This window comes from Streptomyces violaceus, from assembly GCF_036014075.1.
GTDB lineage: Bacteria > Actinomycetota > Actinomycetes > Streptomycetales > Streptomycetaceae > Streptomyces > Streptomyces violaceus.
Genome location: NZ_CP107911.1, coordinates 5,410,668 through 5,526,010 on the forward strand (window position 1 = coordinate 5,410,668; position 115,343 = coordinate 5,526,010).

Annotated in this window: 82 protein-coding genes, 3 rRNA genes, 1 other RNA gene and 1 pseudogene (2 of these 87 cut by a window edge); 56 read left to right on the plus strand and 31 right to left on the minus strand. The window is 70.8% G+C overall.

Features of this window, described 5'->3' with window-relative positions; translation table 11 throughout:
• A protein-coding gene (locus tag OG542_RS24520; protein ID WP_328413685.1) for a glycosyltransferase crosses the window boundary here: on the plus strand, window positions 1-474 show its 3' portion. The gene continues 3,228 nt to the left of window position 1, outside the view; only the last 474 of its 3,702 coding nucleotides appear in the window; the start codon falls outside the window, past its left edge; its stop codon occupies window positions 472-474.
• Window positions 471-1,997 carry a DUF5719 family protein gene (locus tag OG542_RS24525; protein ID WP_328413686.1) on the plus strand — a complete coding sequence of 509 codons (1,527 nt, stop codon included), beginning with the start codon at window positions 471-473 and terminating at the stop codon, window positions 1,995-1,997. The genes OG542_RS24520 and OG542_RS24525 overlap by 4 nt, the downstream gene beginning before the upstream one ends.
• Before the next feature lie 142 nt (window positions 1,998-2,139).
• Here OG542_RS24525 and OG542_RS24530 read toward each other — a convergent pair whose 3' ends face one another.
• Window positions 2,140-2,595: a metallopeptidase family protein gene (locus OG542_RS24530; RefSeq protein WP_184598282.1), complete on the minus strand. Its 456-nt coding sequence runs from the start codon at window positions 2,593-2,595 to the stop codon at window positions 2,140-2,142.
• Window positions 2,596-2,889: 294 nt separating this feature from the next.
• Between OG542_RS24530 and OG542_RS24535 the strand changes: the two genes are divergently transcribed.
• The 7 genes from OG542_RS24535 (at window position 2,890) to OG542_RS24565 (ending at window position 10,416) form a co-directional block, all read left to right on the plus strand.
• Window positions 2,890-3,312 (plus strand): DUF3499 domain-containing protein, encoded by a 423-nt coding sequence (locus tag OG542_RS24535; protein WP_184598283.1) that lies wholly within the window; start codon window positions 2,890-2,892, stop codon window positions 3,310-3,312.
• 120 nt (window positions 3,313-3,432) lie between these two features.
• Window positions 3,433-5,049: an L-lactate permease gene (locus tag OG542_RS24540; protein ID WP_328413687.1), complete on the plus strand. Its 1,617-nt coding sequence runs from the start codon at window positions 3,433-3,435 to the stop codon at window positions 5,047-5,049.
• A gap of 104 nt (window positions 5,050-5,153) precedes the next feature.
• The gene (locus OG542_RS24545; RefSeq protein ID WP_328413688.1) at window positions 5,154-6,518 is read left to right on the plus strand and encodes a phosphomannomutase/phosphoglucomutase; all 1,365 of its coding nucleotides are present in this window, start codon (window positions 5,154-5,156) and stop codon (window positions 6,516-6,518) included.
• Window positions 6,519-6,619: 101 nt separating this feature from the next.
• Window positions 6,620-6,790, plus strand: coding sequence for a Trm112 family protein (locus OG542_RS24550; protein WP_184598287.1), 171 nt, complete (start codon window positions 6,620-6,622; stop codon window positions 6,788-6,790).
• A gap of 131 nt (window positions 6,791-6,921) precedes the next feature.
• Window positions 6,922-8,049 carry an SIS domain-containing protein gene (locus OG542_RS24555; protein ID WP_328413689.1) on the plus strand — a complete coding sequence of 376 codons (1,128 nt, stop codon included), beginning with the start codon at window positions 6,922-6,924 and terminating at the stop codon, window positions 8,047-8,049.
• Window positions 8,050-8,139: 90 nt separating this feature from the next.
• A complete protein-coding gene (manA, locus tag OG542_RS24560; protein ID WP_328413690.1) occupies window positions 8,140-9,291 on the plus strand; it encodes a mannose-6-phosphate isomerase, class I in 1,152 nt (383 codons plus the stop codon).
• A 144-nt stretch (window positions 9,292-9,435) separates the two neighbouring features.
• Window positions 9,436-10,416 carry a cation diffusion facilitator family transporter gene (locus OG542_RS24565; RefSeq protein ID WP_328413691.1) on the plus strand — a complete coding sequence of 327 codons (981 nt, stop codon included), beginning with the start codon at window positions 9,436-9,438 and terminating at the stop codon, window positions 10,414-10,416.
• Window positions 10,417-10,522: 106 nt separating this feature from the next.
• Here the strand turns inward: OG542_RS24565 and OG542_RS24570 are convergent, their stop codons facing one another.
• Entirely contained in the window at window positions 10,523-12,676 is a 2,154-nt protein-coding gene (locus tag OG542_RS24570) for a fructose-specific PTS transporter subunit EIIC (RefSeq protein WP_328413692.1), read from the minus strand.
• Between the two features lie 557 nt (window positions 12,677-13,233).
• Between OG542_RS24570 and ahcY the strand changes: the two genes are divergently transcribed.
• Both ahcY and OG542_RS24580 read left to right on the plus strand, forming a co-directional pair.
• A complete protein-coding gene (gene ahcY / locus OG542_RS24575) occupies window positions 13,234-14,691 on the plus strand; it encodes an adenosylhomocysteinase (RefSeq protein WP_311126023.1) in 1,458 nt (485 codons plus the stop codon).
• A 117-nt stretch (window positions 14,692-14,808) separates the two neighbouring features.
• Window positions 14,809-15,423, plus strand: a complete 615-nt coding sequence (locus OG542_RS24580; protein ID WP_193480083.1) for a hypothetical protein — start codon at window positions 14,809-14,811, stop codon at window positions 15,421-15,423.
• Window positions 15,424-15,460: 37 nt separating this feature from the next.
• Here OG542_RS24580 and OG542_RS24585 read toward each other — a convergent pair whose 3' ends face one another.
• Entirely contained in the window at window positions 15,461-16,423 is a 963-nt protein-coding gene (locus OG542_RS24585; protein ID WP_328413693.1) for an RDD family protein, read from the minus strand.
• Between the two features lie 128 nt (window positions 16,424-16,551).
• On the opposite strand from OG542_RS24585, the gene OG542_RS24590 reads away from it, so the two are divergent.
• The 4 genes from OG542_RS24590 to rrf all read left to right on the plus strand — a co-directional run bounded on the left by OG542_RS24590 (window position 16,552) and on the right by rrf (window position 23,299).
• Window positions 16,552-17,559, plus strand: coding sequence for a stage II sporulation protein M (locus OG542_RS24590; protein ID WP_261683691.1), 1,008 nt, complete (start codon window positions 16,552-16,554; stop codon window positions 17,557-17,559).
• Window positions 17,560-18,133: 574 nt separating this feature from the next.
• Window positions 18,134-19,659, plus strand: a 16S ribosomal RNA gene (locus tag OG542_RS24595).
• Window positions 19,660-19,969: 310 nt separating this feature from the next.
• A 23S ribosomal RNA gene (locus OG542_RS24600) occupies window positions 19,970-23,091 on the plus strand.
• A 91-nt stretch (window positions 23,092-23,182) separates the two neighbouring features.
• Window positions 23,183-23,299: ribosomal RNA gene (gene rrf / locus OG542_RS24605) — 5S ribosomal RNA — on the plus strand.
• Together the 16S, 23S and 5S rRNA genes form the textbook arrangement of a ribosomal RNA operon.
• Before the next feature lie 74 nt (window positions 23,300-23,373).
• On the opposite strand, the gene OG542_RS24610 is transcribed toward rrf, so the two are convergent.
• The 5 genes from OG542_RS24610 to OG542_RS24630 are packed head-to-tail and all read right to left on the minus strand — an operon-like array spanning window position 23,374 to window position 29,023.
• On the minus strand, window positions 23,374-24,684 hold the full coding sequence (locus tag OG542_RS24610; RefSeq protein ID WP_328413694.1) for a DUF58 domain-containing protein: 1,311 nt from the start codon (window positions 24,682-24,684) through the stop codon (window positions 23,374-23,376).
• Complete coding sequence (locus tag OG542_RS24615; RefSeq protein WP_184593493.1) at window positions 24,684-25,673, minus strand: AAA family ATPase; 990 nt, start codon at window positions 25,671-25,673, stop codon at window positions 24,684-24,686. Before OG542_RS24615 ends, OG542_RS24610 begins: the two co-directional genes overlap by 1 nt.
• The gene (locus tag OG542_RS24620) at window positions 25,673-26,869 is read right to left on the minus strand and encodes a DUF4350 domain-containing protein (protein WP_328413695.1); all 1,197 of its coding nucleotides are present in this window, start codon (window positions 26,867-26,869) and stop codon (window positions 25,673-25,675) included. Before OG542_RS24620 ends, OG542_RS24615 begins: the two co-directional genes overlap by 1 nt.
• On the minus strand, window positions 26,866-27,633 hold the full coding sequence (locus OG542_RS24625; RefSeq protein WP_311126017.1) for a DUF4129 domain-containing protein: 768 nt from the start codon (window positions 27,631-27,633) through the stop codon (window positions 26,866-26,868). Before OG542_RS24625 ends, OG542_RS24620 begins: the two co-directional genes overlap by 4 nt.
• Before the next feature lie 4 nt (window positions 27,634-27,637).
• Window positions 27,638-29,023: a glycerophosphoryl diester phosphodiesterase membrane domain-containing protein gene (locus OG542_RS24630; protein WP_328413696.1), complete on the minus strand. Its 1,386-nt coding sequence runs from the start codon at window positions 29,021-29,023 to the stop codon at window positions 27,638-27,640.
• A gap of 140 nt (window positions 29,024-29,163) precedes the next feature.
• Here OG542_RS24630 and mtnA point away from each other — a divergent pair, with 140 nt between their 5' ends.
• The 7 genes from mtnA (at window position 29,164) to OG542_RS24665 (ending at window position 38,318) form a co-directional block, all read left to right on the plus strand.
• Window positions 29,164-30,315 (plus strand): S-methyl-5-thioribose-1-phosphate isomerase, encoded by a 1,152-nt coding sequence (gene mtnA, locus OG542_RS24635; RefSeq protein WP_328413697.1) that lies wholly within the window; start codon window positions 29,164-29,166, stop codon window positions 30,313-30,315.
• Window positions 30,316-30,516: 201 nt separating this feature from the next.
• Window positions 30,517-31,206 (plus strand): two-component system response regulator MtrA, encoded by a 690-nt coding sequence (mtrA, locus tag OG542_RS24640; RefSeq protein WP_009188938.1) that lies wholly within the window; start codon window positions 30,517-30,519, stop codon window positions 31,204-31,206.
• 1 nt (window position 31,207) lies between these two features.
• Entirely contained in the window at window positions 31,208-33,484 is a 2,277-nt protein-coding gene (gene mtrB / locus OG542_RS24645) for an MtrAB system histidine kinase MtrB (RefSeq protein ID WP_328413698.1), read from the plus strand.
• Complete coding sequence (locus OG542_RS24650; protein ID WP_328413699.1) at window positions 33,474-35,306, plus strand: LpqB family beta-propeller domain-containing protein; 1,833 nt, start codon at window positions 33,474-33,476, stop codon at window positions 35,304-35,306. The genes mtrB and OG542_RS24650 overlap by 11 nt, the downstream gene beginning before the upstream one ends.
• 145 nt (window positions 35,307-35,451) lie before the next feature.
• Complete coding sequence (locus OG542_RS24655; RefSeq protein ID WP_328413700.1) at window positions 35,452-36,351, plus strand: ComF family protein; 900 nt, start codon at window positions 35,452-35,454, stop codon at window positions 36,349-36,351.
• 313 nt (window positions 36,352-36,664) lie between these two features.
• Window positions 36,665-37,360, plus strand: a complete 696-nt coding sequence (hpf, locus tag OG542_RS24660; protein WP_184593374.1) for a ribosome hibernation-promoting factor, HPF/YfiA family — start codon at window positions 36,665-36,667, stop codon at window positions 37,358-37,360.
• A gap of 205 nt (window positions 37,361-37,565) precedes the next feature.
• Window positions 37,566-38,318 carry a response regulator gene (locus OG542_RS24665; protein WP_261683530.1) on the plus strand — a complete coding sequence of 251 codons (753 nt, stop codon included), beginning with the start codon at window positions 37,566-37,568 and terminating at the stop codon, window positions 38,316-38,318.
• An 11-nt stretch (window positions 38,319-38,329) separates the two neighbouring features.
• On the opposite strand, the gene OG542_RS24670 is transcribed toward OG542_RS24665, so the two are convergent.
• Both OG542_RS24670 and OG542_RS24675 read right to left on the minus strand, forming a co-directional pair.
• Window positions 38,330-39,502, minus strand: coding sequence for a winged helix-turn-helix domain-containing protein (locus tag OG542_RS24670; RefSeq protein ID WP_311126011.1), 1,173 nt, complete (start codon window positions 39,500-39,502; stop codon window positions 38,330-38,332).
• A gap of 227 nt (window positions 39,503-39,729) precedes the next feature.
• Window positions 39,730-40,299 (minus strand): GNAT family N-acetyltransferase, encoded by a 570-nt coding sequence (locus tag OG542_RS24675; RefSeq protein WP_328413701.1) that lies wholly within the window; start codon window positions 40,297-40,299, stop codon window positions 39,730-39,732.
• 277 nt (window positions 40,300-40,576) lie between these two features.
• Here OG542_RS24675 and secA point away from each other — a divergent pair, with 277 nt between their 5' ends.
• Window positions 40,577-43,423, plus strand: a complete 2,847-nt coding sequence (gene secA / locus OG542_RS24680; RefSeq protein WP_311126009.1) for a preprotein translocase subunit SecA — start codon at window positions 40,577-40,579, stop codon at window positions 43,421-43,423.
• A 110-nt stretch (window positions 43,424-43,533) separates the two neighbouring features.
• On the opposite strand, the gene OG542_RS24685 is transcribed toward secA, so the two are convergent.
• Window positions 43,534-44,226: an Rv3235 family protein gene (locus OG542_RS24685; RefSeq protein ID WP_328413702.1), complete on the minus strand. Its 693-nt coding sequence runs from the start codon at window positions 44,224-44,226 to the stop codon at window positions 43,534-43,536.
• 313 nt (window positions 44,227-44,539) lie between these two features.
• On the opposite strand from OG542_RS24685, the gene OG542_RS24690 reads away from it, so the two are divergent.
• The 3 genes from OG542_RS24690 (at window position 44,540) to OG542_RS24700 (ending at window position 51,540) form a co-directional block, all read left to right on the plus strand.
• A complete protein-coding gene (locus OG542_RS24690; protein ID WP_328413703.1) occupies window positions 44,540-45,055 on the plus strand; it encodes a DUF6912 family protein in 516 nt (171 codons plus the stop codon).
• A gap of 71 nt (window positions 45,056-45,126) precedes the next feature.
• The gene (locus OG542_RS24695; protein WP_328413704.1) at window positions 45,127-45,792 is read left to right on the plus strand and encodes an HAD family hydrolase; all 666 of its coding nucleotides are present in this window, start codon (window positions 45,127-45,129) and stop codon (window positions 45,790-45,792) included.
• Between the two features lie 786 nt (window positions 45,793-46,578).
• Window positions 46,579-51,540 carry an NAD-glutamate dehydrogenase gene (locus OG542_RS24700; protein WP_328413705.1) on the plus strand — a complete coding sequence of 1,654 codons (4,962 nt, stop codon included), beginning with the start codon at window positions 46,579-46,581 and terminating at the stop codon, window positions 51,538-51,540.
• Window positions 51,541-51,808: 268 nt separating this feature from the next.
• Here OG542_RS24700 and OG542_RS24705 read toward each other — a convergent pair whose 3' ends face one another.
• The 4 genes from OG542_RS24705 to OG542_RS24720 all read right to left on the minus strand — a co-directional run bounded on the left by OG542_RS24705 (window position 51,809) and on the right by OG542_RS24720 (window position 57,465).
• Window positions 51,809-53,455, minus strand: coding sequence for a glycosyltransferase family 2 protein (locus tag OG542_RS24705; RefSeq protein ID WP_328413706.1), 1,647 nt, complete (start codon window positions 53,453-53,455; stop codon window positions 51,809-51,811).
• Window positions 53,452-55,647, minus strand: a complete 2,196-nt coding sequence (locus OG542_RS24710; RefSeq protein ID WP_328413707.1) for a CDP-glycerol glycerophosphotransferase family protein — start codon at window positions 55,645-55,647, stop codon at window positions 53,452-53,454. The genes OG542_RS24705 and OG542_RS24710 overlap by 4 nt, the downstream gene beginning before the upstream one ends.
• 80 nt (window positions 55,648-55,727) lie before the next feature.
• Window positions 55,728-56,552, minus strand: a complete 825-nt coding sequence (locus OG542_RS24715; RefSeq protein ID WP_328413708.1) for an ABC transporter ATP-binding protein — start codon at window positions 56,550-56,552, stop codon at window positions 55,728-55,730.
• Window positions 56,545-57,465, minus strand: a complete 921-nt coding sequence (locus OG542_RS24720) for an ABC transporter permease (RefSeq protein ID WP_328413709.1) — start codon at window positions 57,463-57,465, stop codon at window positions 56,545-56,547. The genes OG542_RS24715 and OG542_RS24720 overlap by 8 nt, the downstream gene beginning before the upstream one ends.
• A 185-nt stretch (window positions 57,466-57,650) precedes the next feature.
• Here OG542_RS24720 and OG542_RS24725 point away from each other — a divergent pair, with 185 nt between their 5' ends.
• Window positions 57,651-58,286, plus strand: a complete 636-nt coding sequence (locus OG542_RS24725) for a TetR/AcrR family transcriptional regulator (RefSeq protein ID WP_311126000.1) — start codon at window positions 57,651-57,653, stop codon at window positions 58,284-58,286.
• Between the two features lie 27 nt (window positions 58,287-58,313).
• On the opposite strand, the gene galE is transcribed toward OG542_RS24725, so the two are convergent.
• From galE to OG542_RS24740, 3 genes are all read right to left on the minus strand, one after another.
• A complete protein-coding gene (gene galE, locus OG542_RS24730; RefSeq protein ID WP_328413710.1) occupies window positions 58,314-59,294 on the minus strand; it encodes a UDP-glucose 4-epimerase GalE in 981 nt (326 codons plus the stop codon).
• 57 nt (window positions 59,295-59,351) lie between these two features.
• Entirely contained in the window at window positions 59,352-60,968 is a 1,617-nt protein-coding gene (locus OG542_RS24735; protein WP_328413711.1) for a glycosyltransferase family 2 protein, read from the minus strand.
• A 112-nt stretch (window positions 60,969-61,080) separates the two neighbouring features.
• Window positions 61,081-61,557: a MarR family winged helix-turn-helix transcriptional regulator gene (locus OG542_RS24740; protein WP_328413712.1), complete on the minus strand. Its 477-nt coding sequence runs from the start codon at window positions 61,555-61,557 to the stop codon at window positions 61,081-61,083.
• A gap of 122 nt (window positions 61,558-61,679) precedes the next feature.
• Between OG542_RS24740 and OG542_RS24745 the strand changes: the two genes are divergently transcribed.
• Window positions 61,680-62,093, plus strand: coding sequence for an organic hydroperoxide resistance protein (locus OG542_RS24745; protein ID WP_189724003.1), 414 nt, complete (start codon window positions 61,680-61,682; stop codon window positions 62,091-62,093).
• 11 nt (window positions 62,094-62,104) lie between these two features.
• Here the strand turns inward: OG542_RS24745 and OG542_RS24750 are convergent, their stop codons facing one another.
• The 9 genes from OG542_RS24750 to OG542_RS24790 form a co-directional block, all read right to left on the minus strand.
• Window positions 62,105-63,664, minus strand: coding sequence for a hypothetical protein (locus OG542_RS24750; protein ID WP_328413713.1), 1,560 nt, complete (start codon window positions 63,662-63,664; stop codon window positions 62,105-62,107).
• 79 nt (window positions 63,665-63,743) lie between these two features.
• A complete protein-coding gene (locus OG542_RS24755; RefSeq protein ID WP_328413714.1) occupies window positions 63,744-65,549 on the minus strand; it encodes a hypothetical protein in 1,806 nt (601 codons plus the stop codon).
• Window positions 65,546-67,786: a bifunctional glycosyltransferase/CDP-glycerol:glycerophosphate glycerophosphotransferase gene (locus tag OG542_RS24760; protein ID WP_328413715.1), complete on the minus strand. Its 2,241-nt coding sequence runs from the start codon at window positions 67,784-67,786 to the stop codon at window positions 65,546-65,548. The genes OG542_RS24755 and OG542_RS24760 overlap by 4 nt, the downstream gene beginning before the upstream one ends.
• Before the next feature lie 8 nt (window positions 67,787-67,794).
• The gene (locus tag OG542_RS24765; protein WP_328413716.1) at window positions 67,795-69,993 is read right to left on the minus strand and encodes a bifunctional glycosyltransferase/CDP-glycerol:glycerophosphate glycerophosphotransferase; all 2,199 of its coding nucleotides are present in this window, start codon (window positions 69,991-69,993) and stop codon (window positions 67,795-67,797) included.
• Between the two features lie 171 nt (window positions 69,994-70,164).
• Complete coding sequence (locus OG542_RS24770; protein ID WP_328413717.1) at window positions 70,165-72,426, minus strand: bifunctional glycosyltransferase/CDP-glycerol:glycerophosphate glycerophosphotransferase; 2,262 nt, start codon at window positions 72,424-72,426, stop codon at window positions 70,165-70,167.
• Window positions 72,427-72,568: 142 nt separating this feature from the next.
• The gene (locus tag OG542_RS24775) at window positions 72,569-73,429 is read right to left on the minus strand and encodes a carbohydrate ABC transporter permease (RefSeq protein WP_193478391.1); all 861 of its coding nucleotides are present in this window, start codon (window positions 73,427-73,429) and stop codon (window positions 72,569-72,571) included.
• On the minus strand, window positions 73,426-74,772 hold the full coding sequence (locus tag OG542_RS24780; protein ID WP_328413718.1) for a carbohydrate ABC transporter permease: 1,347 nt from the start codon (window positions 74,770-74,772) through the stop codon (window positions 73,426-73,428). The genes OG542_RS24775 and OG542_RS24780 overlap by 4 nt, the downstream gene beginning before the upstream one ends.
• Before the next feature lie 4 nt (window positions 74,773-74,776).
• The gene (locus tag OG542_RS24785) at window positions 74,777-76,189 is read right to left on the minus strand and encodes an ABC transporter substrate-binding protein (protein ID WP_311125991.1); all 1,413 of its coding nucleotides are present in this window, start codon (window positions 76,187-76,189) and stop codon (window positions 74,777-74,779) included.
• 199 nt (window positions 76,190-76,388) lie between these two features.
• Entirely contained in the window at window positions 76,389-80,402 is a 4,014-nt protein-coding gene (locus tag OG542_RS24790) for an FtsK/SpoIIIE domain-containing protein (protein WP_328413719.1), read from the minus strand.
• 364 nt (window positions 80,403-80,766) lie between these two features.
• Between OG542_RS24790 and OG542_RS24795 the strand changes: the two genes are divergently transcribed.
• The 4 genes from OG542_RS24795 (at window position 80,767) to OG542_RS24810 (ending at window position 85,943) form a co-directional block, all read left to right on the plus strand.
• Window positions 80,767-82,458, plus strand: a complete 1,692-nt coding sequence (locus tag OG542_RS24795; protein ID WP_328413720.1) for a serine/threonine-protein kinase — start codon at window positions 80,767-80,769, stop codon at window positions 82,456-82,458.
• Window positions 82,459-82,580: 122 nt separating this feature from the next.
• Complete coding sequence (locus OG542_RS24800; RefSeq protein WP_328413721.1) at window positions 82,581-83,828, plus strand: serine/threonine-protein kinase; 1,248 nt, start codon at window positions 82,581-82,583, stop codon at window positions 83,826-83,828.
• A 100-nt stretch (window positions 83,829-83,928) separates the two neighbouring features.
• Entirely contained in the window at window positions 83,929-85,035 is a 1,107-nt protein-coding gene (gene prfB, locus OG542_RS24805; RefSeq protein WP_193478387.1) for a peptide chain release factor 2, read from the plus strand.
• Window positions 85,036-85,322: 287 nt separating this feature from the next.
• Entirely contained in the window at window positions 85,323-85,943 is a 621-nt protein-coding gene (locus tag OG542_RS24810) for a hypothetical protein (RefSeq protein ID WP_328413722.1), read from the plus strand.
• 95 nt (window positions 85,944-86,038) lie between these two features.
• Here OG542_RS24810 and OG542_RS24815 read toward each other — a convergent pair whose 3' ends face one another.
• Window positions 86,039-86,230 (minus strand): hypothetical protein, encoded by a 192-nt coding sequence (locus tag OG542_RS24815; RefSeq protein WP_261683029.1) that lies wholly within the window; start codon window positions 86,228-86,230, stop codon window positions 86,039-86,041.
• 325 nt (window positions 86,231-86,555) lie between these two features.
• On the opposite strand from OG542_RS24815, the gene ftsE reads away from it, so the two are divergent.
• From ftsE to ssrA, 5 genes are all read left to right on the plus strand, one after another.
• A complete protein-coding gene (gene ftsE, locus OG542_RS24820) occupies window positions 86,556-87,245 on the plus strand; it encodes a cell division ATP-binding protein FtsE (protein WP_193478384.1) in 690 nt (229 codons plus the stop codon).
• A gap of 39 nt (window positions 87,246-87,284) precedes the next feature.
• Window positions 87,285-88,202 (plus strand): permease-like cell division protein FtsX, encoded by a 918-nt coding sequence (ftsX, locus tag OG542_RS24825; protein ID WP_193478383.1) that lies wholly within the window; start codon window positions 87,285-87,287, stop codon window positions 88,200-88,202.
• A gap of 68 nt (window positions 88,203-88,270) precedes the next feature.
• The gene (locus OG542_RS24830; protein ID WP_328413723.1) at window positions 88,271-89,440 is read left to right on the plus strand and encodes a S41 family peptidase; all 1,170 of its coding nucleotides are present in this window, start codon (window positions 88,271-88,273) and stop codon (window positions 89,438-89,440) included.
• Window positions 89,441-89,486: 46 nt separating this feature from the next.
• Entirely contained in the window at window positions 89,487-89,966 is a 480-nt protein-coding gene (smpB, locus tag OG542_RS24835) for an SsrA-binding protein SmpB (RefSeq protein ID WP_193478381.1), read from the plus strand.
• Between the two features lie 123 nt (window positions 89,967-90,089).
• Window positions 90,090-90,493: a transfer-messenger RNA gene (ssrA, locus tag OG542_RS24840) on the plus strand.
• Window positions 90,494-90,680: 187 nt separating this feature from the next.
• Here the strand turns inward: ssrA and OG542_RS24845 are convergent.
• Window positions 90,681-90,893 (minus strand): annotated as a pseudogene (locus OG542_RS24845) (hypothetical protein); the annotation flags it as partial.
• Window positions 90,894-90,969: 76 nt separating this feature from the next.
• Complete coding sequence (locus OG542_RS24850; protein WP_328413724.1) at window positions 90,970-92,178, minus strand: MFS transporter; 1,209 nt, start codon at window positions 92,176-92,178, stop codon at window positions 90,970-90,972.
• A 211-nt stretch (window positions 92,179-92,389) separates the two neighbouring features.
• Here OG542_RS24850 and OG542_RS24855 point away from each other — a divergent pair, with 211 nt between their 5' ends.
• From OG542_RS24855 to OG542_RS24925, 15 genes are all read left to right on the plus strand, one after another.
• Window positions 92,390-92,635: a hypothetical protein gene (locus OG542_RS24855; protein WP_086604464.1), complete on the plus strand. Its 246-nt coding sequence runs from the start codon at window positions 92,390-92,392 to the stop codon at window positions 92,633-92,635.
• Between the two features lie 12 nt (window positions 92,636-92,647).
• Window positions 92,648-93,481 (plus strand): hypothetical protein, encoded by an 834-nt coding sequence (locus OG542_RS24860; protein ID WP_328413725.1) that lies wholly within the window; start codon window positions 92,648-92,650, stop codon window positions 93,479-93,481.
• A 57-nt stretch (window positions 93,482-93,538) separates the two neighbouring features.
• Complete coding sequence (locus tag OG542_RS24865; protein WP_328413726.1) at window positions 93,539-94,561, plus strand: LysR family transcriptional regulator; 1,023 nt, start codon at window positions 93,539-93,541, stop codon at window positions 94,559-94,561.
• Window positions 94,562-94,721: 160 nt separating this feature from the next.
• Window positions 94,722-95,717, plus strand: a complete 996-nt coding sequence (locus OG542_RS24870; protein ID WP_328413727.1) for a hypothetical protein — start codon at window positions 94,722-94,724, stop codon at window positions 95,715-95,717.
• Window positions 95,718-95,917: 200 nt separating this feature from the next.
• On the plus strand, window positions 95,918-98,110 hold the full coding sequence (locus tag OG542_RS24875) for a bifunctional polysaccharide deacetylase/glycosyltransferase family 2 protein (protein ID WP_311125980.1): 2,193 nt from the start codon (window positions 95,918-95,920) through the stop codon (window positions 98,108-98,110).
• The gene (locus OG542_RS24880; protein WP_408057788.1) at window positions 98,107-99,318 is read left to right on the plus strand and encodes an acyltransferase family protein; all 1,212 of its coding nucleotides are present in this window, start codon (window positions 98,107-98,109) and stop codon (window positions 99,316-99,318) included. The genes OG542_RS24875 and OG542_RS24880 overlap by 4 nt, the downstream gene beginning before the upstream one ends.
• Before the next feature lie 94 nt (window positions 99,319-99,412).
• Entirely contained in the window at window positions 99,413-100,411 is a 999-nt protein-coding gene (locus OG542_RS24885) for a hypothetical protein (protein WP_328413728.1), read from the plus strand.
• A 153-nt stretch (window positions 100,412-100,564) separates the two neighbouring features.
• Window positions 100,565-101,950 (plus strand): nitrate/nitrite transporter, encoded by a 1,386-nt coding sequence (locus tag OG542_RS24890; protein ID WP_311125977.1) that lies wholly within the window; start codon window positions 100,565-100,567, stop codon window positions 101,948-101,950.
• A 116-nt stretch (window positions 101,951-102,066) separates the two neighbouring features.
• The gene (locus OG542_RS24895; protein WP_328418087.1) at window positions 102,067-103,218 is read left to right on the plus strand and encodes a uroporphyrinogen-III synthase; all 1,152 of its coding nucleotides are present in this window, start codon (window positions 102,067-102,069) and stop codon (window positions 103,216-103,218) included.
• A gap of 720 nt (window positions 103,219-103,938) precedes the next feature.
• Entirely contained in the window at window positions 103,939-104,532 is a 594-nt protein-coding gene (locus tag OG542_RS24900) for a CGNR zinc finger domain-containing protein (protein WP_311125976.1), read from the plus strand.
• Window positions 104,533-104,905: 373 nt separating this feature from the next.
• Window positions 104,906-105,427, plus strand: coding sequence for a sigma-70 family RNA polymerase sigma factor (locus OG542_RS24905; protein WP_010039908.1), 522 nt, complete (start codon window positions 104,906-104,908; stop codon window positions 105,425-105,427).
• Window positions 105,427-106,254 (plus strand): anti-sigma factor family protein, encoded by an 828-nt coding sequence (locus OG542_RS24910; protein ID WP_308429176.1) that lies wholly within the window; start codon window positions 105,427-105,429, stop codon window positions 106,252-106,254. The genes OG542_RS24905 and OG542_RS24910 overlap by 1 nt, the downstream gene beginning before the upstream one ends.
• 60 nt (window positions 106,255-106,314) lie before the next feature.
• On the plus strand, window positions 106,315-108,603 hold the full coding sequence (locus OG542_RS24915; protein WP_311125975.1) for a HelD family protein: 2,289 nt from the start codon (window positions 106,315-106,317) through the stop codon (window positions 108,601-108,603).
• Window positions 108,604-108,970: 367 nt separating this feature from the next.
• Entirely contained in the window at window positions 108,971-110,389 is a 1,419-nt protein-coding gene (locus OG542_RS24920) for an NAD-dependent malic enzyme (protein ID WP_193478369.1), read from the plus strand.
• A gap of 290 nt (window positions 110,390-110,679) precedes the next feature.
• Window positions 110,680-110,961 carry an HU family DNA-binding protein gene (locus tag OG542_RS24925; protein WP_003950507.1) on the plus strand — a complete coding sequence of 94 codons (282 nt, stop codon included), beginning with the start codon at window positions 110,680-110,682 and terminating at the stop codon, window positions 110,959-110,961.
• A 101-nt stretch (window positions 110,962-111,062) separates the two neighbouring features.
• Here the strand turns inward: OG542_RS24925 and murA are convergent, their stop codons facing one another.
• Window positions 111,063-112,403 (minus strand): UDP-N-acetylglucosamine 1-carboxyvinyltransferase, encoded by a 1,341-nt coding sequence (murA, locus tag OG542_RS24930; RefSeq protein ID WP_261683152.1) that lies wholly within the window; start codon window positions 112,401-112,403, stop codon window positions 111,063-111,065.
• A gap of 252 nt (window positions 112,404-112,655) precedes the next feature.
• Between murA and OG542_RS24935 the strand changes: the two genes are divergently transcribed.
• The 4 genes from OG542_RS24935 to OG542_RS24950 form a co-directional block, all read left to right on the plus strand.
• A complete protein-coding gene (locus OG542_RS24935; protein ID WP_193478367.1) occupies window positions 112,656-113,228 on the plus strand; it encodes a YqgE/AlgH family protein in 573 nt (190 codons plus the stop codon).
• 29 nt (window positions 113,229-113,257) lie between these two features.
• Window positions 113,258-113,539, plus strand: coding sequence for a DUF3039 domain-containing protein (locus tag OG542_RS24940; protein WP_010039914.1), 282 nt, complete (start codon window positions 113,258-113,260; stop codon window positions 113,537-113,539).
• A 212-nt stretch (window positions 113,540-113,751) separates the two neighbouring features.
• Complete coding sequence (locus OG542_RS24945) at window positions 113,752-115,050, plus strand: extracellular solute-binding protein (RefSeq protein WP_328413729.1); 1,299 nt, start codon at window positions 113,752-113,754, stop codon at window positions 115,048-115,050.
• Between the two features lie 5 nt (window positions 115,051-115,055).
• Window positions 115,056-115,343 carry the start of a carbohydrate ABC transporter permease gene (locus OG542_RS24950; RefSeq protein ID WP_328413730.1) on the plus strand. Its footprint extends 753 nt past the window's final position, so 288 of the gene's 1,041 nt are visible here — the first part of the coding sequence; the start codon lies at window positions 115,056-115,058; the stop codon falls past the right edge of the window.

The window sequence follows — 115,343 nt, forward strand, 5'->3', positions numbered from 1 at the left end:
GAGGAGCCGGTCGTCCCGGCCCAGGCGGTCGCCGGTGAGGGCCGCCGCGCCCGCCGCCTGCGCGCCCAGGCCGAGGCCGAGACCGAAGGAGCGCCCGGGCCCGGGGAGTTCCCGCCCCCACAGCCCGAGCAGCCGCCGACGGCAGTACCGCAGCAACAGAACCACGGACAGTGGGACGCGGCGGGCTACCCGGGCGGCGAGTACGCGGGCTACGGCGACCAGTACCAGGCCACCCCGTACCCGGCGGACGCGTACGGCGGGCAGTACCAGGCGGATCCGTACCAGGGCGGCCAGTACGACCCGTACGCGTACGGCGGCTCGCCCCAGGCGCCGTCGTACGACCAAGCCGGCTACGACCAGGCGGGCTACGACCAGGCCCACACCCAGAACTACGGCACGCCGTACGACCCGGCGCAAGAGCAGCACCACCCCCACGGCACGGGCAGTGAGCGTCCCGACGGGAGCCAGCAGTGAACCGCACCACCCTGTCCCTGATCGCCGGCGTGACCGCGCTCGCCGCCGTCACCGGATTCGCCGCGCTGTCCGCCCCGGACGCCCCGGGCGCGGACGCCACCGCCAAGGCGGCCGCCCAACTGCCCGTGGAGCGCACGAGCCTGCTGTGCCCGGCGCCCAGCACGTCCGACCTCGCCGAGACGTCCTACACGTCCTTCACGCCCGTCACGAGGGGCACGGAAAGCGGCGGCAAGGCCGAACTCCAGGCAGCGGCCGAGGCGTCGGCGGACGGCTCGGAGCCGGGCGGCGACAAGGGCAAGGACGACGGGAAGTCCGGCGAGGACAAGACCGGGAAGCCCGTGCTCACTCCCAAGGAGCCCGGCAAGCCGGTCACCGGGGACAGCTCGGGTTCCGACGCGCCCGCGCTCGTCGGGACCGCCGACGGCAGGTTCGCGCCCGGCTGGACCGTCCAGCAGACCACGGAGGTCGCCGCGGGCACCGGACGCGGCCTTCAGGGCGTCAACTGCGCGGCTCCGGACACGAGTTTCTGGTTCCCGGGCGCCAGCACGGCGGCCGACCGCACCGACTACGTCCACCTGACGAACCCCGACGACTCGGCCGCCGTGGTCGACGTCGAGCTCTACGGCAAGGACGGCTCCCTCCAGTCCCCGGTGGGGGAGGGCATCACCCTCCAGCCGCACTCCAGCGAGCCGGTCCTGCTGTCCACGCTCACGGACGAGGAGCAGACCAACCTCACCGTGCACGTCAACGTCCGCAGCGGACGCGTCGGCGCTTCCGTGCAGGCCCTGGACGACAAGCTCGGCGGCGACTGGCTGGCCGCGTCCACGGACCCCTCGGGCAGCCTGGTCCTGCCCGGCATCCCCAAGGACGCCACCTCCGTGCGCCTGGTCGCCTTCACCCCCGGCGACGCCGACGCGGACCTGAAGGTGCGCCTCGCCTCCCCCTCCGGGCTGATCACCCCGGCCGGACACGAGACCGTGCACGTCAAGGGCGGCATGACGACCGCCGTCGACCTCGGCGACGTCACACGCGGCGAGGCCGGCTCCCTGGTGCTGACGCCGACGGACCAGTCCGTGCCGGTCGTGGCGGCCCTGCGGGTCGCACGGGGCAAGGGCGACAAGCAGGAGACGGCGTTCATCCCGGCCACCCGCCCCGTCGGCACGCGCGCGACGTCCGCGGACAACAGCGCCAAGGGCAGCACCCTGTCCCTGACCGCCCCCGGCCGTGCCGCCACGGTCAAGGTCACCGCCTCGGCGGGCAGCGAGGGCGGCACCCCGGTGTCGAAGACGTACACGATCAAGGCCGGCACGACCCAGGACATCGAGTCCCCGGCCCCCGGCGGCCTGAAGGGCACGTACGCGCTCACGGTCGAGCCGGTCTCCGGCGGCCCGGTCTACGGCGCCCGCACCCTGTCGGCGAACGAGAGCGGTGTCCCCGCCTTCACCGTGCAGACCCTCCCCGACGACCGGGGGACGGTGGCGGTACCGGAGGCGGACGAGGACCTGTCGGTCCTGCAGAAGTAAACAGGCGCACTTCCCAGCCCGTCCGGCGTTTGAGGGACGAGGCCGTTCAGGCCGACGGGGGGCTGGGGCGCAGCCCCAGGGACATCAGCCCCCACCGCCCACGGGTGAACGGCCTGACCGCCGGAGGCTTGCGTGCGTCGTCTCAGCCCTGCTCCTCGCCGTACCGCGGATCCACCGTCTCCGGTGTCAGCCCCAGCAGCTCGGCGACCTGCTCGACGACGACCTCGTGCACCAGCGCCGCCCGCTCATCGCGCCCCTTGGTACGGATCTCGACCGGCCGCCGGTAGACCACCACGCGCGCGGGGCGACCCTCGCGCGCGCTGATCGTGCCGCCGAGCGGAACCGCCTCGTCGTTCCAGGCCTCGCCGGGCCCGTCGAGCCGGGGTACCTCCAGGACCAGGAAATCGATGTCGGCGAGCTGCGGCCACCGCCGCTCCAGACGCTCCACGGAGTCCTGCACCAGATCCGCGAACGCCTCCGCGCGGCTCGCGGCGAGCGGCACCTGCGGTGGTGCGATCGGGCCGCGCATGCCCCGGCCGTGGCGATCACGACGGCGGGGCCCGGGGGCGGCGGCACGGGGCGTTACGGGCTTGTCCATCACTGCTGAAGGGTAGTCCCCGCCAGGCGCGTGTGCCCGGCACCGCGCGGCGCCACGGACGGCTTCCGGCCGACCCGCGCGGCATGTCGTTACATGACCATTCCAGCCAAGGTTGGGCTTGATTCCGTATCCCGCCGAGACCGGTGACGTCACGGCAATTGAGGATTTTGTGACGACTCTTGACCGCTTGCAGGCTCGTCCGACACCGCGGCCGACGGTGTCCGGGCAGGTCAGCCGGGTGTGCCGGCAGGGGCGTGTGTGGCGTTTCACAACGCGACACGGTGGAGTGACCTGATGGAGAGTCGTCGCGGCCCGCTCAAGAGTGCGGTACCGTCCAACATCGTGAGCCCTGTACGTCGCTGTTCGCGCACCGCCTGCGGCCGTCCCGCCGTCGCGACGCTGACGTACGTCTACGCCGACTCGACCGCGGTCCTCGGCCCGCTCGCCACCTACGCCGAACCCCACTGCTACGACCTGTGCGCCGAGCACTCCGAGCGCCTCACCGCCCCGCGTGGCTGGGAGGTCGTCCGGCTCCTCGACGGCTCGGCCCCGGCCCGCCCCAGCGGCGACGACCTGGAAGCCCTTGCCAACGCCGTGCGAGAGGCGGCCCGCCCCCAGGAGCGGGCGGCCGGGGCCGGTGGCGGAGGGCGTACGGCCGACCCGATGGAGGTCGCGCGGCGGGGTCATCTGCGGGTCCTGCGATCCCCCGACAACTGAGCGCCCCGTCCGGCTGCTGTCTCGCGCACACCCATTGACGCGAGCTTGGCGCGGACATGACCATTCCGTTTGAGGACGCGAGAAATCGCTTTCGCATGACGGAAACCGGGGAGGCGCCCGTTGTACGTCCAGGAACTGGAACCCGTCGCCGGCTCACTGGGCGTGTCCGCCCTCGTGGCCGCCCTGCCCCTCGTGATCGTCCTGGTCCTGCTCGGCGGCGTCCGCCTGAAGGCGCACCTGGCAGGCCTGACCGGCCTCCTCGCCGCCGTGCTCGTCGCCTGGCTCGCATACGGCATGCCCCTCGGCCAGACCCTCTCCAGCGCCGCCCAGGGAGCCGTCTTCGGCCTCTTCCCCATCCTGTGGATCGTCGTCAACGCCCTGTGGGTGTACCGGATGACCGTCCGCACCCGGCACTTCGACATCCTGCGCCGGTCCTTCGGGCGGCTGTCCGACGACCCGCGCATCCAGGCGCTCGTCATCGCCTTCTGCTTCGGGGCGCTGCTGGAGGCACTCGCCGGCTTCGGGGCGCCCGTCGCGATCAGCGCGGTCATGCTGGTCGCCCTCGGCTTCGAACCGGTGCGCGCCGCCGTCGTCGCCCTGGTCGCCAACACCGCGCCCGTGGCCTTCGGCGCGATGGGCACCCCGGTCGTCACCCTCGCCCAGGTCACCGGACTGCCGCTGGACTCCGTGGCGTCCGTGGTGGGCCGTCAGACGCCATTGCTGGCCCTCGTGGTGCCCCTGGTGCTGGTCTGGCTCGTGGACGGCCGGCGCGGGCTGCGCGAGACCTGGGTGCCCGCCCTGGCATGCGGAGTCGCCTTCGCCGTCGCCCAGTTCGCCGCCTCCAACTACGTCTCCGCCCAACTCGCCGACATCGGCGCCGCCCTGGCCGGCGCGGGCGCCCTGGTCGCCGTACCGCACGCGCGCGTGCCCGCCGCCGAGTCCGTACGCGCCTCCGTGCTGACCGGCGCCCGCAGCGAGGAACTCGACGAGGAGGACCCGCCCCGCGAGATCCTGCGCGCCTACGCCCCCTATGCGCTGATCGTCGTGATCTTCTCCGTCGCGCAGATCCCGGCCCTCAAGGACTGGCTGGCCAGGACCACCCAGACCTACGACTGGCCCCTCCTGAACGTGGCGGGGCCGGACGGCGACCCGGTCAGCGGCAATGTCTTCACCTGGCCGATCGTGTCGACCGGCGGCACGCTGGTGCTCCTCGCCGGCGTCTGCACGGCCGCCGTCATCGGGGTGCACGCGCGCGTGGCGGTCAGGGAATGGCTCGCGACCGTCCACGAGCTGCGCTTCGCGATCCTTACGGTGACCTCCGTACTGGCGCTCGCCTATGTCATGAACCTCTCCGGCCAGGCGGCGACGATCGGCCACTTCGTCGCGGCGGCCGGAGCCGGACTGGCCTTCCTCTCACCCGTCCTCGGCTGGTTCGGAGTCGCCGTGACCGGATCCGACACCTCGGCCAACGCCCTCTTCGGCGCCCTCCAGGTCACCGCCGCCCGCGAGTCGGGACTCTCCCCCGACCTGCTGGCCGCCGCCAACAGCTCCGGCGGTGTCCTCGGCAAGATGATCTCCCCCCAGAACCTCACCATCGCCTGCGCGGCCGTCGGACTCGCGGGCCGGGAGGGCGACTTGCTGCGCAAGGTACTGCCGTGGAGCCTGGGCCTGCTGCTGGTCATGTGCCTGATCGTGGTCGGCCAGAGCACACCGGTCCTGGGCTGGATGCTGCCTTGACCTGAGAGGACGCCCGGGCGCCCGTTCGGCGTCCGCCCAGCGCGCTGTCAGCGGGCGGGGGTAGTTTGTGCCGACCGACGGTACTTTTTTCAGGAAGGTTGGCCGTGGCTGCTGATCTGTCGCAGGTCGTGAAGGCGTACGACGTACGCGGGGTCGTCCCGGACCAGTGGGACGAGTCCCTGGCCGAGCTCTTCGGGGCGGCCTTCGTCCGGGTCACCGGTGCGAGCGCCATCGCGACCGGGCACGACATGCGGCCCTCCTCGCCGGGCCTGTCGCGTGCCTTCGCGCGCGGGGGCGCCGCGCAGGGCGCCGACGTGACGGAGATCGGCCTGTGCTCGACGGACCAGCTGTACTACGCCTCGGGCGCGCTGAACCTGCCGGGCGCCATGTTCACCGCCTCCCACAACCCGGCGCAGTACAACGGCATCAAGATGTGCCGCGCGGGCGCCGCCCCGGTCGGCCAGGACACCGGCCTCGCGGAGATCCGCGAACTCGTCGAGGGCTGGAGCGAGTCGGGCGCCCCGGAGCCGGCCGCGAAGACGGGAACGATCACCGGCCGCGACACGTTGTCGGACTACGCGGCGCACCTGCTCTCGCTGGTGGACCTGGCCTCCGTCCGCCCCCTGAAGGCCGTCGTCGACGCGGGCAACGGCATGGGCGGCCACACGGTCCCCGAGGTCTTCGCCGGCCTGCCGGTGACCCTTGTCCCGATGTACTTCGAGCTCGACGGCACCTTCCCCAACCACGAGGCCAACCCCCTCGACCCGGCCAACCTCGTCGACCTGCAGAAGCGCGTCCGTGAGGAGGGCGCGGACCTGGGCCTCGCCTTCGACGGCGACGCCGACCGCTGCTTCGTCGTCGACGAGCGCGGCGAGCCGGTCTCCCCCTCCGCGATCACCGCGCTGGTCGCCTCCCGCGAACTGGCCAGGCACGGCGGCAAGGGCACGATCATCCACAACCTGATCACGTCCTGGTCGGTCCCCGAGGTCGTCGAGGAGAACGGCGGCACTCCGGTCCGCACCCGTGTGGGCCATTCCTTCATCAAGGCGGAGATGGCCCGGTCGGGCGCGATCTTCGGCGGCGAGCACTCCGCGCACTACTACTTCCGCGACTTCTGGAACGCCGACACGGGCATGCTGGCCGCCCTCCACGTCCTGGCAGCCCTGGGCGGCCAGGCAGGGCCCCTCTCCGCACTCGTGTCCCAGTACGACCGCTACGCCGGCTCCGGCGAGATCAACTCCACGGTCACCGACCAGGCGGCCCGCCTCGCCGCGATCCGCTCCGCGTACGAGACCCGCGAGGGCATCGAACTGGACGAGCTCGACGGCCTCACGGTCTCCTCCGCCGACTGGTGGTTCAACGTCCGCCCCTCCAACACGGAGCCGCTGCTGCGCCTGAACGCGGAGGCGAGGGACCCGGAGACGATGGCCAGGGTGAGGGACGAGGCTCTGGCGATCATCAGGGGCTGACAGGACCGCCGGATCAGCTTCCTGTCCCTCCGCCCCACCTTCACCGGCGGTACCCTGACCAGGCACATCCGCACCACCCCGACCCCTGGAAGAGAAGCCATATGCCGCTCGAATCCGGCCTCCTGGACATCCTCGCCTGCCCGGCCTGTCACGCCCCGCTCAAGGAGCAGGACACCGAACTGATCTGCACCGACCAGAGCTGCGCCCTGGCCTACCCCGTCCGCGACGGCATCCCCGTCCTCCTGGTCGACGAGGCCCGCCGCCCCGCCTAGGACACGCGGGCGGACACACCCGCGTGAGCCCCGGTGCACATAGCTCCCGGTACAGCGGGCACCGAGGCAGGACGACACCCCTATAACGGGCCCCGGTATAACGGACCCCGGCGATCGGAGGCTGCCACCCCATGCTCGACGAATCGCTGCTCGACTCCCCTGAGCGCCTCGCGGAGGCCGACCACCGCAACCTGCTCCGCGGCGCCGCGGAAGCCGGCGCGCGCCTCCGCACGGCCGCCCGCCACGCCGCCGAGGCAGGCGTCAACGACCTCAAGCCCGACGGCCGCCCCCGCGCCGTCCTCATCGCCGGCCCGGGCGCCGCCGCCACCCACGCAGCCGACTTCCTCGGCACACTCGCCGGCGCCGGCAGCCCGGTCACCCGCCTGGCCCCCACCGGCGTCGCCCCCGCCGCGGGCGCCCTGCGCTGGGAACTGCCCGGCTGGGTCGGCTCCGTGGACCTCCTCCTGATCACCACCCCGGACGGGACCGAACCCGGCCTGTCCCTCCTCGCCGAGCAGGCCTACCGCCGTGGCTGCACCGTCGTCGCCGTAGCCCCCGGCAGGTCCCCGCTCGCCGACGCCGTAAACGGCTCGCACGGCCTGTTCGTCCCCATGGCGACCGCCCCGTACGACCAGGACGAGCCCTTCGCCGCGTCCGCCCCCGGCGTCCTGTGGGCCCTGCTCACCCCGCTCCTCGCGCTCCTGGACCGTGCCGGAGTGCTCACCGCCCCGCCGGACGCCCTCGGCAAGGTCGCCGACCGCCTCGACCGCATCGCGGAACGCTGCGGCCCCGCCATCGCGACCTACAGCAACGCCGCCAAGACCCTGGCCGCCGAACTCGCCGACGCGCTTCCCGTCGTCTGGACCGAGGGCATCTCGGCCGGACCGGCGGGCCGCCGTTTCGCCGCCGCCCTCGCCGAGCTGTCCGGCACCCCCGCGGTCGTCGCCGAACTCCCCGAGGCCCTCGCCGCACACAGCGCCCTGCTCGCGGGCCCGCTGGCCGCCAGCGCCGACCCCGACGACTTCTTCCGCGACCGCGTCGAGGAAGCCCCCGCCCTCCACGCGCGCGTGGTGCTGCTCCGCGACCGCCCCATCGGCGGCCTCACCGCCGCCCCCGGCGCCCGCGACCTGGCCCTCAGCCACGACACCCCGATCAGCGAACTGGAACCGGAGGCGGGCGACGAGCTGGAGACCCTCGCGGAACTGATCGCCATCACGGATTTCGCCGCCGTTTACCTGGCGCTCGCTTCGAGGGCCTGATCATGCCCGGGACACCCTGACGCCCACGCGGCAGCCGCCCGGGAGCAGCAGGCGTACGTACGCACTCACAGGACACGCGGAGAGATCCCCATGGACCGCCTCGACAACACCATCCGCCCCTACGCCTGGGGTTCCCCGACCGCCATCCCGAACCTGCTCGGCGTCGAACCGACCAACGAGCCGCAGGCGGAGATGTGGATGGGGGCCCACCCGGGCGCACCCTCGCGCACCGACAGGGGCACGCTCGTCGAGGTCGTCGACGCCGACCCCGAGAAGGAACTCGGACCGGCCGCCGTCGCCAGGTTCGGCCCCCGCCTGCCCTTCCTCCTCAAGATCCTCGCCGCCGGAGCCCCGCTCTCCCTCCAGGTCCACCCCGACCTGACGCAGGCGGAGGAGGGCTACGCGGACGAGGAACGCCGCGGTATCCCCGTGGACGCCCCGCACCGCAACTACAAGGACGCCAACCACAAGCCCGAACTGATCTGCGCACTCACCGAGTTCGACGGCCTGTGCGGCTTCCGCGACCCGCTCGAGGCCGCCGGCCTGCTCGACGACCTCGGCGTCGACTCCCTCAAGCCGTACGTCGACCTGCTGCACGCCCACCCCGAGGACGCGGCCCTGCGCGAGGTCCTCACTGCGATCCTCACGGCGGACCCCGAGGAGATGGCCCGGACCGTCGCGGAAGCGGCCGCCGCCTGCGACCGGCTCGGCGGGGCCTACGCCCCCTACGCCGACATCGCCCACCACTACCCGGGCGACCCCGGCGTCATCGCCGCGATGCTGCTCAACCACGTGCGGCTCCAGCCCGGCGAGGCCCTCTACCTCGGCGCCGGCGTCCCGCACGCCTACCTCCAGGGCCTCGGCGTGGAGATCATGGCCAACTCCGACAACGTCCTGCGCTGCGGCCTCACCCCCAAGCATGTCGACGTCCCCGAACTCCTGCGTATCGTCCACTTCCGCGCCGGCGATCCCGGCGTCCTGCGCCCCGAGGCCTCCCCGGACGGCGAGGAGGTCTACGAGACCCCGATCGACGAGTTCCGCCTCTCCCGCTACGTCCTGCCCGAGGCCGGCACCACCCACGACCTCACCCGCCCGGCCCCGCAGATCCTGCTCTGCACGGCGGGCTCCGTCCGGGCGGGCGAGCACGACCTAACCCCGGGCCGGTCCGTCTTCGTCCCGGCCGGCGAAAAGGCCGAAGTGTCCGGAACCGGCACGCTCTTCCGGGCCACGGTCATCGCCTGATCTCCTCACGACGGTGACCTGGCGCGCTCCTGCCGGAGCGGGCTGCAACAATGGCCCACCGTCAAGCACGGGCAAAGTCGCGGGCGGCGCAGCAAGGCGAGCGTCCGGGCCCTGGAACGGCGTACGAAGGGACAACGCGAACATATGAGCGCGTCAGGCGGCACCAAGGCGATCGTGGCGGCACTGGCCGCCAACCTCGCGATCGCGGTAGCGAAGTTCGTGGCGTTCCTCTTCAGCGGCTCGTCCTCGATGCTCGCCGAGTCCGTGCACTCGCTCGCCGACTCCGGCAACCAGGCACTTCTCCTCCTCGGCGGCAAGAAGGCGAAGCGCGAGGCCACCCCGCAGCACCCCTTCGGCTACGGCCGCGAGCGCTACATCTACGCCTTCCTCGTCTCGATCGTCCTCTTCTCGGTCGGCGGCATGTTCGCCCTCTACGAGGGCTACGAGAAGATCAAGCACCCGCACGAGCTGACGAACTGGTACTGGCCGGTCGGCGTCCTGGTCTTCGCGATCATCGCCGAGACCTTCTCCTTCCGCACGGCCATCAAGGAGTCCAACGTCCTGCGGGGCAAGCGTTCCTGGAAGGAGTTCGTCCGCCACGCCAAGGCCCCCGAGCTGCCGGTCGTCCTCCTGGAGGACCTCGGCGCCCTCGTCGGCCTGATCCTCGCGCTCGGCGGCGTCGGTCTCGCCCTGCTCACCGGCGACAGCGTCTGGGACGGCATCGGCACCCTCTGCATCGGCATCCTGCTCATCCTGATCGCCCTGGTCCTCGCCGCCGAGACCAAGTCGCTGCTGCTCGGCGAGTCCGCCGGCGTCGAGGAGACCCAGAAGATCGAGACCGCCCTCGTCGACGGCGACACGGTCACCCGCATCATCCACATGCGCACGCTCCACCTCGGCCCCGAGGAACTCCTCGTCGCCGCCAAGATCGCCGTCCGCCACGAGGAGACGGCCACCGAGATCGCCGCCGCGATCAACGCCGCCGAGTCCCGCATCCGCGAGGCCGTCCCGATCGCCCGCGTGATCTACCTCGAGCCGGACATCTACAGCGAGACCGAAGCCGCCAAGGGCCCCGACCCCGAGGCGACGCCCGGGGGACCGACGCTGGGCGACGCCGGACACTGACGTCCCGCAGGAGCACTGCCCGAACGCCATGGGGCCCGCCGAACCACTCGGCGGGCCCCATGCGCTTCCTCTGCGGACACGTCCTCAGACGCGAACCGCCCCCGTCCTACCCGACCTCGCGCAGCACCCCGAGGAGGGCCGATTCGTCCGAGGCGGCCAGCAGCCGCTCCCGGAACCCGGCGTCCATCAGCTTCCGCGACAACAGCGCCAGAATCCTCAGATGCTCGTCACCCGCTGCCGCCTCCGGTACGGCGATCATGAACACCAGCCGCGCCTTCGTACCGTCCAGCGAGCCCCACTCGACGCCCTGCCCGGACCGGGCGAAACCGACGACCGGCTCCGTCACCGCATCCGTCTTGGCGTGCGGAATCGCGATCTCCTCACCGAGCCCGGTCGTGCCCTGCGCCTCCCGCCGCAGCGCACACGCCACGAGCTCGTCCACGTCCGCGACCCTGCCGGTACGGGCCAGCAGCTCACTCATCTCCCGGATCGCGGACTCCTTGCCGTCCGCACCGAGTTCGACCTTCACGGTCTGCTGGGTGAGGTAGCCGGAGAGAACCTCGCCCACGCCGTTCTCCGCCGCCGGAGTGCCGTCCGCGGTCTCCGCGGACCCCTCGAGTGCCGCCGCCTTCTCGGGAGCCGCGGGCTCCGGGGGCGCGGCCGCGGGGGACGCACTCGCGCCGACCGCCTCTGCCTCGCGCACGCCCCGCTGCGCTACGACACCGCCGGTGCCCGGCGCTTTGGCACCCACCCCGACCAGCACTGGCTCGGGCCCGGCCGTGCCGGCGCCGCCGACCGGCTCCCCGCGCCGACGGCGCTCACCCAGGTCGACCAGGGCGACCGTGGCGAGCGCGGTGACGGCCGAGCCGATCACCACGGCCACGAAGAACATCGGCACGCCGCTCACCGCACCCAGCACGGCCACGATCGGCCCACCGTGCGGCACCGCGTCCTCGACCCCGGCGACCCCGGCGATCGCGCCGGCGACCGCGCCACCCAGCATGTTGGCGGGGATGACCTGCGCGGGGCGCGCGGCCGCGAACGGGATCGCACCCTCCGAGATGCCGAAGCAGCCCATGAACAGCGAGGCGAGCCCCGTCTCCCGCTCCTGCTCGGTGTACAGCCGCCTCCGTATCAGCGTGGCCAGGCCCTGCCCCAGTGGCATGACCGGGATCGCGGCCGCGCACATGCCCATGACCGTCTGGTTGCCGGTCGCGATGAGGCCGGTCCCGAACAGGAACGCCGTCTTGTTGACCGGCCCGCCCATGTCGAACGCGATCATGAGCCCCAGAATCGCGCCGAGCAGGATCGCGCTGGTACCGGTCATCCCGCTGAGCCAGTCGGTCAGGTGCTCGAACACCCAGGAGATCGGCTTGCCGATGACGTAGATGAAGAACAGCCCCAGAGCCGTGGTCGCCACGATCGGGATCACGATGATCGGCATGATCGGCTGGGCGAACTTCGGAACCTTGACCTTCTTGATCCACAACACCAGATACCCGGCGAGGAACCCGGTCACGATCGCCCCGATGAACCCAGCGCCCGCCTTGGAGTCGTACAGCTCCCCGGTGTTGGCGATCCAGCCACCGATCATGCCCGGCACCAGCGCGGGCCGGTCCCCGATGGCATACGCGATGTAACCGGACAGGATCGGCACCATCAGCGTGAAGCCGATGACGCCGATGTTGTTCACGTCCATCCAGAAGGAGTCCTTCGGGATGACCAGACCGCCCGACGGGTCGGCGTGCCCGCCGAGCGAGAGCGAGATCGCGATCAGCAGCCCGCCGACCACGACGAACGGGATCATGTAACTGACCCCGTTCATCAGCGCCTTGTACCCGAGGCTCCGCTCCTTGCCGCCACCGGCCGGGGGAGCTGTGGGGGCGCCCCCTTCTGCGTGCACGGGCGCCGACAGCACTCGCTCGATCAGCTGGTCCGGGTGACGAATGCCCTCTGCCACCCCGACGGTCAGGACCCGCTTCCCCGCGAAACGGCTCAGGTCCACGTCCTTGTCCGCGGCGACGATGATGCCGTCGGCATGCTTGACATCGTTGTCGTCGAGGACGTTCTCAGCCCCGATGGATCCCTGCGTCTCCACCTTCATCTCGATGCCGCGACTCTCGGCGGCCTGCGCGAGCTTCTCGGCCGCCATGTACGTGTGGGCGATGCCGGTCGGGCATGCGGTCACCGCGAGCAGCTTCAACCGCTGCCGCTCGCCATCGCCGCTGCCCGTGGGGGGAGGGCCGGCCGGACTGGTCACGTCGATCTCCTAACGCCTTTGTCATGCGGAATCGCCGTCCCGGACGCCCCGCAAGATCGATCAGTTGTTCAGATGTCCCGGGCATCCTGCACCACGCCGCCGCAGACTCAAAGGCCAAAAGATCCCTGAAGGTTCCGCTTTGTCGCCTCCTGGCGACCGTTCGTTGGTGTCCTGTTATCGCGCCCGCTCATCGCCCGCACACCCCTACGTGCCAATGCCTGAAACACGCCCCTGAGTCCCGTGACCTGCCGCCACCGCCTGCGGAACCGGCGCCTTCCGGGCCGTCTCTCTTGCTCGTCCCACCTCGATGGCGCGATCTCTTCGGATGCGGGCTGGGGACGGCCCGGCCTCCCGGTGTAGCTTGGGACGGAGCCAGACGTCGCTGCTGATGGCGGTCGGGCGGTCCCACCGCGGACCGGCCGAGGGAGAGAGGGCCTCCGACGGACTGCGCTGCGTGCACGCGGGCATGACAGTGTCTTTCTTCGGGCACCCCTGTGTCCGCCGCCGCGCAGACCAGCCGTACCCACCTCGACCCAAACCCCGAGGAGCAGCTCGCAATGACGACTGTCGACAACCGGCAGGACTTCAAGGTCGCCGACCTCTCCCTGGCCGATTTCGGCCGCAAGGAGATCACCCTCGCCGAGCACGAGATGCCGGGCCTGATGGCGATCCGCAAGGAATACGCCGAGGCGCAGCCCCTCGCCGGCGCCCGCGTCACCGGCTCTCTGCACATGACCGTGCAGACCGCCGTGCTCATCGAGACCCTGGTCGCCCTGGGCGCGCAGGTCCGCTGGGCCTCCTGCAACATCTTCTCCACCCAGGACCACGCCGCGGCCGCCATCGCCGTCGGCCCGAACGGCACGCCCGACAACCCGCAGGGCGTCCCGGTCTTCGCCTGGAAGGGTGAGACCCTGGAGGAGTACTGGTGGTGCACGGAGCAGGCGCTGACCTGGCCGGACGCCCCCACCGGCGGCCCGAACATGATCCTCGACGACGGCGGTGACGCCACCCTCCTCGTCCACAAGGGCGTCGAGTACGAGAAGGACGGCAAGGTCCCTGCCGTCGACACCGCCGAGAACGACGAGCACCGCGTCATCCTCGAACTCCTCAACCGCACCATCACCGACGGCTCCCAGAAGTGGACCCAGCTCGCCTCGGAGATCCGCGGTGTCACCGAGGAGACCACGACCGGCGTCCACCGCCTGTACGAGATGCAGCGCGACGGCGTCCTCCTGTTCCCGGCGATCAACGTCAACGACGCCGTCACCAAGTCGAAGTTCGACAACAAGTACGGCTGCCGCCACTCGCTCATCGACGGCATCAACCGCGCCACCGACGTCCTCATCGGCGGCAAGACCGCGGTCGTCTTCGGCTACGGCGACGTGGGCAAGGGCTGCGCGGAGTCCCTGCGCGGTCAGGGCGCCCGCGTGATCATCACCGAGATCGACCCGATCTGCGCGCTCCAGGCGGCGATGGACGGCTACCAGGTCACGACCCTCGACGAGGTCGTCGACAAGGCCGACATCTTCGTCACCACGACCGGCAACAAGGACATCATCATGGCCTCGGACATGGCCAAGATGAAGCACCAGGCGATCGTCGGCAACATCGGCCACTTCGACAACGAGATCGACATGGCCGGTCTCGCCAAGATCCCCGGCATCGTCAAGGACGAGGTCAAGCCGCAGGTCCACACCTGGACGTTCCCCGACGGCAAGGTGCTCATCGTCCTCTCCGAGGGCCGCCTGCTGAACCTGGGCAACGCCACCGGCCACCCGTCGTTCGTGATGTCCAACTCCTTCGCGGACCAGACCCTGGCCCAGATCGAGCTGTTCACCAAGCCCGACGAGTACCCGACCGGCGTCTACGTGCTGCCCAAGCACCTCGACGAGAAGGTCGCCCGCCTCCACCTCGACGCGCTCGGCGTGAAGCTGACCACGCTCCGCCCCGAGCAGGCCGAGTACATCGGCGTCCAGGTCGAGGGCCCGTTCAAGCCGGACCACTACCGCTACTGAGCCGTACTCCCCGGCAGCTGGTTCTCCGAGGCAGGCCCCCGCACCCCCGTGCCGGGGGCCTGCCCCGTTTCCCGGACCAACGCCCGGACCGGCCCGTCAAGCTCCAGGACGACCCTCATGCCCCGCGGCCGTTATTCGCTCCACGATCCGCACGATCACACCCCCCTCGCAGAAGAGCACTTCCACTGCGCCGTCGGCCCCTCCGGCTGGCGCTACGTCTCCCAGCTGACCACCCCCTCGGGCGATCACCACGGCTCCGTCGACCTCACCCTCGACGAACTCGGCCGCCCCATCCGCCTCGAACTCCACGCCGCCGCCTGGCAAGTCCGCGGCGCGGCCCTCGACGGCGTCACCTGGGTCCGCACCGACCCCACCGGGACCGAGGCCACCGAAGGCAATGTGCGCGCCCACGCCTTCACCGGCACCTCCCCGGCGTTCCTCGTCGCCACCGCCCGTCTCCTGCGCCTCACCCCCTCCGCGTCGGCCACCCGCGTACGCCTCGTCGCCCTCACGGACCCGGTCCTCGCCCCGCGCACCGTGGACCAGTCGTGGTCCTTGCTGAAGAGAGAAGCACACGCCACTGACAACGGCCCTCTGACGGTGGACGAATACCAGGTCACAGACCTGGACACGGGCGAGCAGCACGCCGTGCACATCGCGGGCGACGTGGTGCTCGCGGCCCCCGGCATCGAACTCGAGGACCTCGAATCACCGCCGTCCGCATTCACCTGACCAGGCAGCCGCAGCTGAGCGGGCAGCCCCGCGCTCACTAAGCCGGCGGCACGAACCCGGTGCCGGGCCGATCACCCTCCGGCACCTCCTGCATCTCCGGCACCTCCACAGGCCGGCGTCCGCCAGACGACTCGGACGCCGCACCAGGCGCCACAACGGGCGGTACGTCAGCAGCCGGAGCTCCGTACGCGGCCGGAGCTCCGTACACGCCCGGAGGCCCCTCCCCGGCCGGATCGGGAGACGAGGCCGAACCGCTCCCGAAAGCCCGCCGGGACTCCCGCGCCTGCCGCTCCTGCACGACCGCCGCCAGATACGCCGCCGGCGGAACACCCTGCGGCACCGGAGCCCCCGTACGCTCCGCGAGATCCGACGCCAGCCGCTCCGCCATCGACCAGCCCACCTGCGGATCCAACTGCCGCATGCGCGTCAGGTACTGGCGGACGGCGAGCCACAACCCGTCGGGCACCGCGGACAGATCGAGCCCCGAGAACCGTCCCGCAAGCCAGGGCGGAGGAGGCGGCACAAAGCCGGTCCGCGCGACCGGAATCCGCTCCCGCACGACGAGGGTCCCCGCGAACACATCTCCCAGCCGCCGCCCACGCGCCGAGACGAACGAGGCGATACAGGCGACGACCCCGAAGGTCATGAGGATCTCGATCACCCCGATCAAGCCCCTCACCAGCGCATGACGGAACCGGATCGGACCTCCGTCGTCCCGCACCACACGCAGCCCGCACGCCATCTTCCCGAGCGACCGCCCATGACTGAGCGTCTCCACCGCGACCGGCGCACCCACCAGCACGAGAACGAACGTCGCGATCGACAACGCCGTCTGCGCCGCCTCGTCCAGCGAGGCCGTGGAAGTCACCAGCACGATGGTCACCGCGACATAGACGGCCATGGCCGCCACCAGATCGAGCAGCACGGCCAGCGCCCTGCTGGGCAGCCTCGCGGGGCGCAGCTCCAACGCCACCGCCTCGCCCGTCACCAGCTCACTCACGCCCGCCGTCCTTCCCCTGCCCTGCCCCAGACAGAGCCAGTCTGCCAAGCTGAGGGCACATTGCGCCGCAGTACGACAAGCTGATCCACGACGAGTCGCCGACGAACAGCCGAGGAGCAGGCACACCGATGGACCTCGACGTCTTCGTCTCCGCCCACCGAGCGGAGTGGGACCGCCTCGAAGCCCTGCTGCGTCGCCAGCGCCGCCTCAACGGCGCCGAAGCCGACGAACTCGTCACCCTCTACCAGCGCACCGCCACGCACCTCTCCCTGATCCAGTCCAGCGCCCCCGACCCCCAGCTGACGGGCCGGCTCAGTCAACTGGTGGCACGCGCGCGTAGTGCCGTGACAGGCACCCGACGCGCCTCTTGGCGAGATGTCACCCGCTTCCTCACCTACGGCTTCCCCGCCGCTGTCTACAAGTCACGCCACTGGTGGGTGCCCACCGCGCTCCTGTCCACAGCCGTGGCCGCGCTCCTGGGCTGGTGGATCGGCACCCACCCCGAAGTACAGGCCTCCATCGCGGCCCCCAGCGAACTACGCGAGCTCACTCGCCCGGGCGGCCAGTACGAGACCTACTACTCCAGCCACCCGGCCGCCAGTTTCGCCGCCCAGGTCTGGACGAACAACGCCTGGGCCGCCGCCCTGTGCCTGATCCTCGGGGTCTTCCTGGGCCTCCCGGTCATCTGGATCCTCTTCCAGAACATGCTCAATCTCGGCATCGGCTTCGGCCTGATGTCCTCGGCCGGCCGACTCGACACCTTCCTCGGTCTGGTCCTGCCACACGGCCTGCTCGAACTGACCGCCGTCTTCGTGGCCGCGGGCACCGGCCTGCGCCTCGGCTGGACCCTCATCGATCCGGGCCCCCGCACGCGACGCACGGCTCTGGCCGAAGAGGGCCGCGCCGCCATCGGCATGGCCATCGGCCTCGCCCTGGTCCTCTTCGTCTCCGGCGCCATCGAAGGCTTCGTCACTCCGTCCGGCCTCCCCACCTGGGCACGCATCACCATCGGTGTCGCCGCCGAACTGGCCTTCTTCGCTTACGTCTACGTCTTGGGCGGTCGTGCCGCCCGCGCCGGAGACACCGGCGACGTCGAGGCGGCAGAGCGCAGCGCCACCGTCCCGACAGCTGCCTGAACGTCCCCACGGCCGCCGGATGTGCGACCACCTCCGTTCAGCTGCTAGTCTCCTCTTCGCCCCACAGGAGCCGTTGACACGGCAAGTGCGGGGAGGTAGATTTGAACAGTTGCCTAGAGATGGGTTGCACCCCAGAAGGCGACAGTGAACATCTGTCGGCTCCTAGAAACACTGATTTCATTGAGCCACTCCCGATGAATCGGAAATGTGCGGCCGGTAAGCACGGCCCGAAACCTCTGATAAAGTCGGAACCGCCGGAAAGGGAAACGCGGAAGCGGGAACCTGGAAAGCACCGAGGAAATCGGATCGGAAAGATCTGATAGAGTCGGAAACGCAAGACCGAAGGGAAGCGCCCGGAGGAAAGCCCGAGAGGGTGAGTACAAAGGAAGCGACCGTTCCTTGAGAACTCAACAGCGTGCCAAAAGTCAACGCCAGATATGTTGATACCCCGTCTCCGGCCATCAGGCTGGGACGAGGTTCCTTTGAAAAAACACAGCGAGGACGCTGTGAACGGTCGGGCCTATTCCGCCTGACTGTTCCGCTCTCGTGGTGTCGACCGGATTACCGGTACACATTCACGGAGAGTTTGATCCTGGCTCAGGACGAACGCTGGCGGCGTGCTTAACACATGCAAGTCGAACGATGAACCACTTCGGTGGGGATTAGTGGCGAACGGGTGAGTAACACGTGGGCAATCTGCCCTGCACTCTGGGACAAGCCCTGGAAACGGGGTCTAATACCGGATATTGACCACCGCAGGCATCTGTGGTGGTGGAAAGCTCCGGCGGTGCAGGATGAGCCCGCGGCCTATCAGCTAGTTGGTGAGGTAATGGCTCACCAAGGCGACGACGGGTAGCCGGCCTGAGAGGGCGACCGGCCACACTGGGACTGAGACACGGCCCAGACTCCTACGGGAGGCAGCAGTGGGGAATATTGCACAATGGGCGAAAGCCTGATGCAGCGACGCCGCGTGAGGGATGACGGCCTTCGGGTTGTAAACCTCTTTCAGCAGGGAAGAAGCGAAAGTGACGGTACCTGCAGAAGAAGCGCCGGCTAACTACGTGCCAGCAGCCGCGGTAATACGTAGGGCGCGAGCGTTGTCCGGAATTATTGGGCGTAAAGAGCTCGTAGGCGGCTTGTCACGTCGGTTGTGAAAGCCCGGGGCTTAACCCCGGGTCTGCAGTCGATACGGGCAGGCTAGAGTTCGGTAGGGGAGATCGGAATTCCTGGTGTAGCGGTGAAATGCGCAGATATCAGGAGGAACACCGGTGGCGAAGGCGGATCTCTGGGCCGATACTGACGCTGAGGAGCGAAAGCGTGGGGAGCGAACAGGATTAGATACCCTGGTAGTCCACGCCGTAAACGGTGGGCACTAGGTGTGGGCAACATTCCACGTTGTCCGTGCCGCAGCTAACGCATTAAGTGCCCCGCCTGGGGAGTACGGCCGCAAGGCTAAAACTCAAAGGAATTGACGGGGGCCCGCACAAGCGGCGGAGCATGTGGCTTAATTCGACGCAACGCGAAGAACCTTACCAAGGCTTGACATACACCGGAAACGTCTGGAGACAGGCGCCCCCTTGTGGTCGGTGTACAGGTGGTGCATGGCTGTCGTCAGCTCGTGTCGTGAGATGTTGGGTTAAGTCCCGCAACGAGCGCAACCCTTGTCCCGTGTTGCCAGCAGGCCCTTGTGGTGCTGGGGACTCACGGGAGACCGCCGGGGTCAACTCGGAGGAAGGTGGGGACGACGTCAAGTCATCATGCCCCTTATGTCTTGGGCTGCACACGTGCTACAATGGCCGGTACAATGAGCTGCGATACCGCGAGGTGGAGCGAATCTCAAAAAGCCGGTCTCAGTTCGGATTGGGGTCTGCAACTCGACCCCATGAAGTCGGAGTCGCTAGTAATCGCAGATCAGCATTGCTGCGGTGAATACGTTCCCGGGCCTTGTACACACCGCCCGTCACGTCACGAAAGTCGGTAACACCCGAAGCCGGTGGCCCAACCCCTTGTGGGAGGGAGCTGTCGAAGGTGGGACTGGCGATTGGGACGAAGTCGTAACAAGGTAGCCGTACCGGAAGGTGCGGCTGGATCACCTCCTTTCTAAGGAGCACTTCTTACCGATCCCTTCGGGGTGAGGTCAGAGGCCAGTACATCAGCGAATGTCTGATGCTGGTTGCTCATGGGTGGAACGTTGACTATTCGGCCAGACCTCGGGTCGGAGGCTGCTAGTACTGCTCGTAAGAGCGTGGAACGCATGATCTCCGGGCGGGATGTGGCCGGGCACGCTGTTGGGTGTCTGAGGGAACGAAATTTCCTCAGTCGCCGGCCCCAGTAAACTCGCTGGTTTTCCAGTGGGGTGATGGGTGGCTGGTCGTTGTTTGAGAACTGCACAGTGGACGCGAGCATCTGTGGCCAAGTTTTTAAGGGCGCACGGTGGATGCCTTGGCACCAGGAACCGATGAAGGACGTGGGAGGCCACGATAGTCCCCGGGGAGTCGTCAACCAGGCTTTGATCCGGGGGTTTCCGAATGGGGAAACCCGGCAGTCGTCATGGGCTGTCACCCTTGCCTGAACACATAGGGCAAGTGGAGGGAACGCGGGGAAGTGAAACATCTCAGTACCCGCAGGAAGAGAAAACAACCGTGATTCCGGGAGTAGTGGCGAGCGAAACCGGATGAGGCCAAACCGTATGCGTGTGAGACCCGGCAGGGGTTGCGTATACGGGGTTGTGGGATCTCTCTTTTACGGTCTGCCGGCCGTGAGACGAGTCAGAAACCGTTGATGTAGGCGAAGGACATGCGAAAGGTCCGGCGTAGAGGGTAAGACCCCCGTAGTCGAAACATCAGCGGCTCGTTTGAGAGACACCCAAGTAGCACGGGGCCCGAGAAATCCCGTGTGAATCTGGCGGGACCACCCGCTAAGCCTAAATATTCCCTGGTGACCGATAGCGGATAGTACCGTGAGGGAATGGTGAAAAGTACCGCGGGAGCGGAGTGAAATAGTACCTGAAACCGTGTGCCTACAAGCCGTGGGAGCGTCGCGCATTGAGTTTACTCAATGCGTCGTGACTGCGTGCCTTTTGAAGAATGAGCCTGCGAGTTTGCGGTGTGTTGCGAGGTTAACCCGAGTGGGGAAGCCGTAGCGAAAGCGAGTCCGAATAGGGCGATGGAGTAGCACGCTCAAGACCCGAAGCGGAGTGATCTAGCCATGGGCAGGTTGAAGCGGAGGTAAGACTTCGTGGAGGACCGAACCCACCAGGGTTGAAAACCTGGGGGATGACCTGTGGTTAGGGGTGAAAGGCCAATCAAACTCCGTGATAGCTGGTTCTCCCCGAAATGCATTTAGGTGCAGCGTCGTGTGTTTCTTGCCGGAGGTAGAGCACTGGATAGGCGATGGGCCCTACCGGGTTACTGACCTTAGCCAAACTCCGAATGCCGGTAAGTGAGAGCGCGGCAGTGAGACTGTGGGGGATAAGCTCCATGGTCGAGAGGGAAACAGCCCAGAGCATCGACTAAGGCCCCTAAGCGTACGCTAAGTGGGAAAGGATGTGGAGTCGCAGAGACAACCAGGAGGTTGGCTTAGAAGCAGCCACCCTTGAAAGAGTGCGTAATAGCTCACTGGTCTAGTGATTCCGCGCCGACAATGTAGCGGGGCTCAAGCGTACCGCCGAAGTCGTGTCATTGCAGCATAAGGGCCAACGCCTGCTGTGATGGGTAGGGGAGCGTCGTGTGCCGGGTGAAGCAGCCGCGGAAGCGAGTTGTGGACGGTTCACGAGTGAGAATGCAGGCATGAGTAGCGATACAAACGTGAGAAACGTTTGCGCCGATTGACTAAGGGTTCCTGGGTCAAGCTGATCTGCCCAGGGTAAGTCGGGACCTAAGGCGAGGCCGACAGGCGTAGTCGATGGATAACCGGTTGATATTCCGGTACCCGCTGTGAAGCGTCAAACATCGAGCATCGTGATGCTAAGGCCGTGAAGCCGTTCCGGACCCTTCGGGGAAAGGAAAGTGGTGGAGCCGCCGAACCAAGCGGTTAGTAGGTGAGTGATGGGGTGACGCAGGAAGGTAGTCCATCCCGGGCGGTGGTTGTCCCGGGGTAAGGGTGTAGCCCGTCATCTAGGTAAATCCGGATGACATGAGGGTGAGACCTGATGCCGAGCCGATTGTGGTGAAGTGGATGATCCTATGCTGTCGAGAAAAGCCTCTAGCGAGTTTCATGGCGGCCCGTACCCTAAACCGACTCAGGTGGTCAGGTAGAGAATACCGAGGCGTTCGGGTGAACTATGGTTAAGGAACTCGGCAAAATGCCCCCGTAACTTCGGGAGAAGGGGGGCCACACCTGGTGAGAACACTTGCTGTTCGAGCTGGGGGTGGCCGCAGAGACCAGCGAGAAGCGACTGTTTACTAAAAACACAGGTCCGTGCGAAGCCGTAAGGCGATGTATACGGACTGACGCCTGCCCGGTGCTGGAACGTTAAGGGGACCGGTTAGTCACTCTTCGGGGTGGCGAAGCTGAGAACTTAAGCGCCAGTAAACGGCGGTGGTAACTATAACCATCCTAAGGTAGCGAAATTCCTTGTCGGGTAAGTTCCGACCTGCACGAATGGCGTAACGACTTCTCGACTGTCTCAACCATAGGCCCGGTGAAATTGCACTACGAGTAAAGATGCTCGTTTCGCGCAGCAGGACGGAAAGACCCCGGGACCTTTACTACAGTTTGATATTGGTGTTCGGTTCGGCTTGTGTAGGATAGCTGGGAGACTTTGAAACTCGCACGCCAGTGTGGGTGGAGTCGTCGTTGAAATACCAGTCTGGTCGTGCTGGATGTCTAACCTGGGTCCGTGATCCGGATCAGGGACAGTGTCTGATGGGTAGTTTAACTGGGGCGGTTGCCTCCTAAAGAGTAACGGAGGCGCCCAAAGGTTCCCTCAGCCTGGTTGGCAATCAGGTGTTGAGTGTAAGTGCACAAGGGAGCTTGACTGTGAGACCGACGGGTCGAGCAGGGACGAAAGTCGGGACTAGTGATCCGGCGGTGGCTTGTGGAAGCGCCGTCGCTCAACGGATAAAAGGTACCCCGGGGATAACAGGCTGATCTTCCCCAAGAGTCCATATCGACGGGATGGTTTGGCACCTCGATGTCGGCTCGTCGCATCCTGGGGCTGGAGTCGGTCCCAAGGGTTGGGCTGTTCGCCCATTAAAGCGGTACGCGAGCTGGGTTTAGAACGTCGTGAGACAGTTCGGTCCCTATCCGCTGTGCGCGTAGGAATATTGAGAAGGGCTGTCCCTAGTACGAGAGGACCGGGACGGACGAACCTCTGGTGTGCCAGTTGTTCTGCCAAGGGCATGGCTGGTTGGCTACGTTCGGGAGGGATAACCGCTGAAAGCATCTAAGCGGGAAGCCTGCTTCGAGATGAGTATTCCCACCTCCTTGAGAGGGTAAGGCTCCCAGTAGACGACTGGGTTGATAGGCCGGATATGGAAGCACGGTAACGTGTGGAGTTGACCGGTACTAATAGGCCGAGGGCTTGTCCTCAGTTGCTCGCGTCCACTGTGTTGGTTCTGAAACCACGAACAGCCCCATGCCAGGTCACGGTATGGTGCGGCAGTTTACAGTTTCATAGTGTTTCGGTGGTTATAGCGTTAGGGAAACGCCCGGTTACATTCCGAACCCGGAAGCTAAGCCTTACAGCGCCGATGGTACTGCAGGGGGGACCCTGTGGGAGAGTAGGACGCCGCCGAACAATCATTCAAAGGAAACCCCGCATCTTCGGATGCGGGGTTTTCTGCGTTTCAGGGCCCCGCGGGGCCCTGAATGTCATAGGCGTCCGGCTGCCTTCAATGCCAAGTACGCATCCGCCAGTGCCGGCGCCAGGTCGTCCGGTGTCGCGTCCACGACTGTGACGCCGTGACGGCGGAGTTGTTCTGCCGTGCGGTGGCGTTCGGACTGGGCCTGGGCTGCTGCGGCGGCCTCGTAGACGGCGTCGGTGCTTCCGCGTGCTTTGGCCATTTCGGTGATGTGCGGGTCTGCCACCGATGCCAGTAGGACCGTGTGGCGCTGAGTGAGCTGTGAGAGAACCGGGAGCAGGCCGTCTTCGATGGGGGCCGTGTCCAGCGTAGTCAGCAGCACGATCAGGGAGCGTCGGGGTGACGTACGGAGGGCGGTGGCGGTGAGGCCCCGGGCATCCGTTTCGACGAGCTCCGGCTCGAGTGTGGCCATCGCGTTGACCAGAGAGGGAAGGACGTCGCCTGCCGTGCGGCCCTGGACGAGGGCGCGGACCTTCCGGTCGTAGGCGAGGAGGTCGACGCGGTCGCCGGCGCGGGAGGCGAGGGCTGCGAGGAGGAGGGCCGCGTCCATGGAGGCGTCGAGGCGGGGTGCGTCGCCCACGCGGCCCGCCGAGGTACGGCCGGTGTCGAGGACCAGGAGGATGTGCCGGTCGCGTTCGGGGCGCCAGGTGCGTACGGCGACCGTGGACTGGCGGGCTGTGGCACGCCAGTCGATGGAACGGGTGTCGTCGCCGGGGACGTACTCGCGGAGGCTGTCGAACTCGGTGCCCTCGCCGCGGGTGAGCACACTGGTGCGGCCGTCCAGTTCGCGGAGGCGGGCCAGTTTTGAGGGCAGGTGCTTGCGGCTGGTGAAGGGGGGCAGGACGCGAACCGTCCAGGGAGCCCTGTGGGTGCCCTGGCGGGAGAAGAGGCCGAGGGGGCCGTAGGAACGGATGGTGACCCGGTCGGCTTGGCGGTCGCCTCGGCGGCTGGGGCGGAGGCGGGTCGTCACGCGTCGGCGTTCGCCTGCGGGGACGGTGAGGCGGTGGCGGGAGGCCGTCGTTTCCGTGCCTGGCTGCCAGCTGCTGGGGGGCCAGGCGTCGCGCAGGTGGGCGCGGAGGGGGCGGCGGGACGGGTTGGTGATGGTCAGGGTCACGTCCGCCGTGTCGCCGAGGCGTACCGAGGTGTCGCCGGAGCGGGTCAGGCCCAGACGTCGTACAGGCGCGGCCAGCGCGAAGTCGCAGGCGCAGGCCACGGCCAGGGGTGCGTTGACCGCCAGGATGCCCGTCCAGCCGGGTTCCCAGATGCCGACGGGGAGGGAGCCCAGGGCCGCGAGGAGGGCGGCGCGTCCGGTGAGTGCCATCAGCGGGGGACGGGGACGTGGGTGAGGATCGCGTTGATGACGGAGTCGGCTGTCACGCCTTCCATTTCGGCCTCCGGGCGGAGCTGTACGCGGTGGCGGAGAGTGGGGAGGGCCAGGGCCTTCACGTCGTCCGGGGTGACGTAGTCGCGGCCGGTCAGCCAGGCCCAGGCGCGGGCGGTGGCCAGGAGGGCCGTGGCGCCTCGGGGGGAGACGCCGAGGGTGAGGGACGGCGACTCGCGGGTGGCGCGGCAGATGTCGACGACGTAGCCGGTGATCTCCGGGGAGATGGTCGTCTTGGCGACCGCCGCGCGGGCTGCCTCCAGGTCGGCCGGGCCCGCTACGGGGCGTACGCCGGCGGCGTGGAGGTCGCGTGGGTTGAAGCCCTCGGCGTGGCGGGTGAGGACGTCGATCTCGTCCTGGCGGGAGGGGAGGGGGATGGTGAGTTTGAGGAGGAAGCGGTCCAGCTGGGCTTCCGGGAGGGGGTAGGTGCCCTCGTACTCCACCGGGTTCTGGGTCGCTGCGACCAGGAACGGGTCGGGGAGGGGGCGGGGGGTGCCGTCGACCGTGACCTGGCGTTCCTCCATGGCTTCCAGGAGGGACGACTGGGTCTTGGGGGGCGTGCGGTTGATCTCGTCGGCGAGGAGGAGGTTGGTGAAGACCGGGCCGGGCTGGAAGGAGAACTCGGCGCTGCGGGTGTCGTAGACCAGGGAGCCGGTCACGTCGCTCGGCATCAGGTCGGGGGTGAACTGGACGCGCTTGGTGTCGAGTTCGAGGGCCGAGGCGAGGGCGCGGACCAGGAGGGTCTTGGCGACGCCGGGGACGCCTTCGAGGAGGACGTGGCCGCGGCAGAGCAGGGCGACGACGAGGCCGGTCACGGCGGGGTCCTGGCCGACCACGGCCTTGGCGATCTCGGCGCGCAGGGCCTCCAGGGCGGCTCGGGCGGTGCCCGGGTCCCCGGTCTGCCCGGCGTTGTCAGTGGTCGGGTCCATCATGGACGGCGTACCTCTCTTTCGAGGGCGTCGAGTCGGTCGGCGAGTGCGATGAGTGCTGCGTCGTCGCTGGGCGGTGGTCCGAAGAGGAGAGCGTGCAGGTCCTGGCCGTCGCCGTGGAGGTGGGCGGACAGGGCGGGGAGCAGGGCCTCGGGCGTGTGCGCCTGGGTGACGGGGACGCCTGTGAGGGGGGCGAGGCGGGTGCGGGTCGTGGAGCGAAGAGCGTTTGCCGCGCGGTCGCGGGCGTCGGCCTTGCGATAGAGGCGGGCGCGGCCTTCGGCGGTTTCGGAGGCGCGGATCGCCACGGGGAGTTTTTCGTGCACGAGGGGGCCGAGTCGGCGTGCCCGCCAGAGGGCGGCCAGGGCTGCGGCGATGAAGAGCTGCAGGGTGCCCCAGAGCCAGCCTGAGGGGAGCAGGTCGAAGAAGCCGCGTTCGTCGTCGGTGCCGGTGGCCGACGTGTCGGAGAGTGAGGGGAGGTACCAGACCAGATGGGGTCGGGAGCCGAGGAGCTGGAGGGCGAGCGAGGCGTTGCCCTGCTGGTCGAGGCGGTCGTTGACGAGGATGTCGGGTGCGCCGAGGGCGACGGTGTCGCCGTTCCCGGTCGTGTCCGGGATGCGCAGCAGGGTGGCCAGGCGCTCGCTGGGGTAGCACTGGTCGGCGTCGAGGTGGGTGGTGGTGTAGCGGACGCCGCCCGTGTCGGCGGTGCCCGCGCGCTGGGCGGCGGGCAGGTCGCAGTCGGGGGCAAGCGTCGAGTCGAGGCTGGTGGCGGGGTCGGCGGTGACGCCGGGGGCGAGCCGTTCGACGGAGGCGCTGCCGGAGGCGACCAGGACGGTACGGCCGCCGGAGTCCGCGAACGAGTTGTGCAGGCGGGACTGCTGACCTCGGGTCAGCAGGTCGGGGGTGGCGACCAGGAGGGTCGTGTCCGGGCCGGATGCCGCGGCAGCCTCGTCCAGGGTGGTCACCACACGGGTGTCCACGCCACGGTCGGCGAGGAGTTCGGCGACGGCGCGGCTGCCGTTGGGGTCGACGGAGCGCGGGTCGAGTTCGCCGTGGCGTGCGTCGGAGCGGATCACGGCGATGGCGATGGCTCCCGCGACAAGGAGTACGAGGGCGAGCGCGATACCGCGCGTGCGGGTCCACACCTGGCGGGCGGTGGGCGAGGCCGAGGTGGACGGGAGCGTGGCCTCGGTGGTCATTCGGCGGCTCCCTGGCGAGTGTGGGGGGCCGTGCTGGCGCTGCTGGTCGCGAGCTGGGGCTTGGTGCGTTCCAGGTCGCGGTCGAGTTCGGCGATGCGGTGGTACGACTGCTCGGTCGCCGAGCGGCCGCCGTACGTCACGTCGTCGAAGTCCCGGGAGGCGGCGCGCAGTCGGTCGGTGTGGGCGGGCAGGGCCCGGCCGGCTTCGGCGGCGGCCTCGTCGGCGGTGCGGCCGGGGCGGACGTCGAGGAGTGCGCGTTCCTCCAGGGCGCGGACGAGGGCCCGCATGCGTTCCTGGACGGCCTGGTTCCAGTGGCCCTGGGCGGCGTGTGCCTCGGCGGCGGCGCGGTGGTCGGAGGCGCTGCGGGGGCGGTCGTCGAACAGGGCGGCGGACGAGGTGGGTTGGCGGCGCGGGGTGCCCAGGCGCCACCACAGGGCACCCAGGACCGCGACGACGGCCAGGATGATGACGACCAGGCCGAGTGTTCCGCCGGGTGTTGCGGACGAGGCGGCGTTGAACAGTTTGCCGAGCCATTCCCAGAAGGCGTCGAGGGCGCGCTGGAACAGGCTGGGGTCGTTCTCGTGGTACATCCGCTTGGACAGCTCGCGTCGGGCCGCCTCGCGCGCCGGGTCGCGTGGGGTGGTGAGGGGCGGCTCGTCGGTGGAGCGCGCCGACGACAGTACGGAAATGTCGCCGGCGTGCAGCAGCGCCCGTATGGCGGTGCGTGGCAGTGCCGTTGTGAGAGGTTCCCCCGCCCAGCTCACCGCATCAGCTCCCCGGGGTGGCGCCGGGAGCGTGGGAGCCGTAGTCCTGGACGCCTGCGGCGCGGGCCAGTTCGAGGTCGAGGGCCTCGCGGCGGATGCGCTGGTCGATGTAGAGGAGCACGGTGACGCCTGCCGTGATCGGGAAGGTGATCATGGAGCCGATCACCGCGCCGATGCCGCTGACGATGAGGAACGTCCAGCCGAGGTCGGCGCCGCCGCTGTTGAGCCAGCCGGTGACGCCGTCGCCGCTGAGGGCCGCGGCGAGGAAGGTGAACGGGATGACGATGATCGAGGCGACGACGTTCGCGATGATCGTGGCGAGCAACTGGATGCCGAAGATCCGCCACCAAGTGCCCTGGACCAGTTTCGCGGAGCGGCTCATGGCCTTCTTGATGCCCTGCTTCTCCAGCATCAGGGCGGGCGAGGCCAGGGAGAAGCGGATCATCAGCCAGAGGGCGACGATGCCCGCGCCGATGACGCCCAGGACGGTGAGGGCGACGCCTGCCCCGGTGCTCCCGGAGATGGTGACGAGGATGCCGGGCAGGGTGCCCACGGTGACGATGCCGGCGGTGATGAGCAGCAACAGGCAGATGAGGCCGAACAGTTTGACGACCTGAGGGCGGGCGTCCCGCCAGGCCTCGCCGATGGTCACCGACTTGCCGAGTACGGCGCGGCTGGTGACGGTGGTGAGCAGTGCGGTCGCGATGACGGTCCCGACCAGGGAGATCACGAAGACGACGGTGGAGTTGAGCAGGGCGTCGCTCATGGCGCGGCTCAGCTCGCTGAAGGTGGCGCTCGGGTCGTTGAGGGCGCCGGTGCTGGAGTCGTCGAGGACGAGGCCCTGGAACAGGACGACGATGATCTCGGTGAGCACCGCGACGGTCAGGGAGATGCCCAGAACCGTGCGCCAGTAGGTGCGCATGGTGGAGACGGCGCCGTCGAGGATCTCGCCCACGCCGAGCGGGCGGAGCGGGATGATGCCGGGCTTGACGGCGGGCGGGGGGCCGCCCCAGCCGCTTCCCCAGCCGCCGGGGGTTCCGTATCCGCCGTATCCGCCGGGGGCTCCGGGGCCCCCAGGACCGTATCCGGCCGGGCCGTGGCCGCCGGGGGGCTGGGCGCCCCAGCCCGGGCCGGGGGGCGGGGGCGGAGGAGCCTGGCCGGGGACGGTCGGGCCGCTGGGGGCGGACCACTGGGCAGGTGGCGGCTGGTCCTTGGACCACTGCGGGCCGGGGCCCTGCGGGGCCTGACCCGGCTGGGACGCTTGGCCGGGCTGGTCCGCGGGTTGTGCGGGGCCGGGGCGGTCGGTGGGCTCGGCAGTGCCGGACTGGTCCGGCTTCTGTCCGTCGGACGGGGCGGATCCGGGCGAGGCCCAGCCCGGAGTGTCGTTCATCGTCGCTCCTTCACGGTGCCCGTCCGCGGTCGCGGCGGCAGGTTGGCAGCCATCGTGCCATGGGGTGGTCTTGGAATGACCGGCCGCGGTATGGGCTGCGTACCTTCAATTGTCCGCTCGATAGGGGGCAGACTGACCGCATGGCTGATCAGTACGCGTACAGCGGCGATGACAAGCGGCCGACCGAGATCCCCGCGATCCGTTGGGAGGAGCCACCGGAAGGACCCGTTCTGGTCCTGCTCGACCAGACGAGGCTGCCGGCCGAGGAGGTCGAGCTGGTCTGTACGGACGCGTCCACGCTCGTGGAGGCGATCCGCTCGCTCGCCGTGCGCGGGGCGCCGCTGCTCGGTATCGCGGGGGCGTACGGTGTCGCGCTCGCCGCCGTGCGGGGCTTCGACGTGGACGAGGCCGCGACCGCGCTGGCGACCGCCCGGCCGACCGCGGTGAACCTGGCCCTCGGTGTGCGCCGGGCGCACTCGGCCCATGAGGCGGCGCTCGCCAAGGGCGGTGATGTCAGGCAGGCGGCCTCGGCGGCGCTGGCCGCGGCGCGCCAGTTGCACCGGGAGGATGCCGAGGCCAGTGCGCGGATGGCCGAGCACGGGGTGAGGCTGCTGGACGAGCTGCTGCCCGGCGGTGGGCACCGGATCCTCACCCACTGCAATACCGGTTCGCTGGTGTCGGGCGGGGAGGGGACGGCGTTCGCGGTGGCGCTCGCGGCGCACCGGGCGGGGCGGCTCCGGCGGCTGTGGGTGGACGAGACGCGTCCGTTGCTGCAGGGCGCTCGCCTGACGGCGTACGAGGCGGCGCGCAGCGGGATGGCGTACACGCTGCTCACTGACAACGCGGCGGGGTCGCTGTTCGCCGCCGGGGAGGTGGACGCGGTGCTGATCGGGGCGGACCGCATCACGGCGGACGGTTCGGTGGCGAACAAGGTGGGGAGCTATCCGCTGGCGGTGCTCGCGCGGTACCACCATGTGCCGTTCATCGTGGTGGCGCCGGTGACGACGGTGGATCCGGACACCCCGGACGGGGCGTCCATCGAGGTCGAGCAGCGTCCCGGTCACGAGGTGACCGAGGTGGTGGCGCCGCAGGTGCCGGTGGCCGGTGCGGCGGAGGCGGGTGGCGGCATTCCCGTGGCGCCACTGGGGACACAGGCGTACAACCCGGCGTTCGATGTGACCCCGCCCGAGCTGGTGACGGCGATCGTCACGGAGGAAGGTGTGGTTTCGCCGGTGACGGCTGAGGCGCTCGCTGAGGTGTGTGCGCCCTCGCGCAGGGTGACGACGGGCTGAGTCGGACGGCTGCCGGAGCGTGTGCGGGCGGGTGCGCTCCGGCGGTCGTGTCCCTCGCCCCGTGTGCCGGGCGCCCGGGCCGACGGGCGTCGTCGAGATCAACTGTGGGCGGGCGAAGGCAGACAGTTGCGCTTGCTGCGACTATGGTCACTGGCCGGTGACCTACCTCACCACTGCCTTCGCCACTGTTATGAGAATGGGATGATGTCGTTTATGAAGGGACGAGTCCTTGTCGTCGACGACGACACCGCACTGGCCGAGATGCTCGGCATCGTGCTGCGTGGTGAGGGTTTTGAGCCGTCTTTCGTGGCCGACGGTGACAAGGCGCTGGCCGCTTTCCGTGAGGCCAAGCCCGATCTGGTGCTGCTGGACCTGATGCTGCCCGGTCGGGACGGCATCGAGGTGTGCCGTCTGATCAGGGCGGAGTCCGGGGTGCCCATCGTGATGCTCACGGCGAAGAGCGACACGGTCGACGTCGTGGTGGGCCTGGAGTCGGGTGCCGACGACTACATCGTGAAGCCGTTCAAGCCGAAGGAGCTGGTCGCCCGGATCCGGGCGCGGCTGCGGAGGTCGGAGGAGCCAGCTCCGGAGCAGCTCGCCATCGGTGACCTGGTCATCGATGTGGCCGGACACTCCGTGAAGCGGGACGGGCAGTCGATCGCGCTGACGCCGCTGGAGTTCGACCTGCTGGTCGCGCTCGCGCGCAAGCCGTGGCAGGTGTTCACGCGCGAGGTGCTGCTGGAGCAGGTGTGGGGCTACCGGCACGCGGCGGACACGCGGCTGGTCAACGTGCATGTGCAGCGGCTGCGCTCCAAGGTCGAGAAGGACCCGGAGAAGCCGGAGATCGTGGTGACCGTCCGTGGTGTCGGGTACAAGGCAGGACCGAGCTGACATGTCCGGCGACAGTGCCGCTTCGGCGCCCGGACGGTCCGGGGCCCGCCCGGGGCGGCCTGTCGGGCGGAAGAAGGCGGGTTCCCGCTGGGGACGGTTCCTGGAGAGCGGTCTGCTGCTCCAGGGCGGGGTTCAGGGCAGCCCGGTCATCCGCCTGTTCATGCGGTGGGTGCGCCGGCCATTGCTGCCCGTCATGCGGTTGTGGCGGCGCAACATCCAGCTCAAGGTCGTCGTCACGACGCTGCTGATGTCGCTGGGTGTGGTCCTGCTGCTGGGCTTCGTCGTCATCGGGCAGGTGCGCAACGGCCTGCTGGACGCCAAGGTGAAGGCCTCCCAGAGCCAGGCCACCGGCGGGTTCGCGGTGGCCAAGCAGCGGGCCGACGAGGCGGCGAGCGGCACTGGCGACGGCGTCGCCACGGCGGACGGGCGTCCCGCGCGGAACGTCTCCGAGTGGATGAGCGCCCTCGTCTCCTCGCTGTCCAGCGGCGGTCAGGGCGCCTTCGACGTGGTGACGCTCCCGGCCTCCGACGAGGACGGCGCGGGCGGCCGGGGGCAGCGTGCCTCCGGCGAGGTGGACTGGAGCAAGAGCGTGCCCGCGGCCCTGCGGGAGCGGATCGGCAGCAGTACGACGGCCGCGCAGAGCTACACCCGCATCACCTACAACAACGCGACCAAGGACTCCCAGCCGGGCCTGGTCGTCGGCAAGCAGGTCAACGACCCCAACGGCGACCCGTACCAGCTCTACTACCTCTTCCCGCTCACCCAGGAGGAGAAGTCGCTGAGTCTGGTCAAGGGGACTCTGGCGACGGCCGGGCTGTTTGTCGTGGTGCTGCTCGGGGCCATCGCCTGGCTGGTGGTGCGCCAGGTCGTCACGCCGGTGCGGATGGCGGCGGGGATCGCCGAGCGGCTGTCGGCCGGGCGGCTTCAGGAACGTATGAAGGTCACCGGCGAGGACGACATCGCGCGGCTCGGCGAGGCCTTCAACAAGATGGCCCAGAACCTTCAGCTGAAGATCAGCCAGCTGGAGGACCTGTCGCGCATGCAGCGCCGGTTCGTCTCGGACGTGTCGCACGAGCTGCGTACGCCACTGACGACCGTACGGATGGCGGCGGACGTCATCCATGAGGCGCGGGAGGACTTCGACCCGATCACCGCGCGGTCGGCGGAGCTGCTGGCCGACCAGCTGGACCGGTTCGAGTCGCTGCTCGCGGACCTGCTGGAGATCAGCCGTTTCGACGCGGGTGCCGCGGCGCTGGAGGCGGAGCCGATCGACCTCAGGGAGGTCGTGCGGCGGGTGGTCAGCGGGGCTGAGCCGCTCGCGGACCGCAAGGGCACGCAGATCCGGGTGTTCGGCGACCAGCAGCCCGTCGTCGCCGAGGCCGACGCCCGGCGCGTGGAGCGTGTGCTGCGCAACCTCGTCGTGAACGCCGTCGAGCACGGTGAGGGCAGGGACGTCGTCGTCAAGCTCGCCGCGGCCGGCGGCGCGGTCGCCGTCGCGGTGCGGGACTACGGGGTCGGGCTGAAGCCGGGCGAGGCGACCCGGGTGTTCAGCCGCTTCTGGCGGGCCGATCCGGCACGCGCGCGTACCACGGGTGGTACGGGGCTGGGGCTGTCCATCGCCCTGGAGGACGCGCGGCTGCACGGCGGCTGGCTGCAGGCGTGGGGCGAGCCGGGCGGCGGCTCGCAGTTCCGGCTGACGCTGCCCAGGACCGCGGACGAGCCGCTGCGGGGCTCCCCGATACCGCTGGAGCCCAAGGACTCACGGCGCAACCGGGGGCTCGACGACGCGGGTCTGCCGTGCGGCGGCGGGGACGGCGAGAAGCGGGCCACCGTGCCGGCGCAGCCGGCGGGCGGTCCGGTGCCGCCGGGGCCGGCGCGGAACCCGATACCCCCGCGGGCGTCCACCGCGGCCCCCACGGCCGATCCGACGGCGCTGCCCGGCAACGGCGCGCGCGTGGTGCCGCGGCCCGCCTCGGGCACGCGGCGGCAGGACGAACCGACGGCAGCGGAGCAGTCGGTTCGCGGCGGGGGCGCGCAGGGCCCGGCGGGCACGCCCGGTGCCGGCGGTGCGAGTGGTACGGCGGGGACGGCTCGTGACGAGGGTGCGGGTGAACCGGCCGGAACGGCTCGTGACGGGGCCGGCAGTGGCCCTGTGGGGACGCCCCGGAAACCGGTCGGGAGCGGGCCGTGGGACAAGGACAACGGCTCCGCGGGCTCGGGCAGGGAAGCCGAGCCGGGAGACGCGGACAGGCAAGGGGAGGCATCTCGTGGGCGCTGACCGCGAGGGGCGCGGTCGGCGTACGCCCGCGCGCGTGATGGCGTACGCCGCTGGTGGCGTGCTGGTGCTGGCGGGGTGTGCCTCGATGCCGGACAGCGGGGATCTGCGGGGTGTGGAGTCCACACCGCGCCAGGACACCCAGGTGCGGGTGTTCGCCGTGCCGCCGGGGGAGGACGCGCCGCCCTCGGAGATCGTGCAGGGCTTCCTGGAGGCGCTGACCAGCGACGATCCGCACTACAAGACCGCGCGCCAGTACCTGACCGGCGAGGCCGCGAAGGCCTGGCGGCCGGAGCTGTCCACCACGGTGCTCACGGACGGGCCGGGTGCCAAGGCCGAGGGTGCCGGCGGCCGGGAGGACACCGGCGAGATCTCGTACACGCTGACCGGCACCAAGGTGGCCACCGTGGACGCGCAGCAGTCGTACGCGCCGGCGACCGGGGCCTACGGCAGGACCGTGCACCTGACGCAGGACGAGAAGAGCGGGCAGTGGCGCATCGACGCGCTGCCCCAGGGCGTTCTCATGGGCCAGTCGGACTTCCAGCGCAACTACATGTCCGTCAGCAAGTACTACTTCGCCTCCAACACCATGGCGGCCGGGGCGAACACGCAGCCCACGGCGGTCGCCGACCCCGTCTACGTCCGCCGCCGCGTGGAACCCATGACGCAGATGGTGCGCTCCCTGCTCAACGGGCCCACGCGGTGGCTCGGGCCCGTGGTCAGGTCGAGCGTCCCCACCGGTACGGCTCTGGCGAAGGATGCCGGAGCGCTGACGCCCGATGAGCGGAACAAGCTGACGGTCCCGCTCAACGACAAGGCCGCGGGCATCGGCACCAACAGATGCCAGGAGATGGCGGCCCAGACGCTCTTCACGCTGCGGAACCTCAGCCCCGCGGTGGACGAGGTCGAGCTGCGGGCCGACGGGGCCGAGCTGTGCTCGCTCACGCAGGAAGCGGCCGATGCGGCGGCCTTCCGGACCTCGGCGCGCCACCCCGACTACCTGTACTTCGTCGACGCCAAGGACCGGCTCGTACGGATCCCGGCGGACAGCAGCGACACCAAGCCGGACACGGCGCCGGGGGCGCTGGGCGAGGGCGACACGGCGCTGCGGTCGGTGGCGGTGTCGCGCGACGAGCACACCGCGGCCGGTGTCGGCCTCGACGGCAGGTCGCTGTACGTGGGGTCGCTGGTCTCGGGCGGTTCGCTGGGCGAGCCGGTGCTGCGCAGCCAGGGCCCGGCCGAGGAGGACCGGCTGACGACACCCAGCTGGGACGCGGACGACGGCCTGTGGGTGGCCGACCGTGACCCGGACAACCCCCGGCTGCTGCTGCTCGAGGAGGGCAAGGGCGATCCGCTTGAGGTGCGCACGCCGCACCTGGACGGGCGGATCCAGTCCGTGCGGGTGGCCGCCGACGGGGTGCGGATCGCGCTCGTCGTGGAGAAGGGCGGCAAGAAGACCCTGCTCATCGGGCTGATCGAGCGGGAGGAGAAGCAGGGCGAGAAGCCGGCCGTCAGGGTGGTCGAACTTCGCTCCGCGACGCCTGAGTTGGAGGAGGTCACGGCCATGTCCTGGGCCGGGGACAGCCGGCTCGTGGTGGTCGGGCGGGAGCACGGGGGCGTGGAGCAGATGCGGTACGTCCAGGTCGACGGCTCCACGCCGGACGTGCCGGCGCCAGCGGCTCTGACGGGCGTCAAGGAGGTCACCGCCGCCGAGGACGACCGGCTGCCTCTGGTGGCGTTCTCGGTGGACGGGATCGTCCGGCTGCCGTCGGGGGCGCAGTGGCAGAAGGTGACCGAGGGGACGGCGCCGGTCTATCCGGGGTGAGGTGTCCCGGTGGGGATGTGAGGGTTCCTGGCGAGGGCCGGTGAAGGCCAGGCAGTCGGCCCGGGCCGGTGCGTTTTCCACAGGGGGTTCTCCGAGTTTTCCACAGGGGTGGCAGGGGGCCGTCGCTGTTGGCACAGTGGTGGCCATGCGGGGGTGGTGGCGGGACCTCACCGACCTGGTGCTGCCGGGCGAGTGCGGGGGCTGCGGGGCGCCTCGTACGGTGCTGTGCGCGAAGTGCCGTGAGGTGCTGAGCGGAGCCGTGGCGCATCGGGTGCGGCCGGTGCCGGAGCCATCGGGGCTGCCTGTGGTGCACGCGGCGGCACGGTACGCGGACGAGGTACGGGCGACGCTGCTGGCCCACAAGGAACGGGGTGCTCTGGCGCTGGCCGGTCCGCTCGGGGTGGCTCTGGCGGGAGCGGTACGGGCGGGGCTTCCAGGAGAGCGGAGTGGGTCCTGGCACGGGGCAGGAGGGGCGTGGTCGCGGGGCTTCGGGGCGCCTGTGCTGCTCGTGCCCGTTCCGTCCGGGCGGCGTGCCGTGCGGGCCCGGGGGCATGACCCGGCGCGGCGGATCGCGCTCGCGGCGGCGGGCGAGCTGCGGCGGAGCGGGGTGCCGGCCAGGGCGCTGGGCGTGCTGCGGCAGGGGCGGGCCGTGGCCGACCAGTCGGGGCTCAACTCCCGGCAGCGGCTGCACAATCTCGCGGGCGCGCTGGCGGTGGTGCCCGGTGGTGTCCGGCTGCTCTCCGACGGCCTGGTCGTCCTCGTCGACGACGTGATGACCACGGGGGCGTCCCTGGCGGAAGCCGCGCGTGCCGTGCGGTCGGCGGCGGGGCTGGTTTCGAACGCTGCGGGGGCTGGGGCCGTGTACAGGGGAGAGACGTGGGAAAGCAGAGAAGAACAGAACGTCGGATCAACGCGAGAGAGGACGGGCCGATGGCCCGCCCGGCAGGGAATCACGGGCGCGGGCGGCGTCGGCGGAGTCGTTGACGTGGTGTGCGCGGCTGTGGTCGCGGCCTCGCCGGACTCTTTCGAAATAAACCGGAACTGACTGAGAACTTGCGTCGTTGCAGGTAACGAGAGGGCCTATTCACCTGAACGGAGGTACGCCGCAGTAGAGGGTGACGACATCCGTCCGGGCGAGATATGTTCGGTTGAGAGGGAAAGCCGCAGGCCACACCTCGCAAATCCGAATGCCGTGCTGCGGGTTTTTCTTCATCACTCGCGACGGTGGAGTGGAGATCTCACTCACGGGGGAGGAGGTGGAAGTCACCGAGTGTCCGAGGTTCCGGGCCTCACCGGAACCTGGTGCAAAAGGGAGATGCTCCGCACCGAAGCGGAGTGATCCGGGAACGGAGTTCTGCGTGGACATCGTCGTCAAGGGCCGCAAGACCGAGGTGCCCGAGCGGTTCCGGAAGCACGTGGCCGAGAAGCTGAAGCTGGAGAAGATCCAGAAGCTCGATGGCAAGGTGATCAGCCTCGACGTCGAGGTGTCCAAGGAGCCCAACCCCCGGCAGGCCGACCGCTGTGACCGAGTGGAGATCACGCTCCGCTCCCGCGGTCCGGTGATCCGGGCGGAGGCAGCGGCGAGCGATCCGTACGCGGCGCTCGACCTGGCGGCGGAAAAGCTGGAAGCCCGGCTGCGCAGGCAACACGACAAGCGGTTCTCGCGCCGTGGCTCGCGCCGGATCCCGGCCGCCGAGGTCGCCGATCACGTCCCGGGCGTGGCGACGCTCAATGGCAACGGCTTGGTGCCGACTCCGGACGAAGAGCCCGAAGCCGTGCCCACGAAGAAGATCGGCTCACTGGAAGTACAGGGTGACGGCCCCATCGTCGTCCGCGAGAAGACCCACGTCGCAGCCCCCATGACCCTCGACCAGGCTCTCTACGAGATGGAGCTGGTCGGGCACGACTTTTACCTGTTCGTCGACTCCGAGACCAAGGAACCGAGTGTCGTCTACCGGCGGCACGCCTACGACTACGGCGTGATCCACCTCAGCACGGACACGATGGTCACACAGGTGCACGCCCCCGATGCGGGCGGTGCGCTCGGCGGCTGACCGTGCCGGATGACAGCGGAGCAGGTGCCCCTGGAGCGCGTGTGCGCCCCCAGGGGCACCCCTGTGCGACCACTGCGCGCCCCGCTCGGTCGTCCCGGTGCCGTCCGGGCATGAAATCATGGTGGCCACGATCCAACCGGTGGGTCGTTGCTCTGGGTTGGCGATGGCTCAGGACCACAGGCCGCAGCCTTCAGGGGGAGGAACGATGGCGGACAGCTTCGGACCGATGCGTGACGAGGATGCCGACGACGGCGTCGTCGGCATGGGCCCGGACACGGACACGGACACTCCACGCAAGGAACCGATCAGAGTCCTAGTGGTGGACGACCACGCCCTGTTCCGCCGTGGCCTGGAGATCGTGCTCGCGGCCGAGGAGGACATCCAGGTCATCGGGGAGGCAGGCGACGGCGCCGAGGCCGTCGAGAAGGCCGCCGACCTGCTGCCCGACATCGTTCTGATGGACGTGCGGATGCCCAAACGGGGAGGGATCGAGGCGTGCACCTCCATCAAGGAAGTCGCACCCAGTGCCAAGATCATCATGCTGACGATCAGCGACGAGGAAGCCGATCTCTACGAGGCCATCAAGGCGGGCGCGACCGGCTATCTCCTCAAGGAGATCTCGACGGACGAGGTGGCCACCGCCATTCGCGCGGTGGCCGACGGGCAGTCGCAGATCAGCCCGTCCATGGCGTCGAAGCTGCTCACCGAGTTCAAGTCGATGATCCAGCGCACGGACGAGCGCCGGCTGGTGCCCGCGCCGAGGCTGACGGACCGCGAACTCGAAGTCCTCAAACTCGTCGCGACGGGGATGAACAACCGTGATATCGCCAAGGAGTTGTTCATCTCCGAGAACACCGTGAAGAACCATGTGCGCAACATCCTGGAGAAGCTGCAGCTGCACTCCAGGATGGAGGCGGTGGTGTACGCGATGCGGGAGAAGATTCTCGAGATTCGGTGAATCGGTAGAGCTCAGCCGAGGATGCGGGCGATCTCCTTCGCGAGGGGCTCGCGCAGAGCCGGTGTGCCGACCCGCTCCACGCGTACGTCCGTGCAGTCCACCCAGGTCGCGGCCTCGGCCAGGGCCTGGGCGACGGCCGGGACCGCCTTCGGGCCGTCGAGGGTGACCTGCCTGGCCACCAGCGTGCCGCCCTCGCGGGCCGGGTCCACGCGGCCGACGAGCCGGCCGCCGGCCAGGACCGGCATCGCGAAGTAGCCGTACACCCGCTTCTGCTTGGGGACGTAGGCCTCCAGGCGGTGGGTGAAGCCGAAGATCCGCTCCGTGCGCGCCCGCTCCCAGATCAGGGAGTCGAAGGGCGACAGGAGGGTGGTGCGATGGCGGCCGCGCGGAGGTGTCTCCAGGGCCGCGGGGTCGGCCCAGGCCGGCTTGGACCAGCCCTCGACGGTGACCGGGACCAGGCCCGAGTCGGCGATCACCGCGTCGACCTGTTCGCCCTTGAGTCGGTGGTAGTCGGCGATGTCCGCGCGGGTGCCGACGCCGAGGGACTGGCCCGCCAGGCGGACCAGGCGGCGCAGGCACTCGGTGTCGTCGAGTTCGTCGTGCAACAGGGAGGCCGGGACGGCGCGCTCGGCGAGGTCGTAGAGACGCTTCCAGCCGCGGCGCTCCACGCAGACCACCTCGCCGTACATCAGGGCGCGTTCGACGGCGACCTTCGTGCCGGACCAGTCCCACCAGTCGCTCGTCTTCTTCGCGCCGCCCAACTCCGTGGCGGTGAGGGGGCCTTCGGAGCGGATCTGCTTGATGACCTGGTCGTAGACACCGTCCGGGAGTTCGTGGTTCCAGTGCGGGCGGTTGCGGTAGGCGCGGCGGCGGAAGGCGAAGTGGGGCCACTCCTCGATGGGGAGGATGCAGGCCGCGTGGGACCAGTACTCGAAGGCGTGAGTGTCTTTCCAGTAGGCGTTCTCGACTGTTTTCCGGCCTACCGCGCCCAGGCGGGCGTACGGGACGAGCTCGTGGGAGCGGGCCAGGACCGAGATGGTGTCGAGCTGTATCGCGCCCAGGTGACGGAGGATGCCGCGGACGCCGGAGCGGCGGTCTGGGGCGCCTAGGAAGCCTTGGGCGCGGAGGGCCAATCGGCGGGCCTCGTCCGCGGAGAGCTCTGCTGTGGGGCGCGGGGTGGTCATGGGTCCGCACGATAGGGGGTGGGACTGACAGTGGTGGGTGAGCAGGGGTTTGTTCGTGGGTGCTGGGCGTTGGTGCTGGGAGCGGGTGGGTCCGCAGCCTGGCGTAGCGGGGTGCCTCCTCCATTCTCGGCTTCGCTCGAGCGGGGGGACCCCCACCGCCCACCCGTGCCGCCCTGGGGGTACCTCCCAGGCCCTTAAGGCACTGGGGGAGGCACGCATGCCCGCAGCTAGGCGGGGGCAGGCAAGTACGGGGCCGTTGACGGGAGGCTCAGGTCTGAGGGGAGCAGGGAGCCTACCCAGGAGTCTCGGCGTACTCCCTTGTTGTTGACGGCGGCGCGCAGGGTGCCTTCGATGGTGAAGCCGGAGCGTTCCGCTACGGCGCGGGAGGCGCGGTTGCCCACCTCGGCGCGCCATTCGACACGGTCGAGCGCGGCGTTGACGAAGGCCCAGCGGCAGGTGGTGAGGACGGCCTCCGTGATGTAGCCGTTGGCGCGGTGCTGCTTGGTGGCCCAGAAGCCGATCTCGCCGACGCCCAGGGCGCGCATGGTGATGCCGAGCATGCCCGCCAGTTCTCCGGAGTGGAGGAAGACGCCGAGAGTGAACATGGACCCGTCCGCCCAGCCGTCCGGGACCATCTGTTCCGTGAAGTCCTGGGCGTGCTCGCGGAGGTACGGCGAGGGGATCGTGGTCCAGCGCTGGATGTCGGGGTCCTGACAGGCGTCGTACACCGCGTCGGTGTCCTGAGGGCCGACCGTGCGCAGCAGAAGGCGGTCCGTGGTGAGGGTGACGGGGTCCATCGGCCGATTCTGGTGGGAGGTCACCGAAGGTGCCATCTGTTTGCGGTGGGTGAGCGCCTTATCACGCTTCGCTTAATTCGGTCGGGGGATGCGGCACTATCCGCGGCGCCCGGACGTTGTCCCCTTTGAAGCAGACGTGAATCAGAATTGAAGCGACGAACGGTCGCCGTGGCAGGCCCTCCCGGCGCGGCGGGGTCCTCGCATACGATGGCCGTTGCTCAGTAAGTCAAGTGGTAACCGACCGTCCCAGGCCCGACCGGCAAGGAGACCAACCCCCGTGTCCGTCCTCTCGAAGATCATGCGTGCAGGCGAAGGCAAGATCCTGCGCAAGCTGCACCGCATCGCGGACCAGGTCAACTCCATCGAAGAGGACTTCGTCGACCTCTCCGACGCCGAGCTGCGCGCCCTCACCGATGAGTACAAGCAGCGCTACGCCGACGGCGAGACCCTGGACGACCTGCTGCCCGAGGCGTTCGCCACCGTCCGTGAGGCCGCCAAGCGCGTCCTCGGCCAGCGTCACTACGACGTGCAGATGATGGGCGGCGCCGCCCTGCACATGGGCTACGTGGCAGAGATGAAGACCGGTGAGGGCAAGACCCTCGTCGGAACGCTGCCGGCGTATCTGAACGCCCTGTCCGGCAAGGGCGTCCACATCATCACGGTCAACGACTATCTGGCCGAGCGCGACTCCGAGATGATGGGCCGCGTCCACCGGTTCCTGGGCCTGGAGGTCGGCTGCATCCTGGCCAACATGACGCCGGCTCAGCGCCGCGAGCAGTACGCCTGCGACATCACGTACGGCACGAACAACGAGTTCGGTTTCGACTACCTGCGCGACAACATGGCGTGGTCCCAGGACGAGCTCGTCCAGCGCGGCCACAACTTCGCCATCGTCGACGAGGTCGACTCCATCCTCATCGACGAGGCCCGTACGCCGCTGATCATCTCCGGCCCGGCCGACCAGGCCACCAAGTGGTACGGCGACTTCGCCAAGCTGGTCAAGCGCCTCAAGCGCGGCGAGGCCGGCCAGCCGCTCAAGGGCATCGAGGAGACCGGCGACTACGACGTCGACGAGAAGAAGCGCACGGTCGCCATCCACGAGTCCGGCGTCAGCAAGGTCGAGGACTGGCTGGGCATCGACAACCTCTACGAGTCGGTGAACACGCCGCTGGTGGGCTACCTGAACAACGCCATCAAGGCGAAGGAGCTCTTCAAGAAGGACAAGGACTACGTCATCATCGACGACGAGGTCATGATCGTCGATGAGCACACCGGACGTATCCTCGCCGGCCGCCGGTACAACGAGGGCATGCACCAGGCGATCGAGGCGAAGGAAGGGGTGCCGATCAAGGACGAAAACCAGACGCTCGCCACGATCACCCTCCAGAACTTCTTCCGCCTCTACAAGCGCCACGACCACAGCGGCAAGGAGCAGCCCGGTCTGTGCGGCATGACCGGTACGGCCATGACCGAGGCCGCCGAGTTCCACCAGATCTACAAGCTCGGTGTCGTGCCGATCCCGACCAACCGGCCGATGGTCCGCGCGGACCAGTCGGATCTGATCTACCGGACCGAGGTCGCCAAGTTCGAGGCGGTCGTCGACGACATCGAGGAGAAGCACCGCAAGGGTCAGCCGATCCTCGTCGGCACCACCTCCGTCGAGAAGTCCGAGTACCTCTCGCAGCAGCTCAGCAAGCGCGGCATCCAGCACGAGGTGCTGAACGCCAAGCAGCACGACCGGGAGGCGACGATCGTCGCCCAGGCCGGCCGCAAGGGCGCCGTCACGGTGGCCACCAACATGGCCGGCCGTGGTACGGACATCAAGCTCGGCGGCAGCCCGGAGGACCTCGCCGAGGCGGAGCTGCGCCAGCGCGGCCTCGACCCCGAGGAGCACATCGAGGAGTGGGCACACGCTCTGCCCGAGGCGCTCCAGCGGGCCGAGAAGGCCGTCCAGGCCGAGAAGGACGAGGTCGAGAGGCTCGGCGGGCTCTACGTGCTGGGCACCGAGCGGCACGAGTCGCGGCGCATCGACAACCAGTTGCGCGGTCGTTCCGGCCGTCAGGGCGACCCGGGCGAGTCCCGCTTCTACCTCTCGCTCGGTGACGACCTGATGCGCCTGTTCAAGGCCCAGATGGTCGAGCGCGTGATGTCGATGGCGAACGTCCCGGATGACGTGCCGATCGAGAACAAGATGGTCACGCGCGCGATCGCCTCCGCCCAGTCGCAGGTCGAGCAGCAGAACTTCGAGACCCGTAAGAACGTCCTGAAGTACGACGAGGTCCTCAACCGCCAGCGTGAGGTCATCTACGGCGAGCGGCGCCGCGTCCTGGAGGGCGAGGACCTGCACGAGCAGGTGCAGCACTTCATGGACGACACCATCGACGCCTACGTCCAGGCGGAGACGGCCGAGGGCTTCCCCGAGGACTGGGACCTCGACCGGCTGTGGGGTGCCTTCAAGCAGCTGTACCCGTCCAAGATCACGATCGAGGAGCTGGAGGAGGCGGCCGGCGACCGGGCCGGGCTGACCGCCGAGTTCATCGGCGACTCCATCAAGGACGACATCCACGATCAGTACCAGGCGCGTGAGGATCAGCTCGGCTCCGAGATCATGCGTGAGCTGGAGCGCCGGGTCGTGCTGTCGGTCCTGGACCGCAAGTGGCGCGAGCACCTCTACGAGATGGACTACCTCCAGGAGGGCATCGGCCTGCGCGCCATGGCGCAGAAGGACCCGCTGGTCGAGTACCAGCGCGAGGGCTTCGACATGTTCACCGCGATGATGGAGGGCATCAAGGAGGAGTCCGTCGGCTACCTGTTCAACCTGGAGGTCCAGGTCGAGCAGCAGGTCGAGGAGGTCCCGGTCGAGGACACCAAGCCGGTGGCGGACCTGGAGAAGCAGGACGCGGTGCCGGCGCAGGCGGGCTCCCGGCCGGAGATCCGTGCCAAGGGGCTCGACGTCCCGCAGCGGCGCAACCTCCACTTCTCCGCGCCGACGGTCGACGGTGAGGGCGGCACCATCGAGGGCGACTTCACCGAGGACGGTGAGCCGGTGCGTTCCGAGTCCGACGGCCTCACGCGCGCGGAGCGCCGCAAGCAGGCGCGGGGCCGGGGGCGCCGTAAGAAGTGACGGTGGCCGAGGCACCGTAGCGGCTTGAAGGGCCGGACACCGAGGGTGTCCGGCCCTTCAGCTTGGGGTGACTCTCGGCCCGGCCTCCGCGGCCTCGGCCGGCGTGTACCTCAGTCGGCCTCCGCGTGGGGTGGGCGGGGGCCGCCCAGTTCTACCGCCGTGCAGCGCCAGCGGAGGTCCTGGCCGAGTTCCAGGCGGAAGGCCATGGCGCGGAGCCGGTCGCCGGCGCCGATGCGGGCGAAGGCCTCGATGGCACCGGCGCGGGGTTCGAACCAGCCGATGTCCCGGACGACGGGGCGGGCGCCGCGGGTGCGCAGGGGGCCGCGCTCGGCGAGCCAGGCCAGTTCGTCATAGGCGCGGCCCCGGGTGTGACGGAGCATCGAGTGGACGGGGCGGCGGCCGCTGAGGACGGCGAGCAGGAGGTCGGCGAAGAGGTCGGTGGGGAGAAGCGGCTGGGGGATCGGCCGACGGGGGCTCTGGGCCGGGACGCGGGGCGTGGTGTCCGTGGCGGTGCCGGGTGCCGGCCGGGTTGCTGTGCGGGTGCCGGAGGGGGTCGGCGGGCGGGTGTCCGCGGGCCGGGTGTGGGCGGTCCCGTCGCGGCCGGCGGCTGGGGGACGGTCTCCGGCGGCCGCGGTGCGGGCGGGGCCCCCGCCGGGGGCGCGCGGAGGGGCGGTGCTGCCGGGGGTGCGTGGGGCTGCGCCGGAAGGGGCGCGTGAGGCGGTGCCGCCGGGACGGCGGGTGTCGCGTCGGGCCGGAGGGCGGCTCGCCGGGCGGTGCTGTGCCCTGGTCATGACCTTGTTCATGGGGGTCCCCGTTTCATGGGCCGGTGGATACCGGTGAGTAACTTCGGTTGGTGATCTTGTACGGGGTGAACGGGGGCAGGAGCAAGGAAGCGGACCTCGGGTCGCGGGCGCCGGAATGTTCACCTATCCGGGTGACCTGGAGGGCCGGGAAGCCCGTCACTGCCGGGGTGTGCCGGGTGAATCCAGGGCCCGGGGTGGACGCGTCCGGCGTCACGGGCCGGAACTCGAAAGGGGACCCCCGCACGTATCCTGGAGGCCCTCCGGGACCCTCCTGAGTCCTCCGACCATGAACCGACCACGAAAGCGGCCAGCCATGCGTGTCTACGTGCCCCTGACCCTCCCCGGTCTCGCCGAGGCGTACAAAACGGGTGAGCTGGGAGCCGGGCCGTTCGTGGCGTACGCCGTGACGCCCGCGCTGCGGGAGTGGTACGTCTCCGACGACATCGAGGAACTGGAGTACGCGGCGCTGAACCGGGCAGCGCTGGCCTCGTTGCGGCTGCTGGCGATCGAGCCGGGGGTGCCGCGGCGCCGGGTCGTGGTGGCCGTGGACGTGCCCGACCGGGCCGCGAGTGCCGACCCCGACCGGGGGCTCGATCCGACGGCGCTGGGGGAGGTACGGGTCTCGGGGGCCGTGGCGCTGGCCAGGGCGGCTTCGGTGCATGTCGACGCGGATGACGCGCAGGCGGATGTGACGGCGGCTGCCGCGGCGCTGGGGGCGGCGGATGCCGGGGACGACGACGCGCAGTTCGTCGTGGACGGGGCCGAGGATCACGAGCTGCTGTGGTTCGCCACGCAGGAGATCCCGAACCTGGTGGGGCACGGGGACTGAGCGGTCCGCGCCGGGGGCGCGTTGAGGCGCTGTTCTCTTGATTGTCAGTGGGGCCGGGTACGTTTTCAGGCATGGGGATGAAGACGGGCGCGCACATTGTCTGGGACTGGAACGGGACGCTGTTCCATGACATCGACGCGATCATCGGGGCGACGAACGCGGCATTCGCCGAGCTGGGGCTGGAGTCGCTGACGCTGGAGAAGTACCGGGAGCTGTACTGCGTGCCGGTGCCGAAGTTCTACGAGCGGCTGATGGGGCGGCTGCCGACCGAGGCCGAGTGGGAGGCCATGGATGAGATCTTCCACCGGTACTACGCCGAGCATCGGGTGACGTGCGGACTGACGGTGGGGGCCGTGGAGCTGCTGTCGGGGTGGCGGTCGGCGGGGCGCAGTCAGTCGATTCTGAGCATGTATGTGCATGAGGAGCTGGTGCCGTTGGTGCGGGGGTTCGGGATCGAGCCGCACTTCATACGGGTGGACGGGCGGACCGGGCCGTCGGGGGGCAGCAAGGCCGAGCACATGGTGCGGCATCTCGCGTCGCTGACGGGGGTGGAGCCGGGGCGGACCGTGGTGATCGGGGATGCCGCGGATGATGCGATGGCTGCGCTGCATGTGGGGGCTCGTGCTGTGCTGTATACCGGCGGGTCGCACAGTCGGGCGAGTCTGGAGGCGGTGGGCGTTCCGGTGGTGGACACGCTGGAGGATGCCGTTGCGGAGGCGGAGCGGCTCGCGGCCTGACCGGAAAATGGTGGGTTCCGGGTGCTCGGCGTCGGTGCTCGGGCCGGGTGGTCCGCAGCCCAGCGATGCGGGGTGCCTCCCCCACTCTCGGCTTCGCTCGAGCGGGGGGGACCCCCACCGCCCACCCGTGCCGCCCCTAGGGCCTGTCGTTTGGATCACGCCGCAGACGCGGGGTCTGGCACGCACATCTGCCGCGTTGTCGTCACTCGCCGACGCTCCGCGTCGACTCCCTCCTCCGCCTTGCAGCTGCACGCACCAGACCCCGCTCACCGGCGCTGACAAGGTGCCGCCGATTCCCTGCGCCCTGATCCAAACGACAGGCCCTAGCGGCACGCATGCCCGCAGCGGGGAGGTCCGCACTGTGCAGAACGTCAAACTTCCAGGCCTGGTTTTGTACACATACGGCTCATGACGGGGCCCCTGCAAGGAGCGATAGCCTTGGTGGCGTGATCAGCGCGATAGTTCGCGGGGACGTCGTCGTCCCTGCCCTGCGCCCGGAGAGCACGGACCACATCCGTGACCGGGCGGCAGTCGCTGGTCTTCGCGGGCGGTACGGGGCATCGATGACTCCCGGGACGCCGAGCACCACCGGGACCGAGGCGTCGCAGAGAGCAGCGTCACACCCGTGGGGCAGCTCAAGAATGGCTCAGACACCCCCGCTCCTCTCGTCTGGCGGCATAGCGTCGGAACAGACCGGATACCCCGTGTCACGGCGTGACGTCGTCAGCGCAGAGACCGTACTTCCTTCTACGTCACGCAACGGCGCGCGACAGGAGCCAGAGGACAATGCAGACCAAGCTGGACGAAGCCAAGGCCGAGTTGCTCGAGAGGGCCGCCCGGGTTGCTGAGAACAGCCCGGTCGGGGGGCACCTACCGACCGGGTCGACGGGCGAGGAGACCCCAGACGCCCAGGAAGCCCCGGACCGCGAGTCCCTGATCTCGTTCCTCCAGCGTTACTACCTGCACACGGCCCCGGAGGACCTTGCCGACCGCGACCCGGTCGATGTCTTCGGAGCCGCCGTATCCCACTACCGGCTGGCCGAGAACCGCCCCCAGGGCACGGCCAACGTGCGGGTTCACACCCCCACCGTGGAAGAGAACGGGTGGACGTGCAGCCACTCCGTCGTCGAGGTCGTCACCGACGACATGCCCTTCCTCGTCGACTCCGTCACCAATGAGCTGACGCGGCAGGGGCGCGGGATCCACGTCGTCATCCACCCGCAGTTCGTGGTGCGGCGCGATGTGACCGGCAAGCTCATCGAGGTGCTGCCCACGCCGGCGACCGGCGCCGGTGACCTCCCGCACGACGCGCACGTCGAGTCCTGGATCCACGTGGAGACCGACCGCGAGACGGACCGGTCCGACCTGAAGCAGATCACCGCCGACCTGCTGCGCGTGCTGTCCGACGCCCGTGAGGCCGTCGAGGACTGGAACAAGATGCGGGAGGCGGCGATCCGGCTGGCGGAGGGGCTGCCGGACGAGTCCATCCCCGGTGATCTGCCCGGACCGCAGGTCGAGGAGGCCCGCGAGCTGCTGCGCTGGCTCGCCGACGACCACTTCACGTTCCTCGGCTACCGCGAGTACCAGCTGCGCGAGGACGACTCCCTGGCCGCCGTCCCCGGCACCGGGCTCGGCATACTGCGCGCGGACCCGCACCACGACGCCGAGGAGAGCCACCCGGTCAGCCCGTCGTTCGAGCGGCTGCCCGCCGACGCCCGGGCCAAGGCGCGCGAGCACAAGCTGCTCGTCCTGACCAAGGCGAACAGCAGGGCGACCGTGCACCGGCCGTCGTACCTGGACTACATCGGGGTGAAGAAGTTCGACGCCGACGGCAATGTCGTCGGCGAGCGGCGGTTCCTCGGGCTGTTCTCCTCCGCCGCCTACACCGAGTCCGTGCGCCGCGTCCCCGTCATCCGGCGCAAGGTCGAGGACGTCCTGGAGCGCGCCGGGTTCTCACCCAACAGCCACGACGGACGCGACCTGCTCCAGATCCTGGAGACGTACCCGCGCGACGAGCTCTTCCAGACCCCCGTCGACGAGCTGCGGTCCATCGTCACCTCCGTCCTCTACCTCCAGGAGCGCAGGCGGCTCCGGCTCTACCTGCGCCAGGACGAGTACGGGCGCTACTACTCCGCCCTCGTCTACCTCCCGCGCGACCGCTACACCACGGCCGTACGCCTCAGGATCATCGAGATCCTGAAGGAGGAACTGGGCGGCATCAGCGTCGACTTCACCGCATGGAACACCGAGTCGATCCTCTCCCGGCTGCACTTCGTGGTCCGGGTCCCGCAGGGCACCGAGCTGCCGGAGCTGTCCGACTCCGACAAGGACCGCATCGAGGCCCGGCTGGTGGAGGCGGCCCGCTCCTGGGAGGACGCCTTCGCCGAGGCGCTCAACGCCGAGCTCGGCGAGGAGCGCGCGGCCGAACTGCTGCGCCGGTACGCGCACGCCTTCCCCGAGGGCTACAAGGCCGACCACAACCCGCGCGCCGCGGTCGCCGACCTCGTCCACCTCGAACAGCTGAACGCCGAGGAGGGCAAGGACTTCGCGCTCAGCCTGTACGAGCCGGTGGGCGCCGCCCCCGAGGAGCGCCGCTTCAAGATCTACCGCACGGGCGACGCCATCTCCCTCTCGGCCGTGCTGCCGGTCCTCAACCGGCTCGGCGTCGAGGTCGTGGACGAGCGGCCGTACGACCTGCGCTGCCCGGACCGCAGCGTGGCCTGGATCTACGACTTCGGCCTGCGCATGCCCCACTCGCAGAACGGCAGCGGGGACTACCTCGCCGACGACGCCCGCGAGCGCTTCCAGGACGCCTTCGCCGCCACCTGGACCGGCAAGGCGGAGAACGACGGCTTCAACTCCCTCGTGCTGAGCGCGGGGCTCACCTGGCGCCAGGCGATGGTGCTGCGGGCGTACGCGAAGTACCTGCGCCAGGCGGCTTCGACGTTCAGCCAGGACTACATGGAGGACACCCTCCGCAACAACGTCCACACCACCCGCCTGCTCGTCTCCCTGTTCGAGGCGCGGATGTCGCCGGACCGGCAGCGCGCGGGGCACGAGATCGTGGACGCGCTGCTGGAGGAGGTCGACGCGGCACTCGACCAGGTGGCCTCGCTCGACGAGGACCGGATCCTCAGGTCGTTCCTCACGGTCATCAAGGCGACGCTGCGGACGAACTTCTTCCAGGAGGCGGCGGGCGGCAAGCCGCACGACTACGTCTCCATGAAGTTCGACCCGCAGGCCATCCCCGACCTCCCGGCACCGCGTCCGGCGTTCGAGATCTGGGTGTACTCGCCGCGGGTCGAGGGCGTGCACCTCAGGTTCGGCAAGGTCGCGCGCGGTGGTCTGCGCTGGTCCGACCGGCGTGAGGACTTCCGCACCGAGATCCTCGGCCTGGTCAAGGCGCAGATGGTGAAGAACACCGTCATCGTGCCGGTGGGCGCCAAGGGCGGCTTCGTCGCCAAGCAGCTGCCCGACCCGAGTGTCGACCGGGACGCGTGGCTGGCCGAGGGCGTCGCGAGCTACAAGACGTTCATCTCCGCGCTGCTCGACATCACCGACAACATGGTGGCCGGCGAGGTCGTGCCCCCGGCGGACGTCGTCCGGCACGACGAGGACGACACCTACCTCGTCGTCGCCGCCGACAAGGGCACGGCGACCTTCTCCGACATCGCCAACGGGGTCGCCGAGAAGTACAACTTCTGGCTCGGCGACGCCTTCGCCTCCGGCGGCTCCGCCGGTTACGACCACAAGGGCATGGGCATCACGGCCCGCGGCGCCTGGGAGTCCGTCAAGCGGCACTTCCGGGAGCTGGGCGTGGACACCCAGACCGAGGACTTCACGGTCGTCGGCATCGGAGACATGTCCGGTGACGTGTTCGGCAACGGCATGCTGCTCTCCGAGCACATCCGGCTGGTGGCCGCCTTCGACCACCGGCACATCTTCATCGACCCGAACCCGGACGCCGCCACCTCCTACGCCGAGCGCCGCCGCCTGTTCGAGCTGCCCCGCTCCAGCTGGGAGGACTACAACAAGGAGCTGCTGTCGGCCGGCGGCGGCATCTTCCCGCGTACGGCCAAGGCGATCCCGGTCAACGCGCACATCCGCCAGGCCCTCGGCATCGAGGCCAAGGTCACCAAGCTGACCCCGGCCGACCTGATGAAGGCGATTTTCCAGGCGCCGGTGGACCTGCTGTGGAACGGCGGCATCGGTACGTACGTCAAGTCCTCGGCCGAGTCGAACGCGGACGTCGGCGACAAGGCCAACGACGCCATCCGCGTCGACGGCAAGGACCTGCGCGTCAAGGTCGTCGGCGAGGGCGGCAACCTGGGCCTGACCCAGCTCGGCCGGATCGAGTTCGCGCTGCACGGCGGCCGGATCAACACCGACGCCATCGACAACAGCGCGGGCGTGGACACCTCCGACCACGAGGTGAACATCAAGATCCTGCTCAACGGCCTGGTCGCGGACGGCGACATGACCGTCAAGCAGCGCAACAAGCTGCTCGCCGAGATGACCGACGAGGTCGGCCGCCTGGTGCTGCGCAACAACTACGCGCAGAACACGGCGATCGCCAACGCCCTCGCCCAGTCCGGCTCCATGCTCCACGCGCAGCAGCGCTTCATGAAGCACCTGGTCAGGGAGGGCCACCTCAACCGGGCGCTGGAGTTCCTGCCCGCCGACCGGCAGATCCGTGAGCGGCTCGCCCAGGGCCAGGGTCTGACCGGCCCGGAGACGGCCGTGCTCATGGCGTACACGAAGATCACGGTCGCCGAGGAGCTGCTGCACACCTCGCTGCCGGACGACCCGTACCTGAGCACCCTGCTGCACGCGTACTTCCCGACCGAGTTGCGCGAGCAGTTCCCGGAGCACCTCGTCAGCCACCCGCTGCGCCGCGAGATCACCACGACCGTCCTGGTCAACGACACGGTCAACACGGGCGGTACGACGTATCTGCACCGTCTGCGCGAGGAGACCGGGGCGTCGCTGGAGGAGATCGTGCGGGCGCAGACCGCGGCCCGGGCGATCTTCCGCCAGTCCCCGGTGTGGGACAGGGTGGAGGCGCTCGACAACAGGGTCGAGGCCGACGTCCAGACCCGCATCCGCCTGCACTCGCGCCGTCTGGTGGAGCGCGGCACGCGCTGGCTGCTCAACAACCGGCCGCAGCCGCTGGAGCTCGCCGAGACGGTCGACTTCTTCGCCGACCGGGTCGAGCAGGTCTGGGGGCAGCTGCCGAATCTGCTGCGCGGCGCCGACCTGGAGTGGTACCAGAAGATCTTCGACGAGCTGACGGGCGTCGGCGTCCCGGAGGAACTCGCCACCCGGGTGGCCGGCTTCTCCTCCGCGTTCCCGACGCTCGACATCGTCTCGGTCGCGGACCGCATGGACCGGGAGCCGCTGGACGTCGCCGAGGTCTACTACGACCTCGCCGACCGGCTGCGCATCACCCAGCTCATGGACCGCATCATCGATCTGCCCCGCGCCGACCGCTGGCAGTCCATGGCCCGCGCGGCGATCCGCGAGGACCTCTACGCGGCGCACTCGGCGCTGACCGCAGACGTCCTGGCGGTGGGCAACGGCACCTCGACACCCGAGCAGCGCTACAAGGCGTGGGAGCAGAAGAACGCGGCGATCCTCGGCCGGGCCCGCACCACACTGGAGGAGATCCAGGGCTCCGACGCGTTCGACCTCGCCAACCTGTCGGTGGCGATGCGCACGATGAGGACGCTGCTGCGGACGCATTCGTAGGTCGCATGGCCTCTTGGGCGCCCCGGGCCGCTGTCGGCCCGGGGCGCTTTCCTCTTGGCGAGCCTCAGGCGCTGGGGCGTGGGTCCGCAGCCCGGCGTAGCGGGGTGCCTCCCCCACTCTCGGCTTCGCTCGAGCGGGGGGGGGGGGACCCCCACCGCCCACCCGTGCCGCCCTGGGGGCGCCGCCCAGGCCCTTAAGGCACTGGGGGAGGCACGCATGCCCGCAGCTAGGGCGGTGCGGTGGGCCGCGGCTCAGCTCAGCGGGCTGCTTACTTCAGTGCGCTTGCCACCAAGCGGGCTGCTCTTTTCACCCGGGGGCGGGCCAGGCGGCGGACTGTTGGGCGGATCAGGGTTGCTGTGGCTCCCGTGGGTTCCCAGCGGGCCTGGAGGCGGCCGGGGGCGTGGCCTTCGGGTTCCACGGTCAGGTGATGGTGGGGGACCTGGGTGGTGAAGGGCGGGAAGGTCAGGGGGGCCAGGAGGAGGCCCGTGTGGGAGACGCCCTCGTGTCGCAGGCGGAGCAAGGGGTGGCGGACTCCGGAGAAGCCGTAGAAGGGGAGCAGGGCCGCCCCGAGGTCGAGGTGGGCGTGGCCCTCGAAGACACCGGGGCTGACGGGGGAGAGGCGGAAGTGGACGTGGACGCGGTGTCCGCCGGGGGCGATGAGGAGGGTGGCGCGCCGGGGACCGACGGGGAGGCGCAGGGCCGGGTCGTAGGTGCGGATCGCGAGGTCGACGGAGGCGCCCGGGCCTCGGGTGATCTCCGTGATCTCGTGGCGGAACTGGGCGCTCGGGAAGGGGCGGGTCTCCAGATCCTGGTCTGAGATGTCCAGTTCGCGGCGGGACCATTCGGAGACCGGGATCCGGTCGCCCCAGTACGTGCGGCCCTCCCCGTCCGTAGTGATCTGCCTGGGCCCCACACCGTGACCCAGGCCGCGGGCCGCCAGCCGGGCCTCCGGCAGACGGCGGTCGCGGATCAGCTGGAGGACGACGCGTTCGGCGCGCGGGAGACGGGCGAACGCGCCGGGGGAGAGCGTGTCGAGGTACGGCGTGACCAGGTCCGCGAAGGACGACAGCCACGCCTCGTCCCGGTAGGGCAGGTCACCGGCGTACATCCGGAAGTCGTGCTTGAGGAACTTGTAATCCTTGTCCTCGCGCAGCGACTCGTGCCCGCTCTCGGCCAGGAACGCGTCGATGAGGTGCTGGACGTGGATACGGTCCCGGACGTTGGCGAGCTTGTGCCGCTGGTTCGATATCGACGCCGCCTCGGAGGCGGCGTAGGGGGCCACGTACCAGCGGTAGACCGGCTCCGGGACGATCGTGAAGCTCTTGGCCAGGCAGTACGCCTGCGCCGAGAACAGCTGGTCCTCGTAGTGGATGCCCTCGGGGAAGCGCAGGCCGTACCGGTCGAGGAAGGCGCGGGCGTACATCTTGCTCGTCGACAGGTGCTCGAAGAGCAGACGCGGGTCGGCCTCGATGCCGTCGAGAGTGCGGCGCTCGGCGACCAGGTGCGGCATCCAGGTCGAGCGGCGGCCGTTGTCCACCCGGACCCGCTGCACCGCGCCCATCGCGAAGTCGATCTCGCGTTCGCGGTGCGCGGCGAGCAGCAGTGCGACGGCGTCGTCGGGGAGTTCGTCGTCGCTGTCGAGGAACATCACATACGGCGCCCGGGCGATGTCCAGGGCGCGGTTGCGCGGGACGCCGCAGCCGCCGCTGTTCCGCTCCAGGCGGAGGTGGCGGACGCGGGGGTCCTGGGCCGCGAGACGTCGTGCCACCTCCGGGGTGCCGTCCGTGGAGTGGTCGTCGCTGATGATGATCTCGATGTTCGCGTGGGTCTGCCGGCGGACCGAGTCGACCGCGCGGGTGAGGCGTTCGGCGTCGTTGTAGACGATGGCCGCCACGGTGACGTCGGGGGTGCTCATGCGGTCGCCTCCTGCGGGGTCGGGGCCGGGGTGCGTTCCTCGATCGGCAGTACCGGCGGCAGGGAGCGTTCGTCCTGGCCGAGGAAGACCCGGCGTACGACGCGCTCGGCGGCGCGTCCGTCGTCGTACTCGCAGAACCTGCGCCGGAAGGTGGCCCTGGTCTTCGCCGCGCCCTCGTCGCACCAGGCCTCGGTGGTGAGGATCTCCGTCAGTTCCTGCTGGGTGCGGGCGACCGGGCCCGGGGCCTGAGCCATCAGGTCGAAGTAGACGCCGCGGGTGGTGCGGTACGTCTCCCAGTCGTCGGCGTGGATCACGATCGGCCGGTCGAGGTTGGCGTAGTCGAACATGATCGAGGAGTAGTCCGTGACCAGGGCGTCCGCCGCCAGGCACAGATCCTCGACCGGGTCGTAGGAGGAGACGTCGATGATCCGGCCCGTGCGGCGCAGGTTGGTGAGCGGGGAGGCCGCGCCGCCGTAGAAGTAGTGGCCGCGCACGAGCAGGACCGTGTCCTCGCCGAGGCGGTCGGCGAGGGCGGCGAGGTCCAGGCGGGGGGTCCAGCCGGCCTCGTAGTCGCGGTGGGTCGGCGCGTAGAGGACGGCCCGGCGGCCCGGGTCGATGCCGAGGCGGTCGCGGACGGCGCGGATGTCGTCGGCCGTGGCCGTGTAGTAGACGTCGTTGCGCGGATAGCCGTGGTCGAGCGAGACGTAGTGCGAGGGGTAGGCGCGCTCCCACATGCGGGTGGTGTGGCTGTTGGCGGAGACGCTGTAGTCCCACTTGTCGATGCGCTCCAGCAGCGCCTTGAAGTCCAGGCCCTGCGCGGCGGCCGGGTACGCCATCTGGTCCAGGCCCATGCGCTTCAGCGGCGTGCCGTGGTGGGTCTGGACGTGGATCGCGTCCGGGCGTTTGACCACCGCGTTGGGGAAGTTGACGTTGTTGACGAGGTACTTGGCGGTCGCCAGCACCTCCCAGTAGCGGCGGCTGCCGGGCACGACATGGTCGGTGCCGGGCGGGAGGAGGGCCTCGTTCTCCTGGGTGACCACCCACACCGGGTGGATCTGCGGGGCGAGTTCGGAGAGCTCGGCGGCGATGGCGGCGGGGTTGCAGGCGACGCCGCGGTTCCAGTACGCCGCGAACACCGCCAGGTGGGGGTTGACGGGGCGGGCGAGTGCCCGGCGGTACTGGTGGTCGCGGAGTTTGGCGCCGGCCTGGCGCTTGCGGGCCCGTACGGCCGACTTGGCGGTGCGGCGGGTGCGGTTGACGGCCTGGAAGGCCCGGTACCTGGCGTAGGCGCCCTCTTCGAGCAGGGAGCGGCGGACGCCTTCGAGACCGGCGGGTCGGCTGTAACCCTCGGGGCGGCGGCGCAGGGCGGCCAGGGAGGCCCGGCGGAAGAACTCCCGCGCGACCTCCTCCTCCATGCCGCCGCGCGCGAAGACGCGCAGGCAGTCGCGCACCATGACGTCGTAGAGCACGGCGTGGGCGGCGGGGCGGCCCCGGGTGAGGTCGAGGAGGGACTCGTAGCGCTCGACGAGGCCGTAGCGCTGTTCGGGAGTGACCGGCGGCAGGCTCGCGGGACGCAGGGTGCGGTCCTCGTAGGCCACGTGCGGCAGACAGGCGACGCGGTCGGCGAGCAGCAGTGCGGCCAGTGCGGCGTGCGGCTCGTCGTCGGTGGTGAGCTGCTGCTCGTGCGCCCGCCAGAACTCCGCGCGCAGGACGCGGGTGCCGAGCAGCGGGGTGAGGCGCAGCAGGGGCGCGCAGACGTCGAGGGCGACGTCGGCACGGCCGGCCCGGGCCAGCAGGGAGCCGTTCGGGGAGGGCATGCCGGAGGTGTGCCAGGTGCTGCGGACGTGGTCGAGCAGCAGGACGTCCACCTCGGCGGGCAGCTCGGCCACCCGCTCGGCGATCGTGCGCGGGGCGCCGGCGGGCAGGCCGTCCTTGGCGTGGACGAAGTGCAGCCAGCGGCCCGAGGCCCGTGCCGCGCCCGCCGCCCGGGCCGCGGCGTCGCCCATGCCGTCCGGCACGGGCAGCACCTGGACGTCCGGGGTGTGCCGCTCGGCCGTCTCCCGCGCCCAGTCGCCGACCGCGGCCACGATCACCTCGGCGTCCGGGAGGGGATGCGCGGCGAGGGAGTCGAGGAGTTCCGTCAGATGGTCCTGAACGTTCGCCCCGTGGACGATGAGGCTGAGCTCGGCCATCGCGAGGGCTCCTTCTCACTGATGCGTCGTGTTCGGTCATGGTTTCATCAATAGGACAAAACGGCCGACCGGAGTACGCCTCACGAGCGAACAGGAACCTTCGGCTTGGGCTTCGCGGACTTGTCCCCGGTGAACGCCTCGTACTCCTTGAGGACGTCCTCCGTCGGCCCGTCCATGAGCAGCTCGCCGCGCTCCAGCCACAGCACCCGGTCGCAGGTGTCGCGGATCGACTTGTTGTTGTGGCTGACCAGGAACACCGTGCCCGCGTGCTTGCGCAGCTCGCGGATGCGCTGCTCGGAGCGCTTCTGAAAGGAGCGGTCGCCGGTGGCCAGCGCCTCGTCGATCAGCAGGACGTCGTGGTCCTTGGCGGCGGCGATGGAGAACCGCAGCCGCGCGGCCATGCCGGAGGAGTACGTCCGCATCGGCAGCGTGATGAAGTCGCCCTTCTCGTTGATGCCGGAGAAGTCGACGATCTCCTCGTAACGCTCCCTGATCTGCTCGCGGGACATGCCCATGGCCAGGCCGCCGAGGTGCACGTTGCGTTCCCCGGTCAGGTCGTTCATCAGGGCCGCGTTGACGCCGAGCAGGGAGGGCTGGCCATGGGTGTAGATGCGGCCGTTCTCCACGGGGAGGAGTCCGGCGACGGCCTTCAGCAGGGTCGACTTGCCGGAGCCGTTGGTGCCGATCAGGCCGATCGCCTCGCCCTTGTACGCGACGAAGGACACGTTCCGTACGGCGTGCACCCGGCGCACACCGGCCGCCTTCTCGGTCTTCCTGCGGCGCACGATGCGGTTGAGGGCGGCGGTCGCGGAGCCGCGTCCGGCGCCGGTGCCGTTGACGCGATAGACGATGTCGACGCCGTCGGCGACGACGGTGGGGACCTTGTCGTTGGTGTTGTCAGCCACGGCCGTACGTCTCCTCAGCCTTCCAGAAGTAGATGAAGCCGCCGACACCGGCGACCAGCGCCCATCCGACGGCGAGCGCCCACACGTGGGCCGGGAGCTGGCTCGCGTGGAAGCTGTCGATCAGGGCGAAGCGCATCAGGTCGATGTAGATCGCGGCCGGGTTGGTCTCCAGCAGGATCGTCACGGCGCGCGGCAGGCTGTCCTTGTCCGCCAGCTTGTCGATGCTCCACATGACACCCGAGACATACATCCAGGTGCGCAGCACGAACGGCATCAGCTGGGCGATGTCCGGGGTCTTGGCGCCCATCCGGGCCATGACCATGGAGACGCCCGCGTTGAACGTGAACTGCAGGAACAGCGTCGGCAGGGCCAGCAGCCAGGACACGCCGACCGGCACCCCGAAGCAGAGCAGGATGACGACCAGGGCGCCCATCGAGAACAGCAGCTGCTGGAGCTGCTGGAGGCAGAACGACAGGGGCAGGGCGGCGCGCGGGAAGTGCAGGGCGCGGACGAGTCCGAGGTTGCCGGAGATGGCCCGGGTGCCCGCCATGATCGAGCTCTGCGTGAACGTCCAGATGAACACGCCCGTGACCAGGAACGGGATGTAGTCCGGCACGCCGTGCTTGGTGCCGAGCAGGACGCCGAAGATGAAGTAGTAGACCGCCGCGTTCAGCAGCGGGGTCATCACCTGCCAGACCTGGCCCAGCTTCGCCTGGCTGTACTGGGCGGTGAGCTTGGCGGTGGCGAACGCGGTGATGAAGTGGCGGCGGGCCCACAGCCGGCGGACGTACGCGGGCAGGGAGGGCCGGGCTCCGCTGACCGAGAGGCCGTGGCGGGCGGCGAGGGCCGCGAGGTCGTCGTCGGCGGGGGCCGGAGCCGGTGGCTGGGGCGGTGTGTCGAGGACCTGGCTCACATCCGCTGCTTTCGTTCGGGGGAGGGGTGTGGGACCTGGGGTCGTGACGAGCGGAAAAAGGGGCTGTTTACCGGACTCTTCACGAATTCTTACGTCGGGACGGGACCGTATCGTCGCAACGTGAGCGTAGGCCTTTCGAGCGTCGGAACGCAACCGTTTCGTCGTGACGCCCCTATGCTGTCGCCATGACGACGAACGCGAACGCCGAGGAGCCGCCGCAGCCGCGTCCGCGCCGCCGGGCGCCCGCGGGGGCGGCCGTACTGCGTGAGGACGTGACGGACGCGATCCGGGCGGCCGTGTTCGAGGAGCTCGCGTCCGTCGGCTACGCGCGGATGTCCATCGAGGGGATCGCGCGCCGGGCGGGGGTCGGGAAGACGGCGGTGTACCGCCGCTGGCGCTCGAAGCTGCACCTCGTCCTCGACATCGTCTCGGCGCTCGCCGTGCAGGGCCTGCCCGCGCCGGACACCGGCTCCCTGGAGGGCGACCTGCGGCTGCTGTACGAGGTGACGTCCCGCGCCCTGCGCCACCCCGTCGCCTCGCAGATCATCCCCGACCTCCAGGCCGAGGCGGCCCGCAACGCCGACATCGCCGAGGCCCTCCAGAAGGCCCTGCGCGAGGGCCAGGACGGCGTCGCGACCGGCATCGTCACGGCGGCGGAACGCCGCGGCGAACTCCGCGAGGGCCTCGACCACGACCTGGCCCTCGACCTGATCTCGGGCCCCCTGTACTGGCGCTCGGTGGTGATCCGCAGCCCGAAGCTGCCGCAGGGGTACCTGGGGTCACTGGCCCGGGCCACGGCGGGGGCGTTGCGGGCGTTGTGAGAGGGGCTTCTCGTCAGCCGGGGCGGATCAGCCCCGCCGCGCCTCCGGGTGCTGCCGTACCCAGCCCTCCCACGCCGACGTGATCATGTCCTGGACATCGTGTCCGGCCTTCCAGCCCAGCTCCGTGGCGGAACGGTCGGCCGAGGCGACGACGCGGGCCGGGTCGCCGGGGCGGCGGGGGGAGACCGTGGGCGGCCGGTCGTAGCCCGTGATCGCGTTGATGCGGTCGATCATCTCGCGGACGGAGACGCCCTCGCCCCGGCCGATGTTGAGCGTGAGGGCGCGGCCGGGGGAGGAACGCAGCGCCCGGGCCGCCGCGACATGCGCCTCGGCCAGGTCGACGACATGGATGTAGTCGCGTACGCAGGTGCCGTCCGGGGTCGCGTAGTCGTCGCCGAAGATGCGCGGCGGCGCGCCCTCCGTGAGCTTCTCGAAGACCATGGGCACGAGGTTGAAGACCCCGACGTCCGCGAGCTCCGGGCTCGCCGCGCCCGCCACGTTGAAGTAGCGCAGGCACGCGGTCGACAGGCCGCTCGCCCGGCCCGTTGCGCGCACCAGCCACTCACCGGCCAGCTTCGTCTCGCCGTAGGGCGACATCGGCACGCAGGGCGTCTCCTCCGTGACCAGGTCCACGTCCGGCATGCCGTACACCGCCGCCGAGGAGGAGAACACCAAGGACGGCACCTTGGCCGCCGTCACCGCGTCCAGCAGGACCCGCAGGCCCTCGACGTTCTCCCGGTAGTAGCGCAGCGGCTGCTCGACCGACTCTCCCACCTGCTTCTTCGCAGCGAGATGGACGACGCCGGTGACCGAGTGGTCCGCGAGGGTACGCGCGAGCCGCTCGCCGTCCAGCGTCGAGCCCACCACCAGCGGCACCCCCTCCGGCACGCGCCCGGCGATACCGGTGGACAGGTCGTCGTAGACCACCGCCCGTTCCCCTGCCGCGGTCATCGCCCGTACGACGTGCGCGCCGATGTAGCCGGCGCCGCCGGTGATCAACCAGGTCATGTGCGGCAGTCCCCTCGTCAGTTGGCCCGTCGTGTTCTCAGTGAAGCAGGCGGATTCTCAGTGAAGCAGGCGGCGCACTCGCGCGCGTACGACGGACAGCACACCGTGTACGCCGGGCGCCACCCGCAGGGCCAGCGCGCCGGAGTGGGTGGCGTACGGCTGCACGAGCACCACGCCGTGCCGGGCGCTCGGGACGGCACTGCGGCGCAGCAGACCGGCGCCCGCGAGCGCGTGCGCCGTGACCTCGCGGCTCACGCCGTCACGGAAGCGGACCCGAAGGCGCAGGTCCCAGGTGCCCGTACCGAGCGCGGCCAGCGCGGGGAGATCGACGTCCGCCTCCGCCGACCAGCCACCGGCGGAGGCCGCGAACCCAGTCGTGGCGCGGACGCCGGCTACCCCGTCGTCCCGGTGCCGCCACTCCATCTCCACCGCCTCCGGGCCCGCCCGCGCCACCCGGCCGTACAGCTCGTGCAGGCGCAGCCGCAGCCGGGCGCCACGCGCGCGTGGCCGCAGCTCCGCGTCCACGGCGAGGGGCAGCGCGCGCACCGGCCGGGTCAGCAGGGGCTCCAGTGAGACCTGCGGGAGGTCGTCCGACCAGACGGGCGCGCCGTCCGCGGCACGGGCGTACGGCGGACGCAGCCGGGCCGGGCGGGCCGCCAGCTCCCGCAGCCGCGGCAGGTCGCGCGGCTCCGGGGAGGCCAGGACGACCCGCCCGGCAAGCCGGCCCGGAGCGGCGGGGTCGCGCGCCCAGTCGTCGGCGTCGTACTCCGCGAGATGCGCCCGCGTCAGCTCCCACCACGCGCGCCGGTAGGCGGCGTCACGCAACCCCAGCTCGCGCAGGTACATCCGCAGTTCGTGGTCGAGGAACTTGGCGCGTGCGGCCCGCGCGAGTTCCTTCTGCCCGGCGCCCAGCAGGATCTCGTACGCCTGCCGGCACGCCTCCGTCCGGGCCCGCCAGTTGTCGACGCCGGCCCGGTCCAGGGAGATCGACAGCCGCTCGGCGGACCGGCGCACGTGCCAGACGTAGACCCGGTCGGGGACCAGGGCGATGCGCGGGGCCGCGGCCAGCACGCGTGCGGAGAAGACGACGTCCTCGTACGGGAAGCGGCCCTCGGGGAAGCGGATGCGGTGCTCGCGCAGGAAGTCGGTGCGGTAGAGCTTGTTGACGCAGAGCGTGTCGTGGACCAGGCGCGGTCGCTGCGCGGGCCGCGGTACCGCGGCGTGGAGCGCGTAGAGACGCGCCTGCCAGGGCACTTCACGCCCCGACGGCAGCTCCCGACGTACGCACAGACCGCCCGCGACCTCCGCGTGCGCGCCCGTCGCGGCCCCGAGCAGCGCGTCGACCGCGCCGGGCGGCAGGACGTCGTCGCTGTCCAGGAACATCACGTACGGCGATGTCACCGCGTCGAGTCCGGTGTTGCGCGGGGTGCCGCAGCCGCCGCTGTTGACCCGGCGGCGGATCACCGTCAGGCGGGGTTCCGACGCGGCGAGCCGGTCGAGGAGGCCGGCGCTGCCGTCCGCCGAGCAGTCGTCGACGGCCACGACCTCGCGCACGGCCGGGCCCTGCGCGAGCGCCGAGCGCACGGCGTCCGTCACATGGGCGGCGTCGTCGTAGCCGATGACCACGACGGCGACCTGGGGGCGAGGCCTGTCGGCATCCACAGCGGCATTCATTACGAGGATCGTAAGTCGGGTGAATCGTGCGAAAGCAACAAAACGCCCGACGTCGCTCCGGTCGTCCGGCTTCGCTCCGACCGCGCGGCCCCGCTGTGGCCGCGGGGCCTCGCTACGTCCGCCCGTCTCCCGGTGACTCCGAGAGCGCGGCCGCGTCCAGCGCGGAGGTGAGCTCGTCGAGGCGGGCGCGCAGGGCGCGGACCTCGGCGGTGTCGAAGCCGGTCGCGCCGGCGATCCGGCGCGGCACCTGGAGCGCCCGCGTCCGCAGCGCGGTGCCCTCCTCGGTCAGCCGCACCTCCACCGACCGTTCGTCGCGGGCGCTGCGCTCCCGGCGCACGAGACCGGCCGCCTCCAGCCGCTTGAGCAGCGGCGACAGGGTGCCGGAGTCGAGACGCAGGTGCTCCCCGAGCTTCTTCACGGGCAGCTCGCCCTGCTCCCAGAGCACCAGCATCACCAGGTACTGCGGGTAGGTGAGGCCGAGGTCCTTGAGGATCACGCGGTAGACGCCGTTGAAGGCGCGGGAGGCCGCGTGCAGGGAGAAGCAGATCTGCTGGTCCAGGCGGAGCCAGTCGTCGTCCGGCGTGTTCATGCCTCCAGGGTAGCTCGCACCCACCATTTAATTGCACACAACTTAATTGTGTGCTCTAATCTTAGGTGTCAGGCGGCCCGGAAGCGGGCCGCCGGAACGTGACGTGAGAGGGAAGGATTTCCATGGACGCGCTCTACACCGCTGTCGCCACCGCCACCCACGGCCGCGAGGGCCGCACCGTCAGCTCCGACGGCACGCTCGACCTCGCGCTGGGCATGCCGGAGGCGCTGGGCGGCAACGGCCAGGGCACCAACCCGGAGCAGCTCTTCGCCGCCGGTTACGCCGCCTGCTTCGGCAGCGCCCTCGGCCTCGTCGGCCGCCAGGCCAAGGTCGACGTCAGCGACGCCGCCGTGACCGCCGAGGTCTCCATAGGCAAGCAGGGCGAGGGCTTCGGTCTCGCCGTCACGCTCCGCGTCGAGCTGCCCGACAGCGTGGACGAGGCGACCGGCCGCAAGCTGGTCGAGCAGGCCCACCAGGTCTGCCCGTACTCCAACGCCACCCGCGGCAACATCGAGGTCGACCTCGTCATCGAGTAACCGCCGGCACGTCACCCCCCGACCCGCGCCAGCACCTCCCCCGTCTCCTTGCTCCACGCCACCACCACGGCCTCCTCGGGCACCGGGTGCCAGCGCGTCAGCAGCAGCCAGCGCACGTGGTAGCGGCGGACGACGGCGGCACGCCCGGCGCGGGTCGAACCGGGGGACAGATAGGCGTGAACGTCGGCCGCCCGGCGCTCCCGCTCCCGCTCGTCCAGGGCCGGGTCGGGCCGGACGGGCGCCGCGAGGCTCGGCCCGTACCCGGCGAGGGAGTGGCCGGCCGGGTACCCGTCGGTGATCACCACCTCGCCCGGCCCGATGTGCCGTGCCGCCCAGTCGTACGCCGGCCAGCGCGCGGGCTGTGCGAACCCCACCGGGTCGGCCGAGCGCGGCACGACCGCCCCGGCGTGCACGGTGACGAACCCGGCGCACGCCCCGGCCGCCGCCGCCCCGCCCAGCACCTTCCGGGCCCGCCGCCAGGGCCGGGGCGCCGCCAGCTCCACCGCCAGCGCGCACTGCGGCGGCACCAGGACGGCCCACAGGGCCATGGCATACGTGTGGTGCCCGCTCACCCAGCCGTACGCCACCAGCGGGCACTCCAGCAGGAACATCAGCACCAGCGGGTCCCTCACCGACCTCCGGGCCCGCACCCACAGCGCGGGCACGCCGAGCAGCGCCAGCCAGGAGTCGCCGAACATCTCCTCATAGAGGTGCCGGTGCATGGCGTCCATACCGGAGTCGCCCACCAGCGCCAGGACGTCGTAGTACGGCCACGACACCGCGACCGCCCCGCAGACGGCCCCGGCGAGCGCCCAGCGCGCCACCACGGGCCGGCGCCACCCGCGCTGCCGGGACGCCACGATCGCCATCGCGCCGATGAGCGCCGAGGCCGCCGTGACGGAGTGCGTGAGCAGGATCAGCCCGTACAGGGCGCCCAGCCCCGCGTACCCCGACCAGCCGCCGAGCCCGCTCGGACCGACGAACCGCACGGCGGGAGCGTCCTCACGCGCACGCCTGGCCGTCCAGGCCCACGCCCAGAGCGTCAGCCCGATCGCGAGCGCGGACGGATAGCCCAGGTTCGTCGTCATCGGCATCAGCCCGAGGTGGCCGCTCCACAGGATCCGCGCGGTGCCCCACAGCAGCGTCACGAACAGCAGGGCCAGTACCGGCGCCCAGGGACGCGGGGCCAGGGTCCGGACGAAACGGCCGAGCCCCGTCAGCAGCACCAGCAGATGCACCGGCCCCGCGAGCTTCACGACTCCCCAGCCGGACAGCCCCGTCAGCCGCGCCAGAACGCCCTGCGCGACGGCGTACGGGCCGTAGTACGGGCTGCCGTCGCCCGGCAGGTCCGCCATGGCATGGGCCGGATGGAGCAGATCGGCCCTGAGCCGCTCCACGACCGCCGCGTGCTGACCGGCGTCGCAGCACAGCGGAACCCGCCAGTACGCCAGCGTCATCACCAGCCAGAACAGGGCGCCGAAGAACTGGTACGGGGTGAGACGCCCCATCCGGCCGCCGCGCAGCGCCGTCGCACCGCGCACGGTCCGCCGGACGAGGACCGAGGCGCTCACAGGAGTGGGGGAAGGGTCTCGGGCATGCGCCAGATGTTCCCGCCCCACGCATGCTCTGACCCCGGGTCACCTCATCGGGTCAGTCGCAGAGCGCCCTCTCCGCCGTCGCGGGCCAGCGCGCGAACCGGAACCGCGTCCGCTCGTAGGACCCCGTGAGGTTCCGCCAGAACCGCTCGGCGGTGAGCGGCGCGCGCACCGACTCCCTCAGTTCGGCCAGTTCGCCGCAGCCCAGCGCGGCCCGGGCCGCCACGACCGTCTCCAGAGAGGCCCCGGCCCGCAGCAGATCGCGCTCCGGCGGGTGCTGCGCCGCCCACTCCGCGAAGACCCAGTGGTTGCGCAGGAACTTCTCGTGCCCGGGCCAGCTCCACCGCTCCAGCGCGAGATGCGCGCCGACGGGACTGGCCAGCCCCCAGGCGTCGTTGACGTAGGCGTCGAGCGGCGCCGCGGCTCCCGTGACTCCGAGATGACGGCCCACGATCACCACGTGGTACCGGGAACCCGGCCGCATCGGCGTGGCATGCAGCCGCCGTCCGGCGTCGAAGTACAGCAGCGTCGGCCCGGGCGCGCGCACGGCCTCCGCCAGCATGCCGCGCCCCTCCGGCAGGGCGGGCCAGTTGGCCACCCAGGTGGCGGTGCGCACCGGGTTGTGGTCGCCGAGGGCCTCCACGTCGGAGCTGCGCACATTGAAGGAACCGGGCGTGCCGCGCACGTCGAACGGGGTCCGCAGCGGGCTGACCGCCGCGCACAGCCACACCAGCAGCAGCGCGCTCGCGACGCCGGTGAACCGGGTCGCCGGCACGACCAGCACCGGCAGGAGCAGCAGCAGAAGGGCGGGCAGGATCATGCGCGCGTGCATGTAGTCACCGCCGACGCGGATGACGTACCCGGACAGCAGCAGGCCCGCGACCAGCGGCGCCAGCAGCACCGCGAGCGAGGCCCGCGCCGGGGCGCGGTCCCGCCGTTCCCGGCGGGTGCGCCGCACCAGCAGGACGGCCAGCGCGCCGAGCACGGAGACGGCCGGCCACAGCCAGTAGGGCCCGAGCGTCTCCTGCACATAGCCGGCGCCCCGGCCCCAGTCGCTGGCGCTCGCCTCCTTGGCGATGGCGGGCAGCGGCACCAGGATCCCGTAGTACCCCGCCCGGAAGACCTCGTACGACAGCGGCAGCGCTCCCGCCGAGGCCAGCATCGCGACGGTGCCCCGCCGGGAGGGACGCAGCACCCACCACTGCGCCACCAGGAAACACGCCGTGACCACCGCGAGATCGGGCCGGACCAGCGGACCCAGCCCGAACACGAAGGCAGCCGCGTACACCGGCCGGGCCGCCTGCCCGCGCCGGGTGCGCGTCAGCAGCCACCACGACAGGCCGGTCCAGAAGGCACCCAGGCCGCTCTCCAGGCCCGAGGTCATGTACGACCAGAACGGCGGCACGGCCAGCAGCACGCACACACCCGCCGGGAGCAGCAGCCGGGCGCCCCGGTGCAGCCGGCACGTGGCGTACAGGGCGAGCCCGAACCCGGCGGCGCTCAGCAGCAGCCCGAGCCCCACCGCGAGGAACGCGGGATCCTCGCCGGTGACCCAGGTGGCGAGCGCGAGCAGCCACTGCCACAGGGTGCCGGTCGAACTCTCCGCCCGCTCTCCCACGTTGAACACGGGCCCGTTGCCCGCCAGGATCTGCCGGACCGGACGCAGATAGATCAGCCCGTCGTCGCAGATCCAGCGCCGCCGGTAGCCCAGCAGGAACAGGGCCGCGGTGGGCACGGCGACCAGCGCCGCGTGCCACCAGTGCACGGGCAGCAGCCGCTCGGCGGCCGCCGCCGGCCGGGCCGAGGGGGCCCGCTGGCCGGGCAGGGAGGGGACGGCCTCGGGGGTGGCGGGTGTTCTCATCGCTCGACCAGCGTCTCGGACCTCGCACCGGAAACCGCGGTCCGGCGGGCCGCGGGCAGCAGCGCACCGCCACGTTCGCCCAGCATCAGCAGGCGTACGACCCGCTCGGCGGCCCGCCCGTCCTCGAACTCGCAGTACCGCTCCCTAAAGCCCGCCCGCAGCCGCTCCGCCTCCCTGTCCTGCCAGGTGCCGGACGCGAACAGCCAGGCCAGCTCCCGGTAGGAGCGCGAGACATGCCCCGGCGCGTCGGCGGTGATGTCGAAGTAGGCGCCCCGGCTGGCCGCGAACGCGCCCCAGTCGTCGGCGTGGACCACGATCGGCCGGTCGAGGAGGGCGTAGTCGAACATCAGGGCCGAGTAGTCGGTGACCAGCGCGTCGGAGGCGAGCAGCACGTCCTCGACGTGCGGCTCGTCGGTCGCGTCCACGACGACACCCCGCCGGTGCAGATCTGCCAGCCCCAGGCCGCGCGCCACGCCCCCGGCCAGCGAGGGGTGCAGCCGGACGACGAGGGTGTGGCCGGGGCCCAGGTCCTCGGCGAACCGGGCCAGGTCGAACCGGTCGACATGGCCGCCCTTCCGGTAGTCGCGCCGGGTCGGCGCGTACAGCACGACCGTGTGACCGGCGGGGATGCCGAGCCGCTCGCGCACCTCCGGGCCCCGCTCCGGGCCCGCGCCGACCAGGACGTCGTTGCGCGGACTGCCGGTCCGCAGCGAGGTGAAGTGGCACGGGTAGGCCCGCTCCCAGGCCCGTTCCGCGTGCCGGCCGGCGACCAGGCTGTAGTCCCAGCGGTCGGCCCGGCGCAGCATCTGCGGCACGTCGAAGCCGTGCCGGGCGCCCGGCTTGGTCAGCAGGTCGGCGCCCATGTACTTGAGCGGGGTGCCCTGGTGGGTGTGGATGTGGACGCTGCCGGGCCGCTTGGCCAGGGTGCCGGGCCAGTTGACGTTGTTCACCCAGTACGTGGCCCGTGCCATCACCTCGTGGTAGCGCCGCGAGCCCGGAATCACATGGTCGATGCCGGGTGGCAGCGCGTCCACCGCGTCCTCCCGGACCACCCACACGCCCCGGATGTGCGGGGCGATCTCGCGTGCCTTGGCGTGGATCGCGGCCGGGTCGCCGGACACGCCCCGGTGGTGGGTCGCCGAGTAGACGGCGAGCTGCGGATCGAGCGGGCGCTTCGACTGGGCCGCGTACCAGGTGCGCAGAGCGGCCCCCGACGCCTTCCGCGCCACCCGCCGCTTCCTGCCCAGGGCACTCGCGCGCAGGTCCCGCAGACCGCGCACCGCCGCGTACGACGCGTAGGGCGCCGAGGCCAGCAGCCGCATCTCGACCCCGCGCCAGCCGTCCGGCTCCGGGAAGCCGCCCTCGGGGAGGTGACGGTGGTGGAAGGAGCGGATCTCGCGGTAGAAGTCGCCCCGGTCCGCCGGCCGCACCCGGTCCTCGCGGGCCAGCACGAACAGCATGTGGTCCAGCGCCCGCTCCAGCAGCAGGGGACGAGCCCAGTCGAGGTCGGAGCGCTGCTCCAGGAACGCGAACAGGCCCTCGTACTGCGGGAAGATCTCGAAGTGCCGGCGCCCCGGGGTCTTGGTGATCGCGCCCTGCCGGCGCTGCCGGTACTCGACCCCGATCCGGTCCAGACAGGCGATGCGGTCCGCCAGCACCATCGACCGGTAGGTGACCGGCGCGTCCTCGTACAGCCCCGGCGCGTACTCCAGGCCGTGCTCCTGGAGGAAGGCGCGCCGGTACGCCTTGTTCCAGGCGACCAGGAACAGGTTCAGGTACTGCGGGCTCTCCCGGATGCCGAACGTCTGTGTGCCCGCCGCGGCCAGCAGGTCCGCCCCCTCACTGCGCCCGCCCCGGCCCCACCAGTAGGTGCGCACGTGGTCGAAGACCAGGATGTCCGGGTCGCCGGTCGCCTCGAGACGCGCGGCGAGGGCGGCCAGCAGGCCCGGCGTGTAGCGGTCGTCGCTGTCGAGGAACAGGACGTAGTCGCCGGCCGCCTGCTCCCCTCCGGCGTTGCGGGCCCGGCCCAGGCCGACGTTCTCGGGCAGGTGCAGCACCCGCACCCGGGCGTCGCGGGCGGCGTACTCGTCGAGGATCGCACCGCTGCCGTCGGGGGAGCGGTCGTCCACGGCGACCACCTCGAAGTCGCCGTACGACTGGGAGAGCACCGAGTCGAGACACTCGCGCAGGAAGCCCTGCACCTTGTAGACGGGGACGATGATGCTGAAGCGGGGCACTTCTTCGGTCAGCTCCTCACGAGGGTGGCGGCGGGGGCCGGGACGCGCTCCGCGAGCGGGATCACGGGCGGGATCGACTCGGGCGGCTCCCCCAGCAGCACCCGGCGTACGACGCGCTCGGCGGCCCGCCCGTCGTCGAACTGGCAGAAGCGCTCCCGGAACGCGGCACGCAGGGCCGTCGCCGACTCGTCCGCGTAACCGCCGTCGCGGAAGGCCGCCGCCAGCTCCTCGGGCGTACGGGCGACCCGGCCGGGCGGGATCTCCATCAGGTCGAAGTAGACGCCCCGCGTCTCCCGGTAGACGTCCCAGTCGTCGGCGTACACGACGATCGGCCGGTCCAGGTTGGCGTAGTCGAACATGATCGACGAGTAGTCGGTGATCAGCGCGTCGGCGGCCAGGCACACGTCCTCCGACGAGCGGTGCCCCGTGACGTCGATGATCCGGCCGCCGCCCCGGCGGGGCCCTTGGTCGTAGAAGTAGTGCGCGCGCAGCAGCACCACGTAGTCGTCGCCGATCGCCTCGCAGAACTCGGCCAGGTCCAGGCCGGACGCGAAGCCGGTGGCGTAGTCGCGGTGCGTGGGGGCGTAGAGGACCGCCTTCTTGTCCTCGGGGACCCCGAGTTCCTTGCGGACGCGGGCGACGTCCTCGGCGGACGCCGTGTAGTAGACGTCGTTGCGCGGATAGCCGTACTCGAGGGTCTCGTGCGCTCCGGGGAACGCCTTCTCCCACATCTCGGTGGAGTGCCGGTTGGAGGTGAGGTTGTAGTCCCAGCGGTCCACCCGGGCCAGCAGCCTGGCGAAGCTCCCCGTCGCCGCGGCCACCACGGGATACGTCGCCTGGTCGGCGCCCATCGTCTTCAGCGGGGTCCCGTGCTGGGTCTGGAGGTGCGTGCTGCCGGGGCGTTTGACCACGGCGTCCGCGAAGTTGGCGTTGTTGACCAGGTACCGGGCGCGGGCCAGCGCCTCCCAGTACTTCCGGCTGCCGATCACCGCGTACTCCACGTCCTTGGGCATGCCGTCCACCGCGTCCGGCTCCACCAGGAACACCGAGCGCAGGTGCGGGGCGAGTTCGCGGGCCTTGGCGTGGATCGCGGCCGGGTTGCAGGCGTAGCCGCGGCCCCAGTACGCGCAGTACACGGCGAGGTTCCTGTCGAGGGGGAGGCGCAGGCTCGCCGCGTAGCGCAGGCGGGTGCGCAGCCCCCGGGGGCGCGGGAGCAGCGCGGCGGCCCGCAGCGCCCTCCGGTTGGCGGCGCGCAGGGTGCGGAACGCCGCGTACGAACCGGCCGCCAGCAGCCGGTGCTGGACGCCGAGGCTGCCGCCGGGTGCCTGGTAGCCGGGGGGCCGGTGCCGCCGGTAGAGCGCGCTCGCCCGGCGGAAGAAGGCACGGCGTCCGGCCGGGAGCCGCCGGGGGTGGGCGGCCGTCTTCAGTACGGCGGCGAAGAGCTGGGTGAACAGCGGCTTCAGCCGGTCCGCCGACAGCCCCTGCTCCGCGGCCCGCGTCAGCACCAGTTCGGTCTGGTCGAGCAGCTCGGCGTGGTGCTCGCCCGGAAGGTTCAGCCGGTTGCCCTGCCGGCGCAGCAGATGCCGGACGACGACCGTGCGCAGGGCCGCCATCCGCTCCGCCCGCAGGGCGACCAGACCGCCGAACCCGACGTCGGTGAAGTGGTTGCCGGGGAAGGCGATGTCCCGCTCGGTGAGGAAGGCCCGGCGGTAGACAGCGCTCCACGCCGGGAGCGTCACGCCCGTCAGCTCCGGGGCCCGGTCGGGGGAGAAGTCCCCGTCCGGTGTCCTGGCCAGCAGGGGCGCGGCCGGGTTGGCCGGCTCGCCCTCCCACCAGGGGGTGCGCTCGTGCTCGACGTACAGCACGTCGACGTCGCCCACCGCGCTCAGCCGGGCGTCCAGGGCAGCCAGCGCCCCCGGGACCAGGACGTCGTCGCCGTCGAGGAACAGCACATGGCCGCCGACCGCCGCCCGCAGCCCGGTGTTGCGCGCCCCGGCCAGACCTGCCGAGGGCGGGGAGTGCACCGGCGTCACCCGGGAGTCCCGCTCGGCGTACCCGGCGACGACGTCGGCCGCCGGTGCGTCGGGTCCGTCGCACACAGGGATCAGCTCGAAGTCGCCGAACGACTGGGCGAGGATCGAGTCCAGCGCCAGGGACAGCCGGCCCGCGACCCCATGGGACGGGACGACGATGCTGAAGCGGGGCATTCTGCTCTTTCTGTCGAGGGTCTTGGAGGTCTTCGGGGCGCTTCGGTCTTCGGGGGTCTTCGAGGCTTTTCAGGAGCGGGGCCGCCCGGACGGACGCCAGGACGGCGGCCGGCTGGGGGTCGGCCGCGACGGGCTGGAGGGCATGCGGACTCCCCGGAGTGAGAACCGTGGTCAGAGGTGGTCGGTGATGTTCGGGGGGCCGGCCGGCCGCGGCACCGTGGCGAGCGGCTCACGCACCAGCGAGGCCGCCGCCGACGGCACCGGACGGCGCTCGTCGAGCGGGACGACCGGCGGCAGCTCCGATTCCCCGAGAACGACGTGGCGGACGACCCGCTCGGCGGCCCGTCCGTCGTCGTAGGTGCAGAACCGCTCGCGGAACGCCGCGCGCCGCTGGGTCGAGCGGGAGCCCCGCCAGTGGCCGGTGGCGAAGATGTCGATCAGCTCGTCCTCGCCGCGCGCCAGGGCGCCCGGCGGGGAGGCGCGCAGGTCGAAGTAGGCGCCGCGGGCCGCCTCGTACGCCTCCCAGTCGTCGGCGTGGATCACGATCGGCCGGTCCAGGTTGGCGTAGTCGAACATCAGCGACGAGTAGTCCGTGACCAGGGCGTCCGAGGCCAGGCAGAGCGACTCCACGCTCGGGTGGTCGCTGACGTCGACGACCCGGCCGCGGGTGGTGGTCAGCGGGGCGCCGTAGGCGTGGTGGGCGCGGGCCAGGACGACGAAGCGTGGGCCCAGGCGGCGCACGATCCGCTGGAGGTCGAGGGTGCGGTGCTGGGAGCGGCGGTAGTCGCGGTGGGTCGGCGCGTAGAGGATCGCCACCGTGCCCTCCGGGATGCCCAGCGAGGCGCGCAGCCGGGCCACGTCCGCCGCGGTCGCCGTCCGGAACACGTCGTTGCGGGGGTAGCCGTACTCCAGCGTGGTGTAGCGGCCGGGGTGGACGCGCTCCTGGGTCAGGGTGGTGTGGCGGTTGGCGGACAGTACGTAGTCCCACTGGTCGACGCCCTTGAGCAGCCGGGCGAAGTCCCGGCCGCGGGCGGCCGCCGGGCGTTCCTGGAGGTCCAGGCCGATGTGCCCCAGCGGGGTGCCCTGCCCGGTCTGGATCAGGATCTGGCCCCGGCGCTTGACCAGGCGGTGGTCGAAGTGGGTGTTGCTGACCAGGTACCGGGAACGGGCGAGCGCCGTCCAGTAGGCGGCCGTGCCGGGGACGAGGCAGCGCGGGCCCGGCGGGCTGGCGTGGTGGTGTTCCGGGCGGGCGATCCATGCCGTACGGATGTGCGGCGCGAGGCCGCGGATCGAGGACTCCAGCGCGCCCGGGTTGCAGCTGTGGCCGCGGCCGTCGTAGGCGGCGAAGACGGCACGGTCGGAGCGTACGGGGAGGCAGCGCTGGACGCCGTAGTGGCCCCTGAGCGCGGCGGCCCGCAGACCGTGCAGCAGCCTGCCGGTGGTCCTGGTGGCGGCGCGGTGCAGGGCCGACGCCAGCTGCAGCGTGCGGTAGGTGCGGTGCAGGCCGAAGCGGATCAGGGTGTGGTGCGCCCGGGCGCGCAGGTGGGCGGGCGCGCCCGGGACGCGGTAGCGGCGGTAGTGGGTGCGGGCCCGGCGCAGGAAGTCCGCCCGTGAGCCGCGCGGCAGCCGGTCCGGCCGGGAGTACACGATCGCCAGGTGGTGGACCATCCGGCGGAACAACGCAGGCCGCCACCGGTCCAGTTCGGGGCGCTCCTCGAGATACGCGAACACCCGGTCGTACTGGTCGAAGACGTCGAAGTGCCGCTCGCTGGTGGTGCGCAGGATGTTGCCCAGCCGCCGCTGCCGGTAGTGCACGCAGACGCGGTCGAGGGTCGCCATCGACTCGGCCGTCATCAGCACCGGGTACGTCCACGGCGCGTCCTCGTAGTAGCCGGGCGGAAAGACGAACCCCTTCTCCTCGACGAACTCCCGCCGGTAGGCCTTGTTCCAGGCGACCATCAGCAGCTTCAGCAGACCCGGCCGGTCCTCCAGGCGGAACGGGGCCGGGCCCTCCTCGGTGAGCTGCAGGGCCTCCTGGTTGCGGACCGCCTCACCGGTCCAGTACGTGCGCGCGTAGTCGAAGACCAGGACGTCCGGCTCGCCGGTCTCCTTCAGCCGGTCGGCGATGGAGCGCAGCGCGTCCGGCGTGAGGGTGTCGTCGCTGTCGAGGAACAGCAGGTAGTCGCCGCTCGCGTGCGCCACGCCGGCGTTGCGGGCGGGGCCCAGGCCGACGTTCTCGGGCAGATGGACGGGCTGTACACGCGCGTCGCGGGCGGCGAACTCGTCGATGATCGCGCCGCACGCGTCCGGCGAGCAGTCGTCGACGACGATCAGTTCCAGATCGGGACAGGACTGGGAGAGCACCGACTCCAGGCACTCGTGCAGGTACGCCTGAACCTGGTACGCGGGGACAATGACACTGAACCTGGGCAAGAGGCCATCCATCGGTCGGCGCGGGCGTTCGGCCCGGGAACGGCGCGGAAGGCCACTTGGTTACGGCGGCTACGTCATCCGGGGGAATGTGGAAGGGGCGGACCGACACCGGCCCGCCCCTCCAACTCCCTTGTGCTGACGGCTACTTGACCGCTCCAGCCATCACGCCGGACACGAACTGCCGCTGGAACGCGAAGAAGACGGCCAGCGGGACCACCATCGAGATGAACGCGCCGGGTGCCAGCACGTCGATGTTGTTGCCGAACTGCCGTACCTGCGTCTGGAGCGCCACCGTGATCGGCTGGCTCCCGGAGTCCGAGAAGATCAGCGCGACCAGCAGGTCGTTCCACACCCACAGGAACTGGAAGATGCCGAGGGCGGCGATCGCCGGCGCGCCGAGCGGCATCACGACACGGAAGAACAGGCGCAGTTCACCCGCCCCGTCCAGCCGTGCCGCCTCCAGCAGCTCTCTCGGGATCTCCGCGAAGAAGTTCCGCAGCAGGAACACCGCGAACGGCAGACCGAAGCCGACGTGGAAGAACACCACGCCGAGCACCGAGCCGAAGATGCCGATGTTGCCGAAGAGTTCGGCGATCGGGATCAGCGCGACCTGCACCGGCACCACCAGCAGGCCGACCACGCCCAGGAACCACCAGTCCCGGCCCGGGAACTCCATCCAGGCGAAGGCATAGCCCGCCAGCGAGCCGATGATCACCACCAGCAGGGTCGCCGGGACGGTGATCCACACCGTGTTCAGCAGGGAACCGGTGATGTCCTCGTTCTCCAGCAGCTTCGCGTAGCTGTCGAAGGTGATCTGCGACGGCTCCGTGAACACCTTCCACCAGCCGCTCGCCGCGATGTCCTCCGGCGAGCGGAGACTGGACAGCAGCAGACCGATCGTCGGCACCAGCCAGAACAGGCCGACCACGATGAGGAACACCCTCACCAGCCCACCGCTGACGCCCTCGGCGAGCCGGGACCCCAGCGACTGCTTCGCCTTCATCGCCGCACCTCCCGCCTCAGCCTGCGTACGTTGAACCACATCACCGGGATCACGAGCAGCAGCAGGAACACCGAGATGGCGCTGGCGACGCCGGGCTGGTCCTCGGAGAAGCCCTTGCGGTACAGCTCCAGGGCCAGGACGTTCGCGTCGTCCTGGGAGGAGCCGGGGGCGATGATGAAGACCAGGTCGAAGACCTTCAGCACGTTGATCATCAGGGTGACCATGACAACCGCGAGGACCGGCGCCAGCAGCGGCACCGTGACCCGTCTGAAGACCTGCCACTCACTCGCGCCGTCGACCCGGGCGGCCTCCAGCAGCTCCCGGGGCACGCTCGCGAGCCCGGCCGCGATCAGCACCATCGCGAAGCCCGCCCACATCCAGATGTACGAGCCGATGATGGACGGGGTGACCAGGGACGGGCCGAGCCAGTCCAGGCCGTTGTACGGCTCCTTGAAGTTGCTTGCGGGGAGCCGCAGTTGGGCACCGTCGGCCGAGGCCGGCAGCGTGAAGGTGCCGTCGTCGGCCGCCGTCGCCGAGGCCACCACCCTGCCGTCCTTCACCGCCTCGACCTTCATTCCGGGGTAACCCAGCTCGGCCGCGTCGACCCCGTTGAGCGTGCCCACGCCCTTGCCCCGTGTGAAGTCCTGCCAGGTGGTACCGGTGATCTTGTCCGGCTCGGGCTTCGGCGCCACGGCGGCCTTCGCGCTGTCGGGCATCAGGTCGAGCGCCACACCGACCAGGGGCAGCGAGACGGTCTCGCCCGCGCGGACGGGCGACTTGGTGATGAACGCGCCTCCGCCGGCGGACTCCAGCGGCGACTCCCGGCCCGGGTGGGCCTTCGGGAACGCCGACGCCTGGGAGAACGTGTCGTGCACGCCCACCCACACCGCGTTCGCCACGCCCTTGTCCGGATCCTGGTCGTACACCAGGCGGAAGATGATGCCCGCCGCCAGCATCGAGATCGCCATCGGCATGAAGACGACGAGCTTGAACGCCGTACCCCAGCGCACCCGTTCGGTCAGCACCGCGAATATCAGGCCGAGCGCCGTCGCGACCGTCGGCGCGAACACCACCCAGATCACGTTGTTCTTCAGCGCGGTGCGGATGCCCTCGTCGGTGAAGAGGGCCGTGTAGTTGTCCATTCCGGCGAAGCCGTCACCGGACTGGTCGTAGAAGCTGCGTACGACCGAGTACCCGATCGGGTACACCACGAGCGCGCCGAGCAGGACGAGCGCGGGCAGCAGGAACAGCGCCGCGACGGTCCTGCGGGTGCCGGTCACACTCTTGCGCGACTTGGGAGCGGCAGGGGGCCTGTTGCCCCCTGCCGCCGTGGCCGACGTCATGCCGTCAGTCTCCGTAGGCCGCGGCCGCTTCGGCCTCCAGCTTCGCTTGCGTACCCGCGATGTCCTTCGGGTTCTTCAGGAAGTCCTGGAGGATCTTCCACTCACCCTTGCCGGGCGTACCGCCGAAGGCCTGCGGGGCCTGGTCGGACATGTCGAAGCGGAAGTCGTCGCCGGCGTCGATGAGCGCCTTGGCGATCTTCTGCTGCACCGCGTTCGGGTACGCGGAGTTCGGCACGTTCTTGTTCGGCGAGAGGTAGCCGCCCAGCTTGGCCTGGATCTGTGCCGCGTCGGGCGAGGCGAGCCAGGTGGCCAGGGCCTGCGCCCCCTTCGAGTCCTCCAGGATCACGGCCGCGTCGCCGCCCGAGACCACCGGCCCGTTGTCACCGACCGCCGGGAACGGGAACACCTTCGCGTCCGTGCCGATCTTCATGGTCGAGGGGATGTTGACCTGCGCGAAGTCGCCCGCGGCGACCATGGCGGCCTTGGGCTGGTCCCCGCCGGTGAAGACCTGCGTGACGGAGGCCGGGAAGTCGACCTGCAACGCCCCGTTCGCCCCGCCCGCGATGTAGTCCGGCTTGCCCCAGACCTGCGCGAGCGTGGTCAGCGCGTCCTTCACGGACGGGTCCGTCCACTTGATCTCGTGCTGGGCCAGCTGGTCGTACTTCTCCGGACCCGCCTGGGAGAGGTAGACGTTCTCGAACCAGTCGGTCAGCGTCCAGCCCTCGGCGCCGCCGACGGAGAACGGGGTGACGCCGGAGTCGTAAACCGTCTGCGCGGTGTTGAGCAGATCCGGCCAGGTCTCGGGCTCACTGGCCCCGGCGTTCTCGAAGACCTGGTTGTTGTACCAGATCAGGGACTTGTTGGCGGCCTTGTAGTAGACGCCGTACTCCTTGCCGCCCACCTTGCCGATGTCCTGCCAGCCCTGCGAGTAGTTCTCGCCCAGCTCCTTGAGGGCGTCGGCGCCCAGTGGCTTGGCCCAGCCCCGGTCGACGGCCTGCTTGATGGCCCCCGGCTGCGGCAGCATCGCGATGTCCGGCGGCTGCCCGCCGGCCACCTTCGAGCCGATGAAGTTGATGATCGGGTCCTGGGCGGGCACGAACGTGACCTTGGCGCCCGTGCGCTTCTCGAACTCCGCCAGGACCTTCTTGAAGTTGGCCTGTTCGGTGCCGCTCCACACGGCGGCGATCTCCAGGCTCGTCCCGTCCAGCTTCGGCAGGGTGACGTTGTTGGCGGTCTCCTCGCTGTTGCCCTGGCTTCCACTGCTGTCGTTGCCGTCGCCTCCGCAGGCGGTGAGCGAGAGCGCGAGCGCTCCCGCGGCGACGGTGGCCGCGGCCTTGGCGGCTCTGCGGTGCTGGGGGGTCGCCTTGTCCCGCTTCGGCGACCAGCGTGTCCGGATGGTGCTGCTCGTCATGCGCATGACTGCCCCGTTCTTCGTTCCTCGTCGAACGTCGAGCGCGCTCCCGTGCGATCTGGTCTACGCCCGGGTGTGCGGGGGCGGCAAGATGGCGTCGGCTGTCAAGCGGGGGATCGTGACCCCCTCGTGACCAGGGGCTGAACCTCTGATCGCCGGGCGGGGTCGTCTTCCGGCCAGTGCCATGTACGCGTGCTGACGAGTGCTACAGAAGTGACGGCACCTCTACCGCCGAGACCTCTCTCGCCGCCCTTTCCAGCGCGCTGGCCAACAGTGCCAGGTCGGTCGGTCCGTTTCCGAGTTCCCGCACCGGACGCCGGGCCGGAGGGTCACCCATGCGGTGCCATTCCAGCGGTACGACCGTGGGGCGCAGGGTCGCCGTCCGGGGGATACGGCCGGTGACCCGCCCGCCCTGGAGCGGCGTCACCCGCCCGTCCGCGCAGGTCAGACTGCCCCGGCCGGGCGCGGGCTCGTCCGGACCGGGTGCCGGGGCGTCGAGCCTGACGCGCAGGGTGGCCCGGCGGGCCGGTTCCGTCTCCGCCGTACGGGGGCACGGACCGGAGGCCGTCACCAGGTGGACACCCAGCCGCTCGCCCTCCCGGGCCACGGCCTCCAGCGCGCGCATCACCGAGCCGGCCGCGGGCCGCCCGGTCGAGCCCAGCGCCGGGGAGACCAGGGCGTCCAGGTCGTCGACGACCACGACGAGCCGGGGCAGCGGCGGCGCCGCCGCCTCCGTCTGCCGCCGGGCCGCTCCGGGCCGCAGCCGCATGGTCGAACTGGACGGGGAGTCGAGATCCCCGGCACCGTGCCCGGCGGCCTCGGCCTGGACGCCGCCCCGGGCCGAGGCCGTGCGCTGGGCGACCATACGGCCCGACAGCTCGCGACCGCTGTGCCACTCGGCGAAGTCGGACCGGCCCAGCAGCTCGGCGCGCCGCTTGAGCTCGGCGCTCAGGGACTGCGCGAACTCCCGCATCCGGACCGGGTCGTGGGCGGAGAGATGCGTGGTGACATGCGGTACGTCCGTACACACCCGCAGTCCCTCGCCGTGCCCGCCGCCCGCGCCGGAGCCGCCCCGGCCGTCGACCAGCACGATGCCCAGGCGGTCCGGCCGCTCGGCGGCGGCCAGCGACGCGACGACCGCCCGCAGCAGCTCGGTGCGGCCGCTGCCCGGCGGGCCCTCGATCAGCAGATGCGGTCCCTGGGCCGCGAGGTCCGCGCCGACCGGGCCGCGCGGCCCGGCGCCCAGTATCGCGCGCACCCGACCGCCCAGCGCGTCCGCGTCGTCGGCCGCGTCCGCCCAGCGAGCCATCAGCGACGCCGGGGTGGCCCGGGCCAGGCCCAGCTCGTCCAGCAGCCGGGCCGCCTGGGGCAGCGGCGCGGAGACGCGCGGCTGCCGCTCACTCGTCGCGGCGTCCGTCCGCAGGGGCGCCAGCGCCCGCGCGAAGCGCTCGGCCCAGGCGGGGGAGACGGCGTCGACGGTGGCGACCGTGCCGTGACCGGCCGGTGCGGAGCCGGCGCCGGCCCGGGCCACGCGCATCAGCCGCAGCGCCGTCGCCACGTCCCCGCTGAGCAGCGCGACCGCACCGCACTGCCGGAACGTCGGCGACACCGCGCAGGCCGCCTCGTACGTCTCCGTCACCGGCGAGGCCGGGGAGGCGGCGGCCGTCTCGGCCAGACACACCACGTGGATACCGGCCCGCGGGCCCTCCGCGGCCAGCCGCGCCACGGCCTCGCGCAGATCGGCCCCGCCGGGGTCGCCGTCCACGACGAGCACGGTGAACGGGCCGGGGAAGGGGACGGAAGCGTCGGTACCAGGGGAGTCGTCCGGGACCAGGTGGCCTCGGGAGGGCTCGCCGGTGGGAGCCAGGGGGGTGCTGGTGAGGGGAGCGGTGCTCCCCGCCCCCGCCCCCGCCTCCGCCAGCTGGTCCTCCAGGCGGCGGAGGAGTTCGTCGGTGCGGGCCGCGGCCTGTTCCCGGTCGTGGGCGAGGAGCAGCCGGCAGTCCTGGCCGTGCCCGGGCCGGACATGCGGAAGCCAGCCCAGCCAGGACCACTCGGCGGTGCGCTCCTCCAGAGGGCGGGAGCGGTCCGCGGCGATCAGGACGATCTCCAGCATGTCGGGGGAGTGCAACGCGGTGAGCTGGGCCAGCAGGGCACGGGCCAGCCCGCCGAGCCGCGCCCGCGGCCCGGCGAGACCCAGAGCGCCGACCTCGCGCAGCCCGGCGGTCACCGGCACCGCCGGTAGCAGGCCCGAGCCGTCCGGCACCGCCCGGTCGGCCGTGCCGAGGCGCACCGCGAGCGCCTCCGGGTGGCCCGGACCGCGCTCCCACAGCCGGGGCCCCGGACCCAGTGCCGTCAGCAGCAGTGTGGCCGGATCCGGCCAGGTCTCCGGCACCGCCGGCACGACGGCCGAGCGCTCCGCCGTCCCGTCGGCCGGCTCGTCCCCGTACGCCTCGCGTGCGTCCGGCCCCTGCTCGCCGCGCCCTCCGGCCAGCCGCCGGGCCCACGCCCCGAGCCCGCCCCGCCTGCGGGCCCCCTGCGGTATGTCCGTCCCCCGGAGGGGAGTGCCCTTGCGCCCGCGCCCGGAAGGCTCGTCCTGGGAGCCTGCCGGGGCGCCGGGGCCCGGGCCGCCACCGGCGCGAGCGTCCCCGCCCGGCCCGGCGGGCGCGGAAGCCGGCCCGCCGACGGCTCCGGCACGAGGACCGACGCCGGCTGCCCCACCGCCGCCGTCCGCCCCGCCACCGGTGGGCGTCCCACCGTCGGCGTGTGTCCCACGGTCGGCGTACGCCCCGCCACCGGTGGGCGTCCCACCGTCGGCGTGTGTCCCACGGTCGGCGTACGCCCCGCCACCGGTGGGCGTCCCACCGTCGGCGTGTGTCCCACGGTCGGCGTACGCCCCGCCACCGGTGGGCGTCCCACCGTCGGCGTGCACCCCACCGCCGGCGTACGCCCCGCCATCGGCGGGCATCCCACCGTCGGTCTGTGCCCCACGGTCGGCGTATGTCCCGCCACCGGCGAACGCCCCGCCCGGCGCCCCCGTTCCGAAGCGCCCCGCATGGGTGTCCCCCTCGCGGAGCCCCGCCTGCGACGCGTCGCGCTGCCAGGAAGCGTGGGCCGGGCCGTCCGGAGGGGCCAGGGGCGACGAGCCCTCGGTGGCGCCGCGCTGCCGGGGCGCCCGGGCCACGCCGTCCGGTGAGGGCGGGCGGGTCCCTTCACGGGCGGCAGCGCGCGTGGAGTCGTCGGGGAAACCGGCGGAAGCCCGGTCTCCCGGAGGCCGTGAGACACGCCGCCCACGCCCACCGGCGCCCGGCCTGCCCTCCTCGGTCCCTGGGTATGTCCCACGCACGGCGGACCCCGGACCCTCCGCGGCCGCCCCCGCACCTCGGCTCTCGACCCGGGGCGCCCCGCCCTGCCCCGGCACCACCGCCGAGTCGCCGGAGCCCTGCCCGGCAGGGCCCGGCGTGCTCCAGGCCGCCGAGCCGTAGGCATGGCGCGTAGGGCCGGAAGGCCCGGCCGGCGCCGGGTTCGTCGCGCGCGGGTGGGCCGTCGTGCCGTCCCCGGCGGGGCCCGGCACGCGCACGTGCCCCTCCCCGTCCGGAGTCGTGCCGACCCGGGCGCCCGGTCCTCCGGCGGGAGCCAGCCGCAGGGCCGACTCCCCGATCCGCAGCAGCGCCCCGGGCGCGAACCGCACGGCGCGGCCGCTCACCGGCCGGCCGTCCAGCGTCGTGCCGTTCGTGGAGTCCAGGTCGGCGACCGCGACGCGGCCGTCGGCGCCCACGGTCACCGCGCAGTGCAGCCGGGAGACGTCCGGGTCGTCCAGGGGCACGTCGGCGTCGGCGGAGCGGCCGACGCGGATCTCGCCGCCGTGCAGCAGGTGGACGCCGCCGGCGTCGGGGCCGGCGACCACCTGGAGCTGGGCCGGGGCGTTGTCCAGCTCGGGGTGCGGCTCCGGCTCGCCCGGCGCGCCCACGGACAGCACCGCGCCGTCGGTCAGCGGGGGCTCGCCGAGCGTGCAGCGCTGGGCGTCGAGCCGCTGCTCCCCGGCGTACAGCACCACGGTGCCCGAGCCGTCACCGCCGGAGACCACCTGGGCGAGCGCCGAGGCCACCGCCGCGAGCGCCGTACCGGCGGGCGCCGTGACCAGCACGTCGCTGCGCGGGGCGCGGCCCTGCGCCGGCGCCGACGGGCCCAGCGGATCTACGACGGTCAGCCGGATCTGCATCGCCGTCAGCGGTCCCTTCTGCCCGGGCGCGGAGTCCCCCACCCCGCCCCGGCACGTCGGCCAATACTGCAGGCATCCTCGCACCTGCCACTGACACCGCGCCCCTCGCTCGGGGAAAGGTGATCTTGATTGGTCGGCTCTGCCCGCAAAAGTGCCTGAGAGATGACCCACAGGCGACGCCTTGAGATCGGTCACGTTCATTCCCGGCAACCACAAGACCGAGGTAAGCGTCTTTGCTTCGAACGGATGTGAGAACGGCTACGTAAGACCCACAGAAAGCCGACACCCCGGTCCCCGGCATCGCGGCACTACAGTGGGTCGGACACAGGCCAGCAGGCAAGGCAAGCAGCAGGGAGCGCATGACGTGCGGCCGGTAGGCAGCAAGTACCTGCTCGAGGAGCCGCTCGGACGCGGCGCCACGGGCACCGTCTGGCGAGCCCGCCAGCGCGAGACCGCGGGCGCCGAGGCGGCCGTGCCGGGACAGCCCGGCGAGACCGTCGCCATCAAGGTCCTCAAGGAGGAGCTGGCCAACGACGCGGACGTCGTGATGCGCTTCCTCCGGGAGCGCTCCGTCCTGCTCCGGCTGACCCACCCGAACATCGTCCGGGTCCGTGACCTGGTGGTGGAGGGCGATCTGCTGGCCCTGGTCATGGACCTCGTCGAGGGCCCCGACCTGCACCACTACCTGCGCGAGAACGGCCCCTTCAGCCCCGTCGCCGCGGCCCTGCTCACCGCCCAGATCGCCGACGCGCTCGCCGCGAGCCACGCCGACGGCGTCGTCCACCGCGACCTCAAGCCGGCGAACGTTCTGCTCCAGCAGTACGACGGCCGGATGCACCCGCTGCTGACCGACTTCGGCATCGCCCGCCTCGCCGACTCCCCGGGGCTCACCCGCACCCAGGAGTTCGTCGGTACCCCCGCGTACGTCGCGCCCGAGGGCGCCGAGGGCCGTCCGCAGACCTCCGCCGTCGACATCTACGGTGCCGGCATCCTGCTGTACGAGCTGGTCACCGGCCGTCCGCCGTTCGGCGGCGGCTCCGCCCTCGAGGTGCTGCACCAGCACCTGAGCGCCGAGCCGCGCCGCCCCTCCACGGTCCCGGACCCGCTGTGGACGGTCATCGAGCGCTGTCTGCGCAAGAACCCGGACGAGCGGCCCAGCGCCGAGAACCTCGCCCGCGGCCTGCGCGTCGTCGCCGAGGGCATCGGCGTGCACGCGAACTCCGCGCAGATCGCCGCCGCCGAGGGCGTCGGCATGCTCCTGGTGCCCGACCCGGCGCCCGCGCCCGTCCCGGACATGTCCGGCGGGGCCGACCCGACCCAGGTCCTCCCGCAGGGCGCGGGCTCGTACGACCCGAACGCGGCGACCAGCGTCATGCCGCACACCGGCGGCCCGGCCGGCGCCGCCGACCCCACCTCGGTCCTGCCTCACCGGGGCGCGGCCGACCCGACCGCCGTCATGCCGCCGGTCCCGCCGGGATCGCCCGGCCACCCCGGCCAGCAGGGCCAGGGCGGCGGGCCCGAGGACCCGCACCCCTGGCAGAACCAGCTGCGGGCCGCCCGCGACCGCAACGAGCAGACGCAGGTCCAGAACTACCTCGACCCGGGGCAGGACCCGCTGCGCCGCCGCCCCCAGCGCCAGGTGGCCCGGCCGCAGCAGCCTCCGCAGCGGGGCCGGCAGCCCCAGCCCGGACCCGGCTACGGCCATCCGCAGCAGCAGCCTCAGCAGTACGCCCCGCAGCATCAGGCCCAGCAGCCGCAGCGCTACGCCCCGCCCCCGCCGCCTCCTCAGCCGCAGCAGCCCCAGCAGCCACAGCGCGAGCCCCGGCAGCCGCGGCAGCGCAGCGCGAACCCGATGCGGATCCCCGGGCTCGGCTGTCTGAAGGGCTGCCTCTTCACGATCGTCATCCTGTTCGTCGCGGGCTGGCTGATCTGGGAACTGAGCCCGCTCCAGGAGTGGATCGGCACCGGCAAGGGCTACTGGGACCAGCTCACCGACTGGTTCAGCACGGTGACCGGCTGGATCGAGAAGCTGGGCGGCGGTTCGGGCACGAACTGACCCGAACCGGCATGCGGGGTTGGTGATTTGTCGACACCTGGCGGGTGATTTCCGCCTGGGCGGTGAAGGTTGGCTCCTCCTGCGCGTAGTTTTAGCGACAACACGCGTCGGTAGGAGCAGCCTTGGCACGGAAGATCGGCAGCCGGTACACCGCCCACCAGATCCTGGGGCGGGGCAGCGCCGGCACGGTGTGGCTGGGCGAGGGTCCCGAGGGCCCGGTCGCCATCAAGCTGCTGCGCGAGGACCTCGCGTCCGACCAGGAACTCGTCGGACGCTTCGTGCAGGAGCGGACGGCGCTGCTCGGCCTGGAGCACCCGCACGTCGTGTCGGTGCGGGACCTGGTGGTGGACGGCAACGACCTGGCGCTGGTCATGGACCTCGTCCGCGGTACGGATCTGCGGACCCGGCTGGAGCGGGAACGCCGGCTGCCGCCCGAGGCGGCCGTGGCGATCGCCGCAGACATCGCCGACGGACTGGCGGCCGCGCACGCCGCGGGCGTCGTGCACCGGGACGTGAAGCCGGAGAACGTGCTCCTGGACATGCAGGGCCCGCTCGGCCCCGGCGGCTCCCACCGCGCGCTGCTGACCGACTTCGGCGTGGCCAAACTCATCGACACCCCGCGCCGGACCAAGGCCACGAAGATCATCGGCACCCCGGACTACCTCGCCCCGGAGATCGTCGAGGGCCTGCCCCCGCGCGCGTCCGTCGACATCTACGCGCTCGCCACGGTGCTGTACGAGCTGCTCGCGGGCTTCACCCCGTTCGGCGGCGGCCATCCGGGCGCGGTCCTGCGCCGGCACGTCACGGAGACGGTCGTCCCGCTGCCCGGCATCCCCGACGAGCTGTGGCAGCTGCTCGTGCAGTGCCTGGCCAAGGCGCCGGCCTCGCGGCTGCGGGCCTCGGAGCTCGGGGCGCGGCTGCGGGAGCTGCTGCCGATGCTGGCGGGCATGCCGCCGCTGGAGGTGGACGAGCCGGACCCGGAGTCCGCGGAGGAGGCCGAGCGGGAGGAGCAGCCGGCCCGACCGGCCCCGGCCGGGGAGCGGGTCCGGCGGCGCGGCGCGGTCCCCCTGGTGCCGGGCGCGAAACCGGCCGACTCCAACCGGGACACCCACACCTCGATGCGCGTCCCCGCGCCCGACGAACTGGCCGGCGGCGCCCACGGCACGGCCCGTGCCCCACGCACGGCGGGCACGCCACGACCGGGCTCGGCCCGCAACCGCGCCGCCGCCCGACGCCGCCGCGTGGCACTGGGAGCGGCCGCGATCGCCCTGGTGGCCGCGATCGGTGTCGGGGCGTGGCTGTCCACGTCGGACGACGACACGAGCACCCCTCCCCAGGACACGAAGAACTCGGCCCCGCAGTCGCCCTGACCCGACCCGGGGCGCGGGGGCGGCCCGTCCGTGGTCTCCCCGGCCTGTCGGCTCCACCCGCCCGGCGATGGCCGCCGGGCGGAGCCGTTACGCTGGAGGCGTGGCAGTCGTCGATGTATCCGAAGAGCTCAAGTCCCTCTCCTCGACCATGGAGTCGATCGAGGCCGTTCTGGACCTCGACAAGCTGAGGGCAGACATCGCCGTGCTCGAGGAGCAGGCGGCCGCGCCGTCCCTGTGGGACAACCCCGATGAGGCGCAGAAGATCACCAGCAAGCTGTCCCACCTCCAGGCCGAGGTGCGCAAGGCCGAGGCCCTGCGCGGTCGCCTCGACGACCTGGGCGTCCTCTTCGAGATGGCCGAGGAGGAGGACGACCCGGACACCCGCGCCGAGGCCGAGTCCGAGCTCGCCGCCGTGAAGAAGGCGCTGGACGAGATGGAGGTCCGTACCCTCCTCTCCGGCGAGTACGACTCCCGTGAGGCCCTGGTGAACATCCGCGCCGAGGCCGGCGGCGTCGACGCCGCCGACTTCGCCGAGAAGCTCCAGCGCATGTACCTGCGCTGGGCCGAGCAGCGCGGCTACAAGACCGAGATCTACGAGACGTCGTACGCGGAGGAGGCCGGCATCAAGTCGACCACCTTCGCCGTCCAGGCGCCCTACGCGTACGGCACGCTCTCCGTGGAGCAGGGCACGCACCGGCTCGTGCGCATCTCGCCCTTCGACAACCAGGGGCGCCGCCAGACCTCCTTCGCGGGCGTCGAGGTCCTGCCCGTGGTCGAGCAGACCGACCACATCGAGATCGACGAGTCCGAACTGCGGGTCGACGTGTACCGCTCGTCCGGCCCCGGCGGCCAGGGCGTCAACACCACCGACTCCGCGGTGCGCCTCACCCACATCCCCACCGGCATCGTCGTCTCCTGCCAGAACGAGCGGTCGCAGATCCAGAACAAGGCGACGGCCATGAACGTGCTCCAGGCCAAGCTGCTGGAGCGGCGCCGCCAGGAGGAGCAGGCCAAGATGGACGCCCTCAAGGGCGACGGCGGCAACTCCTGGGGCAACCAGATGCGTTCGTACGTGCTGCACCCGTACCAGATGGTCAAGGACCTGCGCACCGAATGCGAGGTCGGCAACCCCGAGGCCGTGTTCAACGGCGAGATCGACGGGTTCCTCGAGGCCGGAATTCGCTGGCGCAAGCAGCAGGAGAAGTAAGTTTGTCGACAAGGCAACTGCCGACGTGAGTGCGGCAGTTGCCTTTTCTGTACCCGCATGTCTGGGTTTTACATCACACTCACAGAGTTCGACTCTCCGCATAGCCCCCAGAGTTGGACATGGCGCCCGCAAACGCCCTTGACGTGTTCTTGAAAAATGGGAAGGGTAAAGCGCGGCATGCGTGTCTCTGGGGCGCATGTGAACCGGGGGCCTTTTCACTGCAGCCGCCCTGTCGATCGCAGCCCCGAGCCCTGCCTCACTGACGAGCTACTGGGGGTAGCAACCACATGACGAAGAAGACGCGGATCCGTGTCGCACGGATAGCGGCCGGCGCCGTGATCGCGGCCGGTGCCTCGCTGACCGCCGCCGGTGCCGCATCCGCCGCGGAGGCCGAGGACTGCCTGCTCGGCATCCTGTGCGCCAACGAATCGCCCACTCCGACCCCGCCGCCGACGGGCGAGCCGACCGGCATCCCCACCGACGTGCCGACGGACCTCCCGACCGACCCGCCGTCGACCGAGGAGCCCACGGACGAGCCGACCGAGCCCACGGACGAGCCCACCGAGCCGACCGAGGACCCGACGGACCAGCCGACCGACGCGCCGACCGACCCGGGTAACGGCGGCGGCAACGGTGGGAACAACGGCGGTGGAAACGCCGCCGACCCCGACGGCGGCACCTCCCCGCAGGAGGAGGGCTCCTCCTCCATCACGGACACCGGCTCGGACTCCACCCCGGCCGCCCCGCAGGGTCAGGCCCAGGCCCAGGGCAACGGCGCGGAGCTCGCCGAGACGGGTGCCGCGCAGACCACCTTCCTGGTGATCGGCGCCGCCACGATGATCGCCGGCGGTGTCGGCTTCCGCCTCCTGCCGCGCCTCGTGGGCGGCCGCGGCGGGGCTGCCGCCTGACGGTAGCCGCGTCCGTACGGACCGTAGGCACAGCGCGAAGCCGAGGGCCCGGAGTAAACGCTCCGGGCCCTCGGCCGTGTCTGTGGTGCGCGGTGTTACGCGGTCTGGTGCGCCAGCAGCGCCACCGCGGCGATCAGCACCGTCAGCAGTGCGATCAGCGTCATCGGGTTCAGATTCGCGAGGAAGTTCTCCTGCTGCAGCCGCTCACGGTTCGCGCGGCAGACGGGGCACCGGCCCTCGCTCACGGGGGCCGCGCAGTTCGCGCACACCAGCCGGTCGTACGTCATGCGCTCGCCCTCCTTGCGCCGGTTCCTTGTGTGTAACGCTCGTGGGGGTGCGAACGTTCCCTCTCCACTGTGCCAGGTTCCTCCGGAGGGCGCGCGGGTCGCTCCGAAGGGGGTGGTTGCCATGGTCTCGCGGCTGCGGGCCGTATGTGGCTTGTCGCGCCCACGCGGCGGAGCCGCATATCGATACAGCCCCGCGCCCCTGAGGGGCGCGCCCTCACCGGCAGAAAAGGCACAAGTGCTACACAAGCGCCACCGGTGACTGCGGTCTGCTGCCCGGTTCGCGTATGGTCACGCTCATCTACCCCCGGCGACCCGTGGTGCATCCGTGATCCGATTCGACAACGTCTCCAAGGTCTACCCCAAGCAGACCCGCCCCGCCCTCAGGGATGTCTCCCTGGAGGTCGAGAAGGGCGAGTTCGTCTTCCTCGTGGGGTCCTCCGGCTCCGGAAAGTCCACCTTCCTGCGGCTGGTCCTCCGCGAGGAGCGGTGCAGCCACGGGCAGGTGCACGTCCTGGGCAAGGACCTCGCACGCCTCTCCAACTGGAAGGTGCCCCAGATGCGGCGCCAGCTGGGGACGGTCTTCCAGGACTTCCGCCTGCTGCCGAACAAGACGGTCGGCGAGAACGTCGCCTTCGCGCAGGAGGTCATCGGCAAGTCCCGCGGCGAGATCCGCAAGTCCGTACCGCAGGTGCTCGACCTCGTCGGGCTCGGCGGCAAGGACGACCGGATGCCCGGTGAGCTGTCCGGTGGTGAGCAGCAGCGCGTGGCCATCGCGCGGGCCTTCGTCAACCGGCCCAAGCTGCTCATCGCCGACGAGCCCACCGGCAACCTCGACCCGCAGACCTCCGTCGGCATCATGAAACTGCTCGACCGCATCAACCGGACGGGCACGACCGTGGTGATGGCCACGCACGACCAGAACATCGTCGACCAGATGCGCAAGCGCGTCATCGAACTGGAGAAGGGCCGCCTCGTCCGCGACCAGGCCCGCGGTGTCTACGGCTACCAGCACTGAGACCGCACCCTAGATCACGGAAAGGCATAACCAGTCGCCATGCGCGCCCAGTTCGTCCTGTCGGAGATCGGCGTCGGTCTCCGCCGCAACCTGACGATGACCTTCGCCGTCATCGTCTCCGTCGCCCTGTCGCTCGCCCTGTTCGGCGGGTCGCTCCTGATGAGTGACCAGGTCAACACCATGAAGGGCTACTGGTACGACAAGGTCAACGTCTCGGTCTTCCTCTGCAACAAGAGCGATGCCGAGTCCGACCCCAACTGCGCCAAGGGCGCGGTGACCGACGACCAGAAGAAGCAGATCAAGACCGACCTCGACAAGATGGGCGTGGTCGAGAAGGTCGCGTACGAGTCGCAGGACGCGGCGTACAAGCACTACAAGGAGCAGTTCGGCGACTCCCCGCTGGCCAGCTCCCTCACGCCGGACCAGATGCAGGAGTCGTACCGCATCAAGCTGAAGGACCCGCAGAAGTACCAGGTCATCGCGACCGCCTTCGACGGGCGGGACGGCGTGCAGTCCGTTCAGGACCAAAAGGGCATTCTGGACAATCTTTTTGGGTTGCTCAACGGCATGAACTGGGCGGCGCGGGCGGTGATGGCGCTGATGCTCGTCGTCGCGCTGATGCTGATCGTCAACACCGTGCGCGTCTCGGCGTTCAGCCGGCGGCGCGAGACCGGCATCATGCGCCTGGTGGGCGCCTCGGGCTTCTACATCCAGGCACCGTTCATCATGGAGGCCGCGGTCGCCGGACTCATCGGCGGCACCCTCGCGTGCGGCTTCCTGCTGGTCGCCAGATACTTCATCATCGACCACGGTCTGGCGCTGTCCGAGAAGCTGAATCTGATCAACTTCATCGGCTGGGACGCGGTCCTGACCAAGCTGCCGCTCATCCTCGCGACGAGTCTGCTGATGCCCGCGTTGGCCGCGTTCTTCGCGCTGCGCAAGTACTTGAAGGTGTGACACATGCCAACTGGGGCCGTGCGGTCAACCGACCGTACGGCCCTTCCCCTTGTCCTAGACTCACCGGCATGTCAGGTCGTGACCCGTTCTGTCAGCCCCGTCGCATCCGCCGCGGGGCAGCCCTGACCTTGCTCTTCGCGAGCGTGCTCGTCGCCGGTGCGGCCACCGGGGCGCTCCCGCAGGCCGACCGGAAGTCCGCTCCGGACGAGGCCCGTTCGGCATCCCTGGCCGGGGACCATGCCGATGTCGCCAGGGCCGCGGAGGAGGCCATGGCCGACGGCAAGTCCCCGATGGAGGCCGCGAAGCGCGCGGTCAGCCGCAGCGGGGACCGCTGGGGCGCCGTCTACTCCCAGGGCGAGTACGAGGAGTTCGAGGAGTCCCTCGACGGCCAGTACACCGGCGTCGGCCTGTGGGCCCGCAGCGAAGGGGACGGCCGTATCGAGGTGACGAAGGTGCGCTCCGGCTCGCCCGCGGCCACCGCCGGGATCCGTCCCGGAGACCTGCTGCGCAGCGTCGACGGTGAGAAGACCGACGGGCGGCCCGTCACCGAGGTCGTCTCGTTACTGCGCGGGGACGCCGCCGAAGCCGGCGCCGGCACCACCGTCCGCCTCGGCCTGGAGCGCGGCACGCGCGCGTGGACCGAGACCCTGCGCCGGGCCCAGCTGTCCACGGACTCGGTCACCGTCCGGGAAGTCGCCGATTCGGTCACCGTCATCAGGGTCGACACCTTCACCAAGGGCTCCGGCGACCAGATCCGCGCGGCCGTCCGGCAGGCTCCGCGTGACGCCGGCATCGTCCTCGACCTGCGCGCCAACTCCGGCGGCCTGGTCACCGAGGCCGTCACCGCCGCCTCCGCCTTCCTCGACGGCGGCCTGGTCGCCACGTACGACGTCGACGGCGAGCAGCGCGCCCTGCACGCCGACCCCGGCGGCGACACGACGAGACCCCTGGTCGCGCTCGTCGACGGCGGGACGATGAGCGCGGCCGAGCTTCTCACCGGTGCTGTTCAGGACCGCGGACGGGCCCTCGTCGTGGGCTCCCGCACCTTCGGCAAGGGCTCGGTCCAGATGCCGAGCCGGCTGCCCGACGGCTCCGTCGCGGAGCTGACCGTCGGCCACTACCGCACCCCCTCCGGCCGGGGGGTCGACGGCCGGGGCATCACGCCCGACCTGGAAACCGACGACGGAGCCCTCCAGCGGGCCGAGACCCTGCTGCGCGGTCTCGCCGGCCCGTCGTAATCGACTTTCCCGGGGCCCCCTCCGTAGTGCGAAAATGGACGGCACTATGGCTAAGGAAAAAGGGCGCAAGATGATCGCGCAGAACAAGAAGGCGCGGCACGACTACCTCATCATCGACACCTACGAGGCCGGTCTGGTCCTCACCGGGACCGAGGTGAAGTCGCTGCGCCAGGGACGAGCGTCGCTGGCCGACGGCTTCGTGCAGATGGACGGGAACGAGGCGTGGCTGCACAACGTGCATGTGCCGGAGTACAGCCAGGGCACCTGGACCAACCACAGCGCCCGGCGCAAGCGGAAGCTGCTGCTGCACCGCCTCGAGATCGAGAAGCTGGAGTCCAAGTCCCAGGAGACGGGGCACACCATCGTGCCCCTCGCGCTGTACTTCAAGGACGGCCGCGCCAAGGTCGAGATCGCGCTGGCGAAGGGCAAGAAGGAGTACGACAAGCGTCAGACGCTCCGCGAGAAGCAGGACCGGCGCGAGACCGAGCGTGCGGTCTCCGCGGTGCGCAGGAGGCAGGGGGCGTAGGTCCCCCCGCACGTCACCTGGGGGTCTCCGGCGGGTGGGGGAATACGCTGGCACCGACCCGCGTTGGTCACGTACGATGGCACCTGCACCCCACGCAGGGCGCACGGTTTGAAAAATCAACATGGGGATGATCGGTTTCGACAGCGGCTGTCGAAGCAGGGGAAGCGTGTCGAGGAAGCGGCCATGATCTCGTAAACCACAGGCCGAAAAAAATAATCGCCAATTCCAAGCGATCTGTCTCCCAGGGCGAGCTCGCCCTCGCTGCCTGATTTTCAGGTAGCGAGCAGCGGCTCCCCTACTTAAGGGAGTGTCAGCCCGGGGGTGTTCCCGACCCGGATCCTGGCATCATTTAGGGAACTAAACCTTGATCCCGGTCACGGGGTGAAGAGGGAAACCAAACAGTGACTGGGCCCGTCGGAGACTTGTCGGCGTGATCTCCGGGGCCGAGAAAAGCACAGCCGACTGCACACGGAGAAGCCCTCCTTCCGCACCGTTGGACGCGGGTTCGATTCCCGCCATCTCCACTCATCCCATGTGGGCACAGGCCCCGTCGCTTCCGAGCGGCGGGGCCTTTGTCATGGCCGGACATCGTGGGCGTCAGGGTGCCTCCAGCCGCAGAGAGCCGGTTCCCGTCGATGCCAGGGCCTCGCGGCCGGCGGTGGCGAGAGCCCAGGGGGCCGCCGGGGCGCCGCACGACGCCCGCAGGGTGTCCCCGTGCGTGAGCGTCAGGCCGATGACATCAGGCATGGGTGCGTGGGCGCGGAGTGTCAGGACGGGGCCCGTCAGCAGGTCGCCGCGGGAGCGGATGGGCCGGGTCGGCGCGTGGATCTCCAGCGCGTTGTCCGATTCGGTGACGTCGAGGACCTCGGCCGGACAGGCCGCGGTGACGCCCTCGCGCAGAAGCCAGTAGCCGTCGGTGAACTTCATGTGGGGCCCCTAACTTCCCGGCGCATGGTGTCGAAGCGCTTCGACAACCCGAACGTATGCGGGGTGTGTGAGGGCGTCAATGGGCGGTAAGGGGATTGGTGAAGCGATTCGACGCTCCGAAGAGGGACAACGCCAAGGCCAGGGCTGCCGCCGTCACCGGGATTCCGTAACCGGCCGTCGCCGACGCATGCTCCACCGTCCAGCCGCCGAGCGCGCCGCCACCGGCGATGCCGCCCAGCAGGCCGGTCACCGCGAGGGTCATGCCCTCGTTCAGCCGGCCCTCGGGGGTGCGCTGCTGGACCAGCGTCATGGTGGTGACCATCGTCGGGGCCGTCGCCATCCCGGCGACCAGCAGCGCGCCCGCGAGGAACAGGAGGGAGCCGGTGAGGACGGCCGCCAGCAGCGGCAGGGTCAGCAGCGCGGTCATCGCCGCCACGCACCACGGCAGACGTGCCGCGGCCGGCCCGGCGGGTTTGACGGCGCCGTACAGCAGACCCGCCGCACAGGAACCGGCCGCCTGGAGCGCGAGTACGAGACCGGCCGCCGACTGCTGCCCCCGGGTGTCCGCGAACGCCAGCGTGACGACCTCCGTCGAGCCGAAGATCCCGCCCATCGCCAGACAGACCGCGAGCAGCGGGGGCATGCCGGGGGCGCGCAGGGGTGCCTTCGCGGGTATGCGCTCTCGGACCGGCGGCTCCGTCGCACGCCGGGTCGTGAACAGGAGCATGCCCGTCAGCAGCAGCACCGCGCCGACGAGCGTGCCCGCCTCCGGGAAGAACGTCCCGCACAGGAAGGCCGCGAGCACCGGGCCCAGCATGAAGCACAGCTCGTCCGCGGCCTGCTCGAAGGAGTTCGCGGTGTGCAGGCCCTTCGGGTCACCGGCCAGCAGATGTGCCCAGCGGGCCCGGGACATGCCGCCGGTGTTGGGGGTGGTGGCGGTGGCGGCGTAGGAGGCGAACAGGGTCCAGTCCGGGGCGTCGTGGCGCACGCACAGCAGCAGCGCGAGGGAGCCGAGGACGGCGATCACGGTGGCGGGCAGGGCCACCCGGGCCTGGCCGTGCCGGTCGACGAGCCGCGCGGTCCACGGCGCGGCCACCGCGGTCGCCGCGAGCCCTGTCGCCGTGACCGCACCGGCGAGGGCGTACGAGCCCCGCGTCCCGGCGATCATGACGACCGCGCTGACGCTGAACATGCCCATCGGCAGCCGGGCGATCAGGTTCCCGGCGGTGAACGCGCGGGCCCCCGGCAGGCGGAAGAGGCGGCGGTACGGGGTGAGGTGCGGCATGCCCCCACCGTCGCCCGGCGGTGATCAAGCGGTCCAACACCTGTTCCGTACGGACTCACGCACCTGGGTTGTAGGACCGCTTTGTGTTTCTTCATACAGAGATATGGAGAGTACTCATGCTTCTATTGGCGCATGGAAAAGATGCTCAACGGGGAAATCCTTCACTCGTTTGCCGCGCATCCGCCGAAGTGGGCCGACGGTTAGTCGGTACATGACCGAGGCGACCAGGAAAGACGGCTGGGCGGTAACGCTCGGCCCGTACACCTACATTCCCGCTCCGGCGCACTCGTCGGCCACTGTCAACGGCACGCTCACCAACGGCGGTTGCCCGGTCACGCTGCAGGTGACCGAGCCGGTTCTGCGCGATTTCATCGACACCATGAGCGTGCTCGAAAAGGATCTCGCACGACGGTGGATCAGTGCGACGGAATGGCCCGCATTCGCGCTTGCAGAATAGTCGGGTCGCGCTATGTATGACAATAAAATCGAAGGCAGCGGCCGGCACCGGGCTCCGACCCGGGAATTCTTCACTCCCCTGACACCACCGGACCCGACCTGGGATCCGGCCGAGGAACTGGCGTTCATCCTCGAGGAGGCCCTCGGGCAACAGGCGGCGAGGGTTCCCGCCCCTCGTGACGAGGAGACGGACCCGGACCCGGATCCGGACCCGGAGCCTGTCGCGGCCCCGGCACCGGCCGCTTCCGGCGCCCATATGCGGCGGCTCCAGGACATCACCGAGGAACTGCCGCCCGTGCGGGACGTCCACCGGCGTCACCGCAAGATCCGCACCCGCAAGAGACCCGGCCTGCTCCGCACCACCAGCTTCTTCGTCGCCGCCCTGGCGGCGGTCATCGCCTCCGCGGTGAGCCTCCTGAGCGGCCTGGTCGCCTACGACCCCCTGCGCCTGGTCGGCGTGTCCCCCGAGGGCAAGAGTCTCGGCAGATGGTGGCCCCTGCTGGTGTACGGGCCCTGGCTGGTGGCCTCCCTGTCCGTGCTGCGGGCCGCGCTCCACCAGCGCCGTGCCGTGCACTCCTGGTGCGTGGTCCTGGTCTTCTCCTGTGTCGCCGTACTGCTCTGTGTCGTCCAGGCGCCGAGGACCGTACTCGGCACCGCGGCGGCCGCCCTGCCCGGCGTGGCGGCCCTGGCCTGCTTCCAGCAGGTCGTCCGCCAGATCACCCTGACCCGCCCGCCCCTGCGCTCGATGCCCCGGCACCGCCTGGGCCAGGCCGGGCCGCGGGACGTGCCCGACGCCGGCGAGGGGGCGGTGCCGGGCGAGGCTCCCGGGCGGGGCGCCGGCTCCTGAGCCCCGCGCTGCCGGGGAGCGGCGTCGCCCCGCCGCTCCTCGCTGTAGGTTCACCGCATGCCCGCCCATCTCGACCCCCGTCTGCTGCGTGGCTTCGTCACCGTCGCCGAGGAACTGCACTTCACCCGTGCCGCGGTGCGTCTTCACGTGGCGCAGCAGGCACTCAGCCGGGATGTGCGGCGGCTGGAGCGGGAGCTGGGCGCCGAGCTGTTCGTGCGGACCACCCGGCAGGTGACGCTCACGCCCGAGGGAGAACGGCTGCTGCCGTACGCCCGGCGCGTCCTGCGGGCGCAGGACGAGCTGCTCGCCGCCTTCGACCAGGCCCGGCCCCTGCTGGTGGACCTCAACTCCCCGGGCCTGGCCACACCCCGCCGCGTGCTGCACCGGGCGCGCGAGCTCGCCCCCGGCCACGAGCTGATGGCCCGCTACGAGAGCGGCCTGACCGGAGCCGCCGGGGAGTTGCTCACCGGGCGGCTGGACGCCTCGTTCGGACGGTTCGCCGGACTGGACCCGGCGCTGCGGGCCGGGCTCGACCACCAGCCCGTGCGGTACGAGCCGATGGCGGTCGTGCTGCCCGAGGACCACCGGCTGGCCGCGCTGGAGGCGGTGCCGCTCGCCGAGCTGGCCGGCGAGACCGTCTACGCGGGGGCCGGCAATCCGCGCACCCCGGAGTGGACCGGCCTCGCGCGGCAGCTCTTCGAGGGGCGGGGCATCGAGATCGCGCCACCCGCACCGCTGGCCGTGGGCGAGGAGGAGTTCCAGCGGATCATGGCCAGAACACGCAACCCGGTCCTGGCCGTCGTGGGGTTTCCGGCCCTGCCGTCGATGGTGTCCCGGCCCCTGGTCGATCCCGTTCCGCTGTCTCCCGTGTCGCTGGTCTGGCGCAAGGGCCTGACCCACCCCGCGTTCGACGCGCTGCGACGGGCGGCGGCCCGGCTCGCGGCGGAGGAAGGGTGGCTGGACAAGCCCGCCGGAGGATGGGTTCCGGCCGGGGACGATGTCCGCATGGCGTCTCGCGAGTGCCACGATTCGGTACGCGGTCCACACGGAACCTCCGCGTGCGCTACATTCAACGTCTGAGCACGGTGTGGTAATGGGGGGCGCTCGGACGGGTGGGGGGCCCGGTCCGACGACGGGTGCTCAGGTCGTCAGCGCACCTGAACCATCCCGTGGGGGGAAGTGCGTGCGCGTGGAAAATTGGCGAGAAGACGCCCAACCCGAGTGGCCCGAGGCCGCATCGGTGACCGGTGATCTCCCCTCGGACGGCAGAGTCCGTGACCGGAGAGCGACGCAGGTCTTCGCCGGGAGCGACCTCCAGGGGACCGGCCACCGGCTGCCCGCCGGGACGGAGATACTGCGCGGCATCCCCCGGCAGAGCGAGGGCGAGGCCGACTCGTTCGTCCCGGACCCCGGATCCCGGACCGCCGTCCGCGACCCCTGGCAGGAGCCCGAGGGAGCCGTCGCGTCCAAGCACGGCCGCGACTTTGCCGGGGACATCGACGACCCGGCCGGGCACAGCCACGACCCGCACGAGGTCACCGTCCAACTCGACGCCGTCCAGCTCGGGGACGGGTTCGTCCGGCAGGTCAAGGAAGGCCCCGGCGCGGGCTCCGCGGCCGCCGCCGACTCGCCTGTCTTCGTCGACGAGTCCGGCCGCCGCAGCCGCCGCTTCCGCCGGATCGGCATGGCCGTCGCGCTGGCCTGCGGGATCTACGCCGTCGTCATCGTCGCCACGCTGATGTCGGGCAACTCCCAGGCGCCCTGGCTGCCGGTACCGGGCCAGAAGGACGCCCCGCCGGCCGGGCAGGTCGACACCCCGCCGCTGCCCGAGCGGTCGGCACCGGCCGACGGCACCGGCGCCACCGCCCCGGGCAGCACGCCGGCGACCGTGGAGGGCACGGCACCCGCGCCCGACGCGAGCGCCGGCGAACCCGTGGCCCCCACGGCTCCCGGCCGTTCCGGCACGACCGCCAAGCCCTCGCCGACCCCGTCCCGGACCGCACCGGCCGCGGGCGGCGGCGTCACCGACCCGACCCCGAGCAAGCCGGCGGACCCGCCGAGCACGCCGGTGACCGACCCGACGCCGCCCGGCGAACCCACGCCCGAGCCGACCGAGACCACCGGCACCGGGGACGACGGCGGCACCGGCACGGTCGCCGACGGCCCGGCCGCGACCCAGCCGGTCGCGCAGTCGCCCGTGGCCGAGCCGCCTGTGGCCGAGCCGCCCGCGGCCTAAGCGCTCCGCTGAAGGTGCCGCGATGTGCCGTAGTTCGTCTGCGGCACCGCCGTGGCCGGTCGCACAGTTCCCCGCGCCCCTACAGGGCCGTGGCCCCTCGCGCAGTTCCCCGCGCCCCTGCAGGGCGCTGCCGAACCGCCGGGTCCGCCGCACCCGTCCCGTACCACCCGCTCCCCGCACCACCCGGAGTACCACCACCCATGGCATCCCGTACCCGCCGTTCCGGGCGCCCGTCCCGAGCCCGTGACGGCTCCAGGCGCCGCCGCCTGCCCATGCGCCTGCTGCTGCCCCTGCTCCTCCTCGTCGCCCTGATGGCGATGCTCATGCTGCGCGGATACGTGCACAGCGAGATCCTCGCCGACCACCGCGTCGGGCCGCCCGCGTCCAGCGACCAGGTCCCGAAGAAGATCCTCGAGGGCGGGCCCGTCATCGACACCCGGGAAGGACAGCAGAACAGTCTGGAACTCCCGGACCGCGAGCTGGTGCTGACCTTCGACGACGGGCCGGACCCCCAGTGGACGCCCAAGGTCCTCGACGTGCTGAAGAAGCACGACGCCCGCGCCGTCTTCTTCATCACCGGCACCATGGCCTCCCGCTACCCCGACCTCGTCCAGCGCATGGTCGACGAGGGGCACGAGATCGGGCTGCACACCTTCAACCACCCGGATCTGACGCTGCAGAGCAAGAGCCGCGTCGACTGGGAGCTGTCCCAGAACCAGCTCGCGCTGGCCGGGGCGGCCGGCATCCGCACCTCGCTGTTCCGCCCGCCCTACTCGTCGTTCTCCCAGAACATGGACAACAGGTCCTGGCCGGTCACCGAGTACATCGGCAGCAAGGGCTACATCACCGTCGTCAACAACACCGACAGCGAGGACTGGCGCCGGCCCGGAGTCGCCCAGATCATCCGCAACGCCACGCCGAAGAACGGCAAGGGCGCCATCGTGCTGATGCACGACTCCGGCGGCGACCGCTCCCAGACCGTGGCCGCGCTCGACCGGTACGTCACCGGGCTGCAGGACCAGGGCTACCGCTTCGACACCCTCACCGCCGCCTTGGACGCGCCCAGTGCGCACACGCCGGTCGGTGGTCTCGACGCGGTGAAGGGCGACGCCTGGGTCTTCCTGGTGCAGGCCTCCGAGAAGACGACCGGGGTCCTCGTCGCCGGTCTCGCCGTCGTCGGCGTGCTGGTCTTCGCGCGTCTCGGTCTGATGCTGATCCTCTCCGTCGCGCATGCCCGCCGCGTCCGCCGCCGCGGTTTCCGCTGGGGCGAGACCATCACGGAACCGGTGTCCGTCCTCGTGCCCGCCTACAACGAGGCCAAGTGCATCGAGCAGACGGTCCGTTCCCTGGTCGCGAGCGACCACCCCATCGAGGTGCTGGTCATCGACGACGGGTCGAGCGACGGCACCGCGCGCATCGTCGAGAACCTCGGCCTGCCCGGCGTACGCGTCGTCCGCCAGCTCAACGCGGGCAAGCCCGCCGCCCTCAACCGGGGCATCGCCAACGCCAAGTACGACCTGATCGTGATGATGGACGGCGACACCGTCTTCGAACCGACCACAGTCCGTGAACTCGTGCAGCCCTTCGGCGACCCGCGCGTCGGTGCCGTCGCGGGCAACGCCAAGGTCGGCAACCGGGACTCGCTGATCGGCGCGTGGCAGCACATCGAGTACGTGATGGGCTTCAACCTCGACCGCCGGATGTACGACGTGCTGCGCTGCATGCCGACCATCCCCGGCGCGGTGGGCGCGTTCCGGCGCAGCGCCCTGGAACGCGTCGGCGGCATGAGCGACGACACGCTAGCCGAGGACACCGACATCACCATGGCCATGCACCGCGACGGCTGGCACGTCGTGTACGCGGAGAAGGCCGTCGCCTGGACGGAGGCCCCGGAGTCCGTCCAGCAGCTGTGGTCCCAGCGCTACCGCTGGTCGTACGGCACGATGCAGGCGATCTGGAAGCACCGCCGGTCCCTCGTCGAGCGGGGACCCTCGGGCCGCTTCGGCCGGGTGGGCATGCCGCTGGTGTCGATGTTCATGGTCGTGGCGCCGCTGCTGGCCCCGCTGATCGACGTGTTCCTGCTGTACGGGCTGGTGTTCGGCCCGACGGAGAAGACCATCGGCGCCTGGCTGGGCGTCCTGGCGGTGCAGGGGGTGTGCGCGGCCTACGCGTTCCACCTCGACAAGGAGCGCATGACCCATCTGATCTCGCTCCCGCTCCAGCAGCTCCTGTACCGCCAGCTCATGTACGTCGTGCTGCTCCAGTCCTGGATCACCGCCCTCACCGGCGGCCGGCTGCGCTGGCAGAAGCTGCGGCGCACGGGCGCGGTGGGCCTGCCCGGGGCCGGATCGGCCACGCCCCAGCGGCAGATGGACGGGAGGCCGGTCGCGTGACCACGCATCCCGATGTCGTCGTCGCGGCCTTGGAGAAGGAGCGGACCGCCGCCGGCGGCCCCGTCCGCGACCGGTACTTCGACCTGCTGCGCGCCCTCGCCCTGTTCCGTGTCGTGCTGTACCACCTGACGGGCTGGGCCTGGCTGCCGCTGGTGTTCCCGTCGATGGGCGTGATGTTCGCCCTCGCCGGCAACCTCATGGCCCGCTCGCTCAAGCGGCCGCCGACGCAGGTGATCCGCGGCCGGCTGCGGCGGCTGCTGCCTCCGCTGTGGCTGCTGGGCGTCGTCGGCGTCACCGGCATGGTCCTCCAGGGCTGGGGGCCCGACGCCGACGGCCATCCCGGCTGGTGGTGGCTCCACCTCACCTTCTGGATCGTTCCGCTCAGCGACCCGCCGTACGCCGAGGGGCTGCCCGGCGTCCACGGCTTCATCGGCGAGGACTGGGCCGCCGAACTCGCCGGCCCGCTCTGGTACATCCGCGCCTACCTCTGGTTCGTCCTGCTGTCCCCGCTGCTCCTGAAGGCCCTGCGCGCCCTGCCGGTGGTCACGCTCCTGGCGCCGATCGCCCTGGCGGTCGCCTTCGAGCACAGCTACCTCGCGCTGCCCGGCGAGCGGTTCCCCTCGGCGCTCACCGACTTCTCCACCTTCGGCGCCTGCTGGATCCTCGGCATGGCCCACCAGGAGGGCATCCTCAAGCGGCTGCCGCGCTACATCGTCCCGTCCGTGGCACCCGTCATCGCCCTGGCCGGCCTCTGGTACGCCCTGCACCACGACTTCGGCACCGGCAACGACCTGGACAGCATGCCCCTGGCCCAGGCCCTGTGGTCCTTCGGCACGGTGTTCCTGCTGCTGCACATCAGCCCGTCCTGGTCCGAGTGGCCGCCCAGGCTGCGCCGCTGGGCCGGGCCGATCACCCTGCTCAACTCCCGTGCCGTGACGATCTATCTGTGGCACAACACCTGCATCCTGATCGCCGCGACCCAGTGGGACCGGCTGTGGAGTGTCACCGTGCTGGAGCAGAACGTCCCGGGCCTGCTGGAGAGCCCCTGGCCGGTGCTGGTCCTGGTCTGGGTGCTGCTCGGCGGCTGTGTCCTGGCGTTCGGCTGGGTGGAGGACCTGGCGGCGAAGCAGAAGCCCCGGTTGTGGCCCAGGAGTGAGCCCCGGGTGAGGGTTCGGGGGAGCAGGAGGCGAGCGGTACGCGGCGGCTGATCCCCGTCCTCCCGGGGTTCCCCCCGGTGTGGAAAACTGCCCGGGTTGCGCAGGTGGACGGCTGCGATCAGTGAGTGACCGGGGGAGCGGTGGGATGAGTAAGCGGCAGACACAGAAGATGCTGCGGCTGATGGCGAGCGGAGAGCCGGTCGAGCTCACCAGCCCGATGGCGTCCGTGAAGAAGCTCGCCCGGCTGGCCTTCGTCGCCCAGCAGTTCGGCTACGAGTACGCGGACGTCCGGCAGAGCAGCGGCCGCAACGGCGCGCTCACGATGCTGATCCTGCCCGACCCCAGCCCGCACGCCCGGGGCCGGGCCGCGCAGAACTGGGCGCAGTACCCGGGCGCCGCCGACGGCGTCTCCCTCCCGCCGCTCGTGCCTGACGCCTTCGAGCTCCTCAAGGCCCGCATCAACTTCGACCTCACCGGCAAGAGCGCCGAGAAGCGCATGGGCTACGCGGCCCTCGGCCTCACCGTCGGCTGCGTGATCCTCGCCCTCCGCACCGGCGGGGAGCCCTTCGACTTCGTCGCGGCGGGCGTGGTCTGGCTGCTCTTCATGGCGATCTTCGGCATCGGCCTCCTGGTCACCCGCAAGCGCAACGTGAAGTTCGCCGCCCGGCTGCAGGCGGCCGGCTTCATGCCGGTGACGGACGAGAACGGCCGGACGCGATACCTCCCGCCCGGGGCACAGCTGCCCGGGCACGGCAACCCCTTCGGCGGAGGGCCGTACGGCGGTGGGCCGGGAGCCGGGGCGCCGGGCGCTGGGACGCCGGGGTATGCGGGTGCGCCGGGGCAGCCGCCCGGGATGCCCGGTCCGGCCGTGGGGACTCCCGCGGGTTACGGACATCAGCAGCCTGGGCCGGCACCGGCACCAGGCCCGTACGCCCAGCCCGCCCCGGGCCCGTACGCTCAGCCCGCGCCAGGCCCGTACGCCCAGCCCGCCCCGGGCCCGTACCCGTCTCAGCCCGCGCCCGGTCCGTACGGAGCGCAGCCCCCTGCCACGCCGTATCCTCCGCAGCAGCACCCCGGCCCCTACGCGCCGCAGCAGCCGCCGCACCCGGATCAGAACCCCCACTGGCAGCACACGCAACGCTGACACATGGCACCGAACCTCTCATCACGCCCAGGCCCGGGGTGAGAGCAAAGTTCCCTCTCGGTCACTCGATGGCACAGTCACGAAACGCGCCGTCCCTACCTTCGGGATCAGCCCCTCGTAGTACGACCGAGTCCCGGAGCAAGTGGAGGCGTCATGACAGGCCCTGGCACGGCACCCGCACCCCCGAGCAAGGGCGGACGCTGGATCCAGCACTGGGATCCCGAGAACGAGACCTTCTGGAACGAGACCGGAGAGAAGGTCGCCCGCCGGAACCTCTTCTTCTCCGTACTGTCCGAGCACATCGGCTTCTCGATCTGGACCCTGTGGTCCGTGCTGGTGCTCTTCATGGGCCCGGAGTACGGGCTGACACCGGCCGACAAGTTCATGCTGACCTCGATGGTCACGCTGGTCGGCGCCGTCGTCCGCGTCCCCTACACCTTCGCCGTCGCGATCTTCGGCGGCCGGAACTGGACGATCATCTCCGCCGGCCTCCTGCTGGTCCCGACCGTCGCCGCGTTCACCGTGATGGAGCCGGGCACCTCCTTCTCCACCTTCCTGCTCGTCGGCCTGCTGGCCGGCATCGGCGGCGGCAACTTCGCCTCCTCCATGACCAACATCAACGCCTTCTTCCCGTTGCGTAAGAAGGGCTGGGCCCTCGGCCTCAACGCGGGCGGCGGCAACATCGGCGTGCCGGTGATCCAGCTGGCCGCGCTCGCGATCATCGGCGCCGGCGGCGGGCCGCGCGTGCTGCTCGGGATCTACATTCCGCTGATCCTCGTAGCCGCCGTGATGGCCGCGCTCTTCATGGACAACCTGGAGAACGTCAAGAACGACACCGGCGCCGCCAAGGACGCCGCGCGGGACGCCCACACGTGGATCATGTCCTTCCTCTACATCGGCACGTTCGGGTCGTTCATCGGATACAGCTTCGCCTTCGGGCAGGTCCTGCAGAACCAGTTCGGACGCACCCCGCTGGAGGCGGCGTACGTCACCTTCATCGGTCCGCTCCTCGGCTCGCTGATCCGGCCCCTGGGCGGCTGGATGGCCGACAAGTACGGCGGCGCGAAGATCAGCCTGTGGAACTACGTCGGCATGGGCGTCGCGACGGCGGTCCTGATCGGTGCCTCCATGGAGAAGTCGCTGGCGCTGTTCACCGGGTCGTTCGTGGTGCTGTTCGTGCTCAGCGGACTCGGCAACGGCTCCACGTTCAAGATGATCCCGGGCATCTTCCAGAACAAGGCGCTGGCCAAGGGACTGCAGGGCGAGGAGGCCGCGGCCTACGGGCGCAGGCTCTCCGGCGCCTCCATGGGACTCATCGGCGCGGTGGGCGCGCTCGGCGGCGTCGGCATCAACCTCGCCTTCCGCCAGTCCTTCCTCTCCTACGGTTCCGGCACCGGCGCGTTCGTCGCCTTCCTCGCCTTCTACGCGGTCTGCTTCGTGGTCACTTGGGCCGTATACCTTCGGCGTACGACTCCCCGGGTACCCGTCACGACGGCGACCTCGGAGGCGAAGCCGCAGCTCAGCTACGCCAAGGTGTGACGTAACACCGCCGACATCATGCCGATCCGAGCCTGTCACGAGCCGTTGACAGGCTCGATCGGCATACACGTACGCCGAACCCATGGAGTACGACGACTCGAATGCGGGACGAGAGCATGCACGAGGAACAACAGCGACCGGAACACGGCCCACTGGCGGGATTCACCGTGGGCGTCACGGCCGCGCGCCGGGCCGAGGAGCTGGGCGCGCTGCTCCAGCGGCGCGGCGCCACCGTCTTGCATGCCCCCGCCCTGCGGATCGTGCCGCTCGCCGACGACAGCGAGCTGCTGGCCGCGACCAAGGAGATCATCCACCAGGTGCCGGACATCGTCGTGGCGACGACCGCGATCGGTTTCCGGGGCTGGGTCGAGGCCGCGGACGGCTGGGGTCTGGGCGAGGATCTGCTGGCGCGGCTGGGCGGCGTACGGATCATGGCGCGCGGGCCCAAGGTCAAGGGCGCGGTCCGGGCCGCCGGGCTGACGGAGCAGTGGTCGCCGTCGTCGGAGTCCATGGCCGAGGTGCTCGACCGGCTGCTTGAGGAGGGCGTCGACGGTCTGCGGATCGCGATCCAGCTGCACGGCGAGCCGCTGCCCGGGTTCGTGGAGTCGCTGCGCGCGGCCGGTGCCGAGGTCGTCGGCGTGCCCGTCTACCGGTGGATGCCGCCGGAGGACATCGGGCCGGTCGACCGTCTCCTGGACGCGATGGTGTCCCGCGGCGTCGACGCGCTGACCTTCACCAGCGCCCCCGCCGCGGCCTCCCTCCTCTCCCGGGCGGAGGAACGCGGACTGCTCCCCGAGGTGCTGGCGGCACTCGGCCACGACGTCCTGCCGGCCTGTGTCGGCCCGGTCACCGCGCTGCCGCTGCAGGGCCACGGCATCGACACGGTCCAGCCCGAACGCTTCCGGCTCGGCCCGCTCGTCCAGCTCCTCTGCCAGGAGCTGCCCGGGCGGGCGCGCTCGCTGCCGATCGCCGGGCACCGGGTGGAGATCCGCGGCCACGCCGTCCTGGTCGACGGCGACCTCAAGCCCGTGCCGCCCGCCGGTATGGCCCTCCTGCGCGCCCTTTCCCGCCGCCCCGGCTGGGTCGTCGCCCGCGCCGAGCTGCTGCGCGCCCTGCCGGGAGCCGGCCGCGACGAGCACGCCGTCGAGACGGCGATGGCCCGCCTCCGCACGGCCCTCGGCGCCCCGAAACTGATCCAGACGGTGGTCAAGCGGGGCTACCGCCTGGCCTTGGATCCGGCTGCGGAGACGAAGTACGCGGACGCGTGAGGCCGCGCGGGGGTTGAGCGGATTACCGCCATTGGCGCACGCGGCGTGCTCCGGCCGGCGTGTGCCGCGGCGCGGGCTGCGCCCGCGAGCCCGGCGGGATGGTCTCGGCGAGGCCGTCGGCGGTCCCTCCAGGGTGCCGTCGGCGGCGATGGCGACCCCGTCTCTGTCCGGCCGGTTGGGCAGCCTGGCCTTGGATCCGGCGGCGGAGACGCAGTACGCGGACGCGTGAGGCCGCGCGAAGGGTTGAGCGGATTACCGCCATTGGCGCACGCGGCGTGCTCCGGCCGGCGTGTGCCGCGGCGCGGGCCGCGCCCGCGAGCCCGGCGGGATGGTCTCGGCGACGCCGTCGGCGGTCCCCCCCCCACGGTGCCGTCGGCGGCGCTGGCGACCCCGCCTCGGTCCGGCCGGGCGCGCGGCCGCCGGTGTGTCGGCAGTGCTGCGGGCACCGGCGGGTGAGGCCGTGTCGCGGCCGGGCTCGGACACCGGCTGATGAGGCCGCTCCGCGGGCCGCCCCGGAGATACCGGCGTGCGAAGCCGGACACAGGCCGCGGGCCGGAAGACATGCCCCGGCGGGCCGGCCGATGGCGTCAGGCCCGTGCGAAGGGGTTTCCGGCGGGGGAGTGGGCAGGCACTGTAAGAGGGAACGGTTTCCCAGCCCTCTCACTGGCATCTCACCGGCCCTCTCGCGACCGGGGTGAACCCCTAGGCGGTGACAGGCACATGGCATTGGGTACGGCCACGGCCCCGTACGAGCTGCGGTTCGATGCCGGGCGGATCTGCCTGGATCTGCTCTCCACCACGCATCCGGAGGAGCGGCTCGACTCCGTGGCCGTGCTGCGCGCCTGGATCACCGGCTCCGGTCTCGTCCCGGCGGACACCGTCCTGGCCCACGCCGACGCCGCCTGGCCGGCCGCCTTCCGCGAACTGCGCGACCAGCTCGGGAGGTTGGTGCGCGGCTGGTCGGCGCCCCGGGCCCGGGCGTACGACTTCGCGCTCGCGCGCGTCAACGACCTGGCCACCCCCGCGCCCCCCGCCCCGCGCGCCGTCCGCGACGAAGACGGCGAGCTCATACGGCGGTTGGACGGCCCGCCCGACTGCGCCGCCCTGCTCGCGGCCATCGCCCGGGACGCGGTGGACCTGCTCACCGACCCCGTCGCCCGCGCGGCGCTGCGCCAGTGCGAGGGGGACAACTGCCCGATCGTGTACCTCGACACCTCCCGGGGGCGCAGGAGGCGCTGGTGCTCAAGTGAGGTCTGCGGGAACCGCGAACGCGTCGCCCGGCATCGCCGCCGCGCGGCACTCGCACGGGCTTAAATCCCTTTTGCCCACCACGACACGGCAGTTGGGTGGTAGCTGCACTCAATTTCCTTGTCCTAAATGACACTTCTGCGAACGCACTGTCGAAGTGATTTCGATTACATACCGTTTACCTACGCCACCGTAGGGAAAGCCTGGCTTGATCTTGCTGGTGTGGCGGAAATGTGAAGATCGCGGGGTGGGAATGTGACCCCATGTCCAGCTCGTCACGTCATCTCGAAGAAATCTGTCACCTCTCCTTGAACGCCCAACCGCTCACTTCCGTACGGCATGTGGAGCGACCGACTGGGGGAACCCCCGGACACCGGAGGTGGGCGTGCGCAAGGATTCCGTCGTGGCCAATGAACGTGCACCGAGGGCCCGACATCGCATGTCCCAGCCCTCGGAACCCGACGAGGAGCTGATGCGTGCTCTGTACAGAGAACACGCCGGTCCCCTGCTGGCATACGTCCTGCGACTGGTCGCCGGAGACCGGCAGCGCGCCGAGGACGTCGTGCAGGAGACCCTCATCCGTGCCTGGAAGAACGCCGGTCAGCTCAATCGGGCGACCGGATCGGTACGCCCCTGGCTGGTGACGGTCGCCCGGCGCATCGTCATCGACGGCCACCGCAGCCGGCAGGCCCGGCCGCAGGAGGTCGACCCGTCGCCGCTGGAGGTCATCCCCGCGGAGGACGAGATCGACAAGGCGCTGTGGCTGATGACTCTGTCGGACGCACTCGACGACCTGACCCCCGCCCACCGGGAGGTGCTCGTCGAGACGTACTTCAAGGGGCGTACCGTCAATGAGGCGGCCGAGACTCTGGGCATACCCAGCGGAACCGTCCGCTCGAGGGTGTTCTACGCCCTGCGTTCGATGAAGCTCGCACTGGAGGAGCGGGGGGTGACGGCGTGATGAGTGTTTACGGGGGTAACCAAGGGTTCGGTACGGGAGGCATGGGTATGTCAGGACCCATGCAGGAGTCTCCGGTGCCGAACGAACACGAGACCGTCGGCGCCTACGCCCTCGGCATCCTCGACGACGCCGAAGCAACCGTTTTCGAAGCCCACCTCGCGGGCTGTGAATGGTGCGCCCAGCAGCTTGACGAGCTGGCCGGCATGGAGCCGATGCTCGCCGCCCTCGCCGACCTGCCCGGCTCCGGCACGCCCGCGATCGGCGAGTCGCTGTCCGCGAAGCCCCGGCCGCGCCTGGTGGAGAAGCTCGTCGACGAGGTCTCCGAGCGCCGCGCCCAGAAGCGCCGCCGCAGCTTCTACATGGTGGCCGCGTCCGCCGCGCTGATCGTCGGCGGTCCCTTCGTCGCGGTCGCGACGAACGGCGGCGGCGACGGCGGGGGCGCGGAGAACCGCCCGCTCGCCGCGAGCCCGGCCAAGGAAGCCTTCAACGGCATCTCCGACAAGATCACGGCCACCGACCCGACCACCAAGGTCACCGCGACGGTCGCCCTCCAGAAGAAGGACTGGGGCACCGGCATGGTCCTGGAGGCGAAGAACCTCAAGGGCCCGCTGAAGTGCGCCCTCGTCGCGGTCGGCAAGAACGGCGAGCGCGAGACCCTCTCCTCCTGGTCCGTCCCGAACTGGGGCTACGGCATCCCGGACGCCACGACCGAGAAGGCCAAGGAGCCGCTGTACGTCCAGGGGGGCGCCGCCTTCCAGCCCAACGAGATCGACCACTTCGAGATCGTGACCTTCGACGGCAAGCGCCTGGTCGAGGTCGACGCGTAGCCTTTCGGGGTCCCCTTCGCGTACGGTAGACGGCTGCCATGCACGTCAGAAGGGGGCCCGGTGGCCGCTCAGGCTCAACAGGAAACCGCGCTCGAAGACTCTCTGAGAGACCGAGAGATCAGCGTCGAGCAGGAACACCTGGATCGGGTGTACCGCCGCCTCGAGGAGAAGATCCACGAGGCCGAGTTCCTCATGAACGACGCGGCCCAGCGCGGCCAGGTCGGCACGCCCGGCGCACTCGCCGAGCGGGACGCGCAGGTCTTCCGGGCGGGCGTTCACCTCAATCGGCTCAACAACGAGTTCGAGGATTTCCTCTTCGGCCGCATCGACCTGCTGACCGGCAAGGACGGCAAGAAGGGCCCCGACGGCGCGTACACCGCGGTGGAGCCCGCCGAAGGCGCGGTCCGTCAGGACGACACCGCCGACATCGCCGAGACCCTGCACATCGGCCGCATCGGCGTCCTCGACCAGGACTACGCCCCGCTGGTCATCGACTGGCGGGCCCCGGCCGCCGCCCCCTTCTACCGCTCCACCCCCGTCGACCCCGGCCGCGTCGTCCGCCGCCGCGTCATCCGCTCCAAGGGCCGCAAGGTGCTCGGCGTCGAGGACGACCTGATGCGCCCCGAGCTGACGGCCTACCTCGACGGCCAGGAGCTGCCCGTCATCGGCGACGGCGCCCTGATGGCCGCGCTCGGCCAGGCCCGCAGCCACACCATGCGCGACATCGTCGCCTCCATCCAGGCCGAGCAGGACCTGGTCATCCGCGCCCCCGCCGCCTCCGTGACCTATGTCGAGGGCGGTCCGGGCACCGGCAAGACCGCCGTGGCCCTGCACCGCGCCGCCTACCTCCTCTACCAGGACCGGCGCCGGTACGCGGGCGGCATCCTGATCGTCTCGCCGACCCCGCTGCTCGTCGCCTACACCGAGGGCGTGCTGCCCTCCCTCGGCGAGGAGGGCCAGGTCGCCATCCGCGCCATCGGCTCACTCGTCGAGGGCAACGAGGCCGCGCTCTACGACGCCCCGTCCGTGGCCCGCGCCAAGGGCTCGTACCGCATGCTCAAGGTGCTGCGGAAGGCCGCCCGCGGCGCATTGGAGCTGAACGACGCGCCGAACCGGCTGCGCGTGGTCGCCTTCGGCCGCCGCCTGGAGCTGGAGGCCCAGGAGCTGGAGGGCATCCGCCGCGCCGCCCTCGGGGGTACCGCCCCCGTGAACCTGCTGCGTCCGCGCGCCCGCAAGCTGCTCCTGGACGCCCTGTGGGAGCAGTCCGGCTCGGCCAACCGCCACACCGATCCGGAGCTGGCCGCCGAGCTGCGCTCCTCCTTCGACGAGGACATCACCTCCGAGGACGCCTTCATCGCGTTCCTCGACGCATGGTGGCCGGAGCTGACCCCGGCGGCCGTCCTGGACGCCATGACCGACGAGCGGCGCCTCGGCCGCTGGGCCCGGCGGATCCTCAACCCCGGCGAGATCCGCAAGGTCGCCCGCTCCCTCAAGCGCGACGGCCGCTCCGTGCACGACATCGCCCTGCTCGACGAGCTCCAGGCCATCCTCGGCGCCCCCGCCCGCCCCCGGAAGAAGCGCGAGCTCGACCCGCTCGACCAGCTCACCGGCCTGGAGGAGCTGATGCCGGTGCGCGAGGAGTCCCAGCGCGAGCGGGCCGAGCGACTCGCCCAGGAGCGCACCGAGTACGCGCACGTCATCGTCGACGAGGCGCAGGACCTCACCCCGATGCAGTGGCGCATGGTCGGCCGCCGCGGCCGGCACGCCACCTGGACGGTCGTCGGCGACCCGGCCCAGTCCTCCTGGTCCGACCCGGACGAGGCGGCCCAGGCCCGCGACGAGGCCCTCGGCACCCGCCCGCGCCGCCGCTTCCAGCTCACGGTGAACTACCGCAACCCGGCCGAGATCGCCGAGCTGGCCTCGAAGGTCCTGGCCCTGGCCATGCCCGGCTCCGAGTCCCCGAAGGCGGTTCGCTCCACCGGCGTCGAACCCCGCTTCACGGTCGTCGAGGACACCCTCGCCGAAACCGTCCGCGACGAGGCGGCCCGGCTGCTTGAGCGCGTCGACGGCACGGTCGGCGTGGTCGTCGCCATGCAGCGCCGCGCGGAAGCCCGGCGCTGGCTCGCCGGGCTCGGCGACCGCGTGGTGGCACTCGGCAGCCTGGAGGCGAAGGGCCTGGAGTACGACGCGACGGTCGTGGTCTCCCCGGCGGAGATCGCCGACGAGTCCCCGGCCGGACTGCGTGTGCTCTATGTCGCACTGACCCGGGCGACCCAGCAGCTCACGGTCGTCTCGGCGGAGCGGGACGAGCCCGACGCGGCGGGAGTCCCGGACCTGCTGAGGGACTGATCCGGGCCTTCCGGCGGACCGCGCCCGGATACCCACTTGCCGGCGAAATGAACTCCCGGTACAGGAATGGCCTTACGGGATCTGTTTGTTAGCCTGGATGTGGCACCGGCTCGATCCAAGCCCCCGGGCCCAACCTTCGTCGCTACGAGCGACCACTTGCCGCGAGGCGAGCATGGCGGGCCGGTGCCACCTACTCCTACAGGGGACTTGCGCAGAGACCCACGTCCGACGTGACGTGGGTCTCTTTTTGCTGGCCTGTTCCGCGAACAAAAAGTTCGCAATCGGAGGCGGCTACCAGCTACCCAGCGGTAGGTGCGACGATCGGACCGCACAACTCAGCGTCAGGTGAAAGCAGAGGAAGTCGGCCATGGCAACGGCGCCCAGCGTCTCCTACTCGATGACGGTCCGGCTGGAGGTGCCCGCGAGCGGAACCGCCGTGTCGCAGCTCACCACCGCCGTGGAGTCCTCCGGAGGCTCGGTGACCGGCCTCGACGTCACCGCATCCGGTCACGAGAAGCTCCGTATCGACGTCACCATCGCGGCCTCGTCGACCGCTCACGCGGACGAGATCGTCGAGGAACTCCGCGGCATCGAGGGCGTCACGCTGGGCAAGGTCTCGGACCGGACCTTCCTCATGCACCTCGGCGGCAAGATCGAGATGGCGTCGAAGCACCCCATCCGCAACCGTGACGACCTGTCCATGGTCTACACGCCGGGCGTGGCCCGCGTCTGCATGGCGATCGCCGAGAACCCCGAGGACGCCCGCCGCCTCACCATCAAGCGCAACTCCGTTGCGGTCGTGACGGACGGTTCCGCCGTGCTGGGCCTGGGCAACATCGGCCCCAAGGCCGCGCTGCCCGTCATGGAGGGCAAGGCGGCCCTCTTCAAGCGATTCGCCGGTATCGACGCCTGGCCGATCTGCCTGGACACCCAGGACACCGACGCGATCGTCGAGATCGTCAAAGCCATCGCCCCGGGCTTCGCCGGCATCAACCTCGAGGACATCTCCGCCCCCCGCTGCTTCGAGATCGAGGCCCGGCTGCGCGAGGCCCTCGACATCCCCGTCTTCCACGACGACCAGCACGGCACCGCGATCGTCGTCCTCGCCGCGCTGACCAACGCGCTTCGCGTCACGGGCAAGGCGATCGAGAACATCCGCGTCGTCATGTCCGGCGCGGGCGCGGCCGGTACGGCCATCCTGAAGCTGCTGCTCGCCGCGGGCGTCAAGAACGCCGTCGTCGCCGACATCCACGGAGTCGTGCACGCGGGCCGCGAGGACCTGGTGGACGCCGCTCCGGACTCCGCGCTGCGCTGGATCGCCGACAACACCAACCCCGAAGGCCTCACCGGCACGCTCAAGGAGGCCGTGCGCGGCGCCGACGTCTTCATCGGCGTCTCGGCCCCGAACGTCCTCGACGGCGACGACGTGGCCGCCATGGCCGACGGTGCCATCGTGTTCGCGCTTGCGAACCCGGACCCCGAGGTCGACCCGGCGATCGCCCGCGAGACCGCGGCCGTTGTCGCGACCGGCCGCTCCGACTTCCCGAACCAGATCAACAACGTGCTGGTCTTCCCGGGTGTCTTCCGTGGTCTGCTGGACGCCCAGTCCCGCACGGTGAACACCGAGATGATGCTGGCCGCCGCGACCGCCCTCGCGGACGTGGTGACCGAGGACGAGCTGAACCCGAACTACATCATCCCGAGCGTCTTCAACGACAAGGTCGCGGGCGCGGTCGCCGGGGCCGTGCGGGAGGCGGCCAAGGCGGTGGGGGCGTCGGTCCTCTGACTGTGAGTATCCCCACGGCCGCCCGGGGAACGGCGCGTCGCAGGACCTCTGTGAGCAGCGGAGCCCTATCGTGGCGGCCAGGCTCAGGCCCTTTTTTCGTGTGACTCCCGAAGGGTGTACTCACGACACGTGCGGGTGCCGGATTGGCTTTCCCGCCGCAGGTAGGGGCAGGATGCGTCTCTGGGCGCGAGGGTCTGACGACGGACCCGGTCCGGGGACTCACGGAGGACCCTGGCAGCATCGGCTTCGATCTGACGCCTCAACGGCAAGATGAACACGGGAGTAACAACATGAACCGCAGTGAGCTGGTGGCCGCGCTGGCCGACCGCGCCGAGGTGACCCGCAAGGACGCCGACGCCGTGCTGGCCGCGTTCGCCGAGGTCGTCGGCGACATCGTCTCCAAGGGCGACGAGAAGGTCACGATCCCCGGCTTCCTGACCTTCGAGCGCACCCACCGTGCCGCTCGCACCGCCCGCAACCCGCAGACCGGCGAGCCGATCCAGATCCCGGCCGGCTACAGCGTGAAGGTCTCCGCGGGCTCGAAGCTCAAGGAAGCCGCCAAGGGTAAGTAATCCCTGTTTTTCGTACGCCCCGGACGGCGTACGAGGCACAGTGACACCAAAGGGGCGGCCACCCGAACCGGGTGGCCGCCCCTTTGGCATCACTGCGCGTGCTATCCGAGCGCCTTGCCGGGCAGCTCGACCTTCGCGCCCAGCTCCATCAGCTTCTCCATGAAGTTCTCGTAGCCGCGGTTGATGAGGCCGATGCCGTGGACCCGGGAAGTGCCCTGGGCCGCCAGGGCCGCGATGAGGTACGAGAAGCCGCCGCGGAGGTCGGGGATGACCAGGTCCGCGCCCTGGAGCTTGGTCGGGCCCGAGACGACGGCCGAGTGGAGGAAGTTGCGCTGGCCGAAGCGGCAGTCGGAGCCGCCCAGGCACTCGCGGTAGAGCTGGATGTGCGCGCCCATCTGGTTCAGGGCCGAGGTGAAGCCGAGGCGGGACTCGTAGACCGTCTCGTGGACGATGGACAGGCCCGTGGCCTGGGTCAGGGCCACCACCAGCGGCTGCTGCCAGTCGGTCTGGAAGCCGGGGTGGACGTCCGTCTCCAGCGCGATGGACTTGAGCTGGCCGCCGGGGTGCCAGAAGCGGATGCCCTCGTCGTCGATCTCGAAGGCCCCGCCCACCTTCCGGAAGGTGTTCAGGAACGTCATCATCGAGCGCTGCTGCGCGCCGCGGACGTAGACGTTGCCCTCGGTCGCCAGCGCCGCCGACGCCCAGGACGCGGCCTCCAGCCGGTCCGACAGGGCGTGGTGGGTGTAGCCGCCGAGTTTGTCCACACCGGTGATGCGGATCGTCCGGTCGGTGTCCATCGCGATGATCGCGCCCATTTTCTGCAGAACGCAGATCAGGTCCTCGATCTCGGGCTCGACGGCCGCGTTGGACAGCTCCGTGACGCCCTCCGCGAGGACCGCCGTCAGCAGCACCTGCTCGGTCGCGCCGACGGACGGGTACGGCAGCCGGATCTTCGTACCGCGCAGCCGCTGCGGCGCCTCCAGGTACTGCCCGTCGTCCCGCTTCTCGATGCGCGCGCCGAACTGCCGCAGCACGTCGAAGTGGAAGTCGATGGGCCGGCCGCCGATGTCGCAGCCGCCGAGGCCGGGAATGAAGGCGTGGCCCAGACGGTGCAGGAGCGGCCCGCAGAACAGGATCGGGATACGGCTCGAACCGGCGTGGGCATCGATGTCAGCGACGTTCGCACTCTCCACGCGCGTCGGGTCCATCACCAGTTCGCCGGGCTCGTCCCCCGGACGGACCGTCACACCGTGCAGCTGCAGCAGACCCCGTACGACCCGTACGTCGCGGATGTCCGGAACATTGCGCAGCCGACTCGGAGCGCTGCCCAGCAGCGCTGCGACCATAGCCTTTGGTACGAGGTTCTTCGCACCGCGGACACGGATCTCGCCCTCCAGCGGGGTTCCGCCGTGGACAAGCAGGACATCGTCGTTGACGGTCATGAATCTCGCGTTCCGTGGAGTCGGGCAGGGGCCAGAAGGGAAAGGGTAATCGCCCTCCACCCCCCTTCTGTAAGCCTGAGTCAGACCCAGACACGTCATAGCTCTGTCACAACACGAACCGTTCCGTGCCGGGCACATGGGGTCACGGTCGCATTCGTGCGCGTGGAACGCACCGGTGCGCCCTGAGCTGCGTACCCTCGCGTCCCCCCATTGCCTCCCCACGCGGAGGGAAGATGCGGGATCATGTCTGCCATGACCGAGGTGTCCTCGCTCACAGGGCGGTTGCTCGTGGCCACCCCCGCCCTGGCGGACCCGAACTTCGACCGCGCGGTGGTGCTGCTCCTCGACCACGACGAGGAGGGCTCCCTCGGCGTCGTCCTCAACCGCCCCACCCCGGTGGATGTGAACGACATCCTGGAGGGCTGGGGGGATCTCGCCGGCGAGCCCGGCGTCGTCTTCCAGGGCGGTCCGGTCTCGCTGGACTCGGCCCTCGGGGTCGCGGTCGTCCCCGGCGGCGCGTCCGGGGAGGGCGGCCCGCTGGGCTGGCGCCGGGTGCACGGCGCGATCGGTCTGGTCGATCTGGAGGCCCCGCCGCAGCTGCTGGCCTCCGCCCTCGGCTCCCTGCGGATCTTCGCCGGATACGCCGGCTGGGGCCCGGGCCAGCTGGAGGACGAGCTGGTGGACGGCGCGTGGTACGTCGTGGAGTCGGAGCCCGGTGATGTCTCGTCCCCGTGCCCCGAGCGGCTCTGGCGTGAGGTCCTGCGCCGCCAGCGGGGCGAGCTTGCGATGGTGGCGACGTATCCGGACGACCCTTCGCTCAACTGATGCGTGTGAGCTTCAGTACCCTTGGGCCTATGAGCACTCTCGAGCCCGAGCGCGGGACTGGTACGGGGACCCTCGTAGAGCCGACGCCGCAGACCTCGCACGGTGACGGTGACCACGAGCGCTTCGCCCATTACGTCCAGAAGGACAAGATCATGGCGAGCGCCCTCGACGGCACCCCCGTCGTGGCGCTGTGCGGCAAGGTGTGGGTGCCGGGCCGCGACCCGAAGAAGTACCCCGTGTGTCCCATGTGCAAGGAGATCTACGAGTCCATGGGCTCCGGCGACGACGACAAGGGCAAGGGCGACAAGTAGCGCCCGGCCTGTACGGCCTAAAGCCTCCAGGGTGCGTTTTGCGTACCCTGGAGGCTTTTGTGCTGTCCGGGCGTTGCGCGGGATGCGTCAGCCGGTCACAGAGTGGTTGAGACCTCTTGTGGTCGTGTTCATGCAGTCCCTAGCCTCCGATGTGTTGTGCACAGCGAAACCTTCATTGCGCATGTTGCAACACTCCCTCGGAGGAGCACTTCATGAAGCTGTCCGTCCGTTTTGCCGGGCTCACGGCGCTCGCCGCCCTGCTGGCCACCGCCTGCGCGCCCCAGACCTCCAGTAACTCCTCCTCCGACAAGGACGAGAAGACCGGCGCGCTGCGGGTCTGGCTCTTCCAGGAGGTCGGCAACACCCCCAAGGAGAAGGTCGTCGACTCGGTCGTCGCCGACTTCGAGAAGGCCCACAAGGGCACCAAGGTCAACGTCGAGTACATCCCGATCGACACCCGCGCCCAGCGCGTCAAGGCCGCCTTCAACGACCCCGCCTCCGCTCCCGACGTCATGGAGTACGGCAACACCGACACGGCCGGCTATGTGAAGGACGGCGGACTCCTCGACGTCACTGAGGACTTCGGCGACTGGAGCGAGGCGAAGGACACCGACCCGACCGCGAAGCAGTCGGTGACGGTGGACGGCAAGATGTACGGCGCCCCGTTCTACGTCGGAGTCCGCGCCCTGTACTACCGCACGGACGTCTTCGAGGAGCTGGGTCTGAAGGCCCCGAAGACGATGGACGAACTGGCCTCCACCGCCCGCGCGATCCGCGCCGCGAAGCCCGACCTCTACGGGCTCGTCGTCGGCGGCGCCTACACCTACGGCGCGATGCCGTTCGTCTGGGCCAACGGCGGCGAACTCGCCAACGGCAAGGGCGGCTCGTACGCCTCCGGCATCGACAGCCCTCAGGCCCAGAAGGGCATCAAGGCGTACACCTCCCTCTTCGGCGACGACAACTGTCCGGCCGCCAAGTGCGCGGGCATGGGCGGCAACGACACGATCTCCGCCTTCGCCGCCGGGAAGGCCGGGATGGCGATCGGCGGCGACTTCAGCCACACCGCCGTCGAGGCCGGGAAGGTCAAGGGCAAGTACGCCGTCGTCCCGCTGCCGGGTGTGAAGTCCGGCTCGATCGCGCCCGCCTTCGCCGGTGGCAACAACATCGGCGTCCTGAAGAGCACCTCGCACCGCACGCTCGCCGTCGAGCTGATGGAACAGCTCGCCTCGAAGAAGACACAGACCGAACTCTTCGGCGCGATGGGCTTCCTGCCGACCTTCACGGACGTACGGCAGCGGGTCGCGACCGAGGAACCGTTCGTGAAGCCCTTCGTGCAGACGCTCTCGGCCGGCACCAAGTTCGTCCCCGCCTCACCCGCCTGGGCCCAGATCGACTCCTCGCTCGTCCTGCCGACGATGTTCCAGGAGGTCATCGCGGGCAAGAAGGACGTGCCCGCCGCCTCCGAGGACGCCGCGAAGAAGATGAACAGCGCGTTCGGCTCCGCCGGGTGAGCCGGATGAACGACCGCACCGCAGCGGGCGGGGCCGACGTGGCCGGGCCGGTCTCGGTGGCCGACTCGGCAGTGGGCCGTCCTGCTGTCGGGCCCAAGTCCGGTGGCGCGCGGGTCGGCCGTGCCCGGCGGCCGGCCGCGCGTCGGCCCGCCCCGGGCGGGTCCGCGCTCCGCTCGGGCGGCTGGACGCCCTGGCTGTATCTCGCGCCCGCGCTCGTCGTGCTCGGCGGGCTGCTCGTCTACCCCATCTATCAACTCGGCCTGATCTCGTTCTTCGAGTACACCCAGGCCCAG

Excerpts from the sequence above, each read along its gene's own strand:
- OG542_RS24530 (WP_184598282.1), bottom strand. The coding sequence starts at position 2,595 with ATGGACAAGCCCGTAACGCCCCGTGCCGCCGCCCCCGGGCCCCGCCGT.
- OG542_RS24535 (WP_184598283.1), top strand. The coding sequence starts at position 2,890 with ATGGAGAGTCGTCGCGGCCCGCTCAAGAGTGCGGTACCGTCCAACATC.
- OG542_RS24550 (WP_184598287.1), top strand. The coding sequence starts at position 6,620 with ATGCCGCTCGAATCCGGCCTCCTGGACATCCTCGCCTGCCCGGCCTGT.
- OG542_RS24555 (WP_328413689.1), top strand. The coding sequence starts at position 6,922 with ATGCTCGACGAATCGCTGCTCGACTCCCCTGAGCGCCTCGCGGAGGCC.
- manA (WP_328413690.1), top strand. The coding sequence starts at position 8,140 with ATGGACCGCCTCGACAACACCATCCGCCCCTACGCCTGGGGTTCCCCG.
- OG542_RS24565 (WP_328413691.1), top strand. The coding sequence starts at position 9,436 with ATGAGCGCGTCAGGCGGCACCAAGGCGATCGTGGCGGCACTGGCCGCC.
- ahcY (WP_311126023.1), top strand. The coding sequence starts at position 13,234 with ATGACGACTGTCGACAACCGGCAGGACTTCAAGGTCGCCGACCTCTCC.
- OG542_RS24580 (WP_193480083.1), top strand. The coding sequence starts at position 14,809 with ATGCCCCGCGGCCGTTATTCGCTCCACGATCCGCACGATCACACCCCC.
- OG542_RS24590 (WP_261683691.1), top strand. The coding sequence starts at position 16,552 with ATGGACCTCGACGTCTTCGTCTCCGCCCACCGAGCGGAGTGGGACCGC.
- OG542_RS24610 (WP_328413694.1), bottom strand. The coding sequence starts at position 24,684 with ATGGCACTCACCGGACGCGCCGCCCTCCTCGCGGCCCTGGGCTCCCTC.
- OG542_RS24615 (WP_184593493.1), bottom strand. The coding sequence starts at position 25,673 with ATGGACCCGACCACTGACAACGCCGGGCAGACCGGGGACCCGGGCACC.
- OG542_RS24620 (WP_328413695.1), bottom strand. The coding sequence starts at position 26,869 with ATGACCACCGAGGCCACGCTCCCGTCCACCTCGGCCTCGCCCACCGCC.
- OG542_RS24630 (WP_328413696.1), bottom strand. The coding sequence starts at position 29,023 with ATGAACGACACTCCGGGCTGGGCCTCGCCCGGATCCGCCCCGTCCGAC.
- mtnA (WP_328413697.1), top strand. The coding sequence starts at position 29,164 with ATGGCTGATCAGTACGCGTACAGCGGCGATGACAAGCGGCCGACCGAG.
- mtrA (WP_009188938.1), top strand. The coding sequence starts at position 30,517 with ATGATGTCGTTTATGAAGGGACGAGTCCTTGTCGTCGACGACGACACC.
- mtrB (WP_328413698.1), top strand. The coding sequence starts at position 31,208 with ATGTCCGGCGACAGTGCCGCTTCGGCGCCCGGACGGTCCGGGGCCCGC.
- OG542_RS24655 (WP_328413700.1), top strand. The coding sequence starts at position 35,452 with ATGCGGGGGTGGTGGCGGGACCTCACCGACCTGGTGCTGCCGGGCGAG.
- OG542_RS24665 (WP_261683530.1), top strand. The coding sequence starts at position 37,566 with ATGGCGGACAGCTTCGGACCGATGCGTGACGAGGATGCCGACGACGGC.
- OG542_RS24670 (WP_311126011.1), bottom strand. The coding sequence starts at position 39,502 with ATGACCACCCCGCGCCCCACAGCAGAGCTCTCCGCGGACGAGGCCCGC.
- OG542_RS24675 (WP_328413701.1), bottom strand. The coding sequence starts at position 40,299 with ATGGACCCCGTCACCCTCACCACGGACCGCCTTCTGCTGCGCACGGTC.
- OG542_RS24685 (WP_328413702.1), bottom strand. The coding sequence starts at position 44,226 with ATGAACAAGGTCATGACCAGGGCACAGCACCGCCCGGCGAGCCGCCCT.
- OG542_RS24690 (WP_328413703.1), top strand. The coding sequence starts at position 44,540 with ATGCGTGTCTACGTGCCCCTGACCCTCCCCGGTCTCGCCGAGGCGTAC.
- OG542_RS24695 (WP_328413704.1), top strand. The coding sequence starts at position 45,127 with ATGGGGATGAAGACGGGCGCGCACATTGTCTGGGACTGGAACGGGACG.
- OG542_RS24700 (WP_328413705.1), top strand. The coding sequence starts at position 46,579 with ATGCAGACCAAGCTGGACGAAGCCAAGGCCGAGTTGCTCGAGAGGGCC.
- OG542_RS24705 (WP_328413706.1), bottom strand. The coding sequence starts at position 53,455 with ATGAGCACCCCCGACGTCACCGTGGCGGCCATCGTCTACAACGACGCC.
- OG542_RS24710 (WP_328413707.1), bottom strand. The coding sequence starts at position 55,647 with ATGGCCGAGCTCAGCCTCATCGTCCACGGGGCGAACGTTCAGGACCAT.
- OG542_RS24725 (WP_311126000.1), top strand. The coding sequence starts at position 57,651 with ATGACGACGAACGCGAACGCCGAGGAGCCGCCGCAGCCGCGTCCGCGC.
- galE (WP_328413710.1), bottom strand. The coding sequence starts at position 59,294 with ATGACCTGGTTGATCACCGGCGGCGCCGGCTACATCGGCGCGCACGTC.
- OG542_RS24735 (WP_328413711.1), bottom strand. The coding sequence starts at position 60,968 with ATGAATGCCGCTGTGGATGCCGACAGGCCTCGCCCCCAGGTCGCCGTC.
- OG542_RS24740 (WP_328413712.1), bottom strand. The coding sequence starts at position 61,557 with ATGAACACGCCGGACGACGACTGGCTCCGCCTGGACCAGCAGATCTGC.
- OG542_RS24745 (WP_189724003.1), top strand. The coding sequence starts at position 61,680 with ATGGACGCGCTCTACACCGCTGTCGCCACCGCCACCCACGGCCGCGAG.
- OG542_RS24755 (WP_328413714.1), bottom strand. The coding sequence starts at position 65,549 with ATGAGAACACCCGCCACCCCCGAGGCCGTCCCCTCCCTGCCCGGCCAG.
- OG542_RS24765 (WP_328413716.1), bottom strand. The coding sequence starts at position 69,993 with ATGCCCCGCTTCAGCATCGTCGTCCCGTCCCATGGGGTCGCGGGCCGG.
- OG542_RS24775 (WP_193478391.1), bottom strand. The coding sequence starts at position 73,429 with ATGAAGGCGAAGCAGTCGCTGGGGTCCCGGCTCGCCGAGGGCGTCAGC.
- OG542_RS24780 (WP_328413718.1), bottom strand. The coding sequence starts at position 74,772 with ATGACGTCGGCCACGGCGGCAGGGGGCAACAGGCCCCCTGCCGCTCCC.
- OG542_RS24785 (WP_311125991.1), bottom strand. The coding sequence starts at position 76,189 with ATGCGCATGACGAGCAGCACCATCCGGACACGCTGGTCGCCGAAGCGG.
- OG542_RS24790 (WP_328413719.1), bottom strand. The coding sequence starts at position 80,402 with ATGCAGATCCGGCTGACCGTCGTAGATCCGCTGGGCCCGTCGGCGCCG.
- OG542_RS24810 (WP_328413722.1), top strand. The coding sequence starts at position 85,323 with ATGACGAAGAAGACGCGGATCCGTGTCGCACGGATAGCGGCCGGCGCC.
- OG542_RS24815 (WP_261683029.1), bottom strand. The coding sequence starts at position 86,230 with ATGACGTACGACCGGCTGGTGTGCGCGAACTGCGCGGCCCCCGTGAGC.
- ftsX (WP_193478383.1), top strand. The coding sequence starts at position 87,285 with ATGCGCGCCCAGTTCGTCCTGTCGGAGATCGGCGTCGGTCTCCGCCGC.
- OG542_RS24830 (WP_328413723.1), top strand. The coding sequence starts at position 88,271 with ATGTCAGGTCGTGACCCGTTCTGTCAGCCCCGTCGCATCCGCCGCGGG.
- smpB (WP_193478381.1), top strand. The coding sequence starts at position 89,487 with ATGGCTAAGGAAAAAGGGCGCAAGATGATCGCGCAGAACAAGAAGGCG.
- OG542_RS24850 (WP_328413724.1), bottom strand. The coding sequence starts at position 92,178 with ATGCCGCACCTCACCCCGTACCGCCGCCTCTTCCGCCTGCCGGGGGCC.
- OG542_RS24855 (WP_086604464.1), top strand. The coding sequence starts at position 92,390 with ATGACCGAGGCGACCAGGAAAGACGGCTGGGCGGTAACGCTCGGCCCG.
- OG542_RS24860 (WP_328413725.1), top strand. The coding sequence starts at position 92,648 with ATGTATGACAATAAAATCGAAGGCAGCGGCCGGCACCGGGCTCCGACC.
- OG542_RS24865 (WP_328413726.1), top strand. The coding sequence starts at position 93,539 with ATGCCCGCCCATCTCGACCCCCGTCTGCTGCGTGGCTTCGTCACCGTC.
- OG542_RS24875 (WP_311125980.1), top strand. The coding sequence starts at position 95,918 with ATGGCATCCCGTACCCGCCGTTCCGGGCGCCCGTCCCGAGCCCGTGAC.
- OG542_RS24885 (WP_328413728.1), top strand. The coding sequence starts at position 99,413 with ATGAGTAAGCGGCAGACACAGAAGATGCTGCGGCTGATGGCGAGCGGA.
- OG542_RS24890 (WP_311125977.1), top strand. The coding sequence starts at position 100,565 with ATGACAGGCCCTGGCACGGCACCCGCACCCCCGAGCAAGGGCGGACGC.
- OG542_RS24895 (WP_328418087.1), top strand. The coding sequence starts at position 102,067 with ATGCACGAGGAACAACAGCGACCGGAACACGGCCCACTGGCGGGATTC.
- OG542_RS24900 (WP_311125976.1), top strand. The coding sequence starts at position 103,939 with ATGGCATTGGGTACGGCCACGGCCCCGTACGAGCTGCGGTTCGATGCC.
- OG542_RS24905 (WP_010039908.1), top strand. The coding sequence starts at position 104,906 with ATGTCCCAGCCCTCGGAACCCGACGAGGAGCTGATGCGTGCTCTGTAC.
- OG542_RS24910 (WP_308429176.1), top strand. The coding sequence starts at position 105,427 with ATGAGTGTTTACGGGGGTAACCAAGGGTTCGGTACGGGAGGCATGGGT.
- OG542_RS24920 (WP_193478369.1), top strand. The coding sequence starts at position 108,971 with ATGGCAACGGCGCCCAGCGTCTCCTACTCGATGACGGTCCGGCTGGAG.
- OG542_RS24925 (WP_003950507.1), top strand. The coding sequence starts at position 110,680 with ATGAACCGCAGTGAGCTGGTGGCCGCGCTGGCCGACCGCGCCGAGGTG.
- murA (WP_261683152.1), bottom strand. The coding sequence starts at position 112,403 with ATGACCGTCAACGACGATGTCCTGCTTGTCCACGGCGGAACCCCGCTG.
- OG542_RS24935 (WP_193478367.1), top strand. The coding sequence starts at position 112,656 with ATGACCGAGGTGTCCTCGCTCACAGGGCGGTTGCTCGTGGCCACCCCC.
- OG542_RS24940 (WP_010039914.1), top strand. The coding sequence starts at position 113,258 with ATGAGCACTCTCGAGCCCGAGCGCGGGACTGGTACGGGGACCCTCGTA.
- OG542_RS24945 (WP_328413729.1), top strand. The coding sequence starts at position 113,752 with ATGAAGCTGTCCGTCCGTTTTGCCGGGCTCACGGCGCTCGCCGCCCTG.